At 39.9% G+C, this 115,343-nt stretch carries 91 protein-coding genes (1 of these 91 running past the window's edge); 6 read left to right on the top strand and 85 right to left on the bottom strand.

Translation table 11 applies throughout. The features are described 5' to 3' along the window. Positions 1-497: 497 nt before the first annotated feature. On the bottom strand, positions 498-1,769 hold the full coding sequence (locus tag QZR90_RS04160) for an S-layer homology domain-containing protein (RefSeq protein WP_295789104.1): 1,272 nt from the start codon (positions 1,767-1,769) through the stop codon (positions 498-500). Between the two features lie 849 nt (positions 1,770-2,618). Here QZR90_RS04160 and QZR90_RS04165 point away from each other — a divergent pair. Next, positions 2,619-3,188, top strand: coding sequence for a nitroreductase family protein (locus tag QZR90_RS04165; protein WP_295789107.1), 570 nt, complete (start codon positions 2,619-2,621; stop codon positions 3,186-3,188). 153 nt (positions 3,189-3,341) lie between these two features. On the opposite strand, the gene QZR90_RS04170 is transcribed toward QZR90_RS04165, so the two are convergent. The 68 genes from QZR90_RS04170 to QZR90_RS04505 all read right to left on the bottom strand — a co-directional run bounded on the left by QZR90_RS04170 (position 3,342) and on the right by QZR90_RS04505 (position 78,895). Then, a complete protein-coding gene (locus QZR90_RS04170) occupies positions 3,342-4,640 on the bottom strand; it encodes an S-layer homology domain-containing protein (RefSeq protein ID WP_295789113.1) in 1,299 nt (432 codons plus the stop codon). 450 nt (positions 4,641-5,090) lie between these two features. Further along, positions 5,091-5,681, bottom strand: coding sequence for a signal peptidase I (gene lepB / locus QZR90_RS04175; protein ID WP_295789116.1), 591 nt, complete (start codon positions 5,679-5,681; stop codon positions 5,091-5,093). A gap of 108 nt (positions 5,682-5,789) precedes the next feature. Continuing rightward, positions 5,790-6,668, bottom strand: a complete 879-nt coding sequence (locus QZR90_RS04180) for a YitT family protein (protein ID WP_295789118.1) — start codon at positions 6,666-6,668, stop codon at positions 5,790-5,792. A 160-nt stretch (positions 6,669-6,828) separates the two neighbouring features. Next, on the bottom strand, positions 6,829-7,419 hold the full coding sequence (locus QZR90_RS04185; protein ID WP_295789120.1) for a hypothetical protein: 591 nt from the start codon (positions 7,417-7,419) through the stop codon (positions 6,829-6,831). Between the two features lie 212 nt (positions 7,420-7,631). Beyond that, positions 7,632-8,825: a DUF3084 domain-containing protein gene (locus QZR90_RS04190; RefSeq protein WP_295789123.1), complete on the bottom strand. Its 1,194-nt coding sequence runs from the start codon at positions 8,823-8,825 to the stop codon at positions 7,632-7,634. Positions 8,826-8,967: 142 nt separating this feature from the next. Beyond that, entirely contained in the window at positions 8,968-10,059 is a 1,092-nt protein-coding gene (locus tag QZR90_RS04195; RefSeq protein ID WP_295789125.1) for an LptF/LptG family permease, read from the bottom strand. A 20-nt stretch (positions 10,060-10,079) separates the two neighbouring features. Continuing rightward, positions 10,080-10,799, bottom strand: coding sequence for an LPS export ABC transporter ATP-binding protein (gene lptB, locus QZR90_RS04200; RefSeq protein ID WP_295789126.1), 720 nt, complete (start codon positions 10,797-10,799; stop codon positions 10,080-10,082). A 12-nt stretch (positions 10,800-10,811) separates the two neighbouring features. Next, positions 10,812-11,528, bottom strand: a complete 717-nt coding sequence (locus QZR90_RS04205; protein ID WP_295789128.1) for an LptA/OstA family protein — start codon at positions 11,526-11,528, stop codon at positions 10,812-10,814. A 13-nt stretch (positions 11,529-11,541) separates the two neighbouring features. Beyond that, positions 11,542-12,084 (bottom strand): LPS export ABC transporter periplasmic protein LptC, encoded by a 543-nt coding sequence (lptC, locus tag QZR90_RS04210; protein WP_295789283.1) that lies wholly within the window; start codon positions 12,082-12,084, stop codon positions 11,542-11,544. Further along, the gene (locus tag QZR90_RS04215) at positions 12,071-13,168 is read right to left on the bottom strand and encodes a lysophospholipid acyltransferase family protein (RefSeq protein ID WP_295789130.1); all 1,098 of its coding nucleotides are present in this window, start codon (positions 13,166-13,168) and stop codon (positions 12,071-12,073) included. The genes lptC and QZR90_RS04215 overlap by 14 nt, the downstream gene beginning before the upstream one ends. Positions 13,169-13,307: 139 nt before the next feature. Next, positions 13,308-13,829: an HAD family hydrolase gene (locus QZR90_RS04220; RefSeq protein WP_295789132.1), complete on the bottom strand. Its 522-nt coding sequence runs from the start codon at positions 13,827-13,829 to the stop codon at positions 13,308-13,310. After that, on the bottom strand, positions 13,829-14,800 hold the full coding sequence (locus QZR90_RS04225) for an SIS domain-containing protein (protein WP_295789285.1): 972 nt from the start codon (positions 14,798-14,800) through the stop codon (positions 13,829-13,831). The genes QZR90_RS04220 and QZR90_RS04225 overlap by 1 nt, the downstream gene beginning before the upstream one ends. Positions 14,801-14,880: 80 nt before the next feature. Beyond that, positions 14,881-15,699 carry a 3-deoxy-8-phosphooctulonate synthase gene (gene kdsA, locus QZR90_RS04230; protein ID WP_295789135.1) on the bottom strand — a complete coding sequence of 273 codons (819 nt, stop codon included), beginning with the start codon at positions 15,697-15,699 and terminating at the stop codon, positions 14,881-14,883. Between the two features lie 183 nt (positions 15,700-15,882). After that, positions 15,883-16,617, bottom strand: coding sequence for a 3-deoxy-manno-octulosonate cytidylyltransferase (kdsB, locus tag QZR90_RS04235; RefSeq protein ID WP_295789137.1), 735 nt, complete (start codon positions 16,615-16,617; stop codon positions 15,883-15,885). Then, complete coding sequence (lpxK, locus tag QZR90_RS04240) at positions 16,617-17,765, bottom strand: tetraacyldisaccharide 4'-kinase (RefSeq protein WP_295789139.1); 1,149 nt, start codon at positions 17,763-17,765, stop codon at positions 16,617-16,619. The genes kdsB and lpxK overlap by 1 nt, the downstream gene beginning before the upstream one ends. A gap of 132 nt (positions 17,766-17,897) precedes the next feature. Next, entirely contained in the window at positions 17,898-19,202 is a 1,305-nt protein-coding gene (locus tag QZR90_RS04245) for a 3-deoxy-D-manno-octulosonic acid transferase (RefSeq protein ID WP_295789141.1), read from the bottom strand. Positions 19,203-19,206: 4 nt separating this feature from the next. Next, positions 19,207-20,934, bottom strand: a complete 1,728-nt coding sequence (msbA, locus tag QZR90_RS04250; RefSeq protein ID WP_295789143.1) for a lipid A export permease/ATP-binding protein MsbA — start codon at positions 20,932-20,934, stop codon at positions 19,207-19,209. Further along, positions 20,935-22,080, bottom strand: a complete 1,146-nt coding sequence (gene lpxB, locus QZR90_RS04255) for a lipid-A-disaccharide synthase (RefSeq protein ID WP_295789146.1) — start codon at positions 22,078-22,080, stop codon at positions 20,935-20,937. A 43-nt stretch (positions 22,081-22,123) separates the two neighbouring features. Continuing rightward, positions 22,124-22,945: an LpxI family protein gene (gene lpxI / locus QZR90_RS04260; protein ID WP_295789148.1), complete on the bottom strand. Its 822-nt coding sequence runs from the start codon at positions 22,943-22,945 to the stop codon at positions 22,124-22,126. A gap of 296 nt (positions 22,946-23,241) precedes the next feature. Beyond that, positions 23,242-24,054 carry an acyl-ACP--UDP-N-acetylglucosamine O-acyltransferase gene (gene lpxA / locus QZR90_RS04265; RefSeq protein WP_295789150.1) on the bottom strand — a complete coding sequence of 271 codons (813 nt, stop codon included), beginning with the start codon at positions 24,052-24,054 and terminating at the stop codon, positions 23,242-23,244. 185 nt (positions 24,055-24,239) lie between these two features. Continuing rightward, entirely contained in the window at positions 24,240-24,665 is a 426-nt protein-coding gene (gene fabZ / locus QZR90_RS04270) for a 3-hydroxyacyl-ACP dehydratase FabZ (protein ID WP_295789152.1), read from the bottom strand. 1 nt (position 24,666) lies between these two features. Next, positions 24,667-25,500: a UDP-3-O-acyl-N-acetylglucosamine deacetylase gene (lpxC, locus tag QZR90_RS04275; RefSeq protein WP_295789154.1), complete on the bottom strand. Its 834-nt coding sequence runs from the start codon at positions 25,498-25,500 to the stop codon at positions 24,667-24,669. Between the two features lie 285 nt (positions 25,501-25,785). Beyond that, on the bottom strand, positions 25,786-26,691 hold the full coding sequence (locus QZR90_RS04280) for a lysophospholipid acyltransferase family protein (protein WP_295789155.1): 906 nt from the start codon (positions 26,689-26,691) through the stop codon (positions 25,786-25,788). A gap of 8 nt (positions 26,692-26,699) precedes the next feature. After that, positions 26,700-27,731, bottom strand: coding sequence for a UDP-3-O-(3-hydroxymyristoyl)glucosamine N-acyltransferase (gene lpxD / locus QZR90_RS04285; protein WP_295789158.1), 1,032 nt, complete (start codon positions 27,729-27,731; stop codon positions 26,700-26,702). 73 nt (positions 27,732-27,804) lie between these two features. Further along, positions 27,805-28,335 carry an OmpH family outer membrane protein gene (locus tag QZR90_RS04290; RefSeq protein ID WP_295789160.1) on the bottom strand — a complete coding sequence of 177 codons (531 nt, stop codon included), beginning with the start codon at positions 28,333-28,335 and terminating at the stop codon, positions 27,805-27,807. Between the two features lie 13 nt (positions 28,336-28,348). Continuing rightward, positions 28,349-29,329, bottom strand: a complete 981-nt coding sequence (locus QZR90_RS04295) for a hypothetical protein (protein WP_295789162.1) — start codon at positions 29,327-29,329, stop codon at positions 28,349-28,351. Between the two features lie 18 nt (positions 29,330-29,347). Then, entirely contained in the window at positions 29,348-29,878 is a 531-nt protein-coding gene (locus QZR90_RS04300) for an OmpH family outer membrane protein (RefSeq protein ID WP_295789164.1), read from the bottom strand. An 83-nt stretch (positions 29,879-29,961) separates the two neighbouring features. Then, positions 29,962-31,236, bottom strand: a complete 1,275-nt coding sequence (locus tag QZR90_RS04305) for a hypothetical protein (RefSeq protein ID WP_295789166.1) — start codon at positions 31,234-31,236, stop codon at positions 29,962-29,964. A gap of 2 nt (positions 31,237-31,238) precedes the next feature. Beyond that, on the bottom strand, positions 31,239-33,425 hold the full coding sequence (locus QZR90_RS04310; RefSeq protein ID WP_295789168.1) for an outer membrane protein assembly factor: 2,187 nt from the start codon (positions 33,423-33,425) through the stop codon (positions 31,239-31,241). 62 nt (positions 33,426-33,487) lie between these two features. Then, positions 33,488-34,189, bottom strand: coding sequence for a hypothetical protein (locus QZR90_RS04315; protein ID WP_295789170.1), 702 nt, complete (start codon positions 34,187-34,189; stop codon positions 33,488-33,490). Between the two features lie 239 nt (positions 34,190-34,428). Further along, the gene (locus QZR90_RS04320; protein ID WP_295789172.1) at positions 34,429-35,061 is read right to left on the bottom strand and encodes a sigma-70 family RNA polymerase sigma factor; all 633 of its coding nucleotides are present in this window, start codon (positions 35,059-35,061) and stop codon (positions 34,429-34,431) included. 27 nt (positions 35,062-35,088) lie between these two features. Beyond that, positions 35,089-39,396 (bottom strand): translocation/assembly module TamB domain-containing protein, encoded by a 4,308-nt coding sequence (locus tag QZR90_RS04325; protein ID WP_295789174.1) that lies wholly within the window; start codon positions 39,394-39,396, stop codon positions 35,089-35,091. Positions 39,397-39,519: 123 nt separating this feature from the next. Then, on the bottom strand, positions 39,520-41,007 hold the full coding sequence (locus QZR90_RS04330; protein ID WP_295789287.1) for a TolC family protein: 1,488 nt from the start codon (positions 41,005-41,007) through the stop codon (positions 39,520-39,522). A gap of 20 nt (positions 41,008-41,027) precedes the next feature. Next, positions 41,028-42,332 carry an MlaD family protein gene (locus QZR90_RS04335; protein WP_295789176.1) on the bottom strand — a complete coding sequence of 435 codons (1,305 nt, stop codon included), beginning with the start codon at positions 42,330-42,332 and terminating at the stop codon, positions 41,028-41,030. Further along, positions 42,329-43,087: an ABC transporter ATP-binding protein gene (locus QZR90_RS04340; protein ID WP_295789177.1), complete on the bottom strand. Its 759-nt coding sequence runs from the start codon at positions 43,085-43,087 to the stop codon at positions 42,329-42,331. Before QZR90_RS04340 ends, QZR90_RS04335 begins: the two co-directional genes overlap by 4 nt. Before the next feature lie 43 nt (positions 43,088-43,130). Then, positions 43,131-43,892, bottom strand: a complete 762-nt coding sequence (locus QZR90_RS04345; protein WP_295789179.1) for an ABC transporter permease — start codon at positions 43,890-43,892, stop codon at positions 43,131-43,133. A gap of 273 nt (positions 43,893-44,165) precedes the next feature. Beyond that, positions 44,166-46,253, bottom strand: a complete 2,088-nt coding sequence (locus QZR90_RS04350; protein ID WP_295789180.1) for a SpoIVB peptidase S55 domain-containing protein — start codon at positions 46,251-46,253, stop codon at positions 44,166-44,168. Positions 46,254-46,266: 13 nt separating this feature from the next. Then, a complete protein-coding gene (locus QZR90_RS04355) occupies positions 46,267-46,569 on the bottom strand; it encodes a biotin-requiring enzyme (RefSeq protein WP_295789182.1) in 303 nt (100 codons plus the stop codon). A 114-nt stretch (positions 46,570-46,683) separates the two neighbouring features. Continuing rightward, positions 46,684-48,030, bottom strand: coding sequence for a phosphodiester glycosidase family protein (locus tag QZR90_RS04360; RefSeq protein ID WP_295789184.1), 1,347 nt, complete (start codon positions 48,028-48,030; stop codon positions 46,684-46,686). Positions 48,031-48,335: 305 nt separating this feature from the next. Further along, the gene (locus tag QZR90_RS04365; RefSeq protein WP_295789186.1) at positions 48,336-49,511 is read right to left on the bottom strand and encodes a rod shape-determining protein; all 1,176 of its coding nucleotides are present in this window, start codon (positions 49,509-49,511) and stop codon (positions 48,336-48,338) included. After that, positions 49,483-50,742: a UDP-N-acetylglucosamine 1-carboxyvinyltransferase gene (gene murA, locus QZR90_RS04370; protein ID WP_295789188.1), complete on the bottom strand. Its 1,260-nt coding sequence runs from the start codon at positions 50,740-50,742 to the stop codon at positions 49,483-49,485. The genes QZR90_RS04365 and murA overlap by 29 nt, the downstream gene beginning before the upstream one ends. A 359-nt stretch (positions 50,743-51,101) precedes the next feature. After that, positions 51,102-52,067, bottom strand: coding sequence for a class II fructose-bisphosphatase (gene glpX, locus QZR90_RS04375; RefSeq protein ID WP_295789190.1), 966 nt, complete (start codon positions 52,065-52,067; stop codon positions 51,102-51,104). Between the two features lie 99 nt (positions 52,068-52,166). Then, complete coding sequence (fsa, locus tag QZR90_RS04380) at positions 52,167-52,811, bottom strand: fructose-6-phosphate aldolase (protein ID WP_295789192.1); 645 nt, start codon at positions 52,809-52,811, stop codon at positions 52,167-52,169. An 83-nt stretch (positions 52,812-52,894) separates the two neighbouring features. Beyond that, on the bottom strand, positions 52,895-54,175 hold the full coding sequence (serS, locus tag QZR90_RS04385; protein ID WP_295789194.1) for a serine--tRNA ligase: 1,281 nt from the start codon (positions 54,173-54,175) through the stop codon (positions 52,895-52,897). A gap of 148 nt (positions 54,176-54,323) precedes the next feature. Further along, positions 54,324-55,850 carry a lysine--tRNA ligase gene (lysS, locus tag QZR90_RS04390; RefSeq protein WP_295789196.1) on the bottom strand — a complete coding sequence of 509 codons (1,527 nt, stop codon included), beginning with the start codon at positions 55,848-55,850 and terminating at the stop codon, positions 54,324-54,326. A 36-nt stretch (positions 55,851-55,886) separates the two neighbouring features. Beyond that, positions 55,887-56,360, bottom strand: a complete 474-nt coding sequence (gene greA, locus QZR90_RS04395; RefSeq protein ID WP_295789199.1) for a transcription elongation factor GreA — start codon at positions 56,358-56,360, stop codon at positions 55,887-55,889. A 306-nt stretch (positions 56,361-56,666) separates the two neighbouring features. Further along, the gene (gene dusB, locus QZR90_RS04400) at positions 56,667-57,662 is read right to left on the bottom strand and encodes a tRNA dihydrouridine synthase DusB (RefSeq protein ID WP_295789201.1); all 996 of its coding nucleotides are present in this window, start codon (positions 57,660-57,662) and stop codon (positions 56,667-56,669) included. Continuing rightward, positions 57,646-58,413, bottom strand: a complete 768-nt coding sequence (locus tag QZR90_RS04405; protein WP_295789203.1) for a type III pantothenate kinase — start codon at positions 58,411-58,413, stop codon at positions 57,646-57,648. The genes dusB and QZR90_RS04405 overlap by 17 nt, the downstream gene beginning before the upstream one ends. A 1-nt stretch (position 58,414) precedes the next feature. After that, positions 58,415-59,398 (bottom strand): biotin--[acetyl-CoA-carboxylase] ligase, encoded by a 984-nt coding sequence (locus QZR90_RS04410; protein WP_295789205.1) that lies wholly within the window; start codon positions 59,396-59,398, stop codon positions 58,415-58,417. 75 nt (positions 59,399-59,473) lie between these two features. Beyond that, complete coding sequence (gene ftsH / locus QZR90_RS04415; protein WP_295789207.1) at positions 59,474-61,432, bottom strand: ATP-dependent zinc metalloprotease FtsH; 1,959 nt, start codon at positions 61,430-61,432, stop codon at positions 59,474-59,476. A 144-nt stretch (positions 61,433-61,576) separates the two neighbouring features. Then, positions 61,577-62,116, bottom strand: a complete 540-nt coding sequence (gene hpt, locus QZR90_RS04420; RefSeq protein WP_295789209.1) for a hypoxanthine phosphoribosyltransferase — start codon at positions 62,114-62,116, stop codon at positions 61,577-61,579. Then, the gene (gene tilS, locus QZR90_RS04425; protein WP_295789211.1) at positions 62,113-63,615 is read right to left on the bottom strand and encodes a tRNA lysidine(34) synthetase TilS; all 1,503 of its coding nucleotides are present in this window, start codon (positions 63,613-63,615) and stop codon (positions 62,113-62,115) included. The genes hpt and tilS overlap by 4 nt, the downstream gene beginning before the upstream one ends. A gap of 12 nt (positions 63,616-63,627) precedes the next feature. Continuing rightward, entirely contained in the window at positions 63,628-64,527 is a 900-nt protein-coding gene (locus tag QZR90_RS04430; protein WP_295789213.1) for a phosphatase, read from the bottom strand. Between the two features lie 288 nt (positions 64,528-64,815). Then, on the bottom strand, positions 64,816-65,295 hold the full coding sequence (locus QZR90_RS04435) for a S1 domain-containing RNA-binding protein (protein ID WP_295789215.1): 480 nt from the start codon (positions 65,293-65,295) through the stop codon (positions 64,816-64,818). Positions 65,296-65,389: 94 nt separating this feature from the next. Further along, positions 65,390-65,731: a septum formation initiator family protein gene (locus tag QZR90_RS04440; protein WP_295789217.1), complete on the bottom strand. Its 342-nt coding sequence runs from the start codon at positions 65,729-65,731 to the stop codon at positions 65,390-65,392. A 222-nt stretch (positions 65,732-65,953) separates the two neighbouring features. Further along, positions 65,954-66,457: a 2-amino-4-hydroxy-6-hydroxymethyldihydropteridine diphosphokinase gene (folK, locus tag QZR90_RS04445; protein WP_295789219.1), complete on the bottom strand. Its 504-nt coding sequence runs from the start codon at positions 66,455-66,457 to the stop codon at positions 65,954-65,956. Further along, positions 66,457-66,819, bottom strand: coding sequence for a dihydroneopterin aldolase (gene folB / locus QZR90_RS04450; RefSeq protein WP_295789221.1), 363 nt, complete (start codon positions 66,817-66,819; stop codon positions 66,457-66,459). Before folB ends, folK begins: the two co-directional genes overlap by 1 nt. Before the next feature lies 1 nt (position 66,820). Continuing rightward, complete coding sequence (gene folP / locus QZR90_RS04455; RefSeq protein WP_295789223.1) at positions 66,821-67,654, bottom strand: dihydropteroate synthase; 834 nt, start codon at positions 67,652-67,654, stop codon at positions 66,821-66,823. Then, on the bottom strand, positions 67,623-68,213 hold the full coding sequence (gene folE, locus QZR90_RS04460) for a GTP cyclohydrolase I (RefSeq protein WP_295789226.1): 591 nt from the start codon (positions 68,211-68,213) through the stop codon (positions 67,623-67,625). The genes folP and folE overlap by 32 nt, the downstream gene beginning before the upstream one ends. Positions 68,214-68,245: 32 nt before the next feature. Then, the gene (locus tag QZR90_RS04465; RefSeq protein WP_295789228.1) at positions 68,246-69,802 is read right to left on the bottom strand and encodes an ABC-F family ATP-binding cassette domain-containing protein; all 1,557 of its coding nucleotides are present in this window, start codon (positions 69,800-69,802) and stop codon (positions 68,246-68,248) included. 72 nt (positions 69,803-69,874) lie between these two features. After that, positions 69,875-71,305, bottom strand: a complete 1,431-nt coding sequence (locus QZR90_RS04470; protein ID WP_295789230.1) for a peptidase dimerization domain-containing protein — start codon at positions 71,303-71,305, stop codon at positions 69,875-69,877. 44 nt (positions 71,306-71,349) lie between these two features. Continuing rightward, positions 71,350-72,282, bottom strand: a complete 933-nt coding sequence (locus QZR90_RS04475) for an LD-carboxypeptidase (protein WP_295789232.1) — start codon at positions 72,280-72,282, stop codon at positions 71,350-71,352. A 9-nt stretch (positions 72,283-72,291) separates the two neighbouring features. Beyond that, complete coding sequence (locus tag QZR90_RS04480) at positions 72,292-73,842, bottom strand: peptide ABC transporter substrate-binding protein (RefSeq protein ID WP_295789234.1); 1,551 nt, start codon at positions 73,840-73,842, stop codon at positions 72,292-72,294. A gap of 70 nt (positions 73,843-73,912) precedes the next feature. Further along, positions 73,913-74,785, bottom strand: coding sequence for a serine hydrolase (locus QZR90_RS04485; protein WP_295789236.1), 873 nt, complete (start codon positions 74,783-74,785; stop codon positions 73,913-73,915). Between the two features lie 215 nt (positions 74,786-75,000). After that, the gene (locus QZR90_RS04490; protein WP_295789238.1) at positions 75,001-75,954 is read right to left on the bottom strand and encodes an ABC transporter ATP-binding protein; all 954 of its coding nucleotides are present in this window, start codon (positions 75,952-75,954) and stop codon (positions 75,001-75,003) included. Between the two features lie 21 nt (positions 75,955-75,975). Next, a complete protein-coding gene (locus QZR90_RS04495) occupies positions 75,976-77,043 on the bottom strand; it encodes an ABC transporter ATP-binding protein (RefSeq protein ID WP_295789240.1) in 1,068 nt (355 codons plus the stop codon). After that, on the bottom strand, positions 77,040-77,918 hold the full coding sequence (locus tag QZR90_RS04500; protein WP_295789290.1) for an ABC transporter permease: 879 nt from the start codon (positions 77,916-77,918) through the stop codon (positions 77,040-77,042). The genes QZR90_RS04495 and QZR90_RS04500 overlap by 4 nt, the downstream gene beginning before the upstream one ends. A gap of 44 nt (positions 77,919-77,962) precedes the next feature. Continuing rightward, a complete protein-coding gene (locus QZR90_RS04505) occupies positions 77,963-78,895 on the bottom strand; it encodes an ABC transporter permease (protein WP_295789242.1) in 933 nt (310 codons plus the stop codon). Between the two features lie 210 nt (positions 78,896-79,105). Between QZR90_RS04505 and QZR90_RS04510 the strand changes: the two genes are divergently transcribed. The 3 genes from QZR90_RS04510 (at position 79,106) to QZR90_RS04520 (ending at position 81,446) form a co-directional block, all read left to right on the top strand. Further along, complete coding sequence (locus QZR90_RS04510) at positions 79,106-79,966, top strand: pyridoxamine kinase (RefSeq protein ID WP_295789244.1); 861 nt, start codon at positions 79,106-79,108, stop codon at positions 79,964-79,966. Positions 79,967-79,968: 2 nt separating this feature from the next. Continuing rightward, on the top strand, positions 79,969-80,487 hold the full coding sequence (locus tag QZR90_RS04515; RefSeq protein WP_295789246.1) for an ECF transporter S component: 519 nt from the start codon (positions 79,969-79,971) through the stop codon (positions 80,485-80,487). 422 nt (positions 80,488-80,909) lie between these two features. Continuing rightward, positions 80,910-81,446, top strand: a complete 537-nt coding sequence (locus QZR90_RS04520) for a DUF805 domain-containing protein (RefSeq protein WP_295789249.1) — start codon at positions 80,910-80,912, stop codon at positions 81,444-81,446. A 90-nt stretch (positions 81,447-81,536) separates the two neighbouring features. Here QZR90_RS04520 and QZR90_RS04525 read toward each other — a convergent pair whose 3' ends face one another. The 13 genes from QZR90_RS04525 to QZR90_RS04585 form a co-directional block, all read right to left on the bottom strand. After that, positions 81,537-81,689: a YvrJ family protein gene (locus tag QZR90_RS04525; RefSeq protein ID WP_295789251.1), complete on the bottom strand. Its 153-nt coding sequence runs from the start codon at positions 81,687-81,689 to the stop codon at positions 81,537-81,539. 261 nt (positions 81,690-81,950) lie between these two features. Further along, positions 81,951-83,138 (bottom strand): hypothetical protein, encoded by a 1,188-nt coding sequence (locus tag QZR90_RS04530; RefSeq protein ID WP_295789253.1) that lies wholly within the window; start codon positions 83,136-83,138, stop codon positions 81,951-81,953. Between the two features lie 417 nt (positions 83,139-83,555). Beyond that, a complete protein-coding gene (gene cydD / locus QZR90_RS04535; protein ID WP_295789255.1) occupies positions 83,556-87,338 on the bottom strand; it encodes a thiol reductant ABC exporter subunit CydD in 3,783 nt (1,260 codons plus the stop codon). Positions 87,339-87,428: 90 nt separating this feature from the next. Continuing rightward, the gene (locus QZR90_RS04540; RefSeq protein ID WP_295789257.1) at positions 87,429-88,076 is read right to left on the bottom strand and encodes a PepSY domain-containing protein; all 648 of its coding nucleotides are present in this window, start codon (positions 88,074-88,076) and stop codon (positions 87,429-87,431) included. Positions 88,077-88,176: 100 nt separating this feature from the next. Continuing rightward, the gene (locus QZR90_RS04545) at positions 88,177-89,433 is read right to left on the bottom strand and encodes an AI-2E family transporter (RefSeq protein ID WP_295789258.1); all 1,257 of its coding nucleotides are present in this window, start codon (positions 89,431-89,433) and stop codon (positions 88,177-88,179) included. 53 nt (positions 89,434-89,486) lie between these two features. Continuing rightward, entirely contained in the window at positions 89,487-90,311 is an 825-nt protein-coding gene (gene hemQ, locus QZR90_RS04550) for a hydrogen peroxide-dependent heme synthase (protein ID WP_295789259.1), read from the bottom strand. A 240-nt stretch (positions 90,312-90,551) separates the two neighbouring features. After that, positions 90,552-91,925, bottom strand: coding sequence for a protoporphyrinogen oxidase (hemG, locus tag QZR90_RS04555; RefSeq protein WP_295789261.1), 1,374 nt, complete (start codon positions 91,923-91,925; stop codon positions 90,552-90,554). Further along, on the bottom strand, positions 91,925-92,854 hold the full coding sequence (hemH, locus tag QZR90_RS04560; protein WP_295789262.1) for a ferrochelatase: 930 nt from the start codon (positions 92,852-92,854) through the stop codon (positions 91,925-91,927). Before hemH ends, hemG begins: the two co-directional genes overlap by 1 nt. 10 nt (positions 92,855-92,864) lie before the next feature. Then, positions 92,865-93,893 (bottom strand): uroporphyrinogen decarboxylase, encoded by a 1,029-nt coding sequence (gene hemE, locus QZR90_RS04565; protein ID WP_295789264.1) that lies wholly within the window; start codon positions 93,891-93,893, stop codon positions 92,865-92,867. Between the two features lie 201 nt (positions 93,894-94,094). Then, the gene (locus QZR90_RS04570; RefSeq protein ID WP_295789266.1) at positions 94,095-94,514 is read right to left on the bottom strand and encodes a DoxX family protein; all 420 of its coding nucleotides are present in this window, start codon (positions 94,512-94,514) and stop codon (positions 94,095-94,097) included. 154 nt (positions 94,515-94,668) lie between these two features. Further along, positions 94,669-95,310: a hypothetical protein gene (locus tag QZR90_RS04575; RefSeq protein ID WP_295789269.1), complete on the bottom strand. Its 642-nt coding sequence runs from the start codon at positions 95,308-95,310 to the stop codon at positions 94,669-94,671. A gap of 45 nt (positions 95,311-95,355) precedes the next feature. Then, positions 95,356-97,029 (bottom strand): glutamine--tRNA ligase/YqeY domain fusion protein, encoded by a 1,674-nt coding sequence (locus tag QZR90_RS04580; protein ID WP_295789270.1) that lies wholly within the window; start codon positions 97,027-97,029, stop codon positions 95,356-95,358. Between the two features lie 64 nt (positions 97,030-97,093). Further along, entirely contained in the window at positions 97,094-98,077 is a 984-nt protein-coding gene (locus QZR90_RS04585; RefSeq protein WP_295789272.1) for a D-glycerate dehydrogenase, read from the bottom strand. A gap of 295 nt (positions 98,078-98,372) precedes the next feature. Between QZR90_RS04585 and QZR90_RS04590 the strand changes: the two genes are divergently transcribed. Together QZR90_RS04590 and QZR90_RS04595 are read left to right on the top strand one after the other, a co-directional pair. Continuing rightward, positions 98,373-98,777 carry a hypothetical protein gene (locus QZR90_RS04590; protein ID WP_295789273.1) on the top strand — a complete coding sequence of 135 codons (405 nt, stop codon included), beginning with the start codon at positions 98,373-98,375 and terminating at the stop codon, positions 98,775-98,777. Positions 98,778-98,891: 114 nt separating this feature from the next. Next, complete coding sequence (locus QZR90_RS04595) at positions 98,892-99,785, top strand: fumarylacetoacetate hydrolase family protein (protein ID WP_295789275.1); 894 nt, start codon at positions 98,892-98,894, stop codon at positions 99,783-99,785. A gap of 393 nt (positions 99,786-100,178) precedes the next feature. On the opposite strand, the gene QZR90_RS04600 is transcribed toward QZR90_RS04595, so the two are convergent. The 3 genes from QZR90_RS04600 to QZR90_RS04610 form a co-directional block, all read right to left on the bottom strand. Further along, entirely contained in the window at positions 100,179-105,983 is a 5,805-nt protein-coding gene (locus QZR90_RS04600; RefSeq protein WP_295789277.1) for an ESPR-type extended signal peptide-containing protein, read from the bottom strand. Positions 105,984-106,707: 724 nt separating this feature from the next. Further along, the gene (locus QZR90_RS04605) at positions 106,708-114,540 is read right to left on the bottom strand and encodes an ESPR-type extended signal peptide-containing protein (protein WP_295789279.1); all 7,833 of its coding nucleotides are present in this window, start codon (positions 114,538-114,540) and stop codon (positions 106,708-106,710) included. 764 nt (positions 114,541-115,304) lie between these two features. Then, positions 115,305-115,343, bottom strand: part of the annotated coding region (locus QZR90_RS04610) for an S-layer homology domain-containing protein (RefSeq protein WP_295789281.1) (this coding region is incomplete at its 5' end). Its footprint extends 1,109 nt past the window's final position; 39 of its 1,148 annotated nt are in view.

A 115,343-nucleotide genomic window follows, 5' to 3' on the forward strand; every position in this document is an offset into this window, starting at 1 on the left:
ACAGCTGTTGCTGCTAGCATAGTTGCAAAACGTTTTTTCATTGTAATTACCCCTTTCGGTAAAAAACAGAAAAATAAAATAAAATTAGATTTCTGCTCGCTTCCGAAACATAATTACTATGCCATATAACTCGTGTCTGGAGTTTCCACGTTTCCTCACAGTGTAGTTATACTTTACAGTCATAATGCTCTTCAGCTCACTGAATCTATCGTTATGATAGCACAGTTGATTCTAAATGTAAAGCTAATGTGAAAATTCTCACTCCGAAAAACTCTAATTAAATGCTTAGTTTTCATTTTAAAATAGTCAATATTTTTTGATAGCAAAAAAAGAAGGCCCATATTTGAGCCTTCTTTCTACTTTATAATTTTTGAAAACTTATTTATCAATTTAAGATAATATTTTTTAGTTTTCTCAATTATTTAACACTTATTTTACTATTTTAGTCTTTAAACTTACTCTTTTTAAGTCATCTAACTTACTATATTCAGACTATATTAGAACTTGTAGTTAAGTTCTGCACGATAGTAATCTGGTAAGTCATTACCTTTTTGGTCTTCTGCATTAAATGCATAGTAAGCGGAAAGACCAACGTTTTTAGCTAAGGAGTAATCTACACTTGCCATCCATGCTTTGTAATCAGAGTTGTATGGTTGGTTGAAGGTAGAGCTAATTACTGGAGAGTTAGTATCTTCGTTGAAGTATTGAACTTTAGCACCCCATGTACCAGCTTTTTCAATATTGTAATCGCCATAACCGATACCTGCTACCCAAGCACTTCCGTCATCAGCATCTTTAAACTGTGCGTATTCACCGCCGAGCCATACTTTATCGAAGTTCATGTCTAAGGAACCACCATAGATGTCATCATTTAGGTTTTTATTACCGAAAGCATAGAAGCCACCTAGAGTTGCATGTTCGCCAAGTTTGCCCTTAGCTTGTAATAAAGTTACAGTTGCATTGTCATCGGAGGAAGCATCTTCGAAGCTTCTAGTATATTCATTGCCATTAGCATAGGAGTTGCCAAAGCCACCTTCTACGAAGGAACCATATGCTGCTGTAGCACTGAAGTTACCATTGTCATAAGCAAGTGCTGCACCATCAAAAGTATCATCATAGATCAAGCCATTACCCACAAATGCATTGTAACGACCGATGATACCAGTTGTGTTAGCACCGAATTGATGAGCTACGTACGCACGGTCAATGGAGATATCAGTAGAGTTATTGGAGCCATTACCAAATTCATTGTTACCAGATGTTACACGAACTACTGCAGATGTATTGTCATTTACTTGTGCATTGAATTGTACACGTGCACGGTAGTCAAACATAGATTTTTTATCTGCATTAGAGGAACTTACTACACCTTTTTTGTCAGAACCTTGGTAACGAAGACGAGCATCACCAGTTACTTTTACATTACCTACTTTATTTTCAAGTTCTGATACGCGAACGCCTAAGTTATTTAATTCATCAGAGAACTCATTAGCTAAGCGATTGATCATAGCTTGTTGTTCAGCAGTTGCACGGCTTTGGTTAGCCATAGCTTTCGCTACCATTTGAGCCATTTCGTAACGAGTGATATTGTTTTGGCCTTTGAAAGTACCGTCTGGGTAACCATTAATGATACCTGCAGAAGCTAATTGAGATACACTTTGGTATGCCCAATCATTAGGTGTTACATCAGAGAATGGGTTAGCTGCAAATGCAGTTGTTACCCCTAATACAGCAGTTGCTGCTAACATAGTTGCAAAACGTTTTTTCATAATAAAAATCTCCTTTCAGGAAATAAAGAATTTCTCAAGAGATTTCTCCGTTTGCTCTTCTACTCTATAAGTATTATAAAGTATCCACGTTTCCTTTACAGCTTATCAAGTAGTATTGCTACTTCGAAAACTCTTTCTGTATGTATGGTACCATAGTGGTACTGAAAGAAAAATGAAATTACCAAAAGTTCATAGAAAACTCATTTTCATCTTTCAGTTTTCACTTTCCCTTAATATAAGTCCATGCACAAAATACTTTATTTGCTAAAAAGTACACTTCTTATACAAAAATGAAGATTTCCTCACATACTACTCTCTTGACGTTAACGTATTTTATCAACTTATCCCATCTAATCGAAAACAAGTTTCATCTTTTATTTATATTCAACTCAAAATATGGCTTTAAAACCTATTTAGCTTCTATCTTACTTATATTAATCTCTATCTTAGTTCTATTTAATTTCTGTCTTGCTTCTGTCCAATCACTAATCTTCTTTCGTTTTAGTCTTTAATATACTTATATTTAATCTCTATCGTACCTCGATTTAATCACTATCTTACCTCGATTTAGTCTAAGGTAATAAAGCTCAGTGTAGCAAATGTCTCTATAAAGGGCTCTGCTTTCTCCCCTCCTAATGCAATTAACCTAAATTTAGGAAGGCCACTCCCCCTTAAACCAACTATACCTGTTTATAAAATAGCAATTTTATAAAAAAAGTACACATATTACGATTTTATGTAATTGTAAATATAGGTATTTATAGGTATATTATAATTATTGGTCTTAATAAAATAGTTTTATACGCCTTGTGCCTGATGTAGTAACATTTGAGAAAAAGGAGATTTACTATGGAATTACAAAAAGTATTACAAAATCGCATGTCTGTACGTCAATACAATGAGGTAATGCCTACAGACAATGAAATCCAAGACATTCTTAATGCAGGGCTCTTAGGTCCTATTGTTAGATTACACAAGCTACACTTCTCCGTTATAACCAACAAAGAGTTAATGAACGAAGCAGAAGATATTGCTGATACCATGTTTGCAGGGCTAATGAAAAAGCCTTATATGTATGGTGCTCCTGTATGGATTATTTTAAGTGGAGCTAAATACAATGAAAATAGCAATATCCCCTTTAAAATAGAAAATGCCATACAGCGCATGAATGAAAATTTATTCTGGACTGTAGGCTCTATTATCGAAAATATGGAGCTAAAAGCTGTTGAATTAGGTTTAGCTAGCTGCGGTATTAATACTACGGTTGTATCTATGGCCAATCATCCGGAGTTTCGTGCTAAATTAGGTATCCCTGAAGGCTATGATGCATTAGCTTCTCTAGTAGTCGGCCACACAGATCTAAACTTAAACGAGCGCCAAGTAAATCCTGCATTAATTCCTGTAAACTATGTTAAATAACAAATAATATAATATTATACATACAATATGCAATATAAAATGCGGCTTGAGGACAAATGAATGTCTTCAAGCCGCATTATGTATTTAGAAGTATTATATACTTCCCCAAGTAAGCTAAGCCCTAAACTCTAACTTACTGTTTTTGTCTACCAATTAGAATTTGTAGTTAATTTCTGCACGGTAGTAGTCAGGCATGGATGTGCCATCTTGTTTTTCAGCATCAAATAAGTAGTAGCCTACTAAGCTTAAGTTCTTTTCAAGAGCATAACGGCCCGCTACGAACCAAGCTTTGAAGTCTTGAGATTTAGGAGTGATGAATGTAGAGGAAATTACTGGAGCATTTTCACTTTCATCTACATAGCGTAATTTAATATCCCAAGTACCTTGTTTGCTCATGTTGAAGTTACCGTAGCCAACGCCTGCAATCCAAGCATCATTTTTGCTGCTACCATTTACATCATCACTGAAGGTTGCGTATTCGCCACCAACCCAAACTTTATCAAAGTTAAGATTTACGTAGCCACCATAAATATCATTGTCGAATCCTTTATTAGCGAAAATGTAGTAACCACCTAATGTTGCATGATCACCTAATTTACCAGCTGCTTCTAATAAAGTCACAGTGTAGTTGTCATCAGCGCTAGAGCCAGAGAAGGATTTGTTAGCAATCTTGCCATTAACTAATTCAGCATTTGCTAAGCTACCAGCTACGAAGGAACCATAGCTTGCTGCCAAAGTTACATCTTTAGTTTTGTATTGAATTTTTGCTGCATCATATGCATCATCAAAGATTAAGCCATCGCCAATGTATAAAGCTTGACGACCTACAGTTAATGTAGTGCTATCACCAAATTTATGGCTAACTAATGCACGGTCAATACGCGCTTCTTTAGTTTTGTCTGCACCAGTACCCATTTCCACCATACCATTAGTTGCCACACGAACTAAAGCTGTAGTGTTTTCATTAACTTTTGCTTGGAAGTTAATACGAGCACGGTAGTCGAATACAGAGTTTTTCTTAGGGTTAGAAGAAGTTGCTAAGTAGTTGTTAGCACCACTTTCGGAACCACGGTAACGAAGACGGCCATCACCAAATACTTTAACATTGCCCACTTTATCTTCTAAAGCAGATACGCGCACGCCAAGATTGTTTAATTCGCTAGCGAATTCGTTAGCTAAACGATTAATCAACGCTTGTTGTTCAGCATTAGCACGAGCTTGGTTAGCCATAGCTTTAGCTACCATTTGAGCCATTTCAAAACGAGTAATATTGTTTTGACCTTTGAATGTGCCATCTGGATAACCATTGATTACACCAGCTTCAGCTAATTGAGCAACACTTTGGTAAGCCCAATCATTTGGAGTTACATCAGAGAATGGGTTCGCTGCAAATGCAGTTGTTACGCCTAATACAGCTGTTGCTGCAAGCATTGTGGCAAAACGTTTTTTCATTGTCTTTACCCCTTTCGGTACAAAAATAGAATTGAAATATCTTTTTAGTACCCTAATCATTAATAAAAGATAGGACAATGAAAATGAGAGTATCCACGTTTCCTCGTCATCGTAACTGTCTTTATCAAAAATTAATAAGTAGTTTACCTTTATAAGACGCCCTCATAGTAACATACAATTGTCCCCTTGTAAAGGAATATTTTACGTTTTCTTCATTTTAATTTCACATCCTTCTGTTAATGAATGATTCCTCAATTTTTCTCCTATTTTTTATACTTTAATCTATAATTCGACACTATATAAAACTAACTTCTCCCTAACAGTTTCAAATAAACTTAGGCGCTGTATATATCTTCTAAAATATCATCCTATTTCTTTCATATAAAAAAGAAGCACTTAGTTGCTAATTCTTGCAAACTAAGTGCTTTTGTATCATTTTTACAACTTTGATTATATATGGTATACAACCTTGCCGATAACATTTTTAATTGGCACAGGACCAATGAATCGGCTATCACTAGAGTGATTGCGATTATCCCCCATAACAAAGACATGTCCTTCTGGAACAACAACAGGTGCTGTTTGGCTATAGTTCATAGTAGGCTCTTTCGTATAAGGCTCTTCTAATTCCTTACCATTGCGCCATACATGGCCATCTTTAAACTCTAATGTATCCCCTGGCAAACCAATAACGCGTTTTACCCATGCATCATGGCGTTCCGCATCCTTGCTGAAAACAGATAAATAATTGGATACTACATCGGTTACATCATCTTGCCAAGTTCGTTCCCGTTTAACACGGCTGTCTATAATTACTACTTCATCATATACTGGCGTATTACCTCGAATGTGATCCCATTTCGATACAACTAAAAAGTCACCATTGTGAAAAGTATTTTCCATGGACTCACCAGATACACGTGTAATCTGCCCTACAAAGATATGAACTAAAATAGCTACTACTAGGGCAATAATAATGGCATAGAGCCACTCGCCTACTTCATGTATAATTTGTTTCCCAATTGTTCTTTCTTCTGACATAATTTCTCTAGACTTAGTCTAGCTCCTTTCATCACAGTCGATGATATTCTTTGTATCAAGGAAAGCCAATTTGTAATTTTAAACAGTCCTCATCAAATACGCTAAGCATTAATGAATAGTCTTTTTCCCAAATTGACCACCGAATACATCGTGAACATCAGTAATGGTAATAAATGCATTTTCGTCTTGTTCATAAATAATATCTTTCATCTTAGTAATCTCAAGACGCGTCACTACTGAGTATAACACTTTTTTAGGCTCTTTTGAATAGCCCCCTTCGCCAAATAGCACTGTAACACCACGGCCCAAGCGATGCATAAGGGCTTCGCGGATTTCATCAGGATTGTCAGTAATAATCATAACCCCTTTAGATTCTTCAAGACCAGTAATGGTCATATCCATCATCTTATAAGCTACAAAATAAGCAATTAAGGAGTATAAAGAGCTACTCCAGTTATACACAAAGCCTGCAGCCCCTAGGATAAAGAGATTACAAATCATAACGATTTCACCTACAGAGAAAGAGCTCTTTTTATCCATAATAATAGCCACAATTTCAACGCCATCAAGGGAACCACCATTTCGAATAATAAGCCCTACCCCGATGCCTAAGATTACGCCACCAAATACAGCAGCCAAGAATGGATCAATATCTGGCGGTGTTACATTATGCATAAACAAGGACATAATGGAAATACATACTACACCAAACAAGGTGGCAATAGTAAAGCTTTTACCAATTAGCTTATACCCTACATAGAGGAAGGGCAAATTAATTAGCACTAAATAAATACTAAAGGAAATCCCCGTTAACTCAGCTGCCATAAGGGCAATACCAACTACACCACCGTCGATGATGCTCTTAGGAACCAAAAGAACATCAAGGCCAAAGGTATAAATGGCGGCACCTATTACAATCCATATATATCGAATCAAAATATCTTTCCAAGTTAATTTTTGCTTTTGTGGTTTTTCGTATTCTGCCATCAAAAAACTCCCTTCTACTTACTCCTACTTGCAACACACTGTATTGCATCCAATCTATTATTTATGTCCACTTCTTATTATCAACTATATATCAATAAATTTCAATATAAAATTGCAAAATTTCATGATATTTTTATAATTTAGTGGTTAATTTCCTTATTTACCCCTTATTTTCTTCTTTTTGAAGGTATCTCTCACCAATAATCCATGCTGTAAAATCGTCCACTGGTTCTGATGGCAATAACATGCCTTTTGGCAATAAGCGTTTAAGCCCCTTTGGAGGATTCACTTCAAAGTAACGACGTCGTGCTTCCTCAGTCGTATGCGCTTCATCGGTGAGAACCACCTTAATATTATAAGACGAAGCAACCTGTTCTAACAGTTTAGAAACTTTATTGTGATTTGTGCCATTGCCACATACGATGCGGTTAATAAAACTATAAGAACCTAGCCATTGAGCACAAAAAGTAGCAATTTCATCTGTAGGTACAATCATTTTATCGACTAATTCACCTGTAAGGGTCATTAGCGCTATACCCGTCTTTTCACGGCCTGGATCTACGGCTATCATAAGCTGAGACGTCGCTCCATCTACGGCCCGCTTTACATCATTTACGCCATTTACTTCATTTGCTTCAGCTTTATTTGGTTTAGCTTCATTTGCTTTAACTTTATTTACTTCAACTTTATGTACTTCAACTTTATGTACTTCAACTTTATTTGGTTTAACTTCCTTTGTGTCTTGATTCATAGAGAAACTGAAACCTCCTCCCTATCCTAAAAAAGCTGCCCACCTAAGCGGGCAGCCTGACTTAGATATCCAAAAGATTTTAAAATCTTCCATATCTTAAATACCTTATAAATCGTATATTCTAAAATTGCTTTTAAACCTTACACCCTGAATATCCTTTAAACCTTACAGACCGAAATTGATTAACTCACTTTAATTCGGTATATAATGCCTTATAAATCTCTAATTCTTAATTCAATTTGAATCGGCCCTGTAGTATAGGCATCCTCTTCTACCACTGCTTCAAGTCTAACAGGGTGATTGATTTGGCTAATTTGACGGATAATCTCAAATAAGTCACTACCAGGTATAGAGCCTACTTTACCAGTTAATGGATCCGGTAATACACCTTGTTCCTTAGCTTTTGAATTTACATCTTGTAAGAAAGCTAATACTTCATATTGTGCATCAGATCCACCATGAACTGTAGTGGAAGTAATAACAGCGCCCTTTGAAAATACTTGCTTATATGGGAACGCATGAATCTCAGCGAGAGCTGCTTCACCATAAATGATATTAGCAGCCGCTGTAATACGCACAGTCATCGGCTCTTTAGATTCCGCTACTTGCTTAGCCACTTCAGCTAAATTAGAGCGACTCACATAGATGAGAGCTTTAGTCTCTTCCATGCCTAAGCGTCGTAAAATAAGACCATTCGTATCATTTAAAATGTCAGTTATAGCAGCTGTTGTCTCTTCTTCATTGAGCCCTGGACGAATCAACGCACCGCTTAAAATTTCGCCATTTCTAAATAATACGGCCCCCTCACGAACATGAGTAATACCAGCCTCTAATCGCTGCGTTGTAACACGCAAGTCTTCAATATGAGCTTCTAGCTCTTTTTTATTTGCTTCTAAATCTTGTAGTGCCGCGCTAGACTGTTGCAATTTATCATTGGCGGTCTTATATGCCTCTTGTACAGAAACTAGCTCCGCACCCATAGCCTCTCGAGCGGCGCGCACTTCTTCAATTTCTGCCTGCGTAGCCTGAACTTCCTCTCGCATAGCATTAACAGCTTTAGTTTTCTCTTCAACTTCTTTTTTGCCCGCTTCAAGCTCAGCATTTTTCTTAACTACATCATCAGTCAATTGAGCCATTTCAGCTTTTAATTGTTCCATTCCAAAAAGTGCAATCCGTACATTCTCAGAAGCTAGACTCAAAACGCCAATTGTTAAAACAGAAATTAAAATACCTGTAACAATGGTCATAATAATAGATGTATGTTTAGGGCGAAGACCAAAAATGGACATTTTTTTCTTACCCACTTTACTGCCCAATTTATCACCAATGAAAGCAATAGCGCCGCCCATAATAGCAAGGACAAATATTAAACTTATACCAACTAGCATGGGTGTCACTCCTTTCATTTCATAATAAGACTTTCTTTATATATTTTACTCTATTTTTTCAAAAAGAAAAAGGCTCTCAACTTGTAATTTTCAAAACTACGAGTATAACTAGAAAAATGCTAGTAGAAGTTTGAAAACTACTTGTTGAAAACCTTTTCAATTACTTAGATACGCGCCAATTGAGCCATAGACCAGCAATAATCCCTAATGTATCTGGAATCATGGCGGCCAATAAAGGCGGTATAGCGCCCCCTTTACCAAGTGCACCGGTAAAGGTCATAACACTATAGTAAATAAATATAATCAATACACTAAGACCAAAGCCAATTGATGAGCTAGAACGTTGCTTTTGAAGCCCTAAAGGTGCCCCTACTAAAGCAAATACAAAGCTAGCAATAGGAATGGTAAAGCGTTGATACATTTCCATTTCCCATTTTCTATAATTGACGCCGGTGCCTTTTAACGCTTTCACTTGGGCGCGCAATTCTTTAATTGTCATTTCCTCTGGCTCCCGTTGTTCCTGAGAAATTTGCTTTGGATCTTTTGCTACTGGCAACACTTGATCTTTAAAATGCATAGTCCGTTCTACGCCCTTTCCATCGGGAGCGAGATCATATACTACGCCATCGTGCATAATCCAGTATGAGCCATTCCAAGTGGCAGTGGCTGCATTTTCAATCTGCGTCACTTCCCCATTAGTAAAGAGCTGCGCTGTAATGCCTGTAATTAATTTTGTCTCCGCATCATAGCGCTTAGCATATACCAATGTGCTAATGTCACCACCGTCCATATTTTTAATTACAATATGCTCTTGTGCCTGTGGTGCCGCTTGTCGCTTAATTTCATTGCGAATAATGCTTTGATACGCATGATTTGATGCTGGCACAACATATTCATTAAAGACAATCGCCCCTAAGGAAATAATAAGCGCTGTAATATAGACCGGCATAGCTAGGCGTAAAAAGCTAAGACCGCCAGCGCGCATAACTATAATTTCGCTAGTGCCACTTAATCGACCAAATGCTAATAAGCTAGCTAGCAATACCGCCATTGGGAATGTTAACACTACAATGCTCGGCAAAGCCAATATAAACGCCCTTGTAACAGACCACAAGGAGGCTCCATACTCAGTAATAAACTGTGCAATGCGGAACAAAGTGCTGGTACCTACGAAAATACTAGAAAACGCAAAGATACCAAATAAGAAGGGGCCAATAAACGCCTTCAGTATGTATTTATCTAATATACGCATGAATGCCACTTACCTCCCCATTACATTTTGAATTCATCGCCTAAATAGAACTTGCGAGCTATTGGGCTTGATGCAATCTCATCGGCGGATCCTTCAATGAGGATTTTACCAGCACTCAAAATATAGGCCTTGTCCACAATACCCAATGTTTCACGCACATTATGGTCTGTAATGAGTACACCAATACCACGCTCTTTTAAATGTCGTATGATTGATTGTATATCAGCTACGGCAATGGGGTCAACCCCTGCAAATGGTTCATCCAATAAAATAAAGCGTGGTTCTAGGGCGATACAGCGAGCAATTTCTACACGGCGTCGCTCACCGCCAGATAATTGCATACCTTGGCGTGTGCGCACATGACTAATATGAAACTCCTCTAGTAGAGCCTCCACCTTAACATCGATTTCTTGCTTAGTCATCTTAGTCGTTTCAAGCATGGCTCGCAAATTTTCCTCTACAGATAGAGAGCGAAATACAGAGGCCTCTTGCGGTAAATAGCCAATGCCCTGAGCGGCTCGTTTATACATAGGCATGAGGGAAATATCCTTGCCCCCAATATGAATTTGTCCTGCATTAGGCTTTTCAATCCCTACAATCATGTAGAAAGTAGTCGTTTTACCAGCCCCATTAGGCCCTAAAAGACCTACTACTTCGCCTTCATTAACCTGGATGCTTACGCCATCAACTACATTGCGGCCTTTATATGTTTTTACTAAATCTGTTGTTTTAATATACATCCACACCGCTCCTTATTGTTGTGGCGTAATAATTAAAGTACTGCGACCGCCAATAGTCTGTACTGAATTATCTTTCATTTCAAGTTTAAGCTCTGGTGCATTTACCACATTGCCATTTTGAACAGCATGTACATTACCAGTTAAATAAGCAACGCCATCATTTTGCCCAGGTGTCTGTGTGTACACTGCATTGTCTGCACTCGCATCTAAATTATGCTTGCTGCTGTGAAGCGTTACATTCCCCTGTGCAGTAGCTCTAATTTCATTAAGCCAGCCTTCTACAAAATCGCCAGTTAATACGGCATCGTCCATAACAAGTTTAGCATTGCCTGTACTTGTACCATACTCGGTTTTTGTATTGTATTTAACAGTATTGCCAAAAACTTGCTTATTATCCTTTTGTAAGCGCACATTGCCAGTTGCTTCAATAATTTCGTTATTCGTACTATGAAGTTGTGCCGCACTCATGCTTGTATTGGTCCCAATCATGCTGACACCGCCAGTTAAAAATGCTTCCTGTGTCTTCGTATTGTACCAACCTTCGCGGCCTGTCATAGTTTTATCTTCATTAATAATAACTACATTGCCATTAGCCGTCGCCTTGCCAGTACTACCTTCATATTCAAGTGTATCAGCAGTAATCATTAAGTTAGAGGTAGCAGCGGCCCACACTGGAGCTGCCAATCCCATCACTATAGCGGTTACGGCCATAACCTTTTTCATCTTCATGTTAATTCCTCCACTACTTCTTCTCTAACTTAGCATGACCTTTGGCAATCACCTTTTGCAATACAGTGTCTGCCTCAAATGTATCACCTGTTATAGTAGCCTCTTTATTAGTAAATGTAAAGGCTGTTTCAGAGCTTAATTTCTTAGATTTATTATTATAATTTACTGAATCAGTTTTTAGTTCAGCACCATCTTGATCTACAGCCACAACGCCACCAGCTAATTGGAAGGTATTATGGTCAGATGTCATATGACCACGCGGTGCTGTAACTACGAGTTCCTTGCCTTCTTTGTAGAAGTTAGCCTTCATATTGGTAAGGTATACTTCTTTAGTTTTTGGATTCACCTTAATTTGTTCTGCTGTTACAGACCAAGTGAGCTTACCATCCGCTTCTTCAGTAATCGTAGAGCCTTCAAATGTAACTAAATCGCCTTTTGGCTGAGTTGGATCCTCTGGCGTCTCTGTATTACTGATTGTAAAAATCCAAATAAATAAGCCAACTAGTGCGATCACAATAGCAGAGGCGATAATTGTTTTCTTGTTATTTTTCCACATCACTATCAACAGCCTCCTGTGCTACGGTCGCGACCGGTTCACTTTCAATTGTCTCAGTTTCGCTAGCAGATTGAGATGTTTTATCAGTAGCTTGATGCCCTTCACTAGCAGTGTGAGCCGAATTAGCTTCACCTATAGCATCGCCAGCCTTAGCTTGACGATGTACTGCATCACGCACTTTTAATTTTTCCTCAATGTTTTCAATCTGATCTAGTTTCGTATTCCAACGATGTTGGAACCAAAGCCATTCCGTAGGATGCGCTTTAATGAAATCTTCTGTAACGCGCACGGTAGCTTCTGTAAGGCGATGTAAATCTTCTGCCTCATTACCAGTATCTTCAAAATAAAGAGGTGGTAAAATCTCCACTACATGGCCAATACCATCTGCTTTGCGATGAGCAAACACAGGTACTACTGGTGCTTTAAATTTTTGCGCAAATGTAGCCGGTCCAATAACAGCGGATGATTCCTGACCTAAAAACTTAACAGGAAGACCTTGAATATATCCATCTTGGTCAGCTAAAAAGCCCAATAGCTTCTTTTGCTTCATAGCTTTCACAGCGCGAATCATTTCAGAACCGCCCCGAGCAAATACTTCAAGACCTACCATTTCTCTATATTCATTTAACAAACGCGTTACCTGTGCATTAGGTTGCTTCTTAACGATAGTAGTAGATGGATAGCCTTCTGCAGCTAAGGCAGCGCCCATCCATTCCCAGTTACCTACATGAGCTGTTAAGATAACAACCCCACGTTGCTCAGCTAAGGCCTTATTAAGATATTCAAGACCATGCATCTCAATATGTTCGTTAATAAATTCCTTAGTTAAATTTGGCATATACAAAATTTCTAAAGCAGAACGCCCTAAATTTTTAAACAATTCTTCTAAAATGCGATTCGCTTCTGCTTCAGATACGCCTAGTCCTGTCATGACATTTTTTATGCCACGTTTCTTTTGTTTCTTTCCAAATAGCGAATATAAAGGCCCTAAGGTCTCACCAATACGAAGTATCGTGCGATACGACAGCTTGCAGGTTAAGGCACTTAGTTTCTTTAATAACGAGTATTGCCACTCATTTGACATACCGTACGAGCCTCCTTTGATTGCCTTTTTTCGTCACTATACATTTGAAACCAGTGTAAATATCACTACCTTGGTTCAAAGAATTAGAATCATGCATCAATAGTATTCAATCCTTATACACTACGATTACTCAGTCAATTTATTGGCCTTGTTCGTATAGCTCATTTTTATATGACTCCACTAAAGGCTCCCATTGATTCTGATCTTTTAAAATTTTTTCAATTGCTTCGCGCACAGCCCCATGACCGCCACGAGCTTGAGTGATAAAAGCAGCTTTCGCTTTTATTTCAGGCACACCATTGGCCGGTGAAATAGGAAAGCCTACTTTATGAAATACGCCAAAATCATTTAAATCATCCCCCATATAGGCAATTTCCTGAGGGTCTAATTGAAATTCTTCCATTAAATCAATTAAATCTTTGCTCTTATTCTTTGAGCCCATGCGCACAAAATCAAATTTTAATTCTTCTGTACGCTTTGCCACCATAGGAGACACACGGCCTGTAATAACAGCAATCTTTAGGCCAGCTCGACGAGCCAAGGTCAAACCTAAACCATCTTGCGCATGAAAAGCTTTTATTTCTTCACCACTGGAGCTGTAAATAATATGCCCTTCTGTCATAACGCCATCTACATCAAGCACTAAACATTTTATAGCCATTATACAATACCTCGACGTAATAAGTCTGTAATATGAACAATCCCAATAGAATTTTTATTCTGGTCAACTACAGGCAGTACAGTAATTGGACGTGGCTGATTTTTCTCCATAATATGAAGCGCTTCAGCAGCTAATTTGTCCTTTGTAATAGTTCGTGGCATAGTGGTCATCATATCCTCTACAGGCCACTCTAAGAAATTACTACCTGAATCTAAACCACGGCGAATATCACCGTCTGTAACGAGACCAATTAAAAGTCCATCTTCATCGATGACGCTAGTAGCACCTAACCCTTTTTCCGTCATGACAAAGAGTGCATCGCGTACGGACGAACCTTTATACACCACTGGATTGTCTGCACCTGAGTGCATAATATTTTCTACTGTAAGCAATAATTTGCGTCCCAAGGAGCCGCCTGGATGAAACACAGCAAAGTTCTCTGGTGTAAAATGATGACGCTCTAAGAGACATACCGCTAAGGCATCACCTAAAGCCAAAGCTACAGTAGTACTTGTAGTCGGTGCCAAACCGAGCGGGCAGGCTTCTTTTTCTACTTCAACTAATAATGCAATATCAGAATTTTTAGCCAGTGTAGAATTGCGATTCCCTACAACGCTAATTAGCTTTGCACCAATGCGACGCAAGGATGGCAACAGGCTCACCACTTCACTGGTTTCACCACTATTAGAAAACGCCAGTACAATATCTTCCGAGGTCACCATGCCTAAATCACCATGAACACCTTCACCAGGATGCAAGAATAAGGCCGGTGTCCCTGTGGATGCTAATGTAGCCGCCACTTTGCGCGCAATATGGCCTGATTTACCCATACCGGTGCATACAACGCGCCCTTCAGAGGCCAAAATCATAGCTACCGCATCGGAAAAATTACTATCTAAAGTTGTGATTAATGCTTCGATGGCCTGCGCTTCTTCATGAAGCACTTGAGCCGCCTGTTCTAATACATTCATTAGTTGTGCCATCCCTTCTGGACTGTATCCGTTTACAAGTCAAGCTTGTATAGTATGTATGTGTGTGTATCTAATTTCTATTAAGCCTTAACAATTTTATCAATCGCTACGAGTTCACGCAACATAGCTTCTAATTGATCTAAATATACCATATTAGGGCCATCAGATAAGGCTTCAGCTGGATTATCATGAACTTCCATGAATAAACCATCTACACCGGCAGCTACAGCAGCGCGAGATAAGTATGGTACAAACTCACGTTGTCCAGAAGAGCTTGTACCAGCACCGCCAGGTAATTGCACACTATGAGTAGCATCAAAAATAACAGGATAATCAAAGCTGCGCATAATAGGGAAGGAACGCATATCTACAACTAAATTATTATAGCCAAATGTAGCACCCCGTTCAGTAAGCATTAAATTAGGATTGCCAGCTTCTTCTACTTTCTTCACCACATTGATCATATCATTTGGCGCTAAGAATTGGCCCTTTTTAATATTTAAAGCCTTGCCAGTTTTCGCTGCCCCATATACTAAATCTGTTTGACGGCACAAGAACGCTGGAATCTGTAAAATATCAAGTACTTCTGCCGCTGGTTCAATTTGCTCAACAGAGTGAATATCACTAACGATTGGCACTTGAAGTTCTTTTTTAATATGACTTAAAATTTTAAGTCCTTCTTCAAGACCTGGGCCGCGGAATGACTTATAGCTTGAGCGATTTGCTTTATCAAAGGATGCCTTAAAAATATAAGGAATGCCTACGCGCTCGCAAATTTCCTTAGCACGGCGTCCAATTTCTAATGTGCGCTCTGGGTCTTCAATAACACAAGGGCCCGCTAAAAGAAATAAGCCTTTGCCACCACCTAGAGTTAAATTACCAACTTTAACTTCTTTCATCTTATATCTCCTTATATTGTTCAAACAGAATTAGTTTATACTTAACTTTGCTAAAAAGTCTGCAAAATTTAATACTATATGTCTCAAAGCTGTATCATCAACGTTTAACTTATATTATAACCTAAAAAGCTAAAGTTTGAATTAACTTCATGAAAACATTTACAACATCTCATGACTAAATTATCATTGCTTCTCTCTTTGTGCAAAGATTTCATTAACAGCTTGTAAATCCTCTGGCGTATCAACACCTACAAAACGAGCTGACGTCTTAATAACGCGAATAGGAACACCATTTTCTAAAGCTCTCAATTGCTCCAAAGACTCCGTCAATTCTGCCGCTGTTGGTTCCATTTGGGAATACGTAAGTAAGAACTCACGAGTATACGCATAAATACCAATATGCTTTAATGGTCCATTTACAAAGGCATTGCGCGGATAGGGAATCAATGAACGAGAAAAGTACATAGCATTGCCTTTTTTATTGCACACTACTTTAACGGCAGAAGGCTCATTATATTCTGATTCTAACAATGGCGCCCCTACAGTAGCCATTTTTAAATCACTTTCATTTTCAAACAAGCTTGCTAGTTCATCAATTAAAGCAGGTTCAATCAAAGGCTCATCGCCTTGCACATTGATAATTACATCAATATCTTCATACGCTCTTGCCACTTCTGCTAAGCGGTCAGTTCCAGTCAAATGGTCGGCTCTCGTCATCGCTGCAGTGCCACCGAAGCTCTGGACTACATCATATACTCGTTGATTATCAGTTGCTACAATCACTATTTCAGGATGTGTAGCCTTAGCAACTTGCTCATATACACGCTGAATCATCGGTTTTCCAGCAATATCAGCTAATGGTTTTCCCGGCAAGCGCGTCGATGCGTACCGAGCGGGAATTACACAAGCTATCTTCATTATTTATCCTTCTTTCCCACCGCTTGAATTAAATCCTTAAATTCCTGTTCTTGCCCTACAAATTCAATGCCAATAGGTACTACATAAACAGGTAGTTTTAAATCCTTAAGAGCTCTCAACTGACTGAGCTTAACAGCATCTTTTTCCGTCGTAATTAAAGCCGTTATGCCTAATTCAAAGGCTTTAGCATAGATTTTAATTAAATCATCTTCTGTATACTCATGATGATCGCCAAAATCTAAACTATCTACCGGCGTAAATCCTAGACTCTGTAAAGTAGCCTTGAAGGATTCAGGACGACCAATACCACTAATGGCTAGTAACGAATGACCTTGTACCTCTGGGGCTAACTCATCCTGGTTGACCACTAAATCGCCTGCTTCAGCAGCCCATTGGTCTATAGTAATGACACCTAAAGGCTTATGAATCGTTTCAAACACAGGCACCATGGGTGCATATGTGTTTAATTTTTGCTTAATACCATAAAGAATATCTTTTGGCACCTGATCAGTCTTAGTGAGGAGGATAATGTTTGCTCGTTTAAGCCCCTCTAAAGGCTCACGCAAAAGCCCTCTTGGCAATACATGTCCATAACCAAATGGATTAGCCGCATCAATGAGAACAATGTCTAAATCACGGTGCAATTGACGATGTTGAAAGCCATCATCGAGTACGATTACATCGCTCCCTAATTGCTCTGTAGCTATCGTAGCGGATTCTGCACGATGACGCCCAATCACTACATTCGTGCCACCTAAGCCTTTAGCCAGTAAATACGCTTCATCACCGCTCACCGCAGGACTTACTTCAATGTGACCACGGCGAGACACAATAATAGACTGTTCATTATTGGCCGCCTTATAACCACGGCTCAGCACCGATGGCTTACAGCCTTGAGCCTCTAAAAATTGGCAGATGTAGCGTACCATAGGTGTTTTCCCCGTACCGCCAGCAGTAATATTACCAACACTAATTACAGGTACTGTGGCATGAGTAATAGCACTTTGATCTTCAAATTTTTTATTACGCTGTACTACGCCAGCTTCATATAATTTACTCAATACCCCTAAGCCTGTACGAGCAATCGATGATACTGGATCTTTAGCTTGACCACTTATAATGCGTTTAAAAATGACTTCACCTTTCATCCGTCATCCCTCCTCTACGCCTTATATACTAAAAGTTTCTTTACTTATCTAGGACTTCAAAACTTAAATCGTCTTAACTTATAAAAGCTTTTTATCCCTCTTGATAATTTTTATCTCTCTTGATGCTTCTTATTAAGGAATAATATGATGTTTCTCAAAGAGCTTGCGCATTTCTTCCGTATTACGCTGCGTAGCACCACGGTTTTCCTTCATAATAGTTAAACAATTGGCTCCCATTTCTTCGCGTCGCGCCTTATCACCACAAAGCTGTAATAAGGTGGCGGTCAATTCTTGACCATCTCGCACCATTAAGCACGCATCGCGAGAGCTTAACAAGGAGTAAATTTCTTTAAAGTTAAACATATGAGGGCCCACTAAAATAGGCTTACCATGAGCGGCTGGCTCTAAGATATTATGCCCCCCAGTTTTAACTAAGGAGCCACCTACAAAGATAATGTCTCCTAAACTATATAAGCGACCTAATTCACCAATCGTGTCTAACACAACTACAGGTGTCTTCGTGTGAACAGGACCAGTCATAGTACTGCGACAAATAGCTTTTAAGCCATTGCGTTCAGCTAAATTCTTCACATCATTGCCGCGCATAATTTCTCGCGGTGCAATGAGGAGGCGCGCCTCTGGATATTCGTGTAAGATGCGCTTAAAGGAGTTAAGTACCAACTCCTCTTCCCCACGATGTGTACTGCCTGCCACAATAATAGGATGATTGCGGCCAAAGCCAAATTCATCTTGCAACGCCAGCTTCTCATCCGGCGTTACACTGGCATAGGTTTGGTCATACTTCGTATTCCCTGTAATAGTAATATGCTCATGAGATGCGCCGAGAATTTCAATATACTCAGCATCTAATTTGGACTGCATACAAAAATACTCTATCGATGCTAACATTTCGCGCGTAAAAGAACGAATCATCATATAGCGTTTCATACTGCGATCGCTAATGCGACCATTAACCATCATAACAGGGATTTGTTCCTTTTCCGCAATGCGCAAGAAATTTGGCCAAATCTCTGTTTCTACTAATAAAATCGCAATTGGCTTAATAATAGTCAAAATGCGCCGCGTTAAAAATGGTAAATCTAAAGGGAAGAAGATAATACCTTCCGCTTCTGGAATAATCCGATGCGCCATAGCATGACCTGTAGCTGTTACTACAGATACAACAACTACCGCATCAGGAAATTTCTGTTTTATATCTTTTACGATTGGGCTCGTAGCAACAATTTCACCTACAGAAGCGGCATGCACCCAAATTGCACGACGCCCCTCTATCTTGCGCATCAAAGAATCTGGCATATAGCCTGCACTTTGCCTTATACGCTCGTAAAACCCTTCTTCAAAGGCTAAACGATAGAGGATGACTGGAATTAATCCAATCCAATAGATGATTAGCAAAAAATTATAAATCCAATACATCCCTTTATCCTTTACTCTTAAATTGAATGGAGTACAAACTCTTATAAAGACCATCTTGTGCCAATAAATCTTCATGAGTGCCAGACTCAACAACCCGGCCTTGCTTCATAACAATGATTAAGTCTGCATTTTTAATAGTGCTTAATCGATGAGCAATAACAAAGGCCGTGCGATTTTTCATTAAGCGTTCCAACGCCTCTTGTACTAGTTTTTCACTTTCTGTATCAAGCGCTGACGTCGCTTCGTCTAAAATCAAAATCTTTGGATCTTTTAAAATGGCACGCGCAATGGCAATACGCTGTCTTTGTCCCCCTGATAAAGAGCTCCCTCGCTCCCCTACTATAGTATCAATGCCATCTGGCATTTTTTCAATAAATTCTAATGCATTAGCCGCCTTAGCTGCTGCATATACTTCCTCATCAGTACCATCTAAGCGACCGTATAAAATATTTTCCTTAATGGACGTATTAAACAACATAGTCTCTTGTGGCACCAGACCAATTTGCTCACGCAAGGACTTAAACGTTACATCGCGCACATCAATGCCATCAATGCGCAAGGCCCCTTCGCTAACATCATAAAAACGCGGCAATAAATTAGCAATGGTCGTCTTACCAGCTCCTGATGGACCTACTACAGCAATTATACGACCAGCTGGTACATGTAAGTTTAAAGAATCCAACGCGTTCTTCTCGCCATCATAAGAGAAGCTAACATTGTCAAACTCCACATCACCTTTTAATTCAGGTAAGTCTTTCGCATCAGCCTTTTCCTTGACTTCTGGTTCCGTATCTAAAATTTCAAATACGCGGTCACCAGCAGCCATGGATTTTTGAATATTACTATATACCTGGCTTAAGCGTTTTACTGGATTAGATAAGTTAATAGCGTAAATGAGGAAGGCGATTAAAGAGCCCGCAGAAATTACGCCAGTTACAACATTATAGCCACCATACCAGAGAATAACCGTCACCGCAATAGCCGCTGAAAACTCCACTAATGGGCTGAGCAAGCTAGATAATTTCGTCGCCTTCATAGCAGCACTAAAATTTCGTTGATTTTCATGTTCAAATTGACGAATTTCATACGACTCGCGCGCAAAAGAACGAACGATTCGGATGCTAGAGATTACTTCCTGTAACAGAGCTGTAATATCAGCAATGCGGCCTTGAACTTCATGACCAGCAAGGCGTAATTTTTTCCCAAATACATTCACTAAACCTAGTACAACCGGCACGATAATCAAAGTCACTAAAGTCAATTTCCAATCGATGAGTATCATGGAAATTAAGGAACCGATTAAGGTCACCCCTTCTGTAATAAGGGAAATAAGATTATCTACAATAGCCGCTTGGAGTGCACTTACATCATTAGTAAGATTACTCATAATTTGCCCCGTCTTACGGCGGTCAAAATAGGCTTGATCCAGACGCTGCAAATGCTTAAATAAAGCCTGTCTAATGTCGATAATAACGCGCTGTCCAATATAGCTCATCGTATAGGTTTGACCATAGGTAGCAAAGCCTCTGATGAGAAACACCACTAAAATGGCAATAACCACCAAATTCAAAGTAGCTAAATCCTTAGCTTGTAGCACTTCATCTACTACATTTTTAATCAGCCAAGGCACTACTAAGTATGCAGCAGCGGCTATAATCATACAAATTAGGCCGAACACCATACGCCCTGCATACGGCTTTACATATACTAATAAACGTTTATAGCTTCCCATCTAATTCCTCCGATTTGAGCCATTCGCTACGGCACCGATAATCTCTGCCACGCGCGCTACAGCGCCAGGCGCACCTAAGTCAGTTTTCACCGCACTTAAATCTTCAATCATCTGTGTGCGTCTAGTTTGATCATATAATAAAGATTCTAATTGATTGTTAATATTTTCAGCAGTTACATCATTTTGCAATAATTCTGGAATTACTTCCCGACCAGCCACAATATTCGGTAAACCTACATGCTTAACATTAACCAATACTTTAGCTAAGCCAAAAGTCACTGGCGATAGACGATATAGTAATACCGTAGGCAATCCTACAAGCGCTGTTTCTAAAGTTACCGTTCCAGAGGCTGCTAGTGCTACATCACAGCATTGCATTAAATCATAGATTTTTTCTTCCGTAATGGTAACCGGCACTTTATACTTATCAATAATATCCGTCAAATCACTACGCTCAATCGTATGCGCCTTCGGCAAGTAAAAGACTAATTCCGGATGCTTAGCAAGGGCCATTTGTGCCCCTTGAAGCATGCGGTCTAAGAGTGTTAAAATTTCTTGCTTACGACTCCCTGGCAATAATAATACACGTTTAGTATTCGGCGGCATTTTGAAAAACTCCACGCCTTCTTCATAGGTCATAGTGGGCTTTACAATATCCACCAAAGGATGTCCTACAAACTCTACATCAACGCCAAACTCTTCATAAGCTTTCGCTTCAAAAGGAAAAATAGACGCCACTTTAGTCACCGTCTTAGCAATATCTTTACCGCGGCTCTTATGCCAGGCCCAAATGGTAGGGGCAATATAATAAATAACAGGAATACCTAAATCATGTGCCACTTTAGCAAGGCGCATATTAAAGCCTGGATAATCTACGCAAACTAGCACATCAGGCTTTTCGCGAATCATAATTTCCTTTAAATACGTTCTTAATTTGAAGAAACTAGGCAAGGCCTTCACAATCTCTACAAAGCCAATAAAGCCTAATTTTTTAATATCATAAATAATAGACACGCCTGCTTGTTCCATAAGGGTACCACCCATGCCTAGCATGTCCACATCAGGAAAGGCTTGTTTCAATGCCTTTGCTACACTCGCTGCATGCACGTCGCCCGATGCTTCACCGGCAGAAAACATTACTTTCATTAGTACCTCCTATGATAAAAAATCCGCATCAACTAGTCTTTCTTTATTCTTCCTCAGGTCCTGGTACAGAAACAATAACTACACCTTTTTTATTAGCCAAGTCCAACACCTCATCTTGTTCTACAAAGATGGTGCGCTCCGCTTCAATAGCCAATACTTTACAGCCACTTTCAAGCATAGACTCTAGTGTAGTGAGTCCTACGGCAGGCACATCAAAACGTACATCCTGGCGTGGTTTAGCTGTTTTTACCACTACGGCCTCACCACGCCCAAGCTCTCCGCCTCGCTTAATACATGCATCTGTACCTTCAATCGCTTCAATCGCCATGACAGCTTGATGTTTTACTACCACGGTTTGACCAATATCAAGGCCGCCCATTTGTTTAGCCACATCAAAGCCAAATATAATGTCTTGTTGTTGCTCTTTAGTTGGTAGTGCCTTAGTCAATACACCTGGCTTAGGCATTAGGGACTTCATATAAATCGTTTGATCCACTACGTGAATGCCTTCTTTTTGAAGCTCTTCCACTAAGGCCAACATAATCGTATCATCTTTGCGATTCTTTAATTTTGACAATAATTTAATCGCTCTCAAATCAGGGAATTTTAAACCTTTAAATAAGATTTCCTTCGTCACTTTTCCCAGCATAGTTACTTCTGTTACGCCTTCCTTATGAAGGGTTTTGAAAATGCGATCCACCTTAGCTACATTTATATCGTAAAATGCATCAGCCTCTTCTGCTAAGGCTGGTTCCGTATTAGGAATGACAGCAATGACAACAACTTCATATCCCTCTGATTGAGCAGCTCGTAAAAACTCTAATGGCAATTTCCCAATGCCCGCTAACAATCCGACTTTTCCCATCATATCCTCCTAACAAGAACAAGTTCCTGATATAATATCTTGTTTTTTAACTCTACATCTAAGGACCCAACGCGTTTTGTTAAAGCCTCGTATATGAGGAGTCAAAAATATAAAAATCCTATCCTATATTATACCAAATTTTCATGCCCTAATGCATCTTTTCTCTGCCAATGTTCATGAATAAAGAGCCCATGACGAACAAAAACTTTGCCATGGCTCTTAGTTCCACATGGCAAAGAAAAAGAGCCTTTAACAGCTGGTACACACAGGGTGCCCTAAAGCTAAGGCTCTTCTTATCAGTCGCGGCGAGGCCGCATAATTCCACGATCAGCATTACGCAAGAAGCGCAATAAATTTTCAACTTCTACAGACGAATTTAACTGCAATTCCATTTCCTTAATAGCTCGGGATAAGGAATAGCCAGAGCGGAAAATAATGCGATACGCCTGTTTTAAATCGTGGCGCACTTCTTCGGACACACCGGCACGAGATAGACCTACAGAATTAAGTCCAATAACACGCGCTGGTTGACCATCGGCAATAATATACGGTGGCACTTCTTGCACAACTTTAGCCATACCGCCTACCATAGCATTGCGACCAATTTTTACAAATTGATGTACGCCAGCAATGCCGCCGATTACTACGCGATCTTCTACTGTAACATGACCAGCTAGACCTGCACAGTTACTCATAATTACATTGTTCCCTACGATGCAATTGTGAGCAATATGCGTACAAGCTTGGAATAAGCAATTATTGCCTATGCGAGTCTCTTCCCCTTCACCAGTAGCACGACTAATCGTTACACACTCGCGAATTACAGTTTCATCGCCAATATTACAGAAGCTTTTTTCACCTTTAAATTTTAAATCTTGAGGTTCCAGCCCTACAGCTGCACCTGGATAAATTTCACAACGTTCTCCAATAGTTGTCCATCCACCTACAACTACATTGGCGCCGATTTGAGTACCATCGCCAATGGTTACGTTTTCCCCGATTACAGCGCCTGGGCCGATGATAACGCCTTTTCCAATTTTAGCGTCCGGGTGTACCACTGCGGTACTATGTATATTGGAGGTAGCATTTTCCATGCCTACTACTATCATCTATGTCACTCCTTACTCTATTGAGATTGCGACTTCTTCTTATTATATATATAATCGTTCCCAATTCAAAAAAGTGAACTCTTATTTTTGAGAAAATTTCGCGCTCAATCAGAGAATTCTAGGTTTTTACTGCACCAAAACGTTTTATTTAGCAAGTTTACTTCAAATTTATCTGTTTTTCGCCACTATACAAGTGCAAACATGTACTCGCCACTAGCAACTAATTTATCGCCTACATAAGCTTTACCTTCAACCTTGCCCATGCGACCTTTAATTTTTACTACTTCTACTTCCATACGCACTTGGTCACCAGGTTTTACTGGATGACGGAAACGCACTTTGTCAATACCTGTGAACATTGGGGTAAGACCGCGATTTTCTTGTGGGTATAAAAGAGCAATACCACCTACTTGTGCCATAGCTTCTGTAATTAGAACGCCAGGCATAACTGGATTGCCAGGGAAATGACCTTGGAAGAATAATTCATTCATTGTTGCATTTTTAATGCCCACCGCACGTTTCATAGGTTCTAATTCAATAATGCGGTCCACTAATAATAATGGATAGCGATGTGGCAAAATTTCCATAATTTCTTCAACTGTAAGAGTCATGTTAGTCCTCCTTCATTTCTTTTAAGATTTCACGTGCTAAACGCGAATTCAATTCATGACTGGATTTTAAAGCAATAATATGACCTTTAATTGGCCCTAATAAGAATATATCACCTAGTACATCTAAAATTTTATGACGCACTAATTCATCATCAAAGCGAGGCACTGACAGGCACTTTGTATCATCGTAAACGAGTACGTTTTCGATGCTGCCCCCTTTAGCCAAGCCCATGGCTTGCAATTGCTCTAATTCATTCATAAAGCCAATGGTGCGCGCTGGTGAAATATCTGTTTCAAAATTTTCTGAATTTAAAAGAATATCCACTTGTTGGGTTCCCAACAAAGGATGACTATTAATAGATGTAAAGGTTACACGCAAGCCGTCATAAGGTAAAATGACGATGTAACGATCTCCATCATAAATAGCATGAGACCGCTTTACTGCGTATACGGCCCGCTGGGCATCTAAAACATCAATCCCTGCTGTTTTCATCAAATCCACAAAGACAGCGGCACTACCGTCACCGACTGGTGGCTCTGGTGAATCCAATTCAACATAACAATTATCTATTTGTAATCCATAAAAGGCTGCTAATATATGCTCTACGGTAAACACTTTTGCCTCGCCATCTTCAAGAGTTGTGGCTCGATTAGTGCTTGTTACATTGGCAGCAATCGCCTTTACAGAAGGCTGACCTGGTAAATCAGTTCGTATAAAAACAATTCCTGTATTCGCTTTTGCAGGACGCAAAGTCATGGTTACAGGTAAGCCGCTATGAAGTCCAGTGCCTTTGTATTGAATTGGTTTTAACAAGGTTTTCTGCTTAAGTACCATTAGCCTCCTCCTTTCATTCTATTAATGACTTTTCTTACACACTATATTTAATTATAAGCCAAATAGGGCATTTATGTCTATATTTTATAAAAGTAAAAACAAAAAGCCCCTTATTGAAATGCCCCTCTTCATTGTACAAAATACAAGTGAATAAGACATTACCAATAAGAAGCTTATTATTTATTGCATATATTTAATTTTTTGTCCCTAAAAATTAAATAATTTAGCCATAGGCGTTAAATTATTTAATCATGGCACTTACATTATCTAACCATAGGAATAAAGTTATTTAGCCATAGGATCTGGTGGCACATCAATTTTGCCAGCATAGTAACGACGCGTCCATTTCCATCGATTATGAAGCCAGAACCAATCCTCTGGATAGCGGCGAATATAATCTTCAATCCACTCGTTTAATTTGGTCAAGGTCACCGCTGTATCACGGCGTTTATCCTCCGTATGCTCTGCATAGAACGGCGTATACGCAGTGACAATATGCTTGCCTTTAAATTCATCGAAGCGGATGGTTACAGGAATAATCGGCACATCCTTCATACGTCCCATCACAGCAGGACCTACAGGAGTTAGCGTTTCATAACCAAAGAAAGGTACTAATTGCCCTTTATCGCCAGGGTCTTGGTCCATAATGAGGCCAATCATAGAGCCATTCATAAGCTCTTTAATCATTTCGCGCACCCCTGTTTTGTAGGTTACATGCTGATGCATAATCGCGCGATATTCATTGATAAATTTATCGGCATCCCCATTTTGTTTCATAGCCACAGAAATTAATGGATAACCTTCTGAGGCCAAGATACCGCCTAGCAATTCCCAGTTGCCACTGTGAATGGCCATGAGCACAGCGCCCTTACCATCTTCAAGGGCATCATCTAAATGTTGGCGATCCACCCATTCAAACATCTCTTTGTAGCGTCCATCTTTAATCTCAGGATAGCGCAATACATCAATAATCATGCGACCAAAACGAGTTGTACTCTTCTTAGCTATACGACGCGCTTCCTTAGGATCGCTTGTAATATTACAAAACAAAATTTGACCTATCGCTAGTCTACGCCTTTTCGGTGGCAAAAAGAGCCAGCATAGTTCGCCTAAAAATGTGCCAATAGCATACTGTATACTTTGCGGCAATGCACAAATTAAGGCGCTAAAAAGTTTCATAAACCTATACATAGAGTCTCCTATTTTTCATCCAATTGCTGCTTTAATGAGGCAATTTCTTTTTCTAATCGTTTAAGCGTTTTTGCCATATCTGGCAAGCGAGATTCATAGGCTGAAATCTTGAGCCACTCTTTATGAGGGCGCATAGGGAATCCCGCATATGTAGAGTTAGAAGGTACATTGCCAATAATACCGGTTTTACCCGCAAAGGTAACATTGTCACCAATGGTTAAATGACCAGATGAACCAGTTTGCCCTGCAAAAATTACATGGTTGCCACATTTAGTACTTCCTGCAATCCCTACTTGAGCGATAAGGAAGCAGTCTTCACCAATCTCTACATTGTGCCCTAAATGAACTAAATTATCTATTTTAGTGCCTCGTCTAACCATAGTGGAGCCCATAGTCGCATTGTCGATACAAGAGCAAGAGCCTACTTCTACGTCATCTTCCAAAATTACATTGCCCACTTGAGGAATGTGCGTATGCACTCCATTTTCAGTAGCAAAGCCAAACCCTTCACCACCAATAACAGCTTTAGCGCGAAGAACTACGCGTTTGCCAAGCACACAATTTTCATGCACGACTGCACCAGGATAAATAACTGTATCTTCACCAATTTTAGCATTGTGCCCAATATATACATAAGGATGAAGAACTACATTGTCACCAATCACTGCATTATCATTGATAATGCAGTACGGCCCTACGCTGATATTTTCACCTAAAGTAACATTCTTGCCAATAATAGCTGTTTCATGAATTGTGCGTGGCACTACAACTGGAGGATGGTATAATCCTAAAAGTTGAGAGAATGCCACTTTCGCATTATCTACGACAATTTGAGGAATGCTTACTCCTTCAATAGGCGCTTCTACAATAACTGCGCCAGCCTTGCTTTGTCCTACAAATCCACAATATTCTCCTATGGCAAATGAAATTGCCTGAGGCGCCGCTTGTTCTAGGCTGCGTGTTTCCTCAATCACAACTTGACCATTGCCCACTAGCTTACCTTGAACTTTTTGAGCCAGTTCCTCAACTGTATACTTCACTGCGAAAGTCTCCTCTCATTTAGAACGAATGGGTATGAACGATTAGCATATAAATGTGCGAAAGAGCACAGCATTATTGCTGTGCTTGCGTAGGCTGACTTTCGCCATTGCCATTTTGCGCGTTCGCATCTGTATTTGCATTTGTATTAGCATCAGTTGGAGCTGCTGCTTTATTAGGATCTACTTTACCCATCTTAGCAACTACTTCATCTGTAATATCAATACCATTCCCTACGACAACGCCTTGTTTTGTCACCATAGTCAATTCTTGATCTTTAGCTACCACTGCAGCAGCGGCTTGTACGCTATTTTCAAAGTCACTTTCAAGCGCTTGTTGGAATACTTGCATTTCTTGACGAGCTTGCATTTGCGTTTGTGCAAAAGTAGCTTCATCTTGTGAACCTTGTGCTGCTTGTAAACGAGTAAGAATTTCACTGCGTTTTTCATTCATTTTAGCTTGAATATCTACACCCTTTTGTGTTTCTTTCACAATGCGAGTGGAATTAACATAACCAATTTTTTCCTGTGTACCACAACCAGCTACGATGCTAACTGAAAACATAAGAGCTATGCCAGCTAGAATACGTTTTGATTTTTTATTCATTAAAAAAACTCCTTTATTTCGAACCATAGGAAGCAATAATGGCATCCGTTACATCTACAGCATCGGTGCTTGCCATTTTATTCACTACGATAAGATCTAATCCTTTTTCCTGAGCTACTACAGCAGCGCGCATGCGCACATCATCCATAATAGCATCGTGGAGAGCATCTAGTTCACTCTTCTTAGCCGACAACTTGCTATTCCAAGCGCTACTCCATTCTGCCGGCTTAGGCAAATTACTAGATGCCATAATTGATTCAGCTTTAGACTTCATCATATCATCGCGACGAGCAAGTAATTCTTTTTGTAGTCCTTCCGCATACGCCTCTAATTCCTGCTGTCCTTTAGCACGAATAGGTGCGAGCTCACTATCGACTTTAGCTTCTAAGCCATTTAAATTACCTTCTACACTACCACCGCGTTGTGCTAACAGGGATTTTAACTCCGCTTCTTTTGCCGCACGTTCAGCCGCTATAGTAGCTTTTTGCTCTTCTGTATACGCGATTGGCTCAGCAGTACCACTCAATTCCAACTGCAAGTTAACGATTCGCAAATCTGCTTCCGTTGGATTAGTCTGTACTTCGCCGCGATATTTATTAATCAATGCAATCCGTTGCTTTTGAAGCTCCACATTGAGCTCCTGTTCTTTTGCCTTGATTTTGCTAACTAATTCAATATTAAGTTGATTGGTAATTTCCTGGTCTGTACCTAATGCTTGAAGTGCTTTTTGCTGTTCTTGCGCCTTAAAGGTTAAGGTCTTTTGCTCTTCTTTATATTGGCCTTCTAGCAATTCATATTCTTTTTTCAAATTCATGTACTGCTGATAGGATGGATTTAATTTAATAATATTCTCCATATTTACATAGCCAAGCTTAGGCCCACCACTACTTACAGTTTGAGTTGGTGTTTTCAAATGAGTCATTACCAAATAACCAGCGACTAAGGCAACGGCAACAACTAGAGCTAGTAAAATCCACCGATATGTTAGCTTCATTGTACCGCGTCCTTTCTACTATTTTTTGTCGTTAGAATTAGCTGCATTACCTGCATTGGCATCAGTTGTTGTAGCACCTTCGTTTAATTTTTTCTTAACTTGTTCTGTAATATCTACACCACCATAAATAACGGCTTCTTTGTTAAGAACTACAGATAAGCCTTTAGCTTCAGCTACAGATTGTGCTGCATCGTTAAGAGATTTTTGAAGTTTTTCTTGGATTTCTAAGCTTTTAGCCTGAAATTTTTGTTGAAGCTGAGCTTGAAGTTGTGCTTTTTGTTGATCATCCATATTAGCGGATTGAGTTTCAAACTCTTTTTGCAACTCCATTTGAAGCTCTTGGCTTTCTTTCATAGCCGCTGCTACAGCTGGTGTATTTTGGTCTGCAATTTTGCTAGTATCGACTACACCAATATTGCTGTTATTCGCTGCCATAGTAGGCACCGCCATTTGTTGGTACGCAATAGCACCAATACCGAGCAAGAAAATCACTGCTACTACAAAAGAAACAATCTTAACATTCTTTTTATTATTGATAAAACGCATCATAATAAAATAACCTTCTTTCCTTTAATTAATTCATGCACTTATGAATTATATGTACATCTGTTCATATTGCTATGAACAAATTCTTATAAATACCCTATAAGACGAATCCATTTATTGTCATCGTCAATTACATATTCAACCGCTAAATAATTGTTCACATCATAGGCAAGACCAAATTCATTGCGATCAATATTAAAGTCTCGTTGCGCCCGAATATGCCATTTATCGCCAATGGTTTGACGAATCCACAAACGACTATAATGGTCGGATATATTGTATTGATAGCCTACAGTTGTATCCGGCGTTATATGATAGGCATAGGACGGATAAAAGCTCCACTTATACGTATCAGGATAAAAATTCGTCTCCAAATACCAGTCTTGACGCCCCTGTTTAAAGCCGGTGAAAAATTTAAAGCCCACATTATGGTCTTTAGTATTTCCCGTATCTAAATAAGCTTCACCACGCATAATATAACGGGACGAATCGGCTTGAATATGAAGTACTAAATCTGTACCCAATTGAAGCTTTGGCGTCATACTAATATTAAATCGAGTTGACGCACGGCTTTCATCTAAACGAGTTTGAATACTCTGAAGTATATCTTGCTCATGACGTCCTATAAAAGATACTGGCACGCCTTCTAAATTAGCCAAATATGTATCGAAATAGTCTTTAGTAGAGAAAAAGACTGATGTAGGCAACGTATTAGACGAAATCTCCGTAGAACTATGACGCACTACCGCTCCCTGAGGGATTAAATAAATGGTAGCCTTCGTTGTTTCCCCTGGCTTAATATCCACTTGCGGAATAAACTCAGGCAAAGCACCTCCTAGCTCATTGCGAACTAATTGGCTTGTTATAGTATTAGCCCATTCCAAAGAATCTAAGGGAGCACCGAGTAAAATCTGCTCAATGCGTCCTGTTACAAAGGCTGCATCTTTGGCTACGAGCTCCTGTGCTACAGGTGATAAATTGCCATACGATATGGTCGTATCTACTTTTTGTACCACTTTGCCATAAGGGCGTAAGGCCACCATCAATTCACTAGTAGCCCCTGGATTCATCTGTAAAGATTCTACTGTATAGCCATATAAAATGCGGTCGATAATATCGACAGTCACTTTATCATAAGTATCGCGATTCGCTGCCACAGTTTCACTATCGGTACCTACATAAATTTTCTGAGCGGCTATTTCAATAGCTGCGCTCATGCGCCGAGCTAAAGCTGGTGGCAATGCATACGACGAACTAGCTAAGGTTACATTAACCTTTTGAATCGATTCAGCCGAAGCCACTGACAAAGTCATGGCGGCTATGCACATAGCCGCCCCTAACTTGAGCTCTAATTTTTTCATAATTAGAATTGACCACCAAAGCTGAAGTGGAATTTCTTATCATCTTTGCTTACACCATAGTCTAAGCGGATTGGTCCGATCGGTGTGGAAATACGAACACCAGCACCTACAGAGATGTTGAAGGATTTATCATCATCATACCAAGTTACATGTGGTGCATCCCAAGCATCACCCATATCAGTGAAGAGTACGCCTGTTACTTTATTGAAGATTGGCACGCGATATTCAAGCGTTGCATTATACATCTTCTTACCGCGGAATTGATCATCTTCAAAACCACGAAGCGTATCAGCGCCACCTAATGTGTATAAGGCGCTATATGGTACATCCCCTTGTGCCCAGCCAATGCGGCCACGGAAGGCGATAACTTGGTTATTACCGATTTGTTTATAGTTACGATATTCACCAGTGAATTTGTAGAAGTCAAAGTCACCGCCTAAGCCATGACCAGCCCATTGTACAGTAGCGGAAATACGTTTACCACGTTTTGGATCGTAAATATTATCGCGGGAATCATATACTTTTTGCCAAGTAATACTATTGGTACGACCGAAGTTGTTGTCGATGTAGTTATCACCAGCAAAGTCATACTTTCCATTATCCCAAGAGTAACCAGGGAATCTATCTGCTTCTTCTTGTGTTTTTGGACCTACACCAGCGCCAGCAGCATAGTTGTAACCACTATTTTCATCTTCATCGAATTTCCAACCGTCTTTGCGGGATTCTAATGTTAAGTAGTCACGAGTGTATTCACCAGTTTGACGGCCTAAGGAAATATTAAAGCCTTTTTGAGTCTTAACATATTCGGAAATTTCATCACCATCAGAGTTGTAATCTGTATACGTATCTTCGCGGTCAAAAATAGTTACGCCAAGAGAAGTAGCCTTGTCATCGATCCAAGGACGCAAGTAGGATACAGAGTAGTTTTTGTAACCTGCTGTACCACCGAATTCCCAGTGTACTTTAATTTTATCGCCTGTACCGCGCAAGTTTTCTTCCCCAACTTCAACGATACCTACGAAGCCGTCAGAATCAGAATAACCAGCACCTAATGTAATCGTACCAGTTTTATGTTCTAATACGTCAATTTCAATGACTACTTTATCTGGTGTAGAACCTTCTAATAAACGCACGTTTACATCGTCAAAATAGCCTAAGTTGTACACTTTTTCTACAGAGCGACGAACGAGGAATTTATTGAAAGGTTGGCCTTTCTTTTGATTGAATTCGCGCAAAATAACATAGTCTTTAGTTTTCTTGTTACCATGAGGCACAATGTCTTCTACAATACCTTCAGTAATAGAGATATGTAATACGCCATCTTGGTCAACATTAAGATCATTTAAACGAGCTAAAATATAGCCATCGCGATTGTATGCTGCATTAATCCCTTGAATACGCTCCCCTACTTGTACAGTGTTGAGCACTGTATTAGGTTGCACATTTAAGTAATTAGTTAACATTTCACTGCTGTAAACAGTATTACCTTCAAATTGAACGGAACGCACAACAGGGTTAATAGTCACTTTATACGCTACTTTTACCCCTTCTGGCACTTCTGTAATCACAGGATTAATTTCAGATAAATAACCAGATGCACCAAGCGCTGCAATATCAGCATGGATAGCTTCAACAGTCAATTGATCCCCTACGTGACTCTTTAAAAGTGCTACGTATTCATCTTGTACGCTAGCAGGCAAACCTTCTACAGTGAAGCCTGTCATAATTTTACCTACATATGGTTGTAATGCTTCATCAGTTACACCAGAAAAATAACGAGCATCTGGAGTGTTAACAGCTTGTTGCATACCTGCTGCTTGTTGCTGTTCTAATTTAGCACCTTCCCCTTTAGCTACCATTAATACGTCTTTATTTTGTGTGGCCAAGGAAGAGTTATCGAGCTCTTGACGTTTTGCTTCCATTTCGTCAGATTTTTGAGCTTCTTCAATGCCACCACGAGCTGCACTAATCGCATCTTGTGCGGCTGCATCCTCTGGTGTTTCAGCAACTGGTGTAGTCACTGTAGTTTGAATATTGCTGGTAGAAATATCAGATGCACTAACTGCCGTCGCACTTGTTGCCTCTGTGGTGCTTGTAGTTGTTACATCAGCAGCCCATACTGTGGTGCTGCCTAGAGCCGTCAATACAGCTACAGCCAAAAACTTCTTATAGGCTCGTTTGTTTGTCATTTAAAAATTCCTCCTAGATACTGTGTTGGTTTTATAATATGTAAAAGAAACTTGAATCCCTTTTATTGACCTCGTAAGCTTCGTCCCCCCTCACGTACAGCCTCTTGAATCTGCGAGTTGCTTATAACGGGTTCTGCTATAGTGTCCTCCTTTTCATTTTGAGGAGCCGTCTGAGTCGTATAATCTTGGCCACTAGTAGATGCACTAGCTTCGCCTGGATTCATCTCTGATGCTCCGCCAGCCGCACTAAATTGAACAGTCTGTACCTCATCAGAACTAGTTGCATTGACTGAATCTGAGGTATTTACCTTGCTGCCATCAGGCAATGGCTGCACCGTATGTTGATTGCCATGCTGCGAATCATCCATACCCATCCCTGCACCAGGACCTATGGTCGGCTTTACATTTGATGTACCGCTAGTAGTTCCTGCCGGATTCGGAGTATTTCCTATACCATTGGTATTATGAATGGTTGTATTAAATTCCATATCCGTTGGTTGTCCCGCCGGCTTATTATCCAAGGTATTAATAAAATATACACCAAGGACTACTAAAAGAGCAAGTAATACAGCGCCTATAAAAAATAATTTATAGCGTTTTGTAGAATCTTGCTGCTCATCTAAATGCTGCATCTCTGCCTTTGCTAGCATCAATTGCAACTGCCCTTTTGCAGTGGAATCATCAGCATACGCTTGTTCAGCTTTATCAAGCCAAGTCTTTACAGAGCGAATCTTTTTTTCCATTGATTTACTTGTTTGATTCATAACGGCCTCCTTTCCTAACTATATAATCGTTAGTACGAAAGGATTTGTGAACTCATAAAAGCAACTAAATCGTTATTATTATAGCATACTGCAAGGTTTTTATTAACAATTTGTTTCAATTTCATGTAGAGTTTAAAATATTTTATTAAATTTTTACATATTTCGTTAAATAAAAAACAAAAAAGCCAGCTTAGATACTTCCACATATCTAAGCTGACTATTTTTATAAATAAACAGTTTTATTCATTCCAAATATTTTTAGTTCGACTCAGCATGCCGCGCAAACGCTTTATGCCCTGACGATGCAAGCGATGAATATAACTATTACTCGTCGAGAGTTCACCTGCCACCGATGCAATGGTGCGGTCTTCTAAATACACTTGCTCCATTACATGGCGCTCATTACTCGGTAAACGACCAATTGCCTCATTAACAACGGCTTGAAAGGCCTGTGTTTCCACACGATTTTCAATAGAAGGCCCTTCATCAGGTAATTGTTCCCACCAGTCTTCTTCCTCTTCATTAGGATTTGTCCAAAGAATACCGCCTTTACCTTCTTTGCGAAGAAAGTCTAAGATACGACCGCGAATGCGATGCACTGCATAGAGCGAAAATGCTACGCCCTTAGTGTAATCAAATCGCTCTACGGCTTCGATTAAACCGACTGTCCCCTCTTGAACACAGTCCATTACATCCGTAACAGAATTGCGATAATTCATGGCTTCACGAAATACTAAAGGCTGATAATGCTCAATGAGGGCTGTGCGAGCCGATTCATCATCTGCACCACGAAAGGCTTCCCATAAAGCCCGTTCGTCTTCTAAGCTAAGCAATTCAATTTTTTCAAGCTCTGATAAATATGAATCTAGCATCAGCAGCCCTCCTTTCTTATCTATTCTTTAGAACTCAGATTGCCACTGTGCACCAATGTAAGAGTGATCATTACTGTTCATCCAACCACTAACGCTAAAGTGACTATTAATATCGTACTGAATACCATAGGATTGAATATCATTATTTAACCCCTGGCTATAGGTTACCATCAGATTTGGCAATAAATACTTACCAATCTCAATATTGTAATACCCATTAGTAGAAGAGTTTGGATCTTCATTTGGATCCAGCGAGCCCGATGTAATATTAATGCGATCAAGGCCCAAATTATTCTTCAAAGTACCTTCAATATAACCAGATAAAGCAGAGCGCACGCCAGCCGCTAATAATGCACTAGCATCATCAGAGGATAAACTAGAGTCATTACCATTGCTGTAACCAAAGGTTAAGAGCGAAATAATCTGACGCTCTTCTAAATGCGGTTCAGAAGTCAAGCGAAGGTCCATCTGTTCAACTGGTCCATTGACCTCTAGATTTATCTTGTAAGACTGCACTCTAGCCACTGCCTCAGCATGAAGAATTGGCATGAATGTACCATATACAAAGTCAGCCTTAGCTGTAGTAATTTTAAAGGTATTATTTAAGTACTTAAGCGTACCTTCTTTAACTTCAAATCCACCATCAATATCTGGACGAGTTGTTGTGCCTCCAATATGAGCGCCGCCACCTAAGATAATATCATACAGGCCTGCGCTATATAAACGCACTTTCTTTCCCACATTGACAGTCACATCAAGGCCTATTGGGTCGCCTCCTTCTGAGGAGGTCAAGCTCAATGGAATGGCAATAGTATTTTTCTCTAAATCAATATGTCCTGCTACAGTTGGAAGGCCTTCTTTATTTAAGATACCTATTTCACCATTTAAAGGACCTGAGAAATAATCACTGTCTACCTCTAAGCCATTAAATTGTGCCACTGCACTATAATCAGTAAGACTTGTACCTTGCCAATTAACCTTGCCTGAAAGGCCCATATTGCCTTTCCCCATAGTCGCACCACCAATGATTTCTAATTGTTGGCCCTTAAAGATTAGCTGTGTAAATACGCCAGTTAAATCTTTTTTCACATCTCTAAAGTGGATTGTACCATCCTTCACACTAATCATGCCATTAACTTCTGGCTGATCATAGGTTCCCGTAATGTGAACTGAACCTTGTAAAGGTCCAATCCCTTCTGTAATCATCGGTGTCATTAATGGCAATACAGCTAAGTCAGCTTCATTGACATCCAAAGTTAAGTCCATGGCAGATTTATCGCCTGGTGGCAAATAACCAGATGTATAAATAGCCGCCAATGGCATATCACCACTGATGCGCGCCTTATATTCGCCGCGCTGTCCCACTAACTGCTGTACATGAATTACTTTATCATCCATTGTAGCCATAGCATATACGCGGTCAAGGGCAACGCCATTATAGTTAGCATTAACAATCTCCGTAGATAATTCTACATGAGGATTTAACGTCTTACCGGTAACATTAGCCATTAAATGTAAATTACCATCCAGTGCCACCTGATTTTTAAACAATGGTGTTACATAAGATAGTGCTACATTATTGGCCGCTATCTGAATATTAGAATCCCCATTTAAATCAGCTGTACCAGCTGCTGCAATAATACCATTACCAATAGGTAATTCACCTTGATGAATAGTTATTTTCTTATCTTCAAAGCCTATATCCACTACAGCGGTACCCCAAAGGGTGTCACCTACTGCTATATTATCGATAGTTCCCTTTAAAGCTAGATCAGGATTATTTAAGGTGCCACCAATATCTAGGCGACCATTGATGGCGCCTGTCATATTTTCTATGGAAGATTTAGATAATCTCAAGAAATTACTTAAATTGCCATTTTCAATAGTGGCATAACCAAATAAGCGCTGCTGGCCATCTAATGTCATACCGCCATCAATCATAAAATGACCGGATTCGCCTTCATCAAAACTTAGCTTTTGTAAGTTTAATACAGTTGGATCAACATACATATTGCCGCGAATATTTTTTAGCGCCATTCCATTTACGGTAACAGCATTAGACCCTACAGTAGCTTCTAAAATAGGTTTGTCTAGATTGCCCTTTACCGTACCTTCTACAGTCATGTAGCCTGATACATCAGCATAGTCTTTAAGCCAAGGTCTCAAGTAAATGGCGTCCCCAAAGAAGGAAAAGTCCAGTTCATTATTGACCATTTTCCCCTGTCCATAGAAAGTGGCACCATAAGCCTTCGCCACTAAGTCTCGAACGCCTAAGAAATTATCAGCATAGCGGAATCCAAAGTGTACATCGCTATACAACTTACCGGCTACAGAGCCATCCCAAGCATGAACAAAGCCGCGCACTATCGGACTGTCCATAGTGCCACTAACCTTACTGTGCAAGGATAACCAACCTGTAATTTTCGTATCCGTTACAAGCGGAGCAATACTTTCAATGCGAACAGTTTCTGCCACAACATCTAAATTTAAATTCTTGCTACCATTGAGCTCTGCCGTCCCACTAAGGTCATAATAGCCATGGCCATCTTGCAAGAACCCTTTATTTATAGTCGCTACCTGATTTTCTAGACTTACATCTAAATAGGTATTATCAAAGCGAATGCCTGCTACGCGACCACCATCCGAGGCCACTTGAAGATGAGCAGTAGGATTTGACAATGCCCCTTCAATGGTTCCATCTACAGTAGCCGTCCCTTCCATAGGCTGACCAACATAGGAACTCAGCATATGTAATGGAATATCTTTGCCACTTACTTGCAAAGCAATTGTATCTGCAGTAGCTACGCCATAGGCAGTAAACTTCCCCTCCCCAACAGTGCCGTTTAAGTATTTAATAGCATAAGTACCATCAGCTCCATCAATTTGGCCGGCCACTGTATCAAGCTCTAAGGAATCATAGCCTATATTTGAGCCTTCAAACACCGCCGTGAGAGTTGGATTGCTATTTTGAGCATTGCCTTTCACATAGGCTTGACCACTTACAGTGCCATAAATCGGTTCATTAAGCGCCTGCCCAATAAGTCCTAATGGAACATCAGTTCCCACTAAGGCCACTTCATAGTCTTCACTCTTTAGATTGTAATTTGCACGCCCTGTAGCCGTGCCGCCATTGAGATGTAAAGAAATATCTGCCAAATTAACTACATCATTTTCATATGTAAAATTCGTGCTACCATCTTCAACTACGAGACCATCATAATTTACATTACGCGCTTCTACACTGCCAGTAGCGGTAAATGAATCGACTGGACCTGTAATGTGTACAGTCCCACCAACTAAACCAGTAGCGCCCATAGGCATGAGCTTATCTACTTCAATTTGAGTACCACTAATAGTTAGATTTAAATCAGGATTATCTGTATTTTCAATATTAACAGTGCCAAATCCAAAGAACTGTTGACCATTAACGGCTGCTTTAGCATTGGTTACATTAATGTTAGTACCGTCTAAAGTCACATGGGCACCAGCGCCACGAATGGCAAATGGTGAATCGCTAACGGTTGCATTCGCATAATCAGCTTGAAGTCCATCAATATCAAAGCCGCCTTCAAAGCTATATTGACCATCACTGCGCTTAATGGTAAGGGCCACTTGTTTTAAGTCGCCGCCTAAAATCTTAGCCTGCACATTGGCAGGGATAAAATCATTGCCGTATTGTAAGCTCAAGCGATCGGCGTCAATATACATGTTAAAATCAGCATTAACGTCATTGCTATAAGAGCCGCGAACGGTAACAGCCTGTCCATCAATATTAGCCGTAACAGCACCATCAAGCTTTGGATAGTCCCCTAGCTTAACTGTACCATCAATGGCATCAACTACTGTTTTACGACCATTTAGCCAGTCTATATAGGCCTTCCCTTCATCTACTGATATATAACCGCGAAAATCCATTTCACTGTCAGATTCTTTTTCCTTTATCAAGGAGGTAATATTCCAGGAATTATCACTTTGCTCTATAGCATGGATAGTTGGCGATTTCAAAGTCACACTGCGAATTAAGTGCAAGGCTGATGCATTAGTGAATGGCATTTTTAAGGCTTCCACTACATCGAGCGTAACTTCAGTTTCTGGCACATCTGCCACTGTAGCACCTTTAGCATCGCGTATTGTGAGATCCTTAATGTGAACTGATCCGTCCCAACCAATTTCAAAATTATTGTATGTAGCAGTGCCATTGATTGCTGTATTTAGTTGTTCATTTACCATAGGACCTACATATTGCTCGCCTATTGGTCGCATTAATTGAGCGCCCCCAAACAGGGTGGCCGCTACAGCTAAGGCGACTAAGCTTCTACGTTGCCCTTTTGTCATACGCCAACTCAACTCCTCACACACTCACTACACTGAACTTACATACCTAGGACTACCCATGCCCTATACTAACTAGCGCAGGGGTAAAATTATATACTTCACTTCTATTTTACTACTTTTTTCTTATTTAGTCTTTGTTGCTGCATTTTGTACTAAATTAGATAATTGAGCACTTGCTTGTGCTTCATTTACTAAAGCCGCACCACCGCCAATTGGAGTTTCAAGAGGCACACCCATAGCATTTTCCAAAGTAGCTACGGCAATATTATAGTTAAATAAAGCATCTACGTAATTATTGCGCGCAGTTTCAAGGGCTGTTTCCGCATCAAGTACATCAAGGTTAGTACCTACGCCAGCACGGTAACGAAGAGTAGCAATACGGAAGCTTTCTTGACCAGACGCTACAGCTGTACGTGTGCTTTCAATAGTTTGTTCCGCAGACTTCATATTTAAGTACGCTTGACGAACACCAAGATTTACAGAATCCATCATAGCATAATTGGCTTCTTTAGCTTTTTCTAAATTAGCCTTAGCCACTTTTACACCTTCGCTAGTAGCACCGCCGTCCCATAAGTCCCAGGACACAGCTGCACCAATACGCCAATTGTCATTGTCAGTGCCACCCCAATCATCACCAGACCAAGCCTGACTCGCTGTAGCACTTAAAGTAGGCATATAGCCAGCTTTAGCTGATTTTACTTGCTCTTCATATGCTTTTACAGCCATAGTTGTTTGAACTAAGTCTGCACGATGAAGTACAGCATAAGCTTGTGCATCTTGTAAGGTTACATCATAAGGTGTATAACCAAGCGAAGAATCTGCTGTAGCTACAGACGTATTAACTGGCAAGCCAATGGAGTTATTTAAAGTAGCTTCTGCTAAGTTGGCAGAATTTTGTGCCTCTACCAAGGATGTACGAGCATTAGCCAAAGAGGTTTCAGACGAAAGCACATCAGACTTCGCCACAATCCCTACATTGTATTGTTGGTTAACATTTGTTAAATGTCCATCATAATCCTTAACAGATTGCTCTGCAATATCTACTTTATTGCGAGCCATAATTAAAGAATAATAATTAGTAGCAGCTGTTAATTTCGCACTTTGACGCGCCACTTCTAGAGCTGCATTATAGCCTTCACGAGAATAACGTGCTGAATCAATAGCAGCCTCAGCTTTGCCACCAGTATAAATCGGTACAGCTAAACTAAATGTATTAGATGCAGATTCGCCAACTACACTATTACCAGTCAAGGAGTTAGTGGAGCTACCGCGACCACCGCTGTAAGAGTAAGATACCGTAGGGTTCTTAGCAGCAGCTGCTACACCTACCTGCGCCTTAGCTGCTTCATATTGCCATTCAGATTGACGTACACTGCGGTTATTAGTTAACGCTAATTCTACTGTACGAGGCAAGTTTAAAGATACTTTACTTCCCACTTCTTGATCAGTAGAAATTTTATTAGCTACAGCTTCTTGTGTTGTCACAAGAGCTGCTTGTTGAAATTTAGTAAGTTTTGCATCTTTTGAATCATCTGTCATAGGACTAGCCGCCCATACCCCAGTAGTCGTTAAAGCTAATACTACGGCTAAAGAAAGTGCTTTTTTATTTATCATGCTTTTTACCTCCAAAACTAAAATGCTTTTCTAAGCCCGAAATAATTACCACCATTTTCTGCACTCATAGGGCGGATAATTTGAGCAATCATATACATATCATCAGTTAAACGCACTTCGCTACGAATTCGGTAGCGATAGTCATTTACATCCATCACAGCAGCGGATAAGGAAATAGGACCGCCTAAGCCATAGTCAAAGCCTACGCCCACATCGCCGTCAAAAATACCGCCGCGCAACATAAATTTATTAGCCAACATTTGTCCATATGTAAGCTCTAAGTGACTACCATCACCTAGTTGTGTAGCGCCTAATGTTAACAAATGCTTACCTGCAAAGAATCGAATATCGCCATTTACTGCCATATCCTTATCAGTTGTATTATAAAGCAGCTCTAAACCAGAGTCTACCTTAAAAGGGAGCTTTTTTCCAGAGTCCCGACCTTCCACGTCTCCGCCTGTTAGACGATTTAATTTAGTAGTCAACTGTGCGGTATTATGCAAAGTTTCTTTAATATCTTGACTACTTTGTGGATCTGTTACGACCCCTTCCATTGAAGTGGCCATGCGATTGAGACTATCAGTTGTAGTGCGCAAATTGTCAACAATAGCACGCATTTCATTGCCTGCTTGTCCATCGCTATTAAACTGGTTTAAGGACGCATCAAATTGAGTTGTAATATCGTCCATATTGCGCGTAATATTTACCATATTTGATGTAATAGCTTGTAAATTTCCTTGATTGTCAGCTAACATGGCATTCATTTGGCCTGTTAAACTCGCTGTATTATTGGCAATCACCTCTGTAGTGCGCAGTGCATTTTTAAGTGAATTTTGAGTTTGCCCATCGCCAATAATATGATTAATGGATTCCAATGTTTTATTGGCTTCCGCCATGAGCTCAGTTGCTTGCTTCATGGTTTTGTCAATTTCACTTTGTCCATCTCCATATACTGTGTCGCCATCTTTTAAGAAAGTTTTTGACCGACCCGGAGTAACTTGTATAAATTTATCACCTAAAATGCCATCATTGGATAAGGCGAATTCTGAGTCATCAGGAATCTCCGTATCCTCAGCAATTTCCATTGTCAAGGTAACGCCTTTAGACGTTACTTCCATGTCTGTTACACGACCTACAGCAACACCTGAATACTTAATTTGATTGCCCGTCTTCAAGCCTGTGACAGATTGAAACTCACCGTGAATTTTCATTTGCGGCGGCTGAAATAACTCCAGTCGACCTAAAAATATAACACAAGCTGCAAAGAGAGCTATTCCCAATATAGTAAAAAGCCCTACTTTGGCCTCTGTTGACCATTTCATCCTCTTGTCCCCCCATCTACTACGTCCAATTCATCCCCACCGTGAATAAATTGTTGTACTACGGGGTTCTTGGATTTCTTAAATTCTTCTGCAGTTGATACTTCTACAAACTTACCTTTATCTAATAATGCAATGCGATCTGCTACATAAAAAGCAGATTGCATATCATGTGTTACTACAATGGACGTGCAATTTAAATGCTTTTGCATGCCCCGAATTAATTTACTAATTGTTCCTGACGTAATAGGATCCAGTCCTGACGTCGGTTCATCATATAATATAATGCTTGGATTTAAAGCAATAGCGCGCGCCAAGCTAATTCGCTTTTTCATGCCCCCTGACAATTCACTAGGCATATATGTCTCTGTACCAGGTAGACCTACAAGTTCTAACTTCTCTGCTACAATATCTTTAATTTCTTTGGAAGTTAACTCTGTATGTTGACGTAAACCAAATGCTACATTTTCGCCCACTGTCATGGAATCAAATAGAGCGGAATACTGGAAGACCATGCCCATTTTTTCGCGCACTTTGTTAAATTCATCTTCCCCTAAACCAACAACATCTACACCATCTACTAGGATTTGACCACTATTAGGCCGTTGTAAGCCAATGACTAAGCGTAAAATTGTACTTTTACCTGCCCCACTGCCACCGAGCACTACTAGGGTCTCTCCATTTTCAATTGTCAAATCTACATGGTCTAAAATAACCCGATCTTCATAGGCTACTACCACATCTTTTAACTCTATCATCAATCTATTTCCTCAACACTTATTATGCTATCTATCTATTAGCTTAATATAATAATACCGATAAGAAATAATTTAATACAAAGACTAAAATAATACTCGTCACTACAGAACTCGTAGTGGAATTCCCTACTGCTGCAGCGCCCATTTTAGTATACATGCCCTTATAAGAACCTACCAACGCAATAACGGCGCCAAACACGCTAGATTTAATCAAACCAAAGGTCAAATCACTTGTCACTGCAAATAGTTGAATGGAATCGGTATAAGTAGCCCCGGCTAAGCCTTTCACTACAGTAGCCACTACATAGCCACCACCAATGCCGATGAGTACACCATATAAAGCTAAGATTGGCACCATAATCATACAAGCAATCATGCGAGGTACTACTAGATATCCAATAGGATTTACAGCCATAACTTTTAAAGCATCAATTTGTTCGGTTACCTTCATAGTACCCAACTCAGCTGTAATAGCAGCCCCTACACGACCTGCTAATACAACCCCAACGAGCACCGGTCCTAATTCACGACCCATAGCTATAGCCATAATGCCACCAACTGTACCTTGAGCGCCATAGCGAATTAAAATATCAGTAATTTGCAGCGTCATTACAGCCCCTGCAAACAGTAAGGTCAAACTTATGATGGGTAGTGAATCAACCCCTAAATGAGCCATTTGATACACGATATGTCGCCAATTAGCATGTTTCATCTGTCTAATTGTTTGTCCAATTAATATGGTCGCTTCACCACAGCGAGCTAGACAAAGTATTACAAAACGGCCAATAGCTTCTAAGAAACGCAAAGCCAGTCCTCCTCAATAATTCCTCATAGATAATCTACATTTAAATGTACACTATAATTATTACCAATTTATGAAATCACTATTAATAAATCGTCCTATAGGTCAATAAAAATGATTTATAATATGTACAAATACTACCCCTCATTTTAGCACAAAACCCTATCCCTTGTCATCAGTACCACAAGGAATTATAAGGATTTTTTTATAAAAAAACCTTACTTCATGAAAATCATAAAGTAAGGTCTCTTATTAATTATATAAATTTCTATTTAATTACTTAGCAGGCTCTGATTCGGATGGCTCATCTTGAGATTCATTTGCAATATTTTGATTATTTGCATCATTTTTTACAGTTGCCTCTTTTGAATTCTCTGAATTTTTAAATCCCTCTGAATCCTTTGAGTCTTTTAAATCCTCTGACTCCTTTAAATCTTTCGAATTTTTTGAGTCTTTTGAATCTTTTACATCTTTTTTAGCCGCTTCTTTCTTAGCTTGCTCTTCCTTAGCTTTTTCTTTAGCCTGAGCTTTTGCCATTTTTTCTTTCACTTTATCTCGCTCAGCTGGCAACATAATGTTAAGAACAAACTGACCATCACCACGAATTACATATTCAGTGTCAATTTTAGCCGTATAATGCTCTTTATCATCGTCATCAGGATCTACACCTGGTAAATTCCCCTTAGTCTTAGGCTTAGCTACTGTGCCTGGAATTGGATTGTCTTCCACATTCTCAAGTTTTGCTTTCTTAACCGTTTCACCATCACCAGAATCTACCATGCTAATACCGTCTTCTAAGATCTCAACTACAATCTGATTATTGGTATCGGCCTTGCGCAATTCCTTATAAAACTCATCAAAATCCTTATATGTTTTTAAGCGACGAATAATCTCATCAGTTAAATTATATTTTTGCTTTTCCAATAAATATGGCAATGGCACAACGCCCCCACCACGCACTTCAAGAGTGGCCTTACCTAATGGTTGATCTTTAGGAATTGTATAAAAAATTTCCTTCTTAACTTCTTCCCCTCTAAATGGTTGCAAAGTCACTACAATAACAATCGTATCTCCAGGCGATGCTACACCTGGCGTTAAACTTGCATCTTTAATAAGGGCCGTTCGCGGTGTTTTTGTTACATCCGCTTCCACTTCAATGCTAGCAATATCATAATTAATAAAGCGATTATTCATTAACACATCGACAATATTGTAAAATTCATCGACACTTTTTACACCAATGGACTCAGAAGAGTAGAACATATTCGTGCGCTCCAATGGAGGAATCTCTCCATTGCGCGGCTGAATTTTAACGGCTACTGTAGCCGTTCCTTCGCCATTGCGGTCTAAGGTTTTATTTAAGAAACTATATACAGATGTGGCCGCTAAGGTAGGGCTCAATTCATTGGCATCTACGATTTTAACAGCGGCTACTTTTTCGCGGTTCATATCTAAGTCGCGAATAGTAATAGCCATAGGAATGCCGCTCATAAACTGCCCCGTCTTACCAGCAATGCCAGCGCCACGATCTTCAGTAACAGCGCCTACTTCAGCGCCCATAGAACCTAGCTTAAAACCAGAGTCTACGCTCTTTACCACTGTAAAGATAGATGCATTATGCATGAAGTAGCCCACAGAGCCACGCTTTAAAAATGGATGCCCAAAAGCTACTAAATGATCATCATCTACATAAGTCACTGTGCCAATAGCACCCAGTTTTAAATCACCATCGACTAATAAAGCTGCCACAGAACCACCAGCCTTTAATGGCTTAGGTGTATCATCACCATCAGCAGCGGCTGTATCATAAGTACTGTATTGGTATTCTGGCAATTTATCCTTCATAAAGCTTAAGGCATTGGCATCAAAACCATAGGCCATAAGTGGTGTCCCTAAAGGAATTAAATGGCTATCCTTCCAAGGATTGGCTACATTTTGTTCATAAGGAATATTCCATAGCTTTACCATGTCCTGAATTGGGGTTATCATGCCAATCGTACTATCAGCAAAGCCCCAGCCATAGGCTACAGCACCAACTAGTTTATTGTTAATATATACGGGGCTGCCACTCATACCATGAACGATACCACCAGTCTCATCGATGACCGGGCCAGAGAATTTAGCTAAAATCAAATCGCCTGATGGGCCACGATCCTTCATAACGCCTAAGACTTTTACATTGAAGCTAGCAATATCGCTACCCTCTACTACGGTGTCGGCATGACCTTCCATGCCTGTACGCACTTCATTAACAGGCAAAAAGTCAATGGCCTGTCCGCCATAAGGCAAAATGCTTAAGGCGCTAAATAAGAAAAGCGCCAGTACACCTTTCTTATACCGGCGCGATGAACGAAATAACTTCATTCATATCTCCCTTCTAATTACCGTTAACTACTGCAACGACTTGGGCTTGTTTAATTTGGTCGCCTTCATGTACAGATACTGAAGAAACAACACCATCTACAGTAGCACGTGCCGCTGGCATAGGACCTGTTAACGATTGGATGCTCACGAGAACATCACCTTGTTTTACTGCAGAACCTACGGCCACAGTCGATACAACTTTGCCGGTCAATACGGACTCTTGATTGACAGCAGCTGCTGAAGCCGTAAATACAAAGCCCGCCATCATTACCGTTGCAAGCATTGTCATGAGTGTATATTTCATATATTTTTTCATGTTTATCCCTCCTTAAAAACCTCTCATGCTAAGAGGTGATAAACCTATTATAACATGAAACAAATTATTTTGATAATTTAAAATAAAATATTTTTCCTTTTCCAGTACCACTTTTTAACCTAATACTAAAATTTGCTCATATTTTTTAGGTGTACCAGGCGCCCCTATATGTAAGTACTCATTGCTATACATATCCACTGAATCTTGTCCTGTTAATTCAATGCCATCTACTGCACCTAATTCCTTAAGCATATGCGCCCCTTCATCAGTGCTCACACCAGCAGATAAGCCTTTGCTATTATCTACAACAAGCACAATGAGGCGACCACTAGAATCAACACCAAGGAAACTACGCCCACCGAGACGGCCATCATCAATGCCTAAACTATTGCCACGAACGAGAATCTTCTGTCCCCCTTCAAACACAACAGCTGCGCGATTACTAATCTTAGCTACTTCAGGTTGTAAAGCAATCGTAACGGTGTCACCCACCTTTAATTGTTCTAATTCCTTAGCCATCGTGCCATGACCAGACAATACAATAGCCCCTTTAGGCAAAGCAGAATCATTAACAGTCTTGGCTACTACCTTATCATTTTTAATCGTCACTTCTTGACCGTATATATTAGTATGGGTAGATTTGCCGAAATTGGAAGTGTATAGGAGCAATTCATTCTCCTGTCGCTCACGGTTTACGCCACTAATGGTAAATTGGTCCTTGGCAGTTTTAACTTCTATAATCGGCGTCGTAAAGTTAATGCTATATCCCTTGCCTGGTACATATTTTACTTGTGATTTAGGCTCCCACTGCGCCGCTACTTCATTTGCTTTATTCGCCTTTACTTGGTTAGTAGTACGCTCATTAGTGGCTTTTTTTAATCCAATAGCCACTACATAAGGAGATTGTACATTCTCCAGGACTTTTCCCGCTGCTCCTGCATCGCCTACACGCATAGGTACATCAGCGTTAGCTTCTACAACAAAGGCTTTCAAGCGTCCATTTTCACTGCTAGTATCCCACTTAGAAAACTCTACTCTATCGCTTAAATTACGAGTCGTTTTTTGATTGTAATCAGTAAACAAATCCACCACGAGGCGATCTGGCGAAGTGAGTGTAAAGATATGGTGATGCACGGACTGATTCACTGATAAAGTGACATCTAAATCCTCATCCTTTGTATCTAACGCCACGCCTCGTAAAACACCTGTATCGCGGCGATTATACGCCACTGGGCCGGAGGCCTTATTGCTCGTATTAGGCAAATGAATCTTCACCTGTTGACTTTTATTATTATATATAGAGCTCCATCCGTCTGGTAAGCCATTCATATCAAATACAACGCGCGTATGTCCCGTTTCATTTAATGCTCTTAAATTGGTCACATCTGCAGCTAGCGCCAAAGGCATGCTCATGATTAAACTTAATGCCGTTGCCATCCATGCTTTTTTCTTGCCAGTCATAGCGCCTCCTTATTATTCAAAACAGTATACTCTATATATTATAACATGAAACTGAAGGTGATTTGAAATTACCAATTTTTCTATGTCAACTATTATAAAATAGATAAAAATTCTACGAATAACTAAAATATAAATACCACGAGCAGTTAAAAATAAAATTACCACAACTAGAAAAAATATACCACGACTAGAAAAAATACCACGACTAGAAAAATAAAAATACCACGAAGCCCTTGCACTAGCCTGTAAAACGCCTCGGCTTACAGCTGCAATACACTTCATGGTATTTATTTTTAGTTTATATATTATTGCAATTCTTCTAAACTATCTTGCAATTTATCCATTTCTTGCAGTGCACGACCTGTGCCCTGTATAACAGAATAACGTGGATTATCTACTAAGTATGCGGCCACACCTATGGAGCGCGTCACCAATCGCTCTAGGCCACTAATAAGAGCCCCACCACCGGTGAGCAAAATTCCATGGTCTGCAATTTCTGCCACTAACTCAGGTGGCGTCTTTTCTAAAATATCCTTAATCCCTTCAAGAATAATGCCAATCGGCTTTTCTAATGCCAATTGCACTTCCTTAGAAGTAACTGTAATAGTTTGCGGCAAACCTGACACCATATCGCGCCCACGCACCTTAATTTCTTCTACTGGTGCTTTACGATCTACAGTACCCACTGCAATCTTAATCTCCTCAGCCGTACGATGGCCAATAAGCATTTTACGGCGTCGTTTAATATAGGCAATGATAGCCTCATCAAATTTATCGCCACCCATACGAAGAGATTTACTTACTACGATACCCGTATTGCAGAGTACTGCTATATCAGTAGTGCCACCGCCAATATCTACAACGATAGCGCCAGCAGATTTAGCCTTATCTAACCCTGTTCCTAAAGCAGCGACTAAAGGCTCTTCAATCAGAACTGTCTTTCTCGCCCCTGTCTGCAGAACGGCTTCTATAACAGCACGCTTTTCCACCGGTGTAATGCCCGATGGTACACAGACTACAATACGCGGTTTAAATAGAGATGAAGAAGGCAAGACACTTTTAATATAGTAACGGAGCATGAATTCTGTCATGTCATAATTGGTAATGACACCATCTTGCAAAGGTCGAATGACTTCGATTTCTTCTGGTGTGCGCCCTAACATAACGCGCGCATCATCACCAACCGCGACAACTTCATGAGTACGAGAATTCCACGCTACATAGCCAGGCTCATCAAGAACTACCCCTTTGCCCTTCACGTAAATAAGTACATTAGCTGTACCTAAATCAATACCAATATCATAAGCCCACCATAAAGCAATGCGCTCAAAAATAGAGATATTATTTTTTACCATTTTAGAACTTCTTGGCGTAGTCGTAGCAATAGGCTGTGTGCTCTTTTTTCGACGTGCTTCGCGTTTTTTCTTCACTTCAGCACGGTCGACTTTTTTCTTACTCGTCCACCCGAACAATGTCAGCACCTAACCCTTTTAATTTGCCAACCAAATTATCATAGCCTCGATCAATATGAGACAATTGAGTTACTTCCGTAACGCCTTCGGCAGCAAGGCCTGCACATACTAAAGCAGCACCAGCGCGAAGGTCTGTAGCACGCACCTTAGCCCCCTTAAGTGTAGGCACACCATCTACAATGGCACGGCGCTCTTCAATGCGAATTTCAGCGCCCATCTTCTTAAGCTCATCCACATGCATAAAGCGATTTTCAAATACCGTTTCCATAACGGTACTCGTACCTTCAGCAATTGTTGTAAAGGCCATAAATTGTGCTTGCATATCTGTTGGGAACCCTGGATATGGCAAAGTCTTAATGTCCACAGCTTTTACTTTTCCATCAGAGACTACACGAATGCCATCTACATCTTCATATACAGCCACACCAGCTTCTTTTAATTTTGCAACCACTGGTTTTAAATGTTCAGATAAGGCATTTTCTACATACACATCGCCGCCAGCCATAGCTGCTGCAATTAAGTATGTACCGGCTTCAATGCGGTCAGGAATCACCGTATGAGTCGCACCCTTTAATTCCTTAACACCTTGGATGCGAATTACATTAGTACCAGCACCGCGAATGTCAGCGCCCATACTATTTAAATAAGTTACTAAATCAACGATTTCTGGCTCGCGAGCCACATTCTCAATAATAGTCTTACCTTCCGCCATAGAAGCTGCCATGATAATATTCTCTGTAGCCCCTACACTTGGGAAGTCAAGGTAAATTTGAGTGCCTTTAAGACCATTAGGTGCTGTAGCCAATACATAGCCATCTCCCATTTCAATCACTGCACCAAGAGCTTCAAAAGCTTTTAAATGCAAATCAATAGGACGACTACCGATAGCGCAGCCACCTGGTAAAGAGATGCGCGCTTCACCGCGGCGAGCAAGTAAAGGGCCCATAACCAAGAAAGAGGCTCTCATGCGACGCACCAATTCATAAGGGGCTTCAGTGGCTGTAATGGTACTAGCGTCAAATACGATTTCATCAGTATTTTCATGACTTACCTTTACACCTAAAGAGGAAATAACCTCACAAATTGTATGCACATCCTCTAAATGAGGAACTTCTACTAAACGACTTGGCGTAGATGCCAACATGGTGGCTGCAATAATAGGCAATACCGCATTTTTAGCGCTACTAACGCGTACGCGACCATTCAACGGTTTTTTACCATTTATAATGAGCTTTTCCAAAACATTCCCTCCAACTACAAATCTATTTCAAGCTTTTATCTTGTTATTATCTGATACAAATCCTACTCTATAATATACTATAAATAGACCCTTCACTTCAAGAGTTACGCCCACTTCTCTCAATATATTTAGCACTTTGTATTCACATAAAAGACAATTGTCAACATATCTTTCCAGCTTATTGTAGCATATGGTCCAATTTACTATAGTGTGCGTTCCAACTTACTGTAGTATTCGTTCCAACTTACTATAGCATCCTTTTCAATTTACTATAACATATAAATAAGCGGCTCAGAATCCTACTCTTCTGAGCCGCTTTGTATACTCATATACTATAAGTTACCTATAGATGGTACAACTTATTTAGCTTTCATAGATTTTAATTTTCTATCTAAGCGATGAATTGTATCTACGAAGCGAACTGTACCTGTTTTATAACGCATTACCACTGATTCAGTGCGGGCGCCACCAGCGAAATATTTAATGCCAGAAAGGATATTTCCTTCTGTAATTGCAGTAGCAGAGAAAATTACATCTTCCCCATGAACTAAATCGTCAATGGTGAGAACTTTATTTAAATCAGTAATCCCCATGGCATGACAACGACGAACTTCTGCCTCGTTTTCAGGTAATAAACGAGCTTGCATATCGCCACCGGTACATTTTAGGGCTGCTGCAGCAAGAACGCCTTCTGGCGCACCACCAGTACCAATAACCATATGAACACCAGAGCCTTCAAGACCACATTCCATAGCTGGGTTTACATCGCCATCAGTAATCAAACGAATACGAGCACCAGCTTCACGGCATTCGCGCATAATTTGTTCATGACGTGGACGATCAAGCATTACTACAGTCAAATCATCAATGCCGCGTTCCATTTTTTCAGCTACGCGGCGAAGGTTTTCAGCTACACTAGCATTTAAATCAATAACACCTTTAGCTCGAGGGCCAACGCAAAGTTTTTGCATATACATATCAGGTGCATGGAGCAAACCACCTTTAGAGGCAATGGCAAGAACTGCAATAGCACCATTTTGTCCCTTTGCAATAAGATTTGTACCTTCAATAGGGTCAACAGCAATGTCAACTAATTCGCCGCCAGCCCCTACTTCTTCACCGATGTAGAGCATAGGTGCTTCATCAATTTCACCTTCCCCAATTACAACAGTCCCTGAAATTGGTACTGTATCAAATGTTTGACGCATAGCGTCTACGGCCAATTGATCGGCTCCATCTTTTTCACCGCGCCCTAATAAACGACCGCTGCGAAGCGCTGCTGCTTCTGTTACACGTACAAATTCCAATGCTAATGTTCTATCCACTGTTTATACCTCCTTAAAATAAGACATTTACACGCGACGGGCTTGAGCCCCTTGGTAAATGCTATATGCAATTATATTTGCTTATCAATTTTTAGGCAATTATTTATTGGCAGCTTCCCAGTCAGCTAAAAATTTAGCTAACCCAGCATCCGTAAGTGGATGTTTAAGTGAGGCAGTCAACACTTTATATGGTACTGTTGCAATATGTGCTCCAGCTTTAGCACATTGAATCATATGCATTGGTGTGCGCACGCTAGCAGCGATAATTTCAGATTTAATATCATGAATCATAAAGATTTCAGCAATATCTTCGATAAGAGTGATGCCATCCATGCTCATATCATCAATACGACCTACGAAAGGACTAACAAAGCTAGCACCAGCACGAGCTGCTAATAAAGCTTGGTTCGCATTGAAAATTAAAGTTACATTAGTCTTGATGCCTTCTTTAGCAAGAATAGCTACTGCTTTTAACCCTTCTTCAGTCATAGGCACTTTAATAACCACATTGGAGCCTAATTTTACTAGCTCATGAGCTTCTGCTACCATTTCTGGTGCTGTTGTAGAAATAACTTCAGCACTTACAGGACCTTCTACAAGCGCTGCAATTTGTTTAATTACTTCTTTCAAATCGCGTTTTTCTTTAACAATTAAAGATGGATTGGTAGTTACACCAGCAATAAAGCCCATGTCATAGGCTGCTTTAATTTCATCAAAATTAGCAGTATCGATAAAGATTTTCATAAGATCTCCTTCACTAATAATTACTATATTGTCTACATAGCATTATATTAAACTATTATATTAAATTATTATTCTTCATCAGCTTATTTAGCTGGAGTAAGAACTTCTACACCACCCATATATGGTTGTAATGCTTTAGGAATGCGTACAGAACCATCAGCTTCTTGATTATTTTCAAGAATAGCGGCTACAGTACGACCTACAGCAAGGCCAGAACCATTTAAAGTATGTACAAATTCCGGTTTGCCTTTTGCTTCGCGACGGAATTTAATATTCCCACGGCGCGCTTGGAAATCAGTCATATTGGAGCAAGAAGAGATTTCACGGTAGCAACCTTGTCCTGGCATCCATACTTCTACATCATAGGTCTTAGCTGAACCAAAGCCAATATCGCCAGTGCAAAGAGTGATTACACGATGTGGTAATTCTAATAGACGTAATACTTCTTCTGCATTATCAGTCAAAGTTTCAAGCTCATCAAAGGAAGTGTCTGGATTAGCAAATTTTACCATTTCCACTTTATTGAATTGATGTTGACGAATAAGACCACGAGTATCGCGGCCAGCAGACCCCGCTTCTGCACGGAAGCAAGCAGTAAAAGCTGTATAATACTTAGGTAATTCATCTGCATTTAAAATTTCACCGCTGTGTAGATTTGTCAAGGTTACTTCAGCTGTTGGAATAAGATAATAATCTTCCTCTTCAACTTTGTACATATCCTCAGCAAATTTAGGAAGTTGCCCTGTATTAGTCATCGTCTGACGAGTAACTAAATAAGGAGTCATCATTTCTGTATAACCTTGTTTGTCCACATGTAGGTCAAGCATAAAATTAATCAATGCACGTTCTAAACGAGCCCCTAAACCTTTATAAATAGTAAAGCGTGCCCCAGACTCTTTAGCGGCTCGTTCCCATTCTAAAATGTCTAAGCTTTCGCCTAAGTCCCAATGAGCTTTAATTGGGAAATCAAATTCTCTTGGTTTGCCCCAACGACGCATTTCAGGATTGTCATTTTCATCGGCCCCTACAGGTACAGACGCATCGCACATATTCGGAAGCATTAAAGCAATATTCTCTAATTTTTCCTCTGTATCGCGCACTTGGCCATCTAATTCAGCAATTTTATCGCCTACTTTTTTCATTTCAGCAATTTTATCATCAGCATTTTCTTTATTCCGTTTTAACACACTGATTTCAGCTGTTACAGAATTACGCTCAGCTTTTAACTGCTCTACTTCTTGAATTAATTCCTTGCGCAAATCATACAATTTGGCAAAGTTTTCTAAATCGCCAGTTGTATGACGATTATCTAAATTTTGTTGCACTAAGTCTAAATTCTCTCGAACAAAACGTAAATCTAACATAGTCCTAACCTCTTACATATTGACAAATTTACTCTACAAAATAACATTTATTTACACTTCATCATACCACAAATACTAATATTTTACCACGCTAAAGACAGATAAAGTAAAAAAGCCGAGCCCCGAAGGGCTCGACCTGTATTAATTATTATTCTTCTTCACTATTATTGCTAGCAGAACCATCTTCTGGTTTCATCAATGGGAAGAACAATACATCGCGGATAGATGGAGAATCTGTTAAGAACATTACCATACGGTCAATACCAATACCTAAACCAGCTGTTGGTGGTAAACCATATTCTAATGCATTAACAAAGTCATGATCCATACGATGTGCTTCATCGTCGCCAGCTTCACGTTCTTCTAATTGTTTTTCAAAACGTTGTAACTGATCGATTGGGTCATTTAACTCGGAGTAACCATTAGCAATTTCGCGACCATATACGAAAGCTTCGAAACGCTCTGTAGTTAATGGTTTTTCACGATTTTGTTTTGCAAGTGGTGAAATTTCTACTGGATGACCATAAACGATAGTTGGCTCGATTAAATTCTTTTCTACATATTCTTCGAAGCAGTAGTTAAGAATTTTACCAATGCCATCAGCTTGTTGGTATTCCACATTTAAGCGATCGGCAATAGCACGTGCTTCTTCGATTGTTTCAACAGCATCGAAGTCTTCACCAGTGTATTTTTTAACGCCTTCTTGCATAGTGATGCGATTCCATGGTGGACGGAATTCAATTTCAGTACCTTGGTAATTAACTTTTGTAGAACCAAGAACTTCTTTAGCACAGTATGCAATGATGTTTTCTGTAAGTTCGATTGCATCATTTACATTACCATAGGCTTGGTAAGATTCCATCATAGTAAATTCTGGATTATGACGGTTATCAACACCTTCGTTACGGAAAGAACGGTTAATTTCGAATACGCGTTCTAAACCACCAACGATGAGTCGTTTTAAATGTAACTCTGGAGAAATACGTAAATAAATGTCCATGTTAAGTGCATTGTGATGCGTAATAAACGGACGTGCTGCAGCACCACCTGGAATTGCATGAAGCATTGGAGTTTCAACTTCCATGAAGTGGTTTTTATTTAAGTATTCACGCATTTTAGCAACGATTTTAGTACGTTTTACAAATGTGTCGCGAACATCAGGATTTACAATTAAATCAACATAGCGTTGACGATAACGAAGTTCTGTGTCTTTTAAACCATGCCATTTTTCTGGTAGAGGACGAAGGGACTTAGAAAGAAGAGTGAGCTTATTAACCTTAATAGTAATTTCACCCATATGAGTGCGGAATACATGGCCTTCGATGCCCACGATATCACCCATATCGAGCATTTTAACATACTTATAATTTTCTTCACCTAATTCATCGGCGCGGAAATATACTTGAATATCTCCAGATAAATCACGAAGGTTGGCAAATGCAGTCTTACCATGGGAGCGAATTGTCATCAAACGACCAGCAATGGTTACAGGTTGACCATCGAAGTTTTTGAAGTCGTTCTTAATTTCGTCAGCATGATATTGTACAACAAAACGTTGCCCAAATGGATAAATTCCATCAGCTTCGTATTGAGCTAACTTATCACGTCGAACCTCGATCTGACTGTTAAACTCTCTTTCTTGTTCTTGTGCGGTTAAAACACGTTCTTCACTCATAAGATTTCCTCCTAACAAAGTATAAGTTTTTATGGCTTAATTGATAGCTAAAATCTTGTAAGCTGCCACACCGTCAGGGGTGTTAACTTCTACTTGAGCGCCTTTTTTCTTGCCCAAAATTGCATTGCCCAATGGAGATTCGTTAGATATGCGATTATTGAATGGATCTGCTTCTGAAGAACCTACAATAACATAATCCACTTCTTCATCGAACTCAATGTCGAGCAATTTGACTTTGCTACCAACAGACACAACATTTTTACGGGTATTTTCATCAATGATTTTCGCCGTATTAATTTTATTTTCTAATTCAATAATATGACCTTCAATGAATGCTTGTTCATTCTTTGCATCATCATATTCTGAGTTTTCACTAATATCACCGTATTCAATTGCAATCTTGATACGTTCAGCCACTTCAATCCGTCGTACAGATTTGAAGTAAGCTAATTCTTCCTCCAACTTCTTTAAACCATCTGCGGTCAATAAAGTTTCTTTAACTTCTGCCATCAGTTTATAACCCCTTTAAATTTAAGCTTAGAATAATTATACCAATAATTAATCAAAAATACAATCATGATAAATGTAATTATAAAGAAAAGTGCCACTTTACTGACACCTTGCAAATTCATGTATTTTGTATTGTCTGATTATTTACAGTATTATAACAGTCTCGTATAGTAAAGTCAACAGACATTTGTCTAATTTGAATCAAATTTTGTCCTCTCTCATCGTACTCAAATAGTTGCGTTTATAACATTCTCTTATTACTCAATAAAAACAGCACAGTACGTCCCCTTGTACTGTGCTATTTATCTATTTATAAGCTAATAAAGCTTCTTCATATTCATGCAAAAGCTCATTAAACGATGTTACGGTATGAAGTACATTAATACGGCTGCGCCAACGGGCTGACTCTGGTAAGCCTTTAATATACCAGCCAGCATGAGTGCGTATTTCTCGCACACCTGTATCTACGCCTTTGTATTTACAAAGCAAATCAAAATGCCGTTTTAACATATGCAGTCGCTCTAGCGCTGTAGGCTTTGGCAACAATTCGCCAGTCCGCAAATAATGATTGACTTCATTAAATACCCACGGATTCCCCTGCGCACCACGACCAATCATTATCGCATCACAGCCAGTCTCATCTAGCATTTGCTTAGCCTCTTCAGCAGTTGTAATATCTCCATTGCCAAGTACTGGAATAGATAGAGCTTCTTTGACTGCGCCGATGTATGACCAATCAGCCTTGCCCATATACATTTGCTCGCGCGTCCTACCATGAACTGCTACAGCAGCTACACCTACAGACTCCATGCGCTTTGCAAAATCCAGCACATTAATATGCTCATCATCCCAACCTATACGCATTTTAACGGTAACAGGTACTTTCACAGCATCTACAGCAGCCTTTGCCACTGCCATAGCAAGGTCAGGTGTTTTCATCAAGGCCGATCCATCACCTGAACTCACTACCTTTTTCACAGGGCATCCCATATTAATATCCACTATATCGGCACCAGCTTCTTCTACTACGCGCGCTGCATTAGCCATAGCATCTGGCTTGGAGCCAAAAATTTGCATAGACACAGGATGCTCCACTGCTTCCATGAAGAGTAACTCTTCCGTTCGTTCATTCTTGTATTGAATGCCCATGGCACTTACCATTTCAGTGCACACTAAAGCAGCCCCCTGCTCTTTAGCTAATAAGCGATACGCAATGTCACTTACGCCAGCCATGGGAGCTAAAATAGCCTGCCCCTCAATAGACACATTTCCAATATGCCAAATTTTATTTGTTTCGTTCATATAATAATCGTAATCCTTCTAAGGTTAACATCGGTTCAATGTGGTCAATAATAGTCGTCTCTGTACTAATAAGAGGCGCTAATCCACCAGTAGCAACCACTTTGGTCTGCTCTGGAAGTTCCGCTTTCATGCGTTTAACAATACCTTCTACTTGTCCTACATAACCAAAAAGTACGCCTGATTGCATAGAGCTCACAGTTGTGCGGCCAATGACATGCCCAGGATTCTTTAGTTCAATGCGAGGCAGTTTAGCCGCTCGTTGGAATAAAGCTTCCGCTGAAATTTGAATCCCCGGTGCAATGGCACCACCCATGTAGTCTCCATTTTCTAATACTACACAATAAGTCGTAGCCGTACCAAAATCAATAATAATGATCGGGCCACCATATTTTTCATAAGCTGCCACAGCATTAACAATGCGGTCAGCGCCTACTTCACGAGGATTATCATATTTAATAGCCATCCCCGTCTTTGTTCCAGGACCTACAATAATAGGCTTTACATTAAAATAGCGTAAACATACGCGTTCTAAAGTCGGCATTAATGGTGGCACAACTGAGGAGATAATAATTGAATCAATCTGTTTTGCCTCTACTAATTGATCATGGAAAAATAAATTCATAATCAATACGCCATATTCATCAGTAGTGCGCATTTTATCAGTAGAAATGCGCCAATGACCTACTAACTGCTGCTTATTATAAACTCCTAGTACAATATTGGTGTTCCCCACATCAATAACTAATAACATGTTATCCTCCAACTTTTGCTGGTCGAATAGATACATCGCCAGCTACGATTCGTTCAACTTGACCATTCGGTCTTTGTACTAATAAATTGCCATCTTGATCTAAATCAATGGCTTTACCTTCAAATGTATTGCCTGGTGCTCTCACTTCAACCTCTTGATTAAGTGTAACACTAAAGGTTTTCCATTCTTCTAAAGTACTCTGAAAGCCCTCTTTTAATACCTTATGATATTGATCTTCCAAGCACTGTAATATTATTGCAAACGCCTTTCTCCGATCAACCTGCACACCTTCAATGGCTAACGAGGTGGCAATATCCTTTAGCTCCTCTGGGAGTTCCTCCTCTGTAGGGCTAATATTAATTCCAATGCCCATGATGATATAAGCAATCTCCTCCATAGTGCCACTCATTTCTGTTAAGATGCCCACTAATTTGTGATTGCCTACTAGAATATCATTAGGCCATTTAATGCCTGCAGTTTCTAATCCTAATTTACGAAATGCTTTGATTAAGGCAACAGCTGCCATCAAAGTGCATTTAGGAGCTTCAACTGTTAAAAAGGATGGTCTCAAAATTAAACTAAACCAAAGACCCTTTCCATACGGTGAATACCAACCGCGATTAACTCGTCCCTTCCCCGCTACTTGTTCTTCAGCTACAACAACAGTTCCTTCTGGGGCCCCCTCCATAGCTAGCTGGCGGGCCTTGGAATTAGTCGACTCTAATTGAAGTTCATATTCATAGTGACGACCAAAGGCTTTTGTAGTCAAATGCGGTTCCATCTCTAAAGGTCCTACTAAATCAGGCTCTTTGATTAATCGATAGCCTTTTTTAGTAAATGATTCAATTTCATATCCATGTCGACGTAACACTTCAATATGTTTCCAAATCGCCGTACGCGAGATCTGGCAAGTATCAGACATAATCTGGCCTGATACAAACTGACCCTTATGCTCTTTCAATAATTCTAAAATAGCATCTCGCATGGGAACCCTCCTTTTAAGAAAAAGAGCCGCCTACCGGCGGCTCAATGCCAATCGGCGTATACCGATAAGGCTGTACTAATATGATGATTTATCAGTAGTATTTTCGCCTGTATTAGGTTCAACTGATGGTTTTACATCACCACTTTGAATAGAGTCTGGCACAATAATACCAGCTGCCTCTAAAGCACTTTTAGCTTCTTTTTTTGCTTCATCTTCTGGCTCTGTTTGATTAGGATCATCCAAAGTGCCATACTTGTAAAGATTTTCAATTTGACCATGGTCAATTGTTTCTTCTTCAAGTAAAGCATTTGCCATATTGTGAAGGAAGTCAATATTATCAGCTAAAAGCTGCATTACATCATTATAAGCTTCGGAAACAATTTTATGCATTTCAGCATCAATCTTAGCTGCTACAGCTTCACCATAATTGCGCTCATGGCCAAGGCTGCGACCTAAGAATACTTGTTCTTGATGTTCACCGAATACTAAAGGACCTAACTCATCACTCATACCAAGACGTGTAATCATATGACGTACAATATTCGTTACTTGTTGTAAGTCGCCAGACGCACCACTACTAATTTCTTTAAGTACCAATGCTTCCGCACAACGACCACCAAGGGCTACGCGAATGCGCGCCAACATTTGCCCGCGCGTCATATAATTTTGCTCTTCCACTGGCAACATCATAGTGTAACCACCAGCACGGCCACGTGGAATAATTGTTACCTTATGAACAGGATCAGCTTCTGGCAATAAGTGAGCCACAATAGCATGACCTGATTCATGATAGGCTGTTAAACGACGCTCTTTATCACTTACTACATGACTGCGACGTTCTGGACCATAGGATACCTTTTCACTAGCTTCCTCAAGATCTGCCATGGCAACTTTCTTACGATTTTGACGAGCTGCTAATAAAGCGGCTTCATTTAATAGATTGCTTAAGTCAGCACCAGTAAAGCCTGGTGTTTTCTTCGCAATAATTTGTAAATTTACATCATCAGCTAACGGCTTATTTCGTGCATGCACTTTAAGAATTGCTTCACGGCCGCGGAAGTCTGGTTTATCCACAGTTACTTGACGATCAAAACGACCTGGACGAAGTAAGGCAGGGTCTAAAATATCAGGGCGGTTAGTTGCCGCAATAGTAATAATCCCTTCATTTGCTCCGAAACCATCCATTTCAACAAGCAATTGGTTCAAGGTTTGCTCGCGTTCATCATGCCCGCCACCAAGACCGGCACCACGTTGGCGACCAACAGCATCAATTTCGTCAATGAAAATAATACATGGCGCATTTTTCTTAGCTTGACCAAATAAGTCACGCACACGAGACGCACCAACACCAACGAACATTTCTACGAAGTCAGAACCACTGATGCTAAAGAAAGGTACTTTTGCTTCCCCTGCTACAGCACGAGCTAATAAAGTTTTACCTGTGCCTGGAGGGCCAAATAATAATACCCCTTTAGGAATCTTAGCGCCAATGGCGTTAAATTTCGCAGGATTACGTAAAAATTCTACAACTTCTTCTAATTCTTGTTTTGCTTCATCTGCACCGGCTACGTCCTTAAAGGTTACATTTACCTTACCTTCACCCTGCATCTTCGCACGACTTTTGCCAAAATTCATTACGCGACCACCGCTACCTTGGGTTTGTTGCATAATGAAGAACCATACGCCAATCAACAAGAATATTGGCAATACAGAACTAAGCAATTGCATCCACCAAGATGGTTGTTCTGGTGGTTTTGCTGTAATCTCAACACCTTTATCACGTAAAGTAGTTAACATTGTAGGATCTGATGGTGCATACGAACTAAATTCTGTACCATTTTTCAAAGCCCCTATAATGGCGTGATTATCAGTAATTGTTACCTTAGCTACCTTATCTGAATTAACTTGATTCATAAAGGCTGTATAGCTAATTTCTGACCTAGTCGAATTCGAACCGGCAAACGAATTAATTACTGTAACTGCCGCTACAATAATCAACACGTAGAGCAGTGCGTTTTTCATAAATCGGCCCAATCTCTTACCCCTTTCAAACAATATTAAAATGTTATGATTTACTCGCCCTCAAGGGCTAGTAATTTCATAGTAAAACACTAAAAATAGTAAAATATATCTGTGCAACATATTAACACAAATTTAAGCGATATACAATCTATTTACTTAGTCTTGATATACTTTCTCATCTAAAATACCAACAAATGGTAAATTTCTAAATTTTTCAGCATAATCAAGACCATAGCCTACTACAAAATAATCAGGAATTTCAAAACCTTGATAGTCCACCTTCACTTCAGCTGTACGGCGATCAGGTTTATTCAACAAAGCCACTAAGCGAACTGATTTAGCATTGCGAGACTTAAGATTTTCCAATAAGTAATGAAGTGTATTGCCTGTATCTACAATATCTTCTACAACGATAACATGCTTGCCCTCTACTGGTTTATCTAAATCTTTCATAATGCGTACAACGCCACTACTTACAGTGCTGTTGCCATAACTAGAGCAAGAAATAAAATCTAAGCTTACGTCACCTTCAACATAACGTGCTAAGTCAGCAAAGAACATAACCGCGCCCTTTAACACGCACACGAGAACTACTTCTTCGCCTTTATAATCATCTGAAATTTGCTTAGCTAATTCTTTTACACGTTGCTGTAAGGCCTCTTCAGAAATAAGTACTTCCTTAATTGAATCCATCATATTAGTTCCTCCTCTATGGAACAAGCCCAATACTTTGTTGACGCTTCGTCCCACACAACTATGGGCTTAGCTTTCATGCGATCTAAGCTATCTATTACTGCGAAATCAGCGCAACAAAACCACATACTAGGTCGTTGCTCTCTTGGAATTTTACGATCGATTAACCAATCCTTTAATTTCTTATGGCCCCAAATACGCCCTGAAGCATCACGTAATGCTACGCGATCGCCAGGCTGCCGCAACCTTACTATAGGTCCCTGTTCGGCCATTGACTGGGGAATTAAAATGCTTTCATTCCCTACAAGAGGCAATGCCTCCTGTTCTGGACCTTGCCAATGTACCAAACGTTTAGAGCCAATCTTATAAGCCATTCTATTTTGCTTTATCGTAAAACGTCCAATCTGTATTATACCATATTGTGCCGTAACCTTCACCTGTCCAAGGTTAATTTGTTTCGGTGATGTGCCTGCTGTAATTTGGCGCAATTGCTTCACCTGCGCCATACTAAAAGTCCCTCGTGGCTGAATGCATTCCATAATATAGCGCCAAATCCTATAATATAAAGCATCTGGCAAATCATGAAACTCAGCTCGTCGCAAAATCCAAACCTCAGACTCTTTACATTCTGTATGACTCCCTTGCGGTACAGCTAGCACGGCCCTTTTAGATATTTGTTTATGTATAGCTTTACTTTTCTCGCCTTTATTAGGCTTAATGGGCATATACTCAACAGGCCCTTCAATCAATATACTTTGCATGGCTTCCATGGCCTGGTCTGTTAAATATGTTTCATCAGCTTGCATGGCCTCACCTAAACGACCTAATGTTTCTGTCAAATTAGGATTATATTGCCTCAAATAAGGGATGCCTTCTAAGCGCAATTTATTGCGCCTATACAGGGGCTCATCATTTGTCTTATCTAAGGCAAACTGTAAACCTAGCTCATTGACAAAATCTAATATGTCCTGCTTAGTCACACCTAAAAAAGGGCGCCACTTATAATCCATTACAGGATACATACCAGTTAACCCTTTAGAACCACTGCCGCGCAATAGATGTGACAAAATAGTTTCTGCTTGGTCATCTAAATGATGTGCTGTAGCTAAATATTCATAGCCTTCTGTAGCCATTATCTGGTGAAAGAATTCATAACGAAGCTCACGACTGATCGTTTCTACTGATTTCTTAGCCTTATCCGCTTCTTGCTGTGCATCTATAACTTTCACATATACTGGCAACTGTAATTGTGCTCCATAGCATTTTACCAGCTCTACCTCAGCCTTACTTTCAGCTCTAAGGGAATGATCTACGATGGCAATGCCTAAGCGGAGATTCGTATGAGGCTCTTTATTTTTAAATTGAGCTAGCCAAAAAAGCAAACCTACTGAATCAGGGCCTCCAGAACAAGCGATTAGAACACTACTATTAGACGGCACGGTTTTATGAGTGCGCTCATACTGCACTATTTTTTTGTGAAATACTGCGCCTGTTTCCTCCACAGTAAGACCTCCTTATCGGTCTTTAGCAATAAGACTATCCTCAATACCTTCCATACCATCCCGTTCGCTTACGAGAACATAAGGGATTTCATAGGTATCCATAAAAGATGTTAAAATCTCGGCACCAGCTACGATAATATCAGCTCGATTAGGATCTAATCCAGGCACGTTTGAGCGTTCTTCCACAGTCATAGCACGCAAATCCATAATCATGAGCTCTACAGCTTCACGAGTAAGTTTATGATCTTGTACTTTTTCAGGATTATACGACGCCAGTTTTAAATCCATAGCCCCTAATGTTGTAGCCGTGCCTCCAATAGCTACAAAATCGCCAAAATTCCCCTTTATTGGCAAAGGATCAAACCATGGTTGTGTTTCTCTCCATATAGCCTGAGGGTCTTCTTCAGAACATGCTTGTAAACGCACTGCTCCAATGGGGTAAGAGCGACTCCAATATACTTCATCTAAAAAGCCCAAAGCCACTTCAGTACTGCCTCCACCAATATCAATAATGGCATAATGTCTGCCATCTTGTAAGCGCTTACCTACAGCGCCTACAAAACCATATTGAGCCTCTTCTTCACCAGTTAAAATGCGCGCCTCCATAGGGCAGATTTCAGCAGCCTCTTCCATAAAGGCTTCGCCATTAGAGGCTTCACGAATTGCACTTGTGGCTAAGCCAATAATTCGAGTAGCACCAAAATCTTGAATTAATTGGTGAATCTCACGTAATGCATCAAGGCCACGAGCCCAAGCTTCTTCAGTAATTTCACCGTCTTCATTGCGCGCGCCTAAGCGGGTACGCCAAAGCTTTTTAGGCAAGTTCATCCATTCTCCTTGCTTATATTCGCCCAGTAACAAACGAAATGAATTTGAACCTAAATCTATAATAGCTACTTTAGTATCTTTCATGACACACTCCTTATAGAAAAATTCCACCGCAAATAATATATAAAATTCTAACTACAGTAATTTATAAAGCTCTAATTACAGTAGTATATAAAGCTCTAATCACAGTATAATTGCTAACCTAATATAAGTGGCCCCACTACTTTTATAATGTAGCTCATGGCCCTTTGGGAAATCAATCACCACAAACAATCAATACCTCATGATAAACCAATACTATCTCATATACGAATTAGTTCAGCTGAGCCTGGTAAAAAAAAGATGATGCCGTTACGCATCATCTCAGTTTTATTAATCTCTGCGACCTCCACGACCGCCACGTTTCGATTCTGTATTACGTTTTAAATCAGTTAAGCGTTCTTCACTATCTTTCAAGAAACGACTCATTTTATCTTCAAAGGAAAGACCATTGCCCTTACGGCCAGAAGCATTGCGACGATTGCCATCAAATGAATTGCGGTTATGACCATCATTATTGCGTGGACGGAACTCACGATTGTCTCGCTGTTCAACTTTAGCTTGAGCAGCTGGAGCCTTAGGCTGAGCTTGCTTAATAGATAAGCTAATTTTTCCCTTTTCATCAACACTAAGAACTTTTACTTTTACTGCATCTTGTTCTTTCAAGAAGTCTTGAATATTTTCTACATATTCATTAGCTACTTCTGAAATATGAACTAAGCCTGTTTGTTTATTCCCTAAATCAACAAATGCTCCAAATTTTGTAATACCCGTAACTGTGCCCTCTAGAACACTACCAACTTCAATGGCCATGCTAACCCAATGTCCTCCTACTTCTAACAATATATTTGCATTAAATTATGCACGTAATCTAATTATATAGGTCTCTGAAAAACCTTGTCAACAATTATTTAACGTACGGAACTTCCCCCGGCTTCACCAAGCCTAACTCCTCACGGGCTACCGCTTCAATAGCTTTAGGATCTTGCAATTGGGCGTTTTCCTGTTCTAATTGTTCATTCTTCTTTTTTAACTCTTCAATCTGCACTTCCAAGGCTTTTTGCTGCTGTAAAATTTGAAACCATTCATACCCTGTACGCGTTAATGCAATAACACCTAACACGATGATAATAATTTTAACCCATTTTACGCCTAGCATAAAACGACTTCGTCGAATTTCATTTGTGCTAGCTTTTTTCTTTTGTGCAGAACTGTCCTGTTGAGTCACTTGATTTTGCGTGTCCGCCATATAAAGTACCTCATCCTTACTATTTGCTACTAGGTTCTATAATTCCTTATTATTTGCTATTAGAATCTTATGCCTTAATTCTTTACAGCTATTTCCTCAGATAATTAAGGAATTGAGCAGTTAAATGCATAAGCAACTAAGTAAGTTACTGTAGTCATTCAATTGCGCTTTTATTATAGCACAAGGCCCTCTCATTGAGTATAGAATTCATTTATAAAAAGATTATAACTCTTTAATTCGTTCTTTAATAGACTGATTCCCTCTTGAAAAATCAGGATATAGCTCCTCTAAAGGCTCTAGCACAAAGGTGCGGTCCCACATATAGGGATGGGGAATCGTCAATCGCTCCGAATTATACTCCACCGCCTCACCATCACTAGTCTCGGCCCACACAATATCTAAATCTAGTGTTCTAGGACCCCAATGAATATGCCGTTGGCGATTGGCTTCCTGCTCTAACAGCTGCATATAATCCAGTAATTCCTCTGGCTGCAAGCTTGTAATGATTTGCACAACACCATTCAAAAAAGCACCTTGGTCTGTATTACCCCAAGGCGCCGTTTCAATCCAAGTAGACGGCTTGACCATTATAATTTGAGTATGCTCTTTCAAGCGCCGAACAGCTGTATTCAAATACGCCTCTCGATCACCTAAATTAGAACCTATACTCAAATAATATGTCAACCGATCTTCAGTTGTATGTATAAAACTACCGTTTTGACTCACTACATTTGACCTCTCGTAATGGTAACTTCCACATAATCGAGCATGCCTGGAATCGGCACAGCGGGCTTGCGCACAGAAACTGCTAAGCCCACAATACCACGATAAGTATTCCAAAGCTCATCCGCAATTAAAGTGCCCACTCGTTCTAATAATTTTTGAGGAGTCCCAGTCACAACTGACTCTACGGTATTATAAATTTCTACATAATTAATAGAGTCTTCCAATAAATCGGACTGTCCTGCTTTCGTCAAATCAGTAACCACAGTAACGTCCACAAAAAAGCGCTGGCCTTGAGTTGTCTCAGATTCTAAATTGCCATGATAGCCATAAAAGCCCATATTCTTTAGTACAATTTTATCCATCTTACACACCTCTCAACAATGCATCGGCTACAGCTAATGCTTTTTTATGCATATCTACATTGTGCACGCGCACCATGTCTACACCTTGAATTACACCAGTAATACAAGCAGCAACTGTACCTTCATCGCGCTCATCAGGGGCACAATCATTTAAAATGCTACCGATAAAACGCTTGCGACTCGCCGCCAATAACACAGGGAACTCATAGGCTGTAATCTCACCTAAGCGCTGCATAACTTCAATATTTTGCTCTCCGGTTTTTCCAAAGCCAATGCCTGGATCAAACCAAATATTTTGAGGCTTAATCCCTTCCTTTAAGGCAAGGTCAACAGACGTAAAGAAAAAGGCCTTCATATCTTCAATAATATCACCATATTCAGTGTTATTTTGATTGTGCATAATAATGACTGGCACATTGTGCTTCGCTGCTACTGCGGCAATATCGCGATCGTAGCGAAGTCCCCATATATCATTTAATATATGAGCGCCATGACTCAATGCATAATCGGCCGACTCAGCTCTATAGGTGTCAATGGACACAGGTACAGCAGAAGCGTCCACCACAGGACCAAGTAATAATTTTAAACGGTCAATCTCCTCAGCTACTGAAATCTGTACATGACCTGGACGCGTAGACTCCACGCCTAAATCAATTACATCAGCGCCAGCTGCTACCATTGCTTTTGCCTGCGCGGCTGCAGTTTCTGGCGTATTGTACTGTCCACCGTCAGAAAATGAATCTGGTGTACCATTTAAAATCCCCATAATCAATGTACGATTATTGAGTTCTAATTTTTTTCCATCACTCCATTGATAGCTGCGTCGTTTGAGCATCGATAGTTCCTCCTAACATGGCTAAAGCCTCTTCACGAAGTGGCCCTGCCTCTCCAAGCACGCCCCGGCATTCCAAAGTTTGTACTACTGTACCTTGTGGAAATTCCCCTTTTAAAAGCATGCACATATGAGTGCCGCGCATTCTAACCAACACGCCTTCAGCACCTAAATCCTGCTCAATAGCCTGAGCTAATTGCATGGTTAATCGTTCTTGTAATTGTGGACGATGCGCCAACACACTAATGACATCGCCAAACTTGCTTATACCTGCTACACGACCTTCATGGGGCTGATAAATAATATCAACAGTACCAAAAAAAGGCATTAAATGATGTTCACATATGGAATAATAATTTATCCCTGTAATAGCGACTAAACCTTTTGACTCAGATGTAAATAAATCGCCCCACACAGCCTCAGTAGACTGCCCTACACCAGAGAACAAAGATTCATACAAAGCAGCCACGCGACTCGGTGTTTTATTCATTTCATCTGATTCAATATCTATGCCCAATGCAGTTAAAAATTGGGCAATCCCCTCTTGGGCCTGCTGATTCATAATTAATCTCCTATATCTGTGAAGGATGTGAACTAAACAATTTTAGTTGTCCAAGACTCCACATTCCATTCATCAGTAATCCAGGAACGATAAAATTCTGGCTCATGACTTACTAGTAAAATCGTTCCTTTAAAACGACGCAATGCTTCACTTAATTCTTCCTTAGCATCTACGTCCAAATGATTTGTCGGTTCATCCAAAACTAATACATTATAGGACTCTTGCATTAATTTACATAACCGCACCTTAGCATTTTCCCCACCGGACAAAACACGCATCTGACTGGTAATATGCTCATTTGTTAGCCCGCAGCGAGCTAAAGCGGCCCGCACCTCACTATTAGTCATTGATGGATAGGCATTCCAAATGTAATCTAAAGCAGTAACATCATTATTAGCTACATCTTCTTGTGCGAAGTAACCGACCTGCAAGAAATCACCGCGCTCTACTTGTCCAGAGAAAGCTGGTATCATGCCTAATAATGTTTTAAGTAATGTAGTCTTACCTAAGCCATTCACACCGCGAACGGCTACCTTTTGACCGCGCTCTAAAACGACTTTTACCGGCTTAGTTAATGCTTCATTATAGCCTAAGACTAAATCTTCTGCTTCAACAATAAAACGACTTGGCGTGCGACCTTCTTTAAAACCAAACGATGGCTTCAAATGCACCTTAGGCTTCTCTAGCATTTCCATCTTCTCTAAGCGCTTAGCTCTAGAGTTCGCCATCCCCCTCGTAGCAACGCGTGCCTTATTGCGAGCAATAAAGTCTTCCATGCGCGCCACTTCTTGTTGCTGACGTTCATAGGCTTTGATAGCCTGCTCTCGTTGCACCTCATAAGCAGCTAAGAATTGCTCATAATTCCCTGTGTAACGAGTTAGTTTAGCTTGCTCAATATGGTAAATCACATTGACTACAGCATTTAAAAATTCCATATCATGGGAAATTAAGATAAAAGAATTTTCATAATTTTGCAAATAATTCTTTAGCCATTCAATATGCTCTACATCCAAGTAGTTTGTAGGCTCGTCTAAGAGCAAAATAGTTGGCTTTTGCAATAATAGCTTAGTGAGCAATACTTTCGTGCGCTGACCACCGCTCAATTCATTAACTAAACGGTCTAAGCCAATATCTACTAAGCCTAAGCCTTGCGCTGTACGTTCAATAGTCGCATCAATTTCGTAGAATCCGCGCTGCTCTAATTCCTCTTGCCATTCGCCAGTCTTTTCTAAGAGCTCATTCATGCGCTCTTCAGTGCAATCAGTCATTTCATTATAAGCAGCTTGTAAATCCGCCTCTAACTGAAAGAGATCACTGAAGGCATCGCGCAACACATCGCGAATCGTCTGCCCATCACTGAGTACACTATGTTGGTCTAAATAACCCACTGTGCCCTTATTAGACCAGGCAACAGTTCCTTCATCAGGTAAAATATTTCCAATAATAATATTTAAAAAGGTAGACTTACCTTCACCATTAGCACCGATTAAACCTACATGTTCCCCTTTTAACAAGCGAAATGATGCATCATCTAAAATCTGACGAGCACCAAAGCCATGAGTCACATGAGACACAGTTAATACGCTCATTCGTCATCTCCCAACTACAACACATAATGGAAAAGCCGTCTTTAAAGACGGCTTCTCTTTAACGATTCTATTTTACATTGATTTTATAGGACTGTCAAAAAGCAGGCGTTCGCCATATAAAATAGCTGTTACAGCCATAATCTTAGCGCCTTTAATAATTTGTTCAAATGCTTTCTGAGATCCAGCCGCTGCTACAAATTCCGGCGTATGCAAACCTAAGTGCTGCCCTATTTGTAGGCTAATCTGAATCGTGGGAATCTCCTGTGATACATTGCCCATATCCGTGCTGCCTTCCGCAACATCATCAGGCAATATGGCAGGCTCTTCCCCCATAGCACTCATAACGTCCCTGGCTACGGTCTGTAAAGACAGGTCTTCCACCAAGTCTTTAAACAAAGGCTCATAGTGGTGATATAAAACCTTAGCACCATGGTCTTTAGCACAAGTCTCAGCTCTTTTCTTTAGCTCCGGCAAAACAATGTTCTCTAAGAATGATACCTTCTTTGCTCGCACAGTCATACGCAAAGTAGCGCGCTCTGGAACGATATTAGGGGCTACACCGCCTTCCGTGATAATCGTACCAATAAGAGCTTCTTCGCCCCAAGTTTTCATTGCACTTGCTACACGCCCATAATAATCCACTAAACAGGCTAATGCATTAATCCCCTCGCCTTGTGGATCTGCAATATGAGCAGCACGACCTAAAAAGGTGATTTCTAAAGGATGACTGGCTAAGGACGAGCCGCCTAATTCATTGGCATCACTAGGATGAGTTAGAAGGGCTCCATCATAGCCTTTAAATATACCGGCCTCAGCCATGTACACCTTGCCCCCAATAGTTTCTTCTGCAGGGCATCCAAAGAACGTAGTGACACTATCTGGCACTGCTGCTGCAAAACCAATGGCCGCCCCCATACTCATAGGGCTAATGAGATTGTGCCCACAACCATGACCTAGCTCAGGTAAAGCATCATATTCACCTAAGAATGCCATTTTAAATGGCTTATGCCTACTTTGAGCCAAAGACTGGCCTATACGATTCTTCGCTATAGAGGAATCACTAGTTTCTATATGAAAATCCCGTGCCCCCATATAGGAAGTATCTTCCGCTATATATGAAGCATCTCCTGCTATATATGAATCATCTTCTGCTATATGTGAATCAGCCTTTACTATTGGGGAATCCATCTTCTCTATAAAGGTATCATCATAGATGATATCCGAATTATATTTTCCATAATCTGCCCGTAAAGAAGTTCGCAGCTCCGGAATCTTACCTTCACTCACATCTTCTTGAACAGTAAAACCCTGTTTAGTCATAAATTGACTAATTTTAGCTACCGCTTTAAACTCCTGTTGTCCCAATTCGGGATTCTCATAAATATAGCGGGCCAATTCTATGAGTTCATCTTTAATGCTATCAATACGTTCACAAGCGCAACGAATTTGCCCTTTAATGATCTCATTATTTGTGAGATTTAATAACTTACTTAATTCATTCATCCTCTAGATTTCCTTACGATTCTTATATTTTATGTCTATTCATCTTATGGCACTAATAACAATGTATTCGAAATTGCCCGAAAACTTACATACTGCCCTAAGGGAAGAGCCCAATGTGGCGTTCCATGGCCTGTAGGCGCATAACAAACGAAGGGCTCATCAGCAGAATCTGGTCTATCTTGCTCCATATACTCCAAGACCTTGGCGCCAATATCATATACAGGGTCCCCTTCATCGCCTTCACAAGCTGTAAAACTACCAATGACAGCCCCCTTCACAGTTTTTAATATACCTTGCAAACGCAATTGTTGAAGCATTCGATCAATTTTATACGGTGGCTCACCAATATCTTCGATAAATAAAATAGCCTCCTGCCACATCTCCTTAGTAGGCATATAGTCGGTTCCACCTAAACTACAAAGGATTGCTAGATTACCACCTAATAAACGCCCTTCGGCCATTTGCGCCCCAATATAACCTCGTGGAGGTGCCGGTAAAGGCTCTACTACAGACATGCGGCCTTCAAGCAAGTCAAATAAATGATCTAGATCAGCTTCACGACCTGGTTTAACCCAATCTACGCCCATAGGGCCATGATATGTTACAAGTCGACTATGGCGATGTAAGGCTAAATGCAATGCAGTGCAATCGCTATAACCAACAAAAGGTTTACAATGCTTTCGAATGGCCGCATAATCAAGCAAATCTACATATCTTACACAGCCATAACCACCGCGCAAAGCAATGACTGCCTGACACGCCTCATTAGTCATAAATAAATTAAATTCTCGAGCCTGCTCTTCTAGTGTACCGCCATAAAGGCCTGTGCCATAACAAGTACGCCCAAAGATTGCCTTATATCCTCGCTCCTGAGCTATCGCTTCTATACGCTGTAAATCTTCCTCTGAACTAGAGGCTGGAGCTAGAAAACCTAATGTCATGCCCCGCTCTATTTTATGAGGCTTTACCCATTCCATAAATACTCCTTACTTTCGATACGCCGATTTAAAATCAACAATGCCCAAACTAGACCAGAAATACCCACCAATCGAATCATTGGCAACATAAGGGGTTGTAGTAAAGTAAATAGGTATAACCACGGCATCATTAAATAGAAGCTGCTCCGCTTCATGCATAAGTCTTTGACGCTCTGCTGCATCGGTAGTGCTGTGAACTTGTGCCATGATTCCATTATAGGCATCACTATGATATTGTGCATCATTGGCTTCATCGGAAAATACATCTAAGAAAGTTTGTGGATCCACATAGTCCCCCACCCAAGAAGCGCGCGCCACTTGATAGTGACCTTCTTCACGATTCGCCATGAACACCTTAGTCTCTTGATTTTGCAATTCTACATCAGCCCCTAAGGTATCCTTCCAAATAGCCTGCACCGCTTCAGCAATGGCTTTATGCATTTCATTCGTATTATACAAAATCGTAACCTTTGGCAAAGGATTTTGCGGTCCATAACCAGCCTCTTTCAATAAGGCTTGAGCTTCGCGTATATTATAGGCCACTAAATCACCACCAACTTGTCTAAAATCAGTCTGACTTGCCTCATCAATTAAACCTGGTGGCACAAAGGCATAAGCTGGCGTTTTACCGCCATGTACAATAGTGTCCACTATAACTTGACGGTCAATGACTAAGGAAAAGGCCTTCCGCACCCGCGAATCATCAAATGGTGGTGCTGTAACATTAAATACATAATAGTATGTTCCCAAGGAAGGCGCTACTTTAAATAAACCGGCCTCAGTCAATCGCTTTTGATCAAGAACCGGCGGCTCTACCATCATGTCAACGGCGCCACCCTCCGCTAATGTAAGACGCGTACTTTGAGATTCACTAATTGGCCAATCCATGGCCGTTAATTTTACAGCCTGTGCATCCCAATACTTATCATTTTTAATAAAATTAAGTTCTGCACTATGAATCCATTTAGTCAGCACAAAGGGGCCATTGCCAATTAATGTTTCTGCTTTTGTAGCCCAAGTATCAGGTGCTTTCTCCACTATATCAGCGCGTACAGGATAATAGGCATGAAATGCCGTAAGACCTAAGAAATAAGGCGCTGGTGCTTCCAACACAACCTGTAAGGTATGATCGTCTAAAGCCTTTACGCCTACCGCATCAGCAGTGGCTTTATCTGTATTATAGGCTTCACCATTTTTTAGCACATACAACATATATGCATTGCCAGCTGCGGTTTTAGGATTTAATACACGCTTCCAAGCATATTCAAAATCTTGCGCTTTTACAGGCACCCCATCAGACCAAGTAGCATTAGGCCGCAAATGGAAGGTATAGGTCAATCCATCTGGCGATATAGTCCAAGACTCCGCCATAGCAGGCTCTGGCAAATCCTTTTCATTTAACCTAGTTAAGCCTTCAAAAATAGCTAATTCTACAATGGACTCTGGCAAGGTTGATGATTTAGCCGGATCCAATGTAGAAGGCTCTTGCTCCAAAGCTAAGCGCAAGGTATTAGGAGGAATTGTTTCACTGCGACTACAGCCCACCAAAAGGAGTGCCATTAGCGATACGACTAAGAGCAACACTAGTGTGTGCTTTGACTTTAGTAAGTTTTGTACCATCATGTCCTCCTTATTTTTTATCTATTGCATCTAGCTCTAAATACAGTTTAATTGTGCGACCTAATAGGGCACCTAAATTAATACCCACTGCATTAGGCACATTTGAAATAAATACACCTATACCATACATCTGAGATCCTAATGGCAATAAACCGCCATCATGTTCCACATCATCTAAGGACCCTGTTTTATGGTAAAACACCTGTTCTTCATCCCAATAAAAAGGAAGTTTATCTCTAAACTGTTGTCGCCCTAATATTTGCCACATCTCTGCCCCTATACGAGGTTCCTCACGATATAAATACAAGGTTTCATAGAGAGTAATTAAATCATCAACAGTCATCTTATTCTCACGGCCTAATTTACGTGCTTCAAAATCCATCATTAAGCGCTCTAGGCGAGTCTGTTTTAAGCCTAAGGACTGCGCATACTCGTTAATTGTATCAAAGCCTAAGCGGTGTATGAGCAAATTCGTTGCCCAATTATCGCTGAGCACCATCATAAGGCGACAGAGCTCTACATAAGTAAATTCATGGGGCCCTATCAATTCTTGTAAAGCACCGCCACCAGTAACACAAGGCATCTCATGAAGACCTACTACTTCATCTAATTTAAGGCGTCCCACTCGCGCTTGATGAAATAGTGTTGCCATAATCAATACTTTTATCATACTAGCCGAAGCATGTACATCTGCTGCCTTATGGGCACATATATATTCAATGCCTCCTTGCGGTAGTAAACGAGCCACTACATAAGACACCTTGTCCTGCGGTGCATACTCTTGAATGAGTGCATCTAATTCTGACTGCAAATCCCTTGGACGAGTATTCGCCCTTAAATTTGTATCTAAATTAGCCACCAATTTTCTTTCATCATTACTCATTAATTTTGCCCCATCATATATCAATATATTACATTCTAATGTTTAAATTTAATATAATAACTTTACGTCATCAGGTTCAAAACACTAATTTAATATTAGCCCATGTAAGCCTATGCTTATTTATCACTTAATTATCACTAATTTATTACCCAATTATTATTTACTACTCACTTATAACTTATTTATCGCAAATTCATCGCTAATTTATCACCGTTTTATCGTTGCCAGCAAGCCACTCGCTGAGAGCCTTTGGAGCGTAATTCAGGCCCCTTTTCTCGACAAATTGCCTGTGCTTCTGGACAGCGTGGTGCAAATGGACAGCCTACAATTTCATCTAAAGGACTTGGCACTTCACCGCTTAATACTGGCCCAATAGGCATGGGTGCTGCTAGCGGTGCATTTAAGCGAATTAAAGCCTGCGTATAAGGGTGCAATGGATTTTCATATAAATCTTCCGTAGTCCCTTCTTCTACTACATGGCCTAAATACATAACGGCAATACGCTGGCTCATATAGCGTACCATATTTAAATCATGTGAAATAAATACATAGCCTACCTGCTTCTCTTCTTGCAAGCGAGCTAACAATTTAATAATTTGTACCTGAATGGACACATCAAGAGCTGAAATAGGCTCATCACAAATAATACATTCCGGTTCACTAATTAAAGCCCGGCCAATGCCTATGCGTTGCCGTTGTCCACCGCTAAATTCGTGAGGATATCGCTCCCCTTGCGCTTTAGACAAACCCACTTCCTGTAAAATAAGCTCCACTATTTCATCTTGTTCTGCCTTAGTCCCTCGATTCTGCACCGTCAAAGGCTCTCTTAAAATCTCACGCACAGTCATGCGCGGGTTTAAGGAGGCGTAAGGATCTTGAAAGACCATCTGAATATGCTGACGAACAAACTGCAAGTCTTGTTCCGTTGTAATTTCTTTATCTTTAACCCAGATGCGCCCTTTAGATTTAGGATATAAGCCCATCAAAGTGCGGCCAAATGTAGACTTACCACACCCAGATTCTCCTACGATGCCTAAAGTTTCACCTTGCTTTTGGTGTAAGCTAACAGATTTTAAGGCCCGTACCATCTGAGGTGTTTGACTAAAAACATGTGACTTTCCTAAAAAGTATTTTGACACATCTTCTGTTTTCCAAATAAATTCACTCATATACTTACCTCGTATTTTGTATTAGCGCTGTACATGAAGCCAACAGCGCACTTGCCGTGATGAACGCGCCTGCTCTTTATTAATTAATTCAGGCATTTTGCGAGCGCATATATTCATAGCCTTTGGACAGCGCGGATGAAAGGCACAACCAATTGGCAGCTGCAAGCTATCTGGTGGCTGCCCACCGATAGCGATTAACTCGCGCTTATCCTTCGTCGGCAAGGAGCCTAGTAGCCCCTGTAAGTAGGGATGCTCTGGCGAATTAATTAATTCTACTACAGTGCCTGTTTCTACAATCTGACCTGCATACATAACGGCAATACGTTCACACACTTGGGCGATAACGCGCAAATTATGAGAGATAATAATCATACCCATGTGCTCTTTTGCTACAATGTCCTTTAATAGCAATAAAATTTGCGCCTCTGTTGTTACATCTAGTGCTGTAGTCGGTTCATCAGCTAATAACAATTTAGGTCGCCCTGCTAAAGCCATGGCAATCACTACTCGTTGTCTCATCCCACCGCTGAGCTCATGAGGATACTGTTTCATTCGCCGTTCTGGATCAGCAATGCCTACCTTCTTCAATAAATCAATGCAAATTTCATTGCCACTGCGCTCATCACGAGTACCATCGTCTAATTCCCGGATGATGGATTCTTTTACTTGTGTTCCAATAGTCAATAAAGGGTTTAAAGCTGTCATAGGATCTTGAAAGACCATGGCCACAGTCTTCCCACGCAATGCTTGCCAAGCGGCTTCATCGTTAGGTTTCATGACCTGCTGATTAATCTCCAAAGCATCTGCCTTCACTTGAGTGTAACTTGACGGCAGTAAGCCCATGAGGGATTGTAAAGTTACGGACTTACCACAACCTGACTCCCCAACTAAGCCTAACACCTCGCCTGGTTTGACCTGTAAAGAAACACCGCGCACAGCTGGCACTGGGCCGGAAAATGTATTAAAGGTTACCTCTAAATTATCTAATTTTACTAAGCATGGCTCCTTCACTATTGTATTTATAGTCTGATTCTCCACCACAATCGCAGAAGTCTCACGAATCGTTTCAGAAGTGATGTGTTTCATCATTTTACATCCTCCTTAGGGTCTAATGCATTGCGAAGGCCATCGCCAAAGAAAGTAAATCCCAACATAGTTATACCAATGGCAATAGCTGGCGCAATAAGCTGAAATGGATAAGACCGCATAGAATTAATCCCCTCCGCAGCTAACACACCCCAACTAGCCATAGGTGCACTCACACCGAGACCAATAAAACTCAAAAATGCTTCCGTAAATATAGCTTCTGGAATCGCTAAAGTCATAGTAATAACAATGGGTCCTAAACAATTAGGCAGCATGTGACGAAATAGAATGCGCCACTTAGATACGCCCATAGCCCGCGCTGCAAGAACATATTCTTCATTTTTTAATGACATAATCTGGCTACGCACAATTCGTGCCATAGTCAGCCAATAGGCAATCCCTAAAGCAATGAAAATAGATGTTAGGCCCGGCGATAATACAACCATAAGCAAAATAACGTAGAGCAACAAAGGAATTCCATATAAGATATCAACCAAGCCCATCATGAGGCGATCTACCTTGCCTCCCATATAACCAGCTATGCTTCCATATATTACACCTATAACTAAATTAATAGCTGCTGCTACAAAACCAACCGACAAGGAAATGCGCGCCCCATATACAACGCGCACATAAATATCGCGCCCCAAAGTATCCGTGCCAAACCAATGGTCTTGAGATGGCGCCTGATTAGCTAAGGCCAAATTTTGATCCGCATAAGTATAAGGAGATAGCCAAGGTCCTACAATGGCCAATATAATCATACCCACTATAATGCAAAGCCCCAATAGAGCTAATCGATTTTGTTTCAACCGTTGCCACGGCGAAGGGCGTTTAATGTAGGAGGTTTCATCTGTAACAAGCTGCTCTAAAGGCATAAAATCGTCTATTTCGTATGAAAATTGCTTTTCATTGACTGAACTCATTGTGACTCCTCCTCTCCCATAGTAATGCGTGGATCCACTAAAGGATATAGTAAATCCACTAGCAAGTTAAAGGCTACAACTAATGCACTATAAAAAATAGTCACACCTAAAATTACTGTATAATCGCGATTATAAATTGAAGTAACAAAATATTTCCCTAGCCCTGGAATGGCAAAGATGGTCTCCACAATAAAGCTACCTGTCAACAAGGCTGCTGCCAATGGACCAATATAGGTAAGTACAGGCAAGACTGCATTGCGCAGCGCGTGTTTTAAAATAATGGTACTCTTTTTTAAGCCCTTAGCACGAGCTGTTTTTATATACTCTTGTTTCATAACTTCTAGCATGGTACTTCTCGTCAAGCGTGCAATGAATGCCATAGGCTGCGCCCCTAAGGTAATAATGGGCAATACCATATATGCAGGCCCTTTCCAAAGAGCTACAGGGAAAATAGGCCACACAAAACCTAGCCAATACACCAATACAGCACCAATGATAAAAGTAGGCACCGATAAGCCAATGGTAGACCCAATCGTAATAATGTAGTCAAGCCAAGTATTTGGTTTTAAAGCACTCCCAACACCGGCTATGAGCCCTCCTACTAAGGCAAAAGTCAAAGCCCCTAAACCAAGCTGTGCTGACACGGGAAAACTTTCGCCAATAATTTCATTAACACTACGGCCAATATATTTATAAGACGGACCTAAGTCTAAACGAACTACATGGCTCATATAATCTGAATATTGTTTCCATAAAGGATCATTTAAATGATAGGTGGCTTCAATCGTTGCCTTAATTTGAGGAGGCAATTTTTTCTCTTCTGTAAAAGGACCTCCTGGTATAGCCCTCATTAATAAAAATGTAATGGTAATAATCGCCCACATAACAACTATAGCGCCTAGTAAACGCTTACCTATATATTGTGCCACTCTCGTCACGCTCCTTTTTATACATATTCACTTTCTTATTATACAATACTCCAAGCATAATACAGTATACTTTCTCGATTGTATTCTATATACAATTCACAAGATTTCGTCTATCTGTCCTATTTAATTTTATTTTTCTGTATATTTACATATGACACTTTGTTATTTAAAATACTAATAGAAAATAAAACTTTAGAAATGAGGCGTATTATGAATTCAGTAAAAAATCCAGTACCAACGGTACTATCTATTCAAGACATGAGCTCCATTGGGCGTTGTTCCCTAACTGTAGCTCTGCCCATCATCAGCGCACTAGGCTCGCAAGCAGCGCCACTGCCTACAGCCTTGTTATGCAATCATTTAGAATATGAGCATTATGAAATGGTGGATTTCTCTGATCATCTTCGCGCCTTTATGGACTGTTGGGTAAAAAATGACATTACCTTTGATGCCATTCAGAGTGGTTTCTTAGCCTCACCTGAACAAATCCACATTGTCATTGAAGCCATTGAGCGCTTCGGCAATGAACATACACCAATTATCGTTGACCCTGCCATGGCTGACGATGGTCATCTCTACTCTGTATATAATCAAACCATGATTGAAGAAATGCGCAAGCTAATTAATCATGCCCATATTATTAAGCCAAATTACACGGAAGCAACCTTCCTTCTAGATTTACCTTATGAGCCTGAAAATGTAACAGATGAGACAATTCGCCTCATTTGTGAACGATTACATCGCCTAGGACCTCGTCATGTCATAATGTCTGGGGTGCCTCATAAAACTCATGCCGTTGTAGCGATTTATGATGGTGAAACTGATTCCTTAGAGTTTATCAACACGAAACTAGTCCCTGTTAAAGCGCATGGCACAGGCGATATTTTCACCGCTGTATTAACAGGTTGTTTATTGCAAGGCTATTCCACTCATGACAGTGCCACTATAGCCGCTAATTTCACCACTGACGCAGTAAAATACACGCATGAAACCATTGGTTCCATGCGCAATGGTCTTTTATTTGAACCACTGCTTGGCGAGTTGACCAAGCTTGTTAAACGGGAGGTTTAATAATGAAATTTTCTATTCGCGATATTGTATATATTGGCATGCTCACAGCCTTGATGGTATTGGCTACCTTCCTCTTTATTCCACTACCTACTGGTGGCATGGTTCATATGGGGTCTGCTGCACTCTTTACCATTTCATCTTTATTTGGCGGACTTTACGGTGGTATTTCTGCAGCCTTAGGATCCGCTATTTTCGATATGATTTCTGGCAAATATGTATATACCCTATATTCCATCGTAATTAAAGGTATTTGCGGTTTATTAGTAGGCTATATTGTAATCGGCCTGCGACCTCAGAAAAAACCTTTAAATAAAGCAATAATCATCCGCATCGTGCTTGCTATTATTTTAGGTGCTATATGGACTGCTGCAGGGTACTTTGTAGCTTGGGCCGATGTGTATAATAGCTACGAAATGGCTTTTGCTCGCCTTCCAGCAAGCTTCTTAACTAGTGGAGTAGGCTTTATCGTATCGATCTTCCTCATTCCAGCTATCTGGAGCATTCGAAACAAGAAAAAATAATCCAAATAAGCAATGACATGCTAGTCATATATAGTCTTAAATGATCTATATAATTTTAAATGAGCTATATAGTCTTAAACGATTTGCATATAGTTTTATATTACCTACATATAATCTAAAATGAACTATTACAGAGAATAATTCTTAGTATATTGTCGACCTCTTGTCATTCCTATACAAACAGAACCAAGCACAGCTAACTAGCTGTGCTTGGTTCTTTATTTTCTATATTATTCTACTTATGCCTATGCCATAACACCCCCGCAATATATGCCATAAAAGAGCCCCTAGTATATGCTATAAAAGAGCCCCTAATCTCTGCCATTATAGGGCCCATAATAGAGACTCTACCACTTCTTTATCTGTTCTTCATTTTATGCTATAATTATAGAATTAAAAATAGATTAGTAAAGGACGATTGTATGGATATATGGATAAATTTCGGCCTAGCATTGCTTATGGGCATTATAGCTTTTGGCATTACTCGCTGGGCATATAACAACAATATAAAGCTCCTAGCACTACACGGTCGACTAAACCGCCTACAATTTTTAATTGGGCTCATCGGTCTGACACTTGTGTCTAGTATCTTCAACAATTTAATTTCAACTTTAACAGAAAATGTAGTCGTACTCGCCTCATATTATGCCATTCGCACATTAACCTTCTTTGGGCATTGCATTTTGCTTACCTTTTTCTATGTGCTCTATGCGCGGCGCTTCCAGGATTTAAACATACACGGCATCGTCGGCATTCTTTGGTGCTTATTAATGGCCTTTACCTATCCATACAGCAATATTAAGTCCTTTAACTTTTTCTTTTTACTCATCACCTGGAGCGTAAATGCCCTATTACTCTTCATCCCTGGCAGTAATAAGCCCAATATTTACGGCTTACCCGCTACCTGGCCAAGTAATCCAAAGCCTAAACGACGCATAAGTCGACGTAAAACTGTGTAAAGTAGTAAAACCATAAAACATAAAAAACTAAAGAGTATAAAACAGCAAACACCGTATAAAATCGTGTAATGTGTAAGTAAACCGCTCACCTTACTTGCTTCGATTCTGGGCCCGTAAGGTCAACACTAATTCAGCAATTGATGCACTTAAAGAATCCATCTTCTGCTCTAAGCGAAGCAATAAATACGAGGCTACCACCATAGGAAAGCCGTAATTTGCCGCGGCTGTCAAAAGGTCTTCCATAATAACACCTCCTCTGTAATATACATTACAGAAAGAATGTACTGTCAACCTAAGTAAATAAAAGACTATCAAACAATAACATATGTATCAAAAAAAGGCGCCCTCAAGGGGCGCCTTTCTTATTTAATTGCTATTAACTTGTCTATTAATCCATAACAACCTGTCTATTTAAACAGTTTAACCTATTTCATCAAATTAGCTTGTTTTATCAACTAAAGTTTATTGAATCAACTTTAATTGATTCAATCAAGTTTAGGCATTTTAACGAATTAATAAAATCCATTCCAACAAAGTACACACAATATAGGCAATAATAAATTTTACCTTTTGCTTTCTATCGCGATCTTCATCGGCAATACGCAAGCGCTGTGCTAAAAATCGTTTGTCTCGAATCTGCAAGAGTAAATCGCGAATATTAGCCTGGCAAGCCTCATCATTAATCGCTCCATTTTTCTTGAGCGAAGCCTGTTGAATCGTAATACGGCGCTGTAGTTTTCGCATTTGAATCTTAATATTATTGTGCACAAATACACTTTGCCACTTTTTGCGCGAATCAAAATACATATAAATATAGCGCGGAATATTCATAACAATAAAGCTGATACACAAAATCCCTAAAGAAATAAGGAAATATGTGGAGAAAGAAAATTCAATCGTTTCAGCTGGCAAGTAATGATGTAAGATTACAAAGCTAATCCATACACCAATTGGCAATAACAGGGCTGCTGCCATATCCACCGAACGAACCCAACTAGTCTTAACCGGTATGTCTTGAATCGCGTGCGTTTCTACTTCATCGCGAAACGCATAATACTCAAGCTGTAAGGCCGATTGCTCTGACTTCGCATTGATTAGCAAAGCTGGTCCTTTAGCTTCAGGCGAGCGCGCTGGCCAAGGAATCAGACGGCGAATAGGACTATCTGGAGCTAAATCAAAGCGAATTATGCCCTTCTTCTCAAAGCGCATAGTGGAACCATCATCACCGATTTCAAAAGGATTGAAGAAGGTCCCTAATAAGCTAAGACTCCAATTACCTAAGGAGTGAACTATGGTATTTAAAATAAATCCACCCATATCCACATCCGACATATTCAATTTTATAGAAAAACCCGTTGCATAATCATCAAACCATAAGTCTTCAATAGAAAACTCTACGGTAATAACATTGCCTAAAGTCGTAATTATTCCTAAGTACACTTTATTATTGGGTTCAAATTCGAAGGTAACAGAATAAAATAACCAATGATTACGTAACTGCGCTTTTATAATCCGATTTATGGCATCCTCTTCCACACTAATCATGCGGTGGTCATATAAATGACATTCTTCCTGTGCCTCTACGGGAGCTGCCTCTGGTTCAATTACGGCAGGCTCAGGTAACGCTTGTTTACGATTCTTAGCGGTCATTGCTTCTGCTAATTCCAATAAACGTGTTACTATTTTACTCATGAATCCCCCTATGGGTTTAATACGTTCTTAACATTCCAATTATACCACAGTAGGCTTTATTTTCAAACTTAGTCAAATTCCTCAAGAAATAGGATGATTCTTGACTGCTCCAATAACTATAAACGACTTTAAATATTAACATCTATGATAACATATATGCCATCTAAAATATATGTACCATGAAGTATGGGACTCATTAAAATTAGACCTAATTAATAAGATCTCAATTACCTATGAAGCTCTCTAACTGCCCCATTAAATATAAGTTCAATAATTCTGAGTCCTTAATATATAAACCCATAAAATAAGAGGCCCAGTTCCCTAACAATAGAGAACTGAGCCTCACTAATTATTTCCTACCTTGAATTTTACAAGCCATAGGACTAAGCAAAAACAAGATTATGAATATGAATGCTCTTACAATGTTTCCATCGAGAGCTTGCGATAAGCGTAGAAAGCGCCGCCTTTAGCCATGAGTTCTTCATAGCTACCATCTTCAATGATGCGCCCCTGGTCCATAAACAAAATACGGTCCATTTTTTCTAAACCACCTAAGTGGTGCGTAACGCATACGACTGTTTTCTGAGCCATTAATTTCAATAAAGATTCTTGAATTTCCTGACGTACCACTTGATCTAAACCTTCTAAAGGCTCATCTAACAACAGTACCGGACTATTCCGTAACCATAAGCGAGCTAAGGCAATGCGTTGCTTCTGACCGCCACTAACGCCCATGCCACCGCTACCAATAATAGTTTTTAATCCATTTGGCAAGCTCTTAACCCAATCAAAGATAGCGGCAAAGCGCAAGGCTTCTTCTAATTCTTGTTCAGTGGCCTGAGGTTTCGCCAAGCGAATATTGTCTTCTATGGTCGCATGGAATAAGTAACTATCTTGAGTTAAGCTGCCATAATAGCTTCGCGCCTCACTAATAGGAATGCTACGCAATTCTTGATTTCCTAAAAAAATTTGGCCATCATAGGAATAAAAACGCTCTAGCAGAGTCAATAGTGTAGTCTTACCAGAGCCACTAGGTCCTACAAGAGCCACCTTTTCCATTGGTTTAATCTGCAAAGATAAATCAGAGTATACCCTCTGACGGCCTTCAGGATAGGCAAAATGTACATCTTTAAACTCTAAACCTACGGCGCTAGGCGCTATCCCACTAGGCTGTGCTTCATCCACTACAGCCGGCTTCTCTTGTGCTAAGGCAACCAATCGTCCTATAGCAGCCTTACTTTCACGGCCATGATACCAAGCCACTGCTAAAGGCACCAGCGCTTCAAAATAAGATTGTAGGGAAATCGCTACAACAGCAATAAATATACCTTCTTGCTGACTTCCATGAGCTAGTGGGATCATAATAACAGCCCCTAAGACCATGGTAATTTGCGTCAAGCCGAGAAGCAAAGTATCACCTATATTAACGCCTCGTTCTACAGTTTTCTGCGCCCTACTTAAGGTCTCAAATTCCTTGCTTACACGCGCGCTCACTGGACCTTCTTGCTGGTATGTCAAAATATCCATAATGCCCGCCAAGCTCTCTACAATAGTATTTTTTACATTGCTGCGATAGCCCAGCGACGCATCAATAGCCTGCCGATTATGTAAAAATACGCCATAAGGTATTACTATAGCCCCCAGTACAAAGGCGGCTGCTAAAAGCCAAACTAAATCAAAAGAGAAATGAGCTAAAAAGTAGAAGCCAATAATGGTTAATAATACAGCCCCTACAGGTGGAATAATAACGCGCAAATAAAAGAATTGCAATGTTTCAATATCAGCCATAATACGGCCTAATACTTCACCACTAGTAAAGCGATTTAACACTGCTGGCACCAAAGGTTCTAGTTTTTTATAGAACCACACCCGCAAACCATACAAACCTTGGAACGCCATATGATGCGACACATAGCGCTCAATATAGCGACACACTGCCCGAGCAATACCAAAGAACCTAACCCCTACAATGGCTAAACTTAAGGCCGCTAATTCAGGTTGAAGGGCCGCTTCTGTAATGAGCCAACTAGACGTGGTTAATAAACCAACATTCATAAACACTGTTAAAAAGGAAAATAATAAACTGAGCCACAAGGAATTTCTAGCTGGGCCCAATACGGAGAATAAACGTTGCATCCAGCCCGATTGATTTGATGATGCAGATCTTAATCCCGTACGCTCTACATTTACAGAATCGCCTACAGCAGATATATCTATAGTAGACTCCTTCTCGACTGATAGATCTATAATAGGAGCCTTCTCGGCTGATAGCTCTATAGCAGACTCATCCTCAACTGACAAACCTGTGGAAAAAGCTTTCTCAGCTGACAAACCTAAAACAGAATCCTCCTCAACTGACCTCTCTATAGTAGAAAGACCTTCAGACGACAAATCTTTAGTCGAAGTATCCTCAGATGGCAAATCTATGCTTGTAGCGAGTTCACCAAGCAATTCGCCCGTTAATGGACGCCCCATACCTGCTTCCACCAAGCTACTAAAATAGCCACCAGCACGGACCAATTCATCAAAGCCACCGCGTTCAATGATGGCACCTTCACGCATAACTAACAGATTGTCAGCCCAACGCATTGTCTGTAATCGGTGTCCTACTAAGAGCACAATGCGGTCTTTCATTAATACTTTTAAAGCCTTAGCTAAGGATTGCTCCGTCGCTACATCAAGATGTGCCGTAATCTCATCAAGCACTAAAATAGGTGCTTGTTTCAAAAAGGCGCGCGCCAAGGCAATACGCTGTCTCTGACCTCCAGAAAGACCTACGCCGCCTTCCCCCACTACAGTATCTAAGCCTTGTGGCAATTCAGCAATAAACTCCTGAGCCTCCACCAATTGTAAAGCTTCTTGCACAATCGCTTCATCCATTGGTCGATTAAAAGTAATATTCTCTCGTAAAGTGCCCTTAAATAAATGAGGTTGCTGTGGTACAAAGGTGACTAAATCACGCCAATGGTCGCTATTTACAGAAAGTAAATCAGTTGTGTCTACTAAAATTTGCCCACTAGAAGGTGCCATTAAACGCATCAATAAATGAGCAATCGTACTTTTCCCTGCTCCACTTTCACCGACAAGCATGGTCACTTCACCACGTTTTAAAGTAAAATCAATACCTTTTAACGCGAATTGCTCACGCCCTATTTGATCAGGTAATTGTGGATATTCGTAAGTAATGTCTTTAAACCTAACTTCTCGAATAGACTCAGCCTCAGAAAAGGACTTTGCGCCTGAAGCCGGCTCCTGAATAGGAAGTGCTAAGAAATCATCTATTTTACTTAAGCTGACTTGCCCCGCCATGCCGGTATGGAAAGCCGCCCCTAATTGCCTTAAAGGCGCATAAAACTCAGGCGCTAATAGCAATACAAAGAAGGCTGGCAAGAACTCTTCATGACCATATAGTAAGGCAACCCCCATGTAAACCGCTATCAAAGCCGTACTGATGGTACTTACTAATTCCAATACTAGGGCTGATAAAAAGGCAATGCGCAACACCCGCAAAGTGGAATCTCTAAACTCAGCCGATAAACGCTCAATTACCTCAATCTGCTCTTCCGAACGGCCAAAGAGCTTGAGCGTTACAATTCCTTGAAGTACGTCGAGAAAGTGACCACTTAAAAAGCTCATGCGCTCCCATTGTTCCTTATTCATCTTCTCCGCTTTACGGCCAATTAAAATCATAAAGAAAGGAATGAGCGGAAAGGTAATAAACAATATGATGGCTACCCAAGGGGCTGCATCAATAATGGCTATAGCCATCACTAAGGGAATCATCATGGCATAAAGCATTTGCGGGACATAACGGGCAATATAAGACTCCACATTTTCAAGTCCATCCGTCAATAAATGAACTACATCGCCATGCCGTTCACCCGTAAAAGGTCCTAAACGCATCAAATGAGACCAAATGCGTTTGCGCAAATCCTCTTTAGCTAGGCTCGCTAAATCTTGTGCTACTTCTTCCTGACTAAATGTAGCCACTAAGCGCACTAAAATAGCGCCTACTAAACATAATAATGTGCTACCCACTTCGGCTAGCGGTTTGCCTAAGAAAAATGTTTCATTTATTAATACAGCAAAAAACCATGCCTGTCCCACTATGGCCAAGGTTCCTAGTAAGCTAAAACACCCTAATCCTATCGCTTTATTTTTAAAACGAATGAGCTCCTCCCGAGCTGTTTTAACTATCACATAAACCTCCTATATTAAACTGACTCATTGAGTCAACATTTCACTCATAAAAAAATGCACATGCGTCACATGTGCACCTTTTTATTTGAATTATCTAAATTGTTTTGGTACAAACCAAGTGTCTTCGCCTTCTACTTCAGCATCAGCACCATCATCACTAATGATCATAGTTTCTGGTTTGCCTACAGACAGAATCTCGCCAGTAGCAGCATCAAGCGTAATATCTACTTTTTCGCCATTGCGATATACCGCAACTACATAGACAACTTCGCCATTTTCAGCTTTTACTTCCCAGCCTTTACTTAAGGCGCCATCACCGATATGCGCTACAGCAATTGCTTCTGCTTTCTTAGGTTCCATTACATTAAGAGGATTGAAGATGCGGTTAGGAATATCTTTCTCCTTGCCATCTACAGTTTCCTTGATGATATTGGATGTAATAACATCAATTTGTAATTTATATGTATTTTTTAATGTATAACCTTCAACTACGTATGCAAAGCGGCCTTTATCAGGTTTTAACGAAATGGAGTGAACAGCGGAATTTGGATATTTTGCCAAGAAAATACCAGCCACTTCGCGCATGCTTAATACCATAGATTGACCTGGTTGGCGAGCTACTGTTGTAGGTGTTACATCTACTGCATCAGCTGCGGAAACAGTTCCTACTGTAGTAACGGAAAAGGCACCAACTGCCATAACCCCTGCCAAAGCGAGGGACGTTAGTTTTTTATTCATTCCTTACCTCCTAAATAGTAATATACATTAAGTATATCACAGCTATTAGTTGTTCTCAATCAATTTTTATAGCTCACGTAAGTTATATTGATAAGAAGAATTACTTAGGCTCTTCTTCTCTAATAGACTCTACTGATTCTTCTGTCATGACTGGCGCTACATTATTTGTCTCTTTTGCCTCTCGCGCCTCATTCATAGCCTCTTTATGTAAATGAGTCTTCTCTTCTAGTGCTTTATGCTTTTGCTCTTTAGAAGCCAAACGTTTCTGCACATCTTCGCGCACTAGTTTATATACGGTAGCTCCCAAAGGTACACTGAGTAAAATACCTGGTACACCATATAAAGTACCGCCTACTGTAATAGCCGCAAATACCCAAATACCAGGAAGCCCTACAGAGCCACCTACAATTTTAGGATAAATAAAATTACCTTCAATTTGCTGCATCACAACTAGAATAATTACAAAGATTAAAGCATCCATTGGACTGACCGATAAGAGCATGACAATACCCATGAAGCCCCCAATATAGGCCCCTAATAAAGGCACTAAAGCCGTTAAGCCAATTACACAACCAATAGTTAATGCATAAGGCACAGAGAAGATCGCTAAGCCAGCGCCTACCATAACACCTAAAATTAAAGCATCTAAAAACTGACCAATAAAGAAGCTACTAAACACTTGACTCGCTACGCGCCATACATGAACATAGGAGCTAATTCGATGCTCTCGTCCATACGCACGACTTAAACGGCCTAGCTGACTACGCAATACTTCTTTATCCAATAATACATAAATAGCAAAAATTAGCCCCACTACAAAGCTAAAGACCCATTCCACAGTATCACTCATAGTCTGAACAATATAGCGACCACTGTCAGCACCAATCTTTTTCAGATTATCGGCAAAGGTTTCTGGTGAAATAGAGTCCATCACTGTAGAATTGTGCAAGGCTGGCGTATTAGCAATAAAGGAACTTACCAATTGGCTCCCCTCTTGATATAAGCCAGGCACAGCTTGAACAATAATCGTCAAGGAGTGAACTAATTGTGGAATGGCCATCCATCCTACGATGAATAAAGCCAATAGAACAGCTAAAATAGCTAATACAATACATACAGGGCGGCGCGAAGCTACTACCCATTTATTAGTACTTTTAGGTGCGTAAATTTGCTCAAATCGTTTAACAATAATATTTAACACGAACGCAATTAAAACACCCCATACGAGCGGCATTACCGCATCAAGCACGATTCGTGCATTAACTAAAATAGAATCAAACTTGATAGCAATTAAAAATACTAAGCCCGCCAAAATAATTAACGTTGCAATATGTTTATACTCTTTTAAAGGATTCATCGCTCAACTCAATCTAAAATTTTAACTAATAACCACACAGAACCTACATTATTTTATGCAAATAATGTATCAAGGCCTGCTTCATCTAAAATAGTACCTACTGTGAATGGTCCGAAAATGCCAAATCGTGCACTTACTTCATCAAAGCGCATTTCATTGACGATTTTCTTAAACTGTACAGGATCATCAGACATTAAAGTAATGCCCCATTCCCAATCATCTAAGCCACAAGCGCCAGTAGTAAATTCTTTAATAGTCTCTTCGTATTTCTTGCCGATTTGACCATGGGAACGCATCATGCGACCGCGTTCTTCACGACTAGTCATGTACCAGTTATCCGTCAAATGACGTTGCTTGCTCATAGGATAGAAACACATATATTTTAAGCGCGGTACTTTAGGATACAAGCGAGCTTGTACCTTTGGATGATTGATGTCCGTGCGCATATAATTACTTACTTCGATAACAGCCACAAAAGATGCGGTAGGAATTAACACAGCGCCAATAGCCATTTTACGAAGGGCTGTTTCACGAGCAGTAACTTCTTCAAGGGTAGGCTCTAAGAACCAAATTAAAAGGTCCCCTTTTTGACCTGCCACATTGTATAATGCATAGCTAGCTTCATGTGCTTCATGACGAGTTTCTAATTCGCCAATAAATGCTTTAAATTCTGCTAACGCAGCCGCTTGCTTAGCTGGTTCCCAGGATTGCCATTTTTGAAAATCAATGCGATATGTAGCATGAATGCTGAACCAGCCTTCATAAGTAAGTACTGCTGGTGATTTTTCATCGCTACCATGACCAGCGCTATGTGGATGAGCCTCCCCTAAATTAGAGTTATGAATGCCCATACCATGATGATGTTTTTGTTCTTCCATAATGAAACCTCCTCATCTGAGTTGATATAAATTTATTTGTATTAATTGTTTTGTTAAATGCTATTTGCCAAAAGCGTGTATCAATAGCTTTTAGATTATATATATCAAGTAGTTTTGCTAAGCCCATTAACTACTTGATTTGATCCATAGCTTTTGCTAATTGCATGTATCGAGTAGTTCTGCTAAACCCATTAACTACTTGATTTGATCCATAGCTTTTGCTGATTGCATATATCATTTTTACCGATTAGCAAATTGCTTATCTACTAACGCCTTTGCTTGGCGCACGCCATCAGGCATACCGACGCCATCAAAAGGTGTACCAATCATATGTAAACCTGGATACGCCTTGCTAGCATACGCCGTAAGACGCGCAATCATGTCTCGATGCCCCACCTTGTATTGTGGCATGCTCTTATTCAAGCGCGTAAGCTCTGTCCATAAAGGTTTCGCCGTGAAATTCATAATCTTTTGAATTTCTTCTAATGCTAACTCTTTAAGCGCCTCTTCTTCCAAACGCTGTACTGTATCATCGCCAGGTTTGCCCATGAACACGCGAAGCACCACGCGATCCGCTGGCGTCGTTTGCGGCCATTTAGCACTGATATACGTACAAGCAGTGAGTGGCGTAGCGCATTTGCGAGTAATAACAAAGCCCGTACCATTTAAATCAGCATCAAAAGTAGCTCGATCAAAGCCCATAATGGCAATGGCGCAGGAAGATAAATCCATGGAAATTAAGTCCTTAAATTTAGGGTCTTCACTGAACCAAGCACCATAGCTTTGTGGTGGCGTAGTAATAATCAATTCATTATACGGCGCTTTCACCGTACCACCAAGAACATAGCCAGCTTCTACTTTTTCAATAGATGTCACATCAGTATTCTTATACAAAGTTACATTCGCTGGCATTTGCCCTACCAAGGCATCAATGATAGATTCAAGGCCACCTGTCAATTGGCGGAATTGGCCACTTGGCTTAGTACCAGATGCACCGCGTTGTTTACGAGCAGCCAACATGCCTTTTACCATATTGCCATATTTTCGCTCCATTGCATGGAACTCAGGGAAGGTGGCATCTAAACTTAATTCGTATATATTGCCCCCATAAATCCCAGACAATAAAGGCTCAATCAATTTATCCATCATCTCATTACCTAAATGGTAACGGAAAAATTCCCCGATTGATACATCCCCATCTGTTGGATAGGGCTTTTTGAAATAATCCTGCATAGCGCGGAATTTACCAGGCCAAGAAAGCAAAGTAGACTTCGCAAATGGTACAAACTCCGTAGGAATCCCCACAATCGCTCCACCAGGAATAGGGAACATGCGATTATCATTGTAAATAAAAGCCTGCCCTGTTGCATTGGTTACAATCGTATCACCGAGACCGAGTTCAGTAATCAAATCAGTCATAGCCTGCTTGCGCGCTAAATACGAATCAGGCCCCACTTCTACCACATAGCCATCAACGCGCTTGGTCTTTATCTTACCACCAAAGCGACTTTCTCGTTCATATACATCGATTTGCCAGTTTGGCTGTGCTTGACCTAAATAATACGCCGTTGCTAGACCGGTCAAGCCACCACCAATAATTGCTACTCGATTCATTATTTCACCTCATTACTCTTCGCTAGTCGTCGCACTGCCTGTGTCATGGCCTCTACAAATAAAGGATTGCCATTAGGCATAGGAACGCGAGTATATTGTAAACCTAAGTGTTCACAAAGGTCCTTACATACAATATCATTGTCATATAATACTTCTAAATGATCGCATACAAAACCAATCGGCACATATATAACTGTTTGCGCCTCCGTCTTGGCAGCCACTTCTTGAGTCACAGCCTCTACATCAGGTGTTAACCAGTCGCCGCGCACTCCAGCACTTTGCCAAGCCATATAATAATGGTCTATACCTGCCGCTTCGGCTATGCCATGGGCAGTTGCTTCTACCATTTGAGGGTATGTATCGCCCATATGGATTACATGGTAAGGCAAACTATGGGCCGTAAAAACCACTGCCACCGATTCCGGATTGGTCACTTCCTGTAAAGTGACTTTCAATGCATTCACCCAATAGGCAACAAATTGTGGTTCTTCATTCCACGCCTGCACTTCATGGATTTTCATGCCATAGCGTTTGGCCCGGCGCTGCGCACGCTCAAAATACGAAGCGGTAGCAAAAATAGAAAAATACGGCGCCATCACAATGGCAACAGCTTCCTCTATGCCGGCTTCAGCCATGCGAGACACAGCTTCTTCTATACTGGGCTCAATATGTTTATTGCCAATAAAGAGCTCAAATTCATAGCGTGTAGAGCGTTCATTAAGTTGCTTCACTAACTCCTGCGCTTGCAGCTCAGTTAGCTTTGCTAAAGGGGACAAACCGCCAATAGCAGCATACCGCTTAGTCAGGGTTGTTACCTCTTCTTCTGTAGGCGGATAGCCACGGCGAATATTAGTATAATAAAGCAAAATGTCTGCTTCCGACCGCGGCGTCCCATACGCCATTACTAATAGGCCCATTCTCTGTTTCATATGGCCCACCTTATTTGCTCGTCACTTCATGCACATAGTGCACAATCCGCTGCAACACCTCTGGATTGGCTTCTGGCACTACGCCGTGACCTAAATTAAATATATGTCGACCATGGGCTTGGCCTTCTTGTAAAATGCGATCAATTTCAGCCTGAATAACATCCCATGGGGCAAATAAATAAGACGGATCTAAATTACCTTGAACCGTTTGCGTAATCCCCATTTTAGTAGCGTCGCTAATCGGCGCACGCCAATCTAAGCCAATTACATCTAATGGCAATTCCTTCCATAAAGGAAGCAAATGATATGTGCCAACACCAAACATAGTAATAGGCGTAGTCGGATGTAATTCTTTTAAGCCCTTAATTAATCGCTCCATAAATGGATAAATGCGTGCCTTATATTCTAAAGCACTTACGGCACCTACCCAGGAGTCAAAAATCTGTACAGCACTAGCACCAGCTTTAATTTGAGCATCTAAATAGGTAATACTCATAGCTGTTAACTTTTCCATTAAAGCGTCCCAAAGCTCAGGTTCAGCCACTAACATTTGACGCGTCTTCTGATAATTCTTAGAAGGGCCTCCTTCAATCATATAGCTAGCCAATGTAAAAGGAGCGCCACAAAAACCAATAAGCGGCACTTGCAATTGCTCTTGAGTTAATATGCGGATTGTCTCTAAAATATGAGGCAATGACTCGCTTGGCTCTAAAGGACGTAAAGCCTCAATGTCCTTAGCGTGGCGAATCGGATTGTCAATCACAGGCCCTATACCTGGCTTTAACTCCACCTGTACGCCAATCGGCTGCAATGGTGTCATAATATCCTTGTATAAAATAGCGGCATCCACATTATATTCTTCCACTGGTAAACGTGTAATGTACGCACACAACTCCGGTTGCTGTGTGATCTCAAACAAAGAATACTTCTCTTTAATACGGCGATATTCGGCTTGACTTCGGCCTGCTTGGCGCATGAACCACACAGGGCAATGCGAAGTCGTATCCCCTTGGATAGTTTTTAAATATGTCATATTCATTAATGTGTCTTCTTTCTACTAGATTCTAGTCATATACTTAAGTTTACCATTTTATGAGCATAAATGAAAATGTTTTTATGCAATTTACTGCCTTTTTAAACAGTATTTTTTCTAATTTTATAAAAAAATTAAGACTGTGACCGAGCACATTAAAAAAAGTGCAAAGAGCCACAGTCTTTTTATTCTATTTTTATTTATTATTTATCTTTTTTTCACAAATACTGAATCAATGCTATAGCGTCCTGGCCCAGCAATGAAAAGCAAAATGGCACCAAACATCATTTGTGATGGGTAGTCCCATTTAAAGAACCCACTGTCAAAAGCCGCCAAGGTAGCCACTAATAAAGTGCCAATAATCATGAGCGCGCCTAAGCGACTCAAGAAGCCTATAATGAGTAAAAATCCACCAATCATTTCAAAGGCTGCTGCCAATGTCCCTAATAATAAAAATCCATCAGGCACACCAAACTGTGCTAAAGTCGATCCAATGGCATATAAAGTCTTGCTGCCTCCAGCAAATTTAAAATACCCATGCGCCATCATAGAGGCACCGAAAACAATACGATAAAATAAAAGCCCCGCATCATGATAGCGGAATAAATTATGGAATAATAAGTTCATACACATATCCTCTCTATATAAACTATGTAATATGTAAACTATATAAATTATATAAACTAAAATAGCTCTATACAAAGCTCATACGTAATTGCACAATTACTAGAAAACTGCCATGACAAGTTGTTATCACGGCAGTTTATCTCTAAGAATTCAATTATTTGTACACTTTAGCAAAACTGCTAACTTTAGGCCATAAAGCAGTATCATCTGCACTACCTAAACCAATAACGCGAATGGACGTGCCAAAATATAAATTTTCATACACTACAATGTGCAATGTATCAGAATATATTTTAGTTCCTTCAATCGTGTCCATGCGAATCACCCCTTCATAGGTGCCATTCTTTTGTTCTGTCAATGGTGTCACTACCACATAAGGATGCTCCACATTGGCTCCGTTAGCATTGATAAACTCTGCCACCTCTTTCGTATAGGTAGGCAACTCTTCTTTCTTTTTCTTCAAAGAAATTATTGGCATAGATGCTTGAATACCCATTTTTTCAAGGCCTGCTTCACCTAAACGAATATCAGCCACTACAGCATAACGGAACTCATTGTTTTCCTTATAACGCAATTGATACACATCAGTGGACAGAACGCCTAAATCCATCAAAAATGTATTGATATCCTGCTTATTGGTCAACAAGGACACTTGGTCCCCTTGATATAAAGTAACCCCTGCTGGCACTTTCACAGATTTAATATCTACAACCTGCTTATTCGCAGCCCAGGCATTTGAATTTAATCCTACGGTAAGGGCCAACAGTAATGCGGCACCCCACAATTTACATTTCATGCTTACACTCCTTTAATAGTGTTTTTATAATTTGCCTATGTGGCATTATCCTTTTTTCTGCATCTTAGCCCAGCTATCGCGAAGACCTACAATGCGGTTCATCACAATATGGTCAGCCGTGCTATCTTTATCTGTTACAAAATAACCTTGGCGCAAGAATTGGAAGCGATCGCCCACTTTAGTGTCTTTGAAAGCTGGTTCCCCTTTCCCATGATGAATGGTCAAGGAATCTGGATTCAACTGTTCTAAGAAATCTTTGCCGGCATTTTCTTCGTCTTCTGTATTTAATAAGTAATCATACAAACGAAGTTCCATATCTACAGCCGTAGACGCTTCTACCCAATGCAAGGTCCCTTTTACTTTGCGAGTGCAACCGCTGCCGCTCTTAGTTTCTGGGTCATACGTACAGTGGATTTCCTTAATGGAGCCATCTTCATTCTTAATCACTTCATTACACATTACAATATAAGCACCTTTTAAGCGTACTTCTTTGCCTGGTGTCATGCGGAAGAATTTTTTAACTGGCACTTCCATAAAGTCATTTTGCTCAATATATAATTCGCGACCAAATGGCACTTCACGATACCCCATGTCTTCATTTTCTGGGTTATTTTCGATAGTCACCATTTCTGTTTGCCCTTCTGGATAATTAGTAATCACCACTTTAACAGGGTCAATAACAGCCATTTGACGAGGTACTTTTAATTTTAAATCTTCGCGAATACAGAACTCAAGCAAGGCGATGTCTACTACACTGTCTGCTTTAGCTACGCCAATGCGTTGGCAGAAGTCACGAATGGATTCTGGTGTATAACCACGACGGCGAAGACCGGAAATCGTCGGCATACGAGGATCATCCCAACCGCTCACCAAGTTTTTTTCCACCAATTGACGAAGCTTACGTTTACTCATAACCATGTTGGTAATATTTAAACGGGCAAATTCAATCTGTTGTGGCTTTTCAACATCAGGCCATTCTTCTAGTACCCAATTATATAATGGGCGATGCACTTCAAACTCAAGTGTACATACGGAATGCGTAATGCGCTCAATGGCATCTTCTACAGGATGCGCATAATCATACATAGGGTAAATGCACCATTGGCTGCCCGTACGATGATGGTCAGCATGTAAAATGCGATATAATACTGGGTCACGCATAACAATATTAGGGGACGCCATATCGATTTTAGCACGCAATACTTTCTCCCCGTCTTTATATTTACCTTCTTTCATTTCTTCAAATAAACGAAGGTTTTCTTCTACGGAGCGATTGCGATATGGGCTGTCAGTACCTGGTGTAGAGAAATCACCACGAGTATTTTTAATTTCCTCTGGAGTTTGATCGTCTACATAGGCACGGCCTTTTTTTATTAGCTCTTGAGCATACTCATACATTTGATCAAAATAGTCAGACGCAAAGTACTCACGGTCTTCCCAATCAAAGCCCAACCATTTCACATCTTCTTCGATAGATTTTACATATTCCACATCTTCTTTTACAGGATTCGTATCATCAAAGCGAAGATTAGTTAATCCCTTGTAAGCTTCACCTAAGCCAAAATTTAAGCAGATAGATTTGGCATGACCAATATGTAAGTAGCCATTTGGCTCAGGAGGAAAGCGCGTATGGACACGTTTGCCATACTTTCCTTCTTCATTGTCTTTATTAATAATGGCCTCTATAAAATTAACGGTTTCATTATTTGGTGTTTCCACGAATAATCATCCTTCCTTTATTTACTCTATCCGCTTATTTTACCATATTCCGCAAGAATTTTCACTATTCAGCGTCTTTATAATTTACTTCTGGATTAACACAAGTTTTTAATGGTTTGCCTGCCAATCCTAGTAAAATATTATCAGCTGTGAGCATCGACATATCGCGACGAGTCCGGTCAGTATACGACCCAATATGTGGCACCACTAATACTTTGCCTGTTTTAAGTAATGGATGGTCTCCTGGCAATGGTTCTGGATCGGTCACATCAAGAGCAGCGTATTCAATTTCACCTTCATTCAAGGCCCATACGAGGGCATCAGTGTCCACAATTTTGCCACGCCCTACATTGACAAACAATGCATCATTTTTCATTTTCTTAAAAGCTTCTTTATCAATCATATGATATGTAGATTCATTGAGTGGCGCCATAACGAGGACTACATCACTTTCTCTAAAGAGCTTATCCAAAGACACATAAGTTGTCATATACAAGCGATCATCATTGCGTGGGTGACGATTATTGTAAAGCACAGTCATGCCGAATGCACGAGCACGACGTGAAATAGATACGCCAATGTTCCCCATGCCAATAATACCCAAGGTCATACGGCTTAAATCGCGCCCTTTAATAGGTGCTTCCCCACGCCCCCATTGGCCGCTCTTTACGAAAGCATCATTTTCTAAAATACGACGGCTTGCTGTTGCCACCAAGGTAAAAGCTAATTCAGCTACAGTTTCAGTCAACACATCAGGCGTGTTGCCATAAGGAATCTTAGCGGCCGTTAAGTCTTCAATATTTACATTATCATAGCCTACTGAAGCCTGTGCAATAACCTTTAGGTTCGGAGCATCGGCTACTAAATCAGCATCTACTTTAACGCCATTGACAGACCAAAGCGCATCAGCTTCTTTAAGCCACTCTTTTAAAAGGTCTCGTGGCATGACACCGGACTGCTCCCATTGTTTAATGGTTACATGCTCACCTAAATAAGCGAGCGCATCTTTTCTTGCAAAACCTGGAACTACAACTACTGGTTTACTCATATTAATTCCTCCTCATATAAGGATTGACAACTTTTTAGTACTATTTTTATTATATCATCAAAATCCTACTGATTTGTTAGAATTTTTATCCTTTATAGATATATTTTTATATTCTGTAGCACATATGTAAAAATATATATCAAATAGACTCATGTATTTTATTCTCAATTGAATGTATTGCTTTATCATTTTTATGTTTTATGTTATAGTTAAATTAAATAATAAACATAAATTCATAATTTAATTACAAAAAAATATTAATCAGGGTTTTTATTTTTGAAATGAGGCTTCTATTATGGCAATTATTGATTCATTACCGGAAAAAGAGGTAACTCTGAGAGAGTTTAAAACTGCGTTAAACAAAATTATGGCTGATTATGATGCAAACAATCCTGTAACCATTACTATCAGCGAACATGGAACGAAGAAAACATTTTCTCTCGTCCCTAAACGCATGCGCCGCCGCTCCAATGGCGAAGCATTTTCTATTAAAGAAATTCCTTTTAGCAATTTAGAAACTACCAAAGAACCAGGTACCTATATTGCAATCGATACCTTTAATATTGCCGAAAATACGCCAATTCCATTTGTTTATGGCCTTTACATCGACTTTGATTTAGAACGCGACCTTCGCTTCTTCAACGATCGTGAAAGTTGTGAAAAATGGTTGAGCAAAAAAATTAAACTCTTAGAAAAATAAACAAGTCTTAAACCTTTTAGTCAATGCCTACACAGTAGGATTAAAAACCTTGAGAACCAAAAGAGAAGTAACAGAGAACAAGCCTTATACACTATATGAAATGAGGAATACACTATGAAAATTGCAAGCTTTACTACACAAAGTGGTTTTAAACAATGGGGCATCATCGACGAAGAGTTACAAACAATTTTAGGTAGTGCTGACCTAGAAGAGGCCTATTTTACCTTTTTACCAGAAACTATTGAAGAGCTAATTAGCCTCGGTGACGAAGGTCTCCTAAGCCTTACTACAGCACTACAAAAGCATCGTGAAACACCAGTAGCGATTCCGTATCACTTAAATGAAGTATCCCTAGAAGCTCCGATTACACCGCATCGCAATATTATTTGCATTGGTAAAAACTATCGGGAGCATGTGGCAGAATTTGATAAATCCGCCCAAGAGCCGGAGCATCCTGTGTTCTTCACTAAATTGCCAACCACGGTAATCGGCCCTAAGCAAACAATTCCGCTTCATCCTAATGCCACCTCACAAGTGGACTATGAAGGTGAATTGGCCATCATCATTGGCAAGCGTGGCTCACAGATTCCTGAAAATGAAGTGTGGGATCATATCTTTGGGTACACCATTCTAAATGATGTAACAGCTCGCGATTTACAACGTCGTCACGAACAATGGTTCCTCGGCAAGAGCTTAGACGGCTTCGCTCCTATGGGTCCAGCCATTTTAGTAGGCAACAAACAGCCACAACATTTTGAAGTGCGCACCTATGTAAATAGCGAACTTCGCCAATCAGGTTCTACTGAAGATTTAATATTCTCCATTCCAACTATTGTAAGCACCTTAAGCCAAGGGCTTACATTAGAACCAGGCGACATTATCTCCACTGGTACACCATCCGGTGTGGGCATCGGATTTAATCCGCCTCGCTTCTTACAAGAAAACGATTCCGTATCGATTACTATCGAGGGCATTGGCACCTTAGAAAATCCTGTAGGATATAAATAAAGTTGAAAGTCTTACAGAGTGTAAAGAAATTTAGAGCATCCTGTGGAGTAAAAATAAATTAGATAATCCTAAAGTGCATAAATAACAAAAGAGAGAGTCTAAGGACTCTCTCTTTTTTATCATTCTAATAAGATTTTTATAAGATTTTTATAAAATCTTAGGATTTTGCTAACTATACAGAATGCCATATGCGAGCCTAAATCACATCAATTTTTGGTCAATATATAGCCCATAAGGTAAAAGAGCGACTCCCGAAAGAGTCGCTCTTTTTATTTCAGATTATAAGTATTTACTTATTTCTCTGCGTTAATAATTAGCTTATTTAGCTATGCTAAGTATTAACTTATTTGCCTCTGCTAAGCATTAGCTTATTTACCTATGCTAAATATTAGTTTATTTACCTGCGTTTTGAACAAGTGTATTAACTAATTGAGTTAATTCTTCAATCTTAGCATTTTGGCTGTCCACAACAGTTTGTAAATCTTTAATTTGTTGTGCCATAACTTTACGAGCTGGGTAGTTTTCAGTTTCACCTTCACCTACACGTAATGTTACACCTGCATTTACCATGTTTTCGCCGCCACCTAAGGAAGTACCAATGCTAAACATAGTATCACCATTAGGACGATAGAAGGCACCAAGAGCTAATGCATTAGCACCACGGTAATTACCTACACCAGCGGATACTTCCCATTTAGCTTCTGGGCTAAATTCTAATGGATGTAAGGCAGCAAGAGCCGCAGCACCAGCACCTACACGGTCTACACGACGATCAAGTTTGCTAATGCGGTTGGACATTTGATTCATACCATTACCAATATTGTTAATTGTATTATCAAATTGACCTTTGTTGATAGCATCGCCAGGATTTACAGCTTCACCAACATTTGTGATTGGATTGCCACCCATATCAATGCCTTCACCGGAGATGTTAACACCATCTTTGCCATCTTTACCTGGAATGCTAATGCCTTCACCATTGATGATAGTTTGGTTATCGCCTTTACCTACGGTAATAGTATCGCCTTCAATGGTCACATCGCCAATATTGGCTTTTTCAGTAACAGTTAACTCTTTAGTAGTTACAGAGTTTAAGCCTTTGAGGTCTTTAGATAATTTAATATCTAAGCCATTAGTAGAGTTACCTTCGTCATCTTTTTGTGTCACTACACCAATATTGCCATCTGATAAATTATCAACAGCAGCGCCACCATTGAGATGTAAAGTTTCACCGCTCTTAACAGTTACTTTTTTACCTTCTCCTTCGTCGCCAGCAAATACACGGCTAGACTCTTTTACTGATGTATTAATTTCATTAATTTGGTTAGTCACTTGGTTAGCCAAATCATGTAATTGACCTTCTGTAGCTGCACGATCTGCTACTATATTTTCACCATTGTCGCCAGGAGCCCAAGTTGTATTATCAAGGCCTGTAATGTATTTATTGCCAACAGTTACCTTATCTGCACCATCACCAATGACAACTTGACCTTTACTACCGTCAACAACAACTTTATTAGTGCCATCACCAGCAGTTACTTTAGCACCATTGCCATCAACAGTTACTTGCTTAGTCTTATCTGATTCAGAACCTAGAGTAATAGAATCGTTAAGATTTACTTCATTAGTCTTTGTATCTACAGTGATATTTTTACCTGATTGTGCTTTGGAAGCATTGATTGTAGTGTTAACACCTTTAATAGCATCATCTAGCTGGCCTTTATTGATAGCATCTGTCGCGTCTGTACCATTAGCTACATTAGTAATCTTATTGCCGCCATTATTTAAGCCATTTTGAGTTAATTCAACTGTTCCTGAAATTGTAGGTGTTACAGGAGCTACTGGATTACCATCTTTTGTATATGTATTATTCTCTTTGTCATATACAGCGCCAGTTAAATCGATGTACCATTTGCCATCTTCACCTTTAACTAAGGAGTTGCCTTTATCGTCTTTTGCTGTTTCGTTAAATACGATGCTACCATCAGCTAAATTAATATTCTTAGCCAATTTCACATGTAAACCAGTGGCATTACCTTCGTCATCAACATCAGCTACTACAGCGATATTATTTTCAGTGAAGTCTTTAGCGCCACCTTTAAGGTCTAACTGTTCATTCAGCTTCTTAGCAATAACATGTTCTGCACCATCGTCACCAGCAAATTTGAGACCATCACCCATAGTAGCAACTTGATGCTCTTTACCATCCTCATCAGTATAAACAATACGAGTTACGCCATTTTCGCCGTCAAGACCGTTAACACCATCTTTTACGGAAATATTAGCACTTGTATCCTTGCCTGGTTGACCGTCATCACCTTTAGGGCCCGGTGTACCAATGATAGTAATGCTACCTGGCTCAGCATCTTTACCTGGAGTTCCTGGTTCGCCATTTTCACCTGGTTTACCTGGCTCACCTTTAGAACCAATAACTAACTCTTTGCTTAATTTAATATCATAAGTAGTTTTGCCATCTTTAGTTACAGCAGCAACCTCTAAATTATTGTCTTTTACAGACTCACCTAATTTATCTTTACCAGGTGTCACGTCTTTACCATTTACAGTAATAGCCGTATGTGCACCACTAGCAGATTCACTAATTGCATCAGCCATAGCTTGTAATTGAGCTACGTTAACTGCATCAGTAGCCTTCATGCCAGCTGCTACACCTGTGATTTGACGAGATTGAGTTGCAACACCATCATCGCCTAAGACGCCTACAGATACGGAACCTAATGTAGATTTCCAAGTGGCACCAGTTTTTGTCGATGCTTGGCCTGTAACTGGGTCATAACCTGCAACATTATTAGCTATAGAAGCAATAGAGCCAGAGCCAAGAGCTACGCCATCTTTTACTGTTACATTGGCATTATAACCAATTACAGTTGCATCAGTAACTTTTAATTCAGTTTCTTTAGATGCTGCCCCCATTACAACACTATTATTCGCACTTGTTAACTTACGGTTATCACCGAATAAAATCGTGTTTTTAGTGTTTTCAATTTTATTATTACTACCTGTCACAGTTACATTATCTACATTAGTCGCTGTATTTTCAAAACCAGTAATAGCATTGGATTCACTAATATTAGAAGCTGTACCCGTTACTGTATTATTAACACCAATAATAGCGGTACGGCGTGTATAATCTGCTACGTTGCCACCACCGAAGGCCATAGTAGCACCACCGCTCTTACTTGAGCGAATTGCGCTTTGCAAGGTGTCAACCATAGCATCTACAGAAGCGGCACCAGAGGTTGGCGCATTGATTGATGTAATAGAGTTACTAATCTTATTACCAGCACCATAAATAAGAGATCCATTACTCTTATCAGTAATATTAGCCACACCTGTAATTGTATTAGCAATTCCTTCATACGATGGGAATAAGAAATTACCACTACCATTAGAACGGATGCTATTTAAAGAACCTACTACAGTGGCACCAAAGTTTTGAGCCCCATAGGCCGCTGTATTCATTCGACCAGAACCGTCAAAGCTGCCTGTTGCAATGGAATAAGAACCAAGCATCGTGGAGAACAAGCCTTTAGCATAGGTATTGGTGCCTACAGCTGTTTGATTTACATGGAAACCAATCGCGTCATTGCCCTTTACTTGTTTATCACCCATAAGGCCATTATAGGTACGGCCACCGATGTCGATGGAACCAGTACGGCCTTTTGCATTTACACCCATAGCAATACCGGTGGCTACACGACTGCGGTCAGTTGGATTGTCATACCCACCAGAACCGCCCTTAGGCCAGTTAGTTGGATCAAAGCCAAGTTTTGCTTCCTGTTCACCACCACCAGCAAATACACGAGCATTCTTACCAATTGCAATATGACCATCTAATCCAATATTAGGGTCTACACCTGCACCATCACCAATAATAACTGTGCTATCACCGCTAGTTCTAGTGTTACGGCCGATAACTACGCCACCAGCGCCAGCCATACTGTTGTTAAAGCCAATAGCTACACTGCCTTCACCACTGGCCGTTACTTTCGGGCCAATCGCAATGGCATTAGTGCCTGTAGCACCAGCATTGTTTTTATTGCCTGTTTCAGTGGAGTTTACGGAGAAATATTCAACGCCTTTTATCGCTGCTAAATCAGCTTTCGTTGCAATATTATTAACCGTTAAATCACCACCAGCATTACGAGCTAATGTTAAGGTGCCATTTTCTAACTTAGCACCTGTTACATAAGTATCTTGTAAACCAGTGATAGTAACCGAATTCGTTGTATTGCCAGAAGAATCAGTTACTGTAATGGTACCTGCACCAGTAGCTTGATTATATGTGGCTGTACCGCCTGTTACTTTTGTGTCATTATCAATAGCATTGATTGTATATGTTGTACCATTTTCAGGAGTCGATGCTGTACTAATGGAGGAAATATTTGCTCCTGCTACAAGAGATACTTTAGCTGCCTTTAATTGTGCTACGTTAACTGCATCAGTATCTTGTGCACCAGCCGCTACATTTGTGATTTGACGCGTAATTTCAGTACTTCCAGAGGCTGAATTTGCCCCTACAGAAATACTACCACGATTAGCTTTCCAAGTTAGAGTATCTTTTGTACTATCAGTACCGGTGGATGGATCATAGCCTTTAACTCCAGCCGCTGTATTCGCTCTAGAAAGCGCACCTAATGCAACACCATTTTCAGCATGAGCATATGCATATTTCCCTATAGCAACGCCATTCTCAACATCACTTAGCGTTGAATGACCTAATGCTAATCCGCCTTCACTTTTAACAGTTGCACCATAGCCTACAGCTGTGCCATATCCGTTATCAGCTAATTTATGATATTGTCTAGACGCTGCATCACTACTATTAATAGTTCTTAAATCTGGCGCATATTGTTTCTTTTCATCATCAGACAACTTATTATAATCTACTTCACTTATAGGTTTATCTGTATTAGCAAATACACTAGCATAACTACCAACAGCAACAGAACCGCCACTATAAGTACCAGCCTTATATCCGCTTGCTAATGAATCCTTTGTATTAGCTCGTGCATAGCTTCCTAGTGCAGTCGAATTATCCTGTTGTGATCCAGCATCCTGACCAATTGCAACGCCTCTAAACTCAGATGATGTCATATGGCCTATCGATACACTACCTTGGCTGTTAGCTTTACTAAGTTGACCTAGGGCAACAGCTGTAGTGGTTTTACTATTGGAATAATCACCAATTGCAACCCCAGCTTCAGCAAAAGACTTTGTACCTATGGCTACAGCATTACCAGATTTTGATTTTGCTTGATATCCAATAGCAATTTGCCCACTAAAATCGCTGCCCTCAACAACTGCTGCTTTATAGCCTAACACAACACTTTGAGGCCCTGTTGTAGTTGCTCCAGCACCAATTACAACAGAAGCTTCTTTTGTAGCTCCATCATTATTATAATTACTTAATGACTCACCTTTAACACCACTCACTGATACATAATGAGGTGCTATCTCAGCTATCTTTTTAAATTGAGCAATATTAACTGCATCCGTATCTTTAGTCCCAGCAGCTACATTTGTAATTTGACGTGTTTGTACTTTGTTGCTAATGGTCCCATCATTTGGATACGCATCTACCGCGTCTTGTGAAACACCTACAGACACAGCGGCTAACGTCGATTTCCAGACAGCAGAATCATCTAATGAAGATTTATCTGACATAGTGCTAAAAGGATCATACCCAGCTACACCTGCTTTAGTATATGCAACAGAATTAGAGCCAATAGCAACACCATCACTAACTTTAGAATGTGTATTATACCCAATCACAACTACACGATCCGTTGGTGTTATGATTTGATTAGTCCCTGGTGTAGACCCAATAACTACATTATAGTTGGAGTTATTAACGCGACGTCCATCACCAAGTATTACATTGCTTGCACTAGTGCCTCCAGCTGAGTTATTAGTCCCGATTATATAATTACTTTTATTTGAGAAATCAGCCTTACTATTTGTGCCTTCAACAAAATTTGTCCCTTGCGAATTATCAACCGCCTGTACATCAAAACCAAACACACCACTGCACAGAGCAAAAACAGACAAAGCAATACTTAACTTCTGTCCCATCTTGCTATGTGTAGATGCAGGCTTTCCATTATTCTTAGCCAACTCTGATACTACCACATAGCTGCCTTTTACTTTGCTCCAAACAACTTTGTAATGCTTATTCATTAAATTAAGCCTCCCTTGTTACAACTTTTTGTCCTATTCACCTAAAAACTCTAATGTACTAATGAATTTTGGGTAAATAAAGCAATTGATCTATAAATTATTTTCTAAGTAAACTTGCTGATACTGCCTATCCGATCCCCCTATCATTATGACTCTATCAGTTAAGTTTATTTATAAAAAATAAATTACATATAAATATTTTTAACTATCCAACCCTAAATGGTATATAATTCCACTCCCCTCATGTAATGATTACCAAAATATATTACCTATATTTTATTATTTTATGACTGATTATGTCAACAATCACCCCCATCATCATACTGTTAATTTTCATATTTTTTTCATTTAAGTTTGCCTTAATTCAAGTGTTTTTCTCAACATCAATTATCATCTTGAATAACTTTCAACTTTAATTCATTTTTACTTCATGTTTGATGGTGTTATAAGTTTTTTAATTATACAGTATTTACAAATAACAAAATTCTACATTTCTTCAATATATACTTACATGGCATTTGATATATGACAGCCTTATTTTAAAATTTAATTAAACATATTATTACCTATAATAAATTGTTTCCTTATATTATTCATTGTTATTCCCATGTATATCTTATTAACGTCTATGTATTAACTATGAAAAACAAAAAGAAGGATAACAAGACTTCACTTGTCATCCTTCTTTTATTTTTATACTATACGACGAATATAGTTACAAAACTTATTTTTGTAGCGCTGCTACAGCTTGTAATAATTGTTCAATCTTCTGATTTTGTTCTTCTAATCGAGCATCTTGAGCTGCAAGCTTAGCATCTTGCTCTGCTACTACACCTTTAAGAGTTTTAATTTCTTCAGCCATTAATCTACGCGCTGGATGCTCTTCTGTTTCGCCATCGCCGACACGTAGAGTTACTCCGGCATTAATCATATTTTCACCGCCACCTAAAGATGTACCGATGCTAAACATTGTGTCACTATTTGGGCGATAGAAAGCACCAATTGCAATAGCATTCGCGCTCTTATAATTACCTACACCAGCAGATACTTCCCATTTTGCTTCTGGGCTGAACTCTAATGGATGCAATGCAGCAAGCGCTGCCGCACCAGCACCAACGCGATCTACACGACGATCGAGTTTGCTAATACGATTTGACATTTGATTCATACCATTACCAAAATTATTAACAACATTGTTTAATTGGCCTCTACTTACTGCATCACCAGGTTCAATACCATCACCAATGTTATGAATCACATTGCCACCCATGTTAACATTATCGCCATTTACTACAACCGTATTTCCTTCAGAACCTTTAACAGTCAAACCATCATTGTTGATAGTTATGTTGCCAGTTGTTACCGAATTATCATTGATGATAGTTTGGCTATCACCTTTGCCTACTGTAATAGTATCGCCAGCAATAGACACATCACCGATGTTAGCACCTTTATTAACAGTTAGATTTTCTGTAGTTACAGAATTTAAGCCTGTAAGGTCTTTAGATAACTTAATATCTAAGCCTTGACCATTAGCAACTACACCAATATTACCATCTGATAAATTGGTCGCATCAGCGCCACCTTTAAGATTTAAGGTTTCACCATTCTTAACGGTTACTTTTACGCCATCATCACCAGCAAATACACGGCTAGAATCTTTTACCGCTGTATCAATATTACTAATTTGATCAGCAATATCTTTTAATTGACCTTCAGTAGCAGCGCGGTCAGGAACATAGCCATTAGTTTCAGGAGCCCAAGTTATATTATCAAGACCTGTAATGAATTGGCCATTTTCTGTTTTCCCCAAGGAGGTACCATCTGTTTTAATAGGACTTGCCTCTTGGTTACCCATGATAATTTGGTCGCCAGGTTTACCATTGTCTACGCCAATAATTACTTGACCGTTTGAACCATCAAGAGCTACTTGGTTTTCACCTTCACCAGCTTTAACAGAGGCATCTTTACCATCAATTGCCACTTGGTTAGCGCCGGATCCAGCAGTAATTGTACCTTCGCTACCTTTAATTACTACTTGTTTAGTCGTATCTTTACCAAGCGTAATATCTTCTTTAAGAGATACTTTATTATTTTCTACAGAAATATTATCGCCAGCAGTTACCTTAGCTGCTTCAACTTGTTGACCTACAAGTGTAATAACATCCCCAATATTAGCTACATTAGTATTGTTATTATATACTGGGTTGCCATTTTCATCTTTGCCAGTTGCACCGCTACCTACATTAGTGATTTGTTTATCACCCATGTTGATGCCACCATTATTAATTGTGATGCCACCAGTATAATTTCCGTCAGCACCTTTTGTACCACCTACATTGATGCTAGTAAGACCAGTTAAGTCTTTAGCTAATTTAACAGTTAATGTACCATTATCAGCGATTACACCAATATTATTATCGCTAAGTTTCTCAGGCTCAGTTATACCACCCTTAACATCTACTTGGTTGTTAAGTTTAACGTCAAATGCTGTACCAGTATCACCACCAAATTTCAAGCCATCGTCTGTAGTAGCTACTTTATCACTCAACTTAATATCATACGTAGTTTTACCATCTTGAGTTTTAGCAGCAATCGTTAAATTATTATCTTCTACCTCTGTACCAGGTTTTACCTCTTTAGTATTGAGCGTAATCTCTGTATGTGCCCCATTAGCTGATTCACTAACTGCTGTTGCTACAGCTTTTAATTGAGCTACGTTAACTGCATCGGTATCATCGGTACCAGCCGCTACATTGGTAATCTGACGTGTATTATCTGCTGCACCAACAGATACGGCGGCTAATTTAGAAGTCCAAGTCGCAGTAGCCTTTTCTGCCGCTGTCAAATCTTTTCCTGCAGGAATGTAACCTAATTTACCAGCAGCAGTATTAGCAATAGAGCCAGAACCAAGAGCTACACCATCTTTTACTGTTACATTGGCATTATAACCAATTACAGTTGCATCAGTAACGTTTAATTCAGTTTCTTTAGATGCTGCCCCCATTACAACACTATTATTCGCACTTGTTAACTTACGGTTATCACCGAATAAAATCGTGTTTTTAGTGTTTTCAATTTTATTATTACTACCTGTCACAGTTACATTATCTACATTAGTCGCTGTATTTTCAAAGCCAGTAATAGCATTGGCTTCACTAACATCTTCAGCTGAACCAGTTACTGTATTATTAACACCTATAATAGCGGTACGTTGTGTATAATCTGCTACGTTGCCACCACCAAAGGCCATAGTCGCTCCACCACTATCACTGCTTCTGATAGCACTTTGCAATTTATCTACCATTGCATCTACAGAATCAGCTCCAGAAGTTGGTGCCACAATTCTTGTAATGGAATTACTAATCTTATTACCTGCACCATAAACAAGGGAACCATTGGTATTATCTGTAATATTGGCTACACCTGTAATTGTATTGGCAATCCCTTGATAAGATGGGCTGAATAATCCACCACTGCCATTAGAACGAATGCTATTTAAAGAGCCTACTACAGTAGCGCCAAAGTTTTGAGCACCATAGGCCGCCGTATTCATTCGACCAGAACCATCAAAACTACCTGTTGCAATGGAGTAAGAACCAAGCATGGTGGAGAACAAGCCTTTAGCATAAGTATTGGTACCTAAGGCTGTTTGATTTACATGGGAGCCAATCGCATTATTACCGGCTACTTGTTTTCCACCCATGAGTCCATTATAAGTACGAGCACCAATATCAATGGAACCAGTACGACCTTTTGCATTAACGCCCATAGCAATACCAGTGGCTACACGGCTGCGGTCAGTTGGATTATCATAACCGCCAGCACCACCCTTAGGCCAGTTAGTTGGATCAAAGCCAAGTTTTGCTTCCTGTTCGCCGCCGCCGGCAAATACACGAGCATTCTTACCGATTGCAATATGACCATCTAATGCAATATTAGGGTCTACACCTGCACCATCACCAATGATAACGGTACTATCACCACTAGTTCTAGTGTTGCGGCCAATAACTACGCCACCAGCGCCAGCCATACTGTTGTTAAAACCAATAGCTACACTGCCTTCACCACTGGCCGTTACCTTAGGACCAATCGCAATAGCATTAGTACCTGTAGCACCTGCATTGTTTTTGTTTACAGTTTCTGTAGATTTTACAGAGAAATATTCAATTTTATTAGCAGCTAAATCGTCTTTAGTTGCAATATTAGAGACCGTTAAATTACCACCAGCATTACGAGTTAATGTTAAGGTACCATCTTTAAGCGTTGCCCCCGTTACATAAGTATCTTGTAAGCCTTCAATAGTGATAGGGGTAGTTGTATTGCCAGAAGAATTAGTTACTGTAATAGTACCAGCACCTGTAGTTTGATTATATGTTGCAGTACCACCAGTTACCTTGGTGTCGTTATCAACGCCATTAATTGTATACACTGTAGAGCCATCAACTGCTGTACTTGGGCTTACAGTTACAGAATTAGCATCACCTGTAGCGGCTTCTACTTTTACACGAGATGCTTTTAATTGTGCTACGTTAACGGCATCAGTATTTTGCCAACCAGCAGCTACGCCTGTGATTTGACGAGTATTATTAGGCGTACCTATAGATAAGGCCCCCTTACCAGATTGCCACACGCCAGTCGTATTAGTAGATTGCGCATCTGTACTTGGATCATATCCTTTTACCTTGGCAGCCGTAGTGGCTTGTGAGCCTGCCCCTAAGGCTATGCCACCTGAAACTTTAGCTTTAGCTCCATAGCCTAGAGCGATACCTTGCTCAGCTGCTTTTTCAACAACAGTACTTGGTTCTGATGCGCTAGTGCCGCTACCAATGGCAATCGAATAATCAGCTAGCGCCTGAGTTTCTCCACCAATAGCTACGCCTTCGTAACCTTCAACAGTAAGATTTCTACCGATAGCAATACCGCCATCTTCATTAGTTTGGCCGACGGTATTATTAGAACCAAATGCTAAGCCCTTGCTCTTTACTGTATTATTTTGGCCAATTGCATAGGCCGCTTTAACATTATTAAGTGTACCAATCGTTACTCCTTGGTCACCGCTGACAGTGTTACCTGCACCAATAACTACATTATGTTGCCCCTTCACAGTCGTTGGAGTTACTACTCCTGAAGGGCTATTATTATAATCTGTTGCTAGTACACTGTTATAAATACCATTTATAGTCGCACCATTTGCAACTACAACGCTACCATTAACTTTTCCATTCGTACCGTTCTTAGCACCGTCTAATGTCGTACCATTACCTAATACAATCGAGTTAACCGCATCTTGCGAGTTGCTAGAATTAATCCCAATTACGATAGAATCATTAGCCTTAGCACCATCATTTGCGAAGTTAGAACCAGCTGCTTCTTTATCACTTTTAGTAGAGTAGTAATGCACTTTACTGTTATGCACATCCGAAGTAGTTGCCAAACCAGTTACTGTAATAGGTCTCCCTTCATTCTGGTTAATTGTTAACGTACCATCACTAAGTGTAGCACTTGTAACGTATGTGTCCTCGGCATTAACTGTATATACTGTACCGCCATCTAAAGTGGCAGTAGACTCTACAGAAGCAATATTAGTACCACCTGTAACAGTTACTTTAGCTGCCTTTAATTGTGCTACGTTTACTGCATCAGTGTCTTGTGTACCAGCTGCTACATTTGTGATTTGACGAGTACCGGCAGGAGTAGTTTCATCAACCGCTGCATACCCTACAGATACAGCACCTAAGGTAGATGTCCAGGTAGGTGTGTCTAATGCAGCATCACTAGATGCATCTGCTACTCTAATAGTAGCATCTGTTGTTGTATCTTCTATTGCACTTGGATTATAACCTTGTACGCTAGAATCAGTTGCTGCGATAGATTCGGAACCAAGAGCGACGCCACCATTGATAGATACATCAGTGTTATAACCAAGCATTACAGCGTTGGAGATATTTTCAGTGTGAACTTTTTTAGGTGTATTCTCAACAACAGTATACTCAATCTCAGGAATCCTTGAGTCATTTGTCTCAAATTTCTTGACTACTTCTTTTTCTTCCGTTGCCATTGAGCCAAGAACTAAGTTATGCTCACCACCACTTAGAACATGATAGTCACCTACAATTATATTATCTGAAGCCTGTTTGATTGTATTGCCTGTTCCGATAATGGATGAATTAGTGACACTATCAGCATTATTCATAGAACCTGCAATTACATTTCTAATACTATTTTCTTCCTTAGTACCTAATACTGTATTACTAGACCCTAAAATTTGCGAATTGTTCACATAGTCTATAGTATTTCCACTACCTATCACAGAAGTATTACCGCCACTAGACTCAATATATTGTTTTAATATAGATTGCCCAGTTTCATATGTTGGAATTTCACTCTCTGGAACATTATCAAGCCCTTGTCCATAATATTGCGCTAATGCGCTCATATTAAAGGATATATATTCCATCAAGTTATCAGTATTACTTTGTTTCCCCTCCGAATGTAAAACTGTATTGCCTGAACCATAAATTAAAGCGCTATTTGCCCCTTCAGTCTTATTAAAGGTGCCTGTAATATTGTTTACAGCACCATCGATACTAGACAAAAAGCTTGTTTTTTCAGCTCCACTTTTTATAGTGTTATAAGAGCCGTATATCGATGATAGTAATCCAGTATCTTCATCTGTCGTCGAACGAATACCGGTAATAGTTGTATGATAGTCACTAGCTATAGAATTATTACCTAATACAATACTTTCCCCTCTACGATTTAAAGCACCATATCCTACCGTAAGATTATTATCTCCCCAATTTTCAACCTCTTCACCTTTTTTTTGAACAGGCATAGAGCCTATAATAATAGTTTTTCTAGGTGAAGAAACAACTTGGTTATCTCCAATTATAATAGCATCACTAGGTGATGTCATTCGATTATTATTCCCAAGAACAGTCAAGGCTTCAATGCCGGTCCAATATGTATCATTACCTGTAATGCTATTCCCTTTACCAATAACTACATCAGATACTGTGGTTCGTTTTGCAGAAGATGTTGTTCCTTGATCACGGCCACTCAATGTATTATTATCACCAAATATTAACTGGCGATTACTATTTGTTATTGTATTATTATCACCAAATACTTTACTCTCCTCAGCTGTAAATGCGCCTGTACTAGAAAGGGTATTGCCATTACCAATTACTTTAGAGGATTTGCCTGTATTTTTAATCGTGCTACTACCAATCACTAAGCTATCTACAGCTGCTGTGCTAGCATTAGGGCCAATAGCCATAGAATTGTTAGCACTTGCACCTAAGTTATCTTTATTTCCATCAGCGTCAGAATTAATAGACACATATTCAACACCACTGTCCATGTTGCTTATATTAATTAAATTAGCTACTTTATTTAACTGTGCCAAGTTAACTGCATCAGTGTCTTGTGTACCAGCTGCTACATTTGTGATTTGGCGCGTGCCTGCAGGCGTATTTCCATCTGCTGCATACCCTACAGATACAGCACCTAAGGTAGATGTCCAAGTAGCGTTATTCTTATCAGCATCACTTACAATAGTATTGGTTGGAGATGCGCCTTTCTCACCAGCTGCTACACTTGCTACGGAATTAGAGCCAATAGCTACACCATCAGCTACAGTAGCATTTGCCTTATAACCGGCTACAACTACATTGGAAACATTATTAACCCCTAATTTAGTATCACTATTTAAACCGGAACCTAAAATCACTGAATTAGTAACACCCGTTAAGATACGATTGTCACCAATTAGAGTATTACCAGTACTACTTGTTACTTCATTGTCTGTACCAATTACATACGCATGGTCAGAACCAGCAACAGTGTTTTTAGCACCAGAAATAAAGTTATATTCACTATCTTTATCTGTGGTGCCAGTCAAGTTATTACTAACCCCTGTAATAGATGAGAAACGTGCATGATCAACAATATTAGCGCCACCAACAACTAAAATTTGCCCACCACTCTCTTTTACAGCACCAGCTAACGCTTTGCTTAATCCAACTGGGTCCGTCGGATTAATGGTTCCAGTATTTAACATTACTGCACTATATGAGTTGGTAACTAAGTTTCCTGCACCAAAAATTAATGTTGCATTTGCATTCTGTGTTGTATTAGCCGCACCAACAACAGCATTAGCGACGCCATCAAACTCCTCACCAGTAGATGCATCGATGGTATTTAACATACCTACTGCTGTGGCAGTAGCTCCTTGAAACTCACTCCCCGCCCCAGTTTTAACAGAAGTACCTAGACCCGCTGCGGTAGAACCAATACCACCGGAAGCATCACCATTTGCATTACCTAGCCGAGCTAACATACCATTAAAATCATTCACACTATAATACGGAGTCGCTGCACTTGCACCAACTGTAAGTCCCGCACACAATGCCAACACGGATAAAGTCACGCCTAATGTTCGACCTGACTGAATATGAGTTGAAGCTGCCTTACCATTGTTTCTAGCTAACTCGGATACTACTACATAGCAATGTTTCACCTTACTCCAAATAATCTTATACTGCTTATTCATTGACTCAACCTCCCTAAAATCAACCAATTCATGAACAGAAAATAGACAAAATACCACTCAAAAATTAAATATATTTACCTATTTTAATTCGTGACTATGCTCTTTAGTCGCTGTTAAAATTGCTTCTACACTACTATTATTAATAAACACATAGTTAATAATGTATGAGCTGTCCTTGTCACGAATGCATAATATTATTTATAAATAAAGTGGAAGGTGTATCCTCCCCAAAAACAAATATTCTTTTATTTGTCTTCATTCTATCTTTATAATAATCCCCTGTCAATTTTAAACATAAGTATTCAACATGATTTTATTTCATCTTAAATTCATTTTATTTAAGTATTTTTCAAATCTTAACTTACTTTTTATTCTCCCAAGTATTTAATCGAATTTTCGAATAACTGAATGCATTAACTTGATTTGAAATATAACAAATTTCGTTGTTAAAGAATCTCTTCACGTTATAAATGTTTGTTCACATAAATTTCATATAACTTCTTTCTGAATTTACAGTTTTTAAACTGTATACTATATTCTTTCGGATAATAAAAATAAGTAAACTTTTCAAAATAAAAGAAATTATTTTTATCAGTAATAATTAAGATATATATTGCGCTACATTTAAACTATAACTACAAATTATTTTTATGATTGTTATATAACATTAAATATAGCCACACCCCTATTCCCTTAAGGAATAGATAAAGAAAACGACTGCATAGAAGACTTCTATGCAGTCGTTTTTAAAGCTTGCTAATTAATTATTTAGCAACTTCTTCTTTTTTGATTTTACCACCATA

Origin of the sequence: uncultured Veillonella sp. (assembly GCF_900545795.1) — a bacterium.
Classification (GTDB): domain Bacteria; phylum Bacillota; class Negativicutes; order Veillonellales; family Veillonellaceae; genus Veillonella_A.

Bases quoted from the DNA above. Each gene is read 5' to 3' on its own strand.
- QZR90_RS04160 (WP_295789104.1), bottom strand. From the start codon at position 1,769: ATGAAAAAACGTTTTGCAACTATGTTAGCAGCAACTGCTGTATTAGGG.
- QZR90_RS04165 (WP_295789107.1), top strand. From the start codon at position 2,619: ATGGAATTACAAAAAGTATTACAAAATCGCATGTCTGTACGTCAATAC.
- QZR90_RS04170 (WP_295789113.1), bottom strand. From the start codon at position 4,640: ATGAAAAAACGTTTTGCCACAATGCTTGCAGCAACAGCTGTATTAGGC.
- lepB (WP_295789116.1), bottom strand. From the start codon at position 5,681: ATGTCAGAAGAAAGAACAATTGGGAAACAAATTATACATGAAGTAGGC.
- QZR90_RS04180 (WP_295789118.1), bottom strand. From the start codon at position 6,668: ATGGCAGAATACGAAAAACCACAAAAGCAAAAATTAACTTGGAAAGAT.
- QZR90_RS04185 (WP_295789120.1), bottom strand. From the start codon at position 7,419: ATGAATCAAGACACAAAGGAAGTTAAACCAAATAAAGTTGAAGTACAT.
- QZR90_RS04190 (WP_295789123.1), bottom strand. From the start codon at position 8,825: ATGAAAGGAGTGACACCCATGCTAGTTGGTATAAGTTTAATATTTGTC.
- QZR90_RS04195 (WP_295789125.1), bottom strand. From the start codon at position 10,059: ATGCGTATATTAGATAAATACATACTGAAGGCGTTTATTGGCCCCTTC.
- lptB (WP_295789126.1), bottom strand. From the start codon at position 10,799: ATGTATATTAAAACAACAGATTTAGTAAAAACATATAAAGGCCGCAAT.
- QZR90_RS04205 (WP_295789128.1), bottom strand. From the start codon at position 11,528: ATGAAGATGAAAAAGGTTATGGCCGTAACCGCTATAGTGATGGGATTG.
- lptC (WP_295789283.1), bottom strand. From the start codon at position 12,084: ATGTGGAAAAATAACAAGAAAACAATTATCGCCTCTGCTATTGTGATC.
- QZR90_RS04215 (WP_295789130.1), bottom strand. From the start codon at position 13,168: ATGTCAAATGAGTGGCAATACTCGTTATTAAAGAAACTAAGTGCCTTA.
- QZR90_RS04220 (WP_295789132.1), bottom strand. From the start codon at position 13,829: ATGGCTATAAAATGTTTAGTGCTTGATGTAGATGGCGTTATGACAGAA.
- QZR90_RS04225 (WP_295789285.1), bottom strand. From the start codon at position 14,800: ATGAATGTATTAGAACAGGCGGCTCAAGTGCTTCATGAAGAAGCGCAG.
- kdsA (WP_295789135.1), bottom strand. From the start codon at position 15,699: ATGAAAGAAGTTAAAGTTGGTAATTTAACTCTAGGTGGTGGCAAAGGC.
- kdsB (WP_295789137.1), bottom strand. From the start codon at position 16,617: ATGAAGATAGCTTGTGTAATTCCCGCTCGGTACGCATCGACGCGCTTG.
- lpxK (WP_295789139.1), bottom strand. From the start codon at position 17,765: ATGAAAGGTGAAGTCATTTTTAAACGCATTATAAGTGGTCAAGCTAAA.
- QZR90_RS04245 (WP_295789141.1), bottom strand. From the start codon at position 19,202: ATGTATTGGATTTATAATTTTTTGCTAATCATCTATTGGATTGGATTA.
- msbA (WP_295789143.1), bottom strand. From the start codon at position 20,934: ATGGGAAGCTATAAACGTTTATTAGTATATGTAAAGCCGTATGCAGGG.
- lpxB (WP_295789146.1), bottom strand. From the start codon at position 22,080: ATGAAAGTAATGTTTTCTGCCGGTGAAGCATCGGGCGACGTGCATGCA.
- lpxI (WP_295789148.1), bottom strand. From the start codon at position 22,945: ATGGGAAAAGTCGGATTGTTAGCGGGCATTGGGAAATTGCCATTAGAG.
- lpxA (WP_295789150.1), bottom strand. From the start codon at position 24,054: ATGATAGTAGTAGGCATGGAAAATGCTACCTCCAATATACATAGTACC.
- fabZ (WP_295789152.1), bottom strand. From the start codon at position 24,665: ATGACTCTTACAGTTGAAGAAATTATGGAAATTTTGCCACATCGCTAT.
- lpxC (WP_295789154.1), bottom strand. From the start codon at position 25,500: ATGGTACTTAAGCAGAAAACCTTGTTAAAACCAATTCAATACAAAGGC.
- QZR90_RS04280 (WP_295789155.1), bottom strand. From the start codon at position 26,691: ATGTATAGGTTTATGAAACTTTTTAGCGCCTTAATTTGTGCATTGCCG.
- QZR90_RS04290 (WP_295789160.1), bottom strand. From the start codon at position 28,335: ATGAATAAAAAATCAAAACGTATTCTAGCTGGCATAGCTCTTATGTTT.
- QZR90_RS04295 (WP_295789162.1), bottom strand. From the start codon at position 29,329: ATGAAGCTAACATATCGGTGGATTTTACTAGCTCTAGTTGTTGCCGTT.
- QZR90_RS04300 (WP_295789164.1), bottom strand. From the start codon at position 29,878: ATGATGCGTTTTATCAATAATAAAAAGAATGTTAAGATTGTTTCTTTT.
- QZR90_RS04305 (WP_295789166.1), bottom strand. From the start codon at position 31,236: ATGAAAAAATTAGAGCTCAAGTTAGGGGCGGCTATGTGCATAGCCGCC.
- QZR90_RS04310 (WP_295789168.1), bottom strand. From the start codon at position 33,425: ATGACAAACAAACGAGCCTATAAGAAGTTTTTGGCTGTAGCTGTATTG.
- QZR90_RS04315 (WP_295789170.1), bottom strand. From the start codon at position 34,189: ATGAATCAAACAAGTAAATCAATGGAAAAAAAGATTCGCTCTGTAAAG.
- QZR90_RS04320 (WP_295789172.1), bottom strand. From the start codon at position 35,061: ATGCTAGATTCATATTTATCAGAGCTTGAAAAAATTGAATTGCTTAGC.
- QZR90_RS04325 (WP_295789174.1), bottom strand. From the start codon at position 39,396: ATGACAAAAGGGCAACGTAGAAGCTTAGTCGCCTTAGCTGTAGCGGCC.
- QZR90_RS04335 (WP_295789176.1), bottom strand. From the start codon at position 42,332: ATGAAATGGTCAACAGAGGCCAAAGTAGGGCTTTTTACTATATTGGGA.
- QZR90_RS04340 (WP_295789177.1), bottom strand. From the start codon at position 43,087: ATGATAGAGTTAAAAGATGTGGTAGTAGCCTATGAAGATCGGGTTATT.
- QZR90_RS04350 (WP_295789180.1), bottom strand. From the start codon at position 46,253: ATGAAGTTATTTCGTTCATCGCGCCGGTATAAGAAAGGTGTACTGGCG.
- QZR90_RS04355 (WP_295789182.1), bottom strand. From the start codon at position 46,569: ATGAAAAAATATATGAAATATACACTCATGACAATGCTTGCAACGGTA.
- QZR90_RS04360 (WP_295789184.1), bottom strand. From the start codon at position 48,030: ATGACTGGCAAGAAAAAAGCATGGATGGCAACGGCATTAAGTTTAATC.
- fsa (WP_295789192.1), bottom strand. From the start codon at position 52,811: ATGAAAATCTTTATCGATACTGCTAATTTTGATGAAATTAAAGCAGCC.
- serS (WP_295789194.1), bottom strand. From the start codon at position 54,175: ATGTTAGATTTACGTTTTGTTCGAGAGAATTTAGACTTAGTGCAACAA.
- lysS (WP_295789196.1), bottom strand. From the start codon at position 55,850: ATGAGTGAAGAACGTGTTTTAACCGCACAAGAACAAGAAAGAGAGTTT.
- greA (WP_295789199.1), bottom strand. From the start codon at position 56,360: ATGGCAGAAGTTAAAGAAACTTTATTGACCGCAGATGGTTTAAAGAAG.
- dusB (WP_295789201.1), bottom strand. From the start codon at position 57,662: ATGAACGAAACAAATAAAATTTGGCATATTGGAAATGTGTCTATTGAG.
- QZR90_RS04405 (WP_295789203.1), bottom strand. From the start codon at position 58,413: ATGTTATTAGTTATTGATGTGGGGAACACCAATATTGTACTAGGAGTT.
- QZR90_RS04410 (WP_295789205.1), bottom strand. From the start codon at position 59,398: ATGCGAGATGCTATTTTAGAATTATTGAAAGAGCATAAGGGTCAGTTT.
- hpt (WP_295789209.1), bottom strand. From the start codon at position 62,116: ATGATGGATTCAATTAAGGAAGTACTTATTTCTGAAGAGGCCTTACAG.
- QZR90_RS04430 (WP_295789213.1), bottom strand. From the start codon at position 64,527: ATGAAAGATACTAAAGTAGCTATTATAGATTTAGGTTCAAATTCATTT.
- QZR90_RS04435 (WP_295789215.1), bottom strand. From the start codon at position 65,295: ATGGCCATTGAAGTTGGTAGTGTTCTAGAGGGCACAGTTACGGGTATT.
- QZR90_RS04440 (WP_295789217.1), bottom strand. From the start codon at position 65,731: ATGGCGGACACGCAAAATCAAGTGACTCAACAGGACAGTTCTGCACAA.
- folB (WP_295789221.1), bottom strand. From the start codon at position 66,819: ATGGATAAAATTGTACTAAAGAATATGGGCTTTTATGGCTATCATGGC.
- folP (WP_295789223.1), bottom strand. From the start codon at position 67,654: ATGCTCAAACGACGCAGCTATCAATGGAGTGATGGAAAAAAATTAGAA.
- folE (WP_295789226.1), bottom strand. From the start codon at position 68,213: ATGAATCAGCAGGCCCAAGAGGGGATTGCCCAATTTTTAACTGCATTG.
- QZR90_RS04465 (WP_295789228.1), bottom strand. From the start codon at position 69,802: ATGAGCGTATTAACTGTGTCTCATGTGACTCATGGCTTTGGTGCTCGT.
- QZR90_RS04470 (WP_295789230.1), bottom strand. From the start codon at position 71,305: ATGAATGAATTAAGTAAGTTATTAAATCTCACAAATAATGAGATCATT.
- QZR90_RS04475 (WP_295789232.1), bottom strand. From the start codon at position 72,282: ATGGAATGGGTAAAGCCTCATAAAATAGAGCGGGGCATGACATTAGGT.
- QZR90_RS04480 (WP_295789234.1), bottom strand. From the start codon at position 73,842: ATGGCACTCCTTTTGGTGGGCTGTAGTCGCAGTGAAACAATTCCTCCT.
- QZR90_RS04485 (WP_295789236.1), bottom strand. From the start codon at position 74,785: ATGAGTAATGATGAAAGAAAATTGGTGGCTAATTTAGATACAAATTTA.
- QZR90_RS04490 (WP_295789238.1), bottom strand. From the start codon at position 75,954: ATGAGTGAATTTATTTGGAAAACAGAAGATGTGTCAAAATACTTTTTA.
- QZR90_RS04495 (WP_295789240.1), bottom strand. From the start codon at position 77,043: ATGATGAAACACATCACTTCTGAAACGATTCGTGAGACTTCTGCGATT.
- QZR90_RS04500 (WP_295789290.1), bottom strand. From the start codon at position 77,918: ATGCCTTTAGAGCAGCTTGTTACAGATGAAACCTCCTACATTAAACGC.
- QZR90_RS04510 (WP_295789244.1), top strand. From the start codon at position 79,106: ATGAATTCAGTAAAAAATCCAGTACCAACGGTACTATCTATTCAAGAC.
- QZR90_RS04515 (WP_295789246.1), top strand. From the start codon at position 79,969: ATGAAATTTTCTATTCGCGATATTGTATATATTGGCATGCTCACAGCC.
- QZR90_RS04520 (WP_295789249.1), top strand. From the start codon at position 80,910: ATGGATATATGGATAAATTTCGGCCTAGCATTGCTTATGGGCATTATA.
- QZR90_RS04525 (WP_295789251.1), bottom strand. From the start codon at position 81,689: ATGGAAGACCTTTTGACAGCCGCGGCAAATTACGGCTTTCCTATGGTG.
- QZR90_RS04530 (WP_295789253.1), bottom strand. From the start codon at position 83,138: ATGAGTAAAATAGTAACACGTTTATTGGAATTAGCAGAAGCAATGACC.
- QZR90_RS04540 (WP_295789257.1), bottom strand. From the start codon at position 88,076: ATGAATAAAAAACTAACGTCCCTCGCTTTGGCAGGGGTTATGGCAGTT.
- QZR90_RS04545 (WP_295789258.1), bottom strand. From the start codon at position 89,433: ATGAATCCTTTAAAAGAGTATAAACATATTGCAACGTTAATTATTTTG.
- hemQ (WP_295789259.1), bottom strand. From the start codon at position 90,311: ATGGAAGAACAAAAACATCATCATGGTATGGGCATTCATAACTCTAAT.
- hemG (WP_295789261.1), bottom strand. From the start codon at position 91,925: ATGAATCGAGTAGCAATTATTGGTGGTGGCTTGACCGGTCTAGCAACG.
- hemH (WP_295789262.1), bottom strand. From the start codon at position 92,854: ATGAAACAGAGAATGGGCCTATTAGTAATGGCGTATGGGACGCCGCGG.
- hemE (WP_295789264.1), bottom strand. From the start codon at position 93,893: ATGAATATGACATATTTAAAAACTATCCAAGGGGATACGACTTCGCAT.
- QZR90_RS04570 (WP_295789266.1), bottom strand. From the start codon at position 94,514: ATGAACTTATTATTCCATAATTTATTCCGCTATCATGATGCGGGGCTT.
- QZR90_RS04575 (WP_295789269.1), bottom strand. From the start codon at position 95,310: ATGAAATGTAAATTGTGGGGTGCCGCATTACTGTTGGCCCTTACCGTA.
- QZR90_RS04585 (WP_295789272.1), bottom strand. From the start codon at position 98,077: ATGAGTAAACCAGTAGTTGTAGTTCCAGGTTTTGCAAGAAAAGATGCG.
- QZR90_RS04590 (WP_295789273.1), top strand. From the start codon at position 98,373: ATGGCAATTATTGATTCATTACCGGAAAAAGAGGTAACTCTGAGAGAG.
- QZR90_RS04595 (WP_295789275.1), top strand. From the start codon at position 98,892: ATGAAAATTGCAAGCTTTACTACACAAAGTGGTTTTAAACAATGGGGC.
- QZR90_RS04600 (WP_295789277.1), bottom strand. From the start codon at position 105,983: ATGAATAAGCATTACAAAGTTGTTTGGAGCAAAGTAAAAGGCAGCTAT.
- QZR90_RS04605 (WP_295789279.1), bottom strand. From the start codon at position 114,540: ATGAATAAGCAGTATAAGATTATTTGGAGTAAGGTGAAACATTGCTAT.